Consider the following 111,868-nt stretch of genomic DNA (forward strand, 5'->3'; position numbering starts at 1 on the left):
CCAAGGGGCGCGTCAGCCTGGATGATTTCGAACGCGCGGTCTCTGCCATCCCCGAGGTGCAGACGGTGGAACATGTGCTCGGCCTATATGACTATCGCCTAAGGGTGGTGGCGCGTGACATCGCGGATTTTGAACGGGTGCTGCGCCGTCGGATCATGACGCTACCGGGCGTGGGCAACGTGGATGCCAATGTGCTCCTGTCCGAGGAACGGCGTCCCGGCCCGCTGGACTAGCATCTTTCGGCTTTTGCATCAGATCCTGTAGCAACGCGGTGCTTGAGCCTGCGCGGCGGCTCTGCCATGACAATGGGCAACCGGCTGCGGTCTTGCCGTATGCAGCCTCAGACTCAGTAAGGAGATTTTGCATGGCCCTCTTGGATACGGTCGACCCCGATGGTCTTGATGAGTTTTCCGTGGTCTTCACCGACCGGTCGCTGAACCACATGTCAAAGGAATTCCAACAGGTCATGCTGGATATCAACGGCATGCTGAAGGACGTCTACAAGGCCGAGGCCACCGCCTTGATCCCCGGTGGCGGCACCTATGCCATGGAGGCGGTGGCCCGCCAGTTCGCCCGCGATCAGGACGCATTGGTGGTCAGGAACGGCTGGTTTTCCTACCGCTGGAGCCAGATCTTCGAGACCGGCGGGCTGACCAGTTCCGCCACCGTGATGAAAGCGCGCCAGACCGGAAACGGCGCGCAATCGCCCTTCGCACCCGCCCCCATCGAGGACGTCACCGCCGCGATCCGCGAACAGAAACCGTCGGTTGTCTTTGCGCCGCATGTGGAAACCGCCGCAGGCGTGATCTTGCCCGACGCCTATGTGACGGCCATGGCCGAGGCCGCCCATGAGGTCGGCGCGCTGATGGTGCTTGATTGCATCGCCTCCGGCTGCGCCTGGGTCGACATGAAAGTCACCGGCGTCGATGTGCTGATCTCCGCACCGCAAAAGGGCTGGAGCGCGGCGCCCTCCGCCGGTCTGGTGATGCTCTCCAAACGGGCGCTGGCGCGATTGGAGGAGACCACCTCCGACAGCTTTGCCATCGACCTGAAGAAATGGCGCGCCATCATGCAGGCCTATGAGGACGGCGGTCACGCCTATCATGCCACCATGCCGACCGACGCCCTGCGCGCCTTCCGCGATACCATGGTGGAGACCCGCGACTATGGCTTCAACCGCCTGCGCGAGGCGCAATGGCGGCTTGGCAATGGCGTGCGCGAGATGCTGGAGAAGAAAGGCGTGACCTCGGTCGCCGCCGAGGGGTTCGGCGCACCCGGCGTGGTGGTCAGCTACACCGATGATCCGCAGATCCAGAATGGCAAGACGTTCGCGGCTCAGGGCATGCAGATCGCGGCCGGGGTGCCGCTGGCGGTGGACGAGCCCGAAGGCTTCATGACCTTCCGGCTTGGTCTCTTTGGTCTCGACAAGCTCTATGACGTGCACGGCACACTGTCGCGGCTCAAAACCGTGCTTGATCAGGTACTCTGAGACCTTTCATCTTTTCAGAAATACCTCCGCCGGAGGCACGGGCTTGTCCATCAGGGCAAGCCCGTTTCTACGTCAGCGCACGCCAAGCCCCATCTGCATCAGCATTTTGCGCACCTGCGGCAGGGAATAAAGCGCATTGAGCCCACCGGCCCGCAAATCCCGCAGGGGCCGTGCCTCGATCATCGAGGCACGGTTGAGCAGATCAATGCCGCTGACCCGCAGCTTGATGTCGCCATGGCGGGCCTTGTCATAGGCATCAAGCATCGCCTGATCGCCCAGCCCCTCGGGACGGGCTTCGGCGAGATCGACAAGCGTGCGCAGATCGGTGAGCGACATGTTCAACCCCTGCGCCCCGATCGGCGGCACCACATGCGCGGCTTCGGCCATCAGCGCGATGCGTTCGCCGACCAGCCGCTCCGCCCGCTGGCTGATGATCGGCCAGAGCGTGCGGCGCGAGGCCAGTTTCAACTGCCCCAATACACCACAGGATCGGGTGTTCATCTCGATTTCAAAAGCCGTCTTATCCAATGCGGCGAAACGGTCGGCATTGGCGCTGGTCTCCATCCAGACGATGGCCGAGGACGGGCGTCCGTCGCGATCCGGCAGCGGAACCAGCGTGAAGGGGCCGCCGGTGCGGTGGATTTCGGTGGAGACATTCTGATGTGGCAGATCATGACTGACGGCAAAGGCCAGCGCCTTTTGCCCGTAGCGGGTGGTGTGCACGTTGATCCCGGCCGCCTCCCGCATCGGCGAGGCGCGACCGTCGCAGGCCAGCACCAGCTTGCAGCTCACGCGGTTGCCATCGCTCAGCGTGACACGGGCCTCGTTGGTGCGCGTGAACAGGGCGCTTGTGCCGACGCCGGGGCGGAAATCCGCATTGGCCAGCTCACCGATGCGGCCGAGCATTTCGCGCCGCAGCAGCCAGTTGGGCAGGTTCCAGCCAAAGGGCAGGTCGGAGATCTCTGCAGCGTTGAATTCACGCACCACGCGCGGCTCCGGTGCCTCGCCGCCTGCGTCAATGATGCGCATGATCTGCAAGGGCGCGGCATGGGGCGCAAGCCGGGACCAGAGCCCGGCGTCGTCCAGCAGCGATTTTGCCGGTTGCAGAAAGGCGGTGGTGCGCAGGTCGGCGCCTGCGTCCTCGCGCGCGGTCACCGGCGCCGTCGGATCAACGCAGATCACCGAAAAGCCCCGCGCGGCAAAGGTGGCCGCCGCGGTCAATCCGGCGATACCGCCGCCGGAAATCAGGATGTCACATGTCTCGCTCATCGCCACGGCCCCGCGCTGTTCCATTGACAGGAGACATAGGGCGCGGGGTGGGCGGATGACAAGCGGCTCTGTGCCGCAGGGGGCTTAGCCGCGCGAGATCAGGATCAGGATCACAAACATGATCGGCACCAAGGCGACCGCAGGCAGGTAAAGACCGGGCAGGCCAAACAGCATCACCAGGATGCCCCATAGGCTGAAGAAGGTGGCAAGCGCATAGTAGATGTTGCCCTCGTCGCCATAGCTCACCTCTTTCCAGATCCGGCCAAGGACCGGCAGTCGAAAGACAATGCGCTCAAATGTGGTGAGTTTGGGCGGTAGGGTATAGGCGGTCATGTCAGGCTCCGTCATGCGTATTACCCCCATGATATAGGAGCGATAACATGCGTCTGACATGCGCATTTGGTCGCTGCGACAGGCTACCGCAGGTGGCCGAGGAACGCGGTCAGATCCATCGTGTGGTGATGGATGTGCTCACCCGCAAAGACCTCGGGGGCCACGTGGACGGTTCGCATGCCCATGGCGTGCGGTGCGCTGAGGTTGCGCGGATCGTCCTCGAACATGGCAGCCTTGCTGGTGTCCACTCCGGCCTGCGCAAACACCCGTTCAAAGGCGCTGCGTTCCGGTTTGGGACGATAGCCCGCGTGTTCGACGCCATAGATGCCATCAAACAACCCCGACAATCCGCGCGCCGCCAGAACCCGTTCTGCATAGGGGGCTGAGCCGTTGGTATAGACGATCTTGCGTCCGGGCAGAGCGGTGATGTGATCAGCCAGCACCTGATCCGGTTCCAGATGGTCGAGCGAGATGTCGTGCACCGCCACCAGGAACGGGTCCGGATCGATGTCATGATCCGCCATCAGCCCCGCCAGCGTGGTGCCGTGGTTGCGCCAGTAATCGCCGCGCATTTTGTCAGCAGCGCCGTGATCGACCCCGAGTGTCTCCATCACATAGGCGATCATCTTCGCCTCGATCTGATCGAACAGCCGGGCAGAGGGGTGATAGAGCGTGTTGTCGAGATCGAACACCCAGTGTTCAACGTGAGAGAAAGACTGTTTGACCATGGCCCGAGACCTAGGGCGCTGTACGCAAATTTGCAATGGTGGAAAGGGCTTTGGCCGCCGCAGGCTTGATCGGCGGCGGGTGGGGGCGTAGACAGTTGCGATGCGAGGGAGGTCATGATCGCAATGAACCAGACGAAGAGCAGCACGCAGAAAGATGCCTACGGGCTGATCCTGGACGCGATCGACGTGGGGGTGTTCAAGCCCGGTGATCGTCTGGTGGAAAGCGATCTGGCGGAGCGTTTCGGGGTCTCGCGCACCCCGATCCGTGAGGCGCTGCAGCGGCTGGAAACCCAGAGCCTGCTGGAGCGCGACGGGCGGTCGCTGATCGTGGCCTCGCTGGATCACAACCAGATGGCAGAGCTGTATGTGGTGCGGCGGGAACTGGAGGGGCTGGCGGCGGCGCTGGCTGCGCGCCATGCCACCGACGAGGAAGTCCAAGTGCTGAGCGACATGGTCGCGGCGGACGATGCCCTTGTTGATCAGCCGGTGGAGTTGTCCAAGGCCAACCGGCGCTTTCATCAGCAAATTCACCTGGCCTCCCACAACCGCTATCTGGTGCAGCAGCTGGATCTGGTGCATCGCTCCATGGCGTTGATGGCAACCACGTCGCTGGCTGCCGAGGGACGTGGACGTATCGCGCAGACCGAGCACAAGGCAATCGTCGCGGCGATCAAGAACCGCGATGAGGCTGCCGCGAGCCAAGCGCTGAAGGATCATATCTCCGTGGCTTTCACCACCCGGCTGAAACAGGATGCGGGCAAGCGGGGCGGCTAGCCCTGACTTGTTCCGCCATGGTCGCCATGAGCGGTCTTGTCCCAGAAAAACGGCGCGGCGAAGACCTCCCACAGCGCCTTGTAGGCGGCGAAACACCCCATTGCGAAGTAGAACGGCATGGCGACGGCCCAAAGCGCAAGCAGCGGCCGGCCCGACGCGCGTGCGCCACAGATCCAGACGCAGATATTGAGCGCTTCGAACAGAATCAGGCTGGAGGCCACCGCGATCAGAAAACCCGGCGCCAGCACCGTTTCGGCGGGATGCGGCAGGCCAAGGGCCACCAGCCAAAAGCTCCACAGCACAGGGGCCAGCAGAAATTGCCCCAGCGTGCCGAGGAAAAACGCCTGAAATCCCAGGAAACGCGCCCAGCCCAGTTGGGATAGCAGCAAGCGCGGGGATCGCATGTGAACCAGGTAGGTCATCATGAACCCTTTCAGCCAGCGGGAGCGTTGCTTGATCCAAGGCACCACGCGGCTGTTGGCCTCTTCAAAGGTCGTGGTAGGGAGCATTTCGGTCCGGTATCCGGCGCGGGCCAGTCGCACCCCGAGGTCCGCATCTTCGGTCACATTATGGGCGTCCCAGGCGCCGAGCTGTTCCAGCGCGGCGCGTCGGATGAACACTGTTGTCCCGCCCAGAGGCACCACCAGCTGCAGCCCCGCGATGCCCTGTAGGAGCACCCGGAACCAGCCCGCATATTCCAGCGTGAAGCAGCGTGAGATCCAGTTCCGGCTTGTGTTGTAAAAATCGAGCACGCCTTGCAGGCAAACAACATCTGGTGCGGCCTGTTCAAAGGCGCTGGCGACCACATCGAGCTGGTTCGGTTCTGGCGCATCCTCCGCATCCCAGACGCCGATGATATCCCCGCGACAGAAGTTGAGCGCGTAGTTCATCGCCCGCGGCTTGGTGGTGAGAGATCCATCTCCGGGGACTTCCACCACGCGGAACCAGTCGGGCAGGTCGGCACATTTCACCGCCTGTTGTGTCACCGCGTCCCCGTCTTCCAGCACCAGAACAACCTCCATCCGGTTGCGTGGATAGGTGAGGCGACAAAGACGGCGCAGCAGATGTCGGCCGATTTCGGCCTCACGATAAAGCGGCACCATGACGGAGATCATCGGTATTGAGTGGAGGCTGGTATTTGGTCCGGCGCCTGCAGACTGGCGCAGAGCTGCCCACATCCCTGTCAGGCGCAGCCCAGTGAACAGGAGAAGTGTCAGCATCGCCAGCGCGGCAACACCGGCGAACATCAGCCCCGGCGCAACAAGCGCGCAGAGCAGGAGCAGTGCTACGACGCCGACGGCGGGTGCCTTGGCCCGCTCTGCATCAAAGCTGCGACAGCTGTGGCGGGCGGGGACGCCAGTCGAGGCTGTCTGCGTCATTTGCCTGCGAAAATATGCAGTCAGGCTGGCCTCGATCCCCGCAGCAGGGGCGGGAACCGGGATGATGTCGTCGAAATGCTCCGACAGCTCATCGCGCAGGATGGCGACGTTACCGGGGTCGGCCATCAGTATCATCACGGTGCGGCCCAACGTGTCGAGTGGAACGACCCGGTGCCGCAGCCAGAAGCTGGCCGGTCGCAAGGCGAGCACACCCACATGCGGTTCATGCGATGCGGCAAGGCGAGTCGGCCTCGCGCGGATCTCTTCCAGCCGTGCCAGATTGTTCAGGTGATCGCGGTGAATATTGCCAAGGTCCGGATCACGACGCAGGGGCCATCCCGACGTGCGGCGGGACGGGCGGCGAAACAGAACACGGCTGTGCCTGTGCAAGTCCTGTTGATCCTTGCCCATCGTCTACGGCTAGCAGGGCAGGGCGGTTGGACAAAGTAAATCGCGCGTAATCAACCGTAAACACAAAGAAAAACACCCGACAGAGAGGCTCTGCCGGGTGGTGCATGTCGTCTCATGCTGTACTGGTCAGGCCTTGCGCGCGGCCATCGCCTCTGCGAATCGTTCGAACAGATAGAAGCTGTCCTGCGGGCCCGGGCTTGCCTCGGGGTGGTGCTGCACGGAATAGACCGGGCGGTCCTTCATGCGGATGCCGCAGTTGGAGCCATCAAACAGCGAGATATGAGTTTCTTCCACGCCGTCGGGCAGGGACTGCGCATCCACCGCAAACCCGTGGTTCATCGAGGTGATTTCAACCTTGCCAGTGCCGCTTTCCTTGACCGGATGGTTGGCGCCGTGATGCCCATGGTTCATCTTGATGGTCTTGGCGCCAAGTGCCAGCGCCAGCATCTGGTGGCCGAGGCAGATGCCAAACACAGGCAGGTCGGTCTGGTCGAGGATATCCTTGATCATCGGCACAGCGTAGCTGCCGGTGGCGGCCGGATCACCGGGGCCGTTGGACAGGAACACGCCATCGGGCTGATGCGCCAGCACCTCTTCCGAGGTGGCGGTGGCGGGCAATACGGTGACGTCACAGCCAGCAGAGGCCAGACAGCGCAGGATGTTGCGCTTGGCGCCATAGTCAATGGCGACGACCTTGTGCTTCGGGGCTTCCTGCCGGGTATAGCCGTCCGGCCAGGCCCACCGCATCTCGTCCCAGCGGTAGGATTGCGCGCAGGTCACGTCCTTGGCGAGGTCCATACCCTCAAGGCCCGGCCAGCCGCGCGCTTGCGCCACTAGCGCCTCGACATCAAAGATGCCGTCTGGATTGTGCTCCAGTGCCACATGCGGCGCGCCTTGCTGGCGGATCGCGCGGGTCAGGCGGCGGGTGTCGATGCCGCCGATTGCGATGCGCCCGGTGCGGGTGAGCCAGGATTTCAGCTCCTCGGTGGTGCGCCAGTTCGACGCCAGCGTCGGGTCCCATTTCACCACCATGCCGGCGGCCACCGGATCTGCGGTCTCGTCGTCTTCGGGCGTGACGCCGGTGTTGCCGATATGGGGGAAGGTGAAGGTGACGATCTGGCCAGCGTAGGAGGGATCAGTCATGATCTCCTGATAGCCGGTCATGGCGGTGTTGAAACACAGTTCGGCCACGCATCGTCCAGTGGCGCCGAACCCGTGTCCGTAGAACACGGTGCCATCTGCAAGGGCCAGGCAGGCGGTTGGCTTCGGCGAAACGGTATCGACCATGACTCGACTCTCCATGCGGGCAAAATTCGCGCATGAATATGACCCGCGTGGGCCGGGGTCAAGCACTGAACGGGGCAACGGACAATTGGTTTTGCCGACGGATCACGCCACGGAGGCGGCGCTTGAATGTGGTGTTGTCTTTGATTAATACTGTGCCTTCTTGTTCCACATGGACGAAGAGAGCACATGGATACGCGTACCCGGGTCAACGAGGCCCTCAAGCAGGCAATGAAGGACAAGGCGTCGGATCGTCTCTGTACCCTTCGTCTGATCAATGCCGCCATCAAGGACCGCGAGATCGCGGCCCGAGGTGACGGTGAAGAGGGTGGGATCAGCGATGACGAAGTCCTGGCCATCCTCGGCAAGATGACCAAGCAACGGAACGAGAGCGTGCGTGCCTACGAAGAGGGTGGGCGTCTGGACCTGGCAGAGCGCGAGATGGGCGAGATTGCCATCATCGAGGAGTTTCTGCCCAAGCAGTTGTCCGAAGGTGAGATCTCCACCGCAGTCAAGGCTGCCGTGAACGAGACCGGTGCCGATTCCATTCGCGACATGGGCAAGGTGATGGGCGTGTTGAAGTCCAAATATACCGGCCAGATGGATTTTGGTAAGGTAGGTCCGATGGTTAAGGATCAGCTCTGTACAGCTGGCGGTTGCTGAACCGACGCTGACGGGCCGGTCCTGCGGCGCGGATACTGCTGAGAGATTTAGACCCCCGGTGCTCTGTCAGAGGCCGGGGTTTTCTTTTGGCGCTGTTTGCGTGGATGTCGTCTGGCGCAGCACTCGGCTCAGATCATCATACAGCGCCTTGCGCTCGGCTTCTGACAGGAACGCACCGATCTCCACTTCGCGCCCGGCACCGCGCAGGGTGACGTAGTTTGGAACGGGACCCTTGTCGGCATGCAGCTCCACCTGTGTCCAGTGGCGGTTGCAGCGCCATGATTGCTCCTGCCCGCGTCCGTCGCGACGAGTCAGCTCCGCCTCCTGTGGGCCGAGGTGCAGGATCTCCAACACCTGCGCATTGCGTCGATTCTGATCGAGTGCGTATTTCATGCCAAACAGGGCGAGCAGCAGAAATGGAATCAACCCCCAGAAGACCGCCGAGCCCATCAGCGGCAGCAGCGGGACCGTGATCAATGCAGCGGTGACCCCGATAAAGCGAACGTAGCCTTCGGGGTTGAGCGACTGATGTGGCCAGAGGTGCAGCTCGCCATCCTCGTCGCTGGGCGGTTGGATCCAGTTGTATGGCATGGGGCCATATTATCCCGACGCCCCGCCAAGTCGAGAGCGGACTGTGCACAATCCCGAGACACCGCCTAATTCGCGGATCCGTCCACGTCACCCGCACCTTGGATACAGAAAACGCCCCGAAGCCTGGGCTCCGGGGCGTTTTCTTTTCTCAGATCAAGCGTCGCTTAGTGCGAGTGGCTTTTGTCCCAGTCTTCCTGCTTGGGCAGGATCTCGAAGGTGTGCTCCGGCGGTGGGCAGGGCAGGGTCCATTCGAGTGTGTCGGCGTATTCATTCCAGTAGTTGTTCTGGGTGATACGTGCGCCGCGCAGCAGCGAGTAGATCACCACACCGAAGAACAGGATGAAGGACGCAAAGGACAGGAACGCGCCGTAGGACGAGATCTTGTTCCAGTAGGCAAAGCCTTCGGGGTAGTCGATGTAGCGACGCGGCATGCCCTGACGACCCAGGAAGTGTTGGGGGAAGAAGGTCAGGTTCGCGCCGATGAAGAACATCCAGAAGTGAATCTGTGCGCCCAGCTCATTGTACTGACGGCCGGTCATCTTGCCGAAGTAGAAGTAGATGCCCGAGAAGATCGCAAACACGGCGCCCAGCGACATCACGTAGTGGAAGTGTGCCACCACGTAGTAAGTGTCGTGATAGGCGCGGTCCACGGCAGCCTGAGACAGAACCACACCGGTCACACCACCAACGGTGAACAGGAAGAGGAAGCCGAAGGCAAACATCATGGGCGCTTCAAAGGAGATCGAGCCGCCCCACATGGTTGCGATCCAGGAGAACACCTTCACGCCGGTTGGCACCGCAATGACCATCGTGGCCAGCATGAAGTAGGCCTGCTGGTTGAGGCTCATGCCGACGGTGTACATGTGGTGCGCCCAGACGACGAAGCCCAGAACACCGATCGCGATGATCGCCCAGACCATCGGCAGGTAGCCGAACACCGGCTTGCGCGCGAAGGTGGCGATCACGTGGGAGATGATGCCGAAGCCCGGCAGGATCACGATGTACACTTCCGGGTGGCCGAAGAACCACAGGATGTGCTGGTACAGGATCGGGTCACCACCGCCTGCGGGATCAAAGAAGGTGAACCCGAAGTTGCGGTCCATCAGGAGCATGGTGATGGCGCCGGCCAGAACCGGCAGCGACAGAAGGATCAGCCAGGAGGTGACGAAGATCGACCAGGAGAACAGCGGCACCTTGAACAGGGTCATGCCCGGGGCACGCATGTTCAGGAAGGTTGTGATCATGTTGATCGCGCCGAGGATCGAGGAAGCACCGGAGACGTGCACGGCGAAGATCGCCAGATCCATCGAGAAGCCGCCTTCCTTCACCGAAAGCGGCGGGTAGAGCACCCAGCCCACACCGGAGCCGAGCTGGTTGTTACCACCCGGTGCAAAGACGGAGGAGACCGCCAGTGCGGTACCAGCAACATACATCCAGAAGGACAGGTTGTTCATCCGCGGGAACGCCATGTCCGGCGCACCGATCTGCAACGGCATGAAGTAGTTGCCAAACCCGCCGAACAGCGCCGGGATGACCACAAAGAACATCATCAAGATACCGTGGCCGGTGATCAGCACGTTCCAGAGATGGCCGTTCGGGGTACAGGGGTCGGAGGCAAAGCCTTCCAGACACATGTACTGAACACCGGGATCCATAAGTTCCAGTCGCATGTAGACGGTGAATGCGACGGAAATGAAGCCGGTGAGCGCCGAAACGATCAGGTAAAGGATACCAATATCCTTGTGGTTCGTGCTCATGAACCAGCGGGTAAAGAAACTCCGCTCGTCCTCGTGGCCGTGACCTTGAATGGCTGCGTCTGCCATTTGGGTGCCTCCTGTTAATACCTCTCAGTGACCGCACGGGGATTCCCAGCGGTCCTGATCTCGATTTGTTTTTAGAGCGGCATGCCGTGCCCTTCAATGGCCGAGTTTGATCTGGATCAAGATTAATTGTCGCGCCCCCTTGCGTTTTTTGCGCGTCTCACGGGGTTTGGTGACAAGGCGACAGGCAAGCGATCCGGACGCAGACATGTGGCGCGGCCCAGGTGGCTTGACCACGGCATGGTTGCCTGCAACACCTCTGGAACCTGCCCGGCATACGGAGATTGCCCAATATGAGCGCTTATGATCCAGAAAATATCTTTGCGAAAATTCTGCGCGGTGAGATTCCGTCGACCCAAGTCTATGAGGACGACGAGACCCTCGCGTTCATGGATATCATGCCACGTGTTGATGGGCATTTGCTGGTGATCCCGAAAACCCCTTGCCGCAATGTGCTCGATGCCAGCCCCGCGCAGCTGGAGGCAGTGATCCGCACGGTTCAGAAGCTGGCGCAGGCCAGCAAGCTGGCCTTTGAGGCCGATGGGGTGACGATCCAGCAATTCAATGAGGCCGCTGGCGGGCAGGAGGTCTTTCACCTGCATTTCCACGTGCTGCCCCGCCATGAGAGTGTTGCGCCCCGCGCCCCCGGTCAGATGGGCGACATGGAGGCGATTGCCGCACATGCGGAGAAGATCCGGGCGGCGCTCTGAACGATCTGTCTCAACCCGGGGACCGCACCCTCACGGCTCTGCGCGGCAGGGGATCAGGACAAGAGCCCACGCTTGCGCAGGTCCGGCAGATAACGGCGTGAGACCGGAAGGTCGCGCCCGTCTGCTGTGGTCAGCCGGGCCGCCGATCCGCTGCGTTCGGCCTTGACCACCGCATTTTCGGCCACCCAATGTGATCGGTGAACCTGCAATCCGGCGCCGGCCTCCTGCATCGCATCGCTGAAGCGCATCAAGAGCATTTCGGTGCCGGATGTGGTGGTCACCTCTACGTAATGATCCTGAACTGTCATCGACAGCAGTGTTCCGCGCTTGTCAAAGGGCAGGCGGGCGAGCAGGGCTGGCCCTTCCACGGTGCTGTCCTTCGGTGTCGACCCTTCGCTGCCCGTGTCGCCTGTCCCAACTGACGGAGACAGCCATGACGCGGCGAGGTTCACGATGATCGAAATCGCCAGCGCGTTCACAGTGAGCGATACCGTGTAGGCGGGCCTGAAGGGGGAGAGGCCGAAGCTGAGCCAATTCAAGGCGAGAACCTCCACACTAACACAGATGCCGATCACGCCGCCCACACCGGCAATGCCGAGCCATCGGTGGTGCGGCAGGCGATCCGCGCCCGGGTTGAGCAGGCTTGCGATCAGCGTTCCCGTCATCAGCGTCACCTGCACCACAACCGTCCAGTAGATCAGGCGCGGCAATAGGCTGATATCGTCATGGGTGCCAAATGGGGCGGCGAACCCGAGCACAAGACCGGTGGCGGTGGCGCCGACCCATATGCTGCGATTGGTCAGGACCGCGTGCAGTTCACGCTTCGCGAGTTGCCAGGGGCTGTTTTCCACGAAGTTCGGGCTCCGTCTGCGAATGCAATATGGCCCATCGCTATCTTGCGCGGGCAGGGAGGGGGTGGGCCTGTCTGGCAGGTCCATCGTCTTGGACCCTATTGGCCGCTGCGCGGTCAGAAAACAGGAAAGCTGCGCGTTTTGGCAAGTATTTCTCTCTTTTCCGATGCCCCTCCCGTCCTGATGATCCACGTCACCGCGGCGCTGAGCGCGCTGGCGCTGACGCCGATGGTGCTCTGGCGCCAACGCCGGGGGCGTCTGCACAAGGTCTGCGGCTACTTTTGGGTCACGTTCATGGCTGTGACGGCGCTGTCGGCCTTTGGGATTTCCAATATTTCCGGCACCGGCTGGTTCAGCCCCCTGCACGCGTTGGCGGTGCTGACGCTCTGGTCGCTTTGGCATGCGATCCGCGCGATCCGGCGGGGCGATGTCGAGGCGCATCGCAGGGCGCTGCGCAATCTGGCGACCGGTGGTCTCGGCGTGCCGATGGTGTTGATTTTCCTGCCGGGGCGGCGATTTTCCAATACCTTCTTCGCCGACACGCCCTGGCTTGGGCTGATGTTGGCGGGGGCCGTGTTCGCCGCAATCGCCATGTGGCGGTTCAGCCGCTCAGGCCAGCAGTCAGGCCAGCGCGCGGACCAGCGATCAGACCGGGGGCAGGCGACGACCCGGTAGCACAGGCCGCTCCGGGCATCTGCTCAGGCGTTGGCGTTGACGGGGCAGGTTGGCATGGTGTCGGTTGCAAAGGCCACCTCGAACGTCCGGCGCAGGGCCACATCGACATCGTCCATTGTGACCGGCAGGCCAAGGTCGACCAGACTGGTGACGCCATGCTCGGTGATGCCGCACGGTACAATGCCGTCGAAATGGCTTAGCTCTGGCTCCACGTTGATCGAGATGCCGTGAAAGCTGACCCATTTGCGCAGGCGAATGCCGATGGCTGCGATCTTGTCCTCAGTCACGTTGCCGCTGGCACTCAGCGGCTTGTCCGGGCGTTCCACCCAGACACCAACCCGGCCATCGCGGATGTGGCCTGTGACGTTGAATTCCTCCAGCGCCAGGATCACCCAGCGTTCCAGCTGGCGCACGAAACAGCGCACGTCCTTGCCGCGTTCGGCGACGTTCAGCATCACATAGATCACCCGCTGGCCGGGGCCGTGATAGGTGTACTGGCCGCCGCGCTTGGTGGTGTGCACGGGAAAGCGGTCAGGGTCGGTCAGATCCTCGATCCGGGCCGAGGTGCCAGCGGTATAAAGCGGCGGATGTTCGAGCAACCAGATGCATTCCTCCGCCTCGCCACGGGCGATCGCCTCGGCGCGCGCTTCCATGAACGCGGTTGCCTCTTCGTATGACACCTGCGCGTCCGAGGTTATCCACTGGACCATCTTGTCCGCTCCTCATTCATCTTTTCTTTGTCTTGCTGAAAATACCCGACTCGAAAAGAGCAAAGTATGTGGTATTCTGGTTTCCACATAAGTGCCCTTGGGGTTGTTTGCGAGGTATTATTCCATGAGATCCAGTTTCCTGCGAGCCATTACTGCGGCTTCACTCCTGACAACCACTGCAGCGGCCCCCGCTGTGGCAGACAACCTTGGCGCGGCGCTGGTCGGCGGCCTGCTTGGGGGCGTCATCGTCAATGAGGTCAACAAGAACAAAAGGCGCACAGTCGTGCGTTCGTCCTCGGTCAGCAGCGCGACGCGCGCGCACAACCGAGAAACCCAAACTGCCCTGAATTACTTTGGTTTTTCGGCGGGCACACCGGATGGCGTCCTGGGCCGTCGTTCTCGCGAGGCGACGCGACAGTATCAGATGTTCATGGGGTTCCCGCAAAGCGGCAACCTGACCCAGTATGAGCGCGACTATCTTGTGACATCCTACAACCGGGCACTGACCGGGGGCACGCAGGTCGCCAAAGCGATGCAGAGCCCGCAGGGCATTCGTTCGATCCTCAAGGTCTGGCACGGGGCACCGGCTGGCAATAGTGGGGGATTCGGCTACGCGGGCCTGCCGATCGAGGTTTCCAATGCGGTTGATGAGATCGCCGCCGCCGGGGACCCAACCGGCGACCAGCTGTTGCAGCGCACCGGGTTCATGCAGCTGGCGGACCTGAACGACGATGGTCGCAACGACTACCTGATCGACACGTCGGCCGCCGGGATCCCCTATTGGTGCAACAGCGGCGGCGCGTCCTGTACCGTGATGGTCTTTGCCTCCACGCCGCAGGGCTATGAGCGGAATGACTTCACCGCGGGCAACATCACCACCGCAGATTTCACCTGTACCCGTGGCGAGTGTGATCGCACCGAGGCCCAAGGCACGACGCTTGCCGCGGCACCTGCACCGCAGCCGGTCCCAACCGCACCGGTCCCGCAGGGTGGTACGGTGCTGGCCTCCGGCGGCAGCCAGAGCGGCCTCAGTGGCATCCAACTGTTCGCGACGCCCGCCGCACCGGTGGCCTCGCTGACCAGCCACTGCAGCAAGGTCAGCCTGCTGACCAGCTCCAATGGCGGTTATATGACCGTGTCCAGCATCACCGACCCGGAATTGGCTTTGGGTGAACAGTTCTGCCTGGCCCGGTCCTATGCCATCAACAATGGCGAGACACTTGTGGCCTCCCTGCAGGGGGTGACCTCGGCGCAGGTGGATGCGCAATGTGATCAGTTTGGTCCCGCGCTGAAGCCCTATGTGGCGCAGCTGTCCAGCGGCGACAGCTCTGCCGTGGCGGCGAGCATGCAGAAGTTTGTTCTGCAGTCGAACATGTCGGTCGAGCAGTTGAAGAACACCGCTCAGATCTGTCTGTTCTCCGGCTACCGTCGCGACAATATGGATGTGGCCCTTGGCGCAAGCCTGTTGTTGGTCGGCCTTGGTCAGCAACCCTATGCGGAGCTGATTGGTCACCATCTGGCGCTTGGTTTCGGCTCTTCGGTCGATTTCAATCGCGCGCAGGGCTGGTATCAGGCTGCTGTGACCGCCTTGGAAAGCGGCGCCGAGCCGGTATTTGCGCCCGGCCAACCGGAGCGGGTGGCGCTGGTAAAGGCCGCATCGACGGGTCTGACGCAACCTGGCTTGCCCAAACCGGTTCAGGCGTCGAGCGGTGGTGCGGCGTTGCCGACCTTTGGCAGCAACAACTGAGAATAAGCCCCTGCTTCAACGTGTTAGGAATGCTCCGGTGCCGCGCGCCGGAGCATTTTTGTTGAGAGAGAAGAAAACTCGCGAAATTTGTGTTTTCCCTCTTCACATCCCTGGGGGGCTGTTTTATACGCCCCTTCACCAAGTCATAGACAGTGCGGTCGTGGCGGAATTGGTAGACGCGCAGCGTTGAGGTCGCTGTGGGGTAACACCCGTGGAAGTTCGAGTCTTCTCGACCGCACCATTTTCAACAGACGATGTTGAAAACATTCTACTTTCTCAAAATCAAAATCATGAGACGCTGGGCTGAATTTGGTCTTTGACCGTCGCCTATCGGTTGATCTACGTCAGTTGGATAACTGGGCCACCAGCGGCCTGCGCATCTTCCGCGTCATGGGTGACAAGCAGCACTGGCAGATCACGATCTCGGGCGAAGGCGAAGACCAGTTGGCGCATCTGGTCCCGTAGCGTCTTGTCGAGTCGCGAAAAAGGCTCGTCCAGCAGCAGCAGGTCCGGGTTTGAAAGCAGCATGCGCATCATCGCAACCCGCGCCTTCTGGCCGCCTGAAAGCGTCTCTGGATCGCGGTCGTGATAGCCGTCGAGACCAATATCGTGCAAGGCAGCCTCGACCCGAGCGCGGCGCTGTTTTCGTGGAACTTCAGGCGATAGGCCGAACGCCAGATTGCCCCCGACACTGAGATGCGGAAACAGCAGGTGATCCTGATAGAGGATGCCGACGCGACGCAGCTGCGCGGGCAGGGGGCGCAGGTGACGCCCGTTCAGCTGGATATCGCCACTGAGCGTAAAATCCGCCGACAATTGGCCCGTAATCGCCGCAAGCAGCGTGGACTTTCCCACGCCTGACGGCCCCATGAGGCTGACGATGGCCGCCGGTGGCACATGCAGGTCCAGCGCCAACATGGGCGCAGCACCCCGCAGGATCCGCAGGTCCGTTAACCGAAGTCCGTCATCCATGCTGCAGCCCCTTTCGGTTGCGCCAAATGAGTGGTGGCAGAATCACCGCCATCATAAAAGGCAGCAGGGCCGCCGCAGTCTGCAGCAAGCCATAGACCCCGATGGCGCGTCGATCCCCGCCGGCCGCCAGCGCCACGGCCTCGGTTGTCAGGGTCTGCACACGGCCTCCGCCGACAAGCAGTGTCGGCAGATATTGCCCGACTGACACGGCCATGCCCACAGCAAAAGCGGTCAGCAGTGGGGCCAGCAGGATCGGCAGCCGCAGTCTGAAGAATATGCGGTTGGCCGAGGCGCCCATGGCTGCGGCGATTGTACCCTGACGGGCATCCCATGCTTTGTACGGACCTTCGAGCGACAGCCGAAGATAGGGCAGTACAAACACCATATGCGCCAGAACCACCGCCCAGAGGGAGCGGTCCACTCCGATCTGCAGGAGCAGGGTCTGCATGCCCGGCAGAAAGGCCGTTTGCGGGATCAACAGCGGTAAATACAGGAGCCACAGGCCTTTTTCTGTCAGGCGCCAATGGTGTCGCTCTTCGGTTTCCAGGCAGCCGAGTGTCAGGACCAACCCCGATAGCGTCGCTGCAAGGGCAATGACGAAAGTGGTCCCGAGGGTCTGCCATGCGGTTGGGCCATTGCGTTGCCAGTTGCGCAGGCTCAGCCCGTCGGGAAGCACATCGGGAAAGCTCCACCGGGCGGCAAACGACCAAACCAGAAGCCCGGCAAGCCCGGCCAACACTGCACCGACCGAGAGTGTCCCGAAGCTGAGGCCGATCACGCGCAGGCCAGCTTCACGTTGCCCGCGTGCGCCGGAATAGGCGATGCGGCGGGCGGTGATCGCAATCATCTGCTCGGCTCCGCGCCACAGCAGCAGGGCTAGAACGACCAGTCCCAACTGCAGGATCGCAGCCGCGGAGGCGGTGGTGCGCTGAACAAGATCGGGCTCGGCCATCCAGCGGACGATCTGTACCGACAGCGAGGGCGGCGTATTGGGACCGAGGATGACGGCAACATCGACGACGGACATCGAATAGGCCAGCACCACGTAGACCGGCAGCCGGATGCGGGCATAGAGCGCCGGAAAGACACCCAGTATCCAGCCCCGAATGCGTCCGTAGCCCAGCGCGGTTGCCACCTGCATGCGTCCGGTGCTGTCGATTTGACCCAGAGCCGCCAGGCTGATCAGCAGCAGGAACGGCACTTCCTTCACCACCAGTCCGATCATCAGGGCCAGCCCCAGTGGGTCCTGCACCAGCAGCACGTCGGGCGGGCGATCCCATCCACTCAGCCAGGGGCTGACCGCCCGCACCAACCAGCCGGAGGGTTGGATCAGGAATAGAAGGCCAAAGGCGGCGGCAGCGTGTGGCACCGAAAGCAGCGGTGAGAGCATGCGCAGGAGCGCCCGAAAGGGGCGCGTTCCGGTCCAGCCTGCCAGCAAAAGCACGGTGATCGCCAAGGAGACCACAGTTGCCAAGATGCCGGTTGCCAGGCTGAGGCGGACCGAGGTCTGCAATCCGGGCCAGGCCCAGAGGGTTTGGAAAGGCGCGAGGGATGGGCCGTTCAGGCCAGCGACCGGAAAGTGACCAAATCCAGCGCTAAAGGTCCCCCAGAGACCTGCCGCGACCGGGCCCAGAAGGGCAAGGATCGTCAGCAGCGGCAGGGCAGGAGGCAGGCGCATTGTAAGGTCAGGTCCGGTGCGGCATCAGTTGCCGACACCGTAGCGGGCCACCCAGTCTTCTGCGATCCGGGTCATCCAGCTTGGGTGCGGTTCGGCCTGCACAACGCCAAGATCTTCGGGCGAGAGGGTGGCGACACCCAGGTCCAGCGTACGGAAGGCGGCGCGATCCTGGACCGAGAGGGCATTGATATCAAGCACGGTGCCGTAGCCCAGAACCGCCGGATCCTGCGCCTTGAGTTGAGCTTCGGGCGACATCAGAAAGTTTGCCACCACCATGGCCGCCGCTTTAGAGTCAGAGTTGTAGGGGATCGCCACGAAGGACGCATTGCCGATGGTGCCCTTGTCCAAAACAAAGGTGCGCACGCTTTCCGGCAGCTGGAAATTGGCGATGGCCGTGCTGGCCTCGCCGGGGCTGAAGGAAATCGCCAGGTCGATTTCATCATCGTTCATCAGTTGCAGCTGGCGAGGTCCGCTCTGCGGATAGGCCCGTCCCTCACGCCACAACAGCGGCGTCAGCTCCTCGAGGAACTCCCACAGCGGGGCAGTCACTTCGGTGTAGGTTTCCTCGCTCACGGGCTGCGATAGGGCCTTCGGGTCCGTGCTCAGATCCACCAGGGCCTGTTTCAGGAAGGTGGTGCCTAGGAAATCCGGCGGTTGCGGATAGGTGAAGCGGCCGGGATGCGCGCGCGCCCAATCCAAAAGCTCCGGCATCGAGCCAAGGCGCTCGGGCAGGTCGGCCGTATCGTGCATGAACACCACTTGCGCCATCGCCCAGGGGGACTCGTACCCTTCGGTCGCCACGGTGAAGTCATGTTGCAGGGTCTTGCCATCGGTATCGGCGAATTTCCAGTTCGGCAGCGCTTCGGCATAGGGGCCGAACAGCAGGTCTGCGTCCTTCATCGCCGCAAAATTCGCGCCATTGATCCAGATCAGATCCACCGCGCCGTCCGTGTCCTGTCCAGCGGATTTCTCCGTCAAAACACGGGTGACAGCATCAGCGGTGTTTTCCAGTTTCACATGGGTCAGGGTAACGTCATAGTCCTCGGCCAGGCGCGTTCCGACCCAGCTGATGAAGTCATTGGTCGCGGTGGAGCCTCCCCACGCATGCCAGTGCACGATCTGTCCCTCAGCCTGCGCAACAACGGCATCCCAGTCCGTCGGGTCCGGGGTGGCCAAGGCCGTCAGCGGAGCCAAGGCAAGGGCAAGTGACAACATGCGTTTCATGACAGTCCTCTTCTGAGACAAACGTGGGGCAAGAATGGCTGAACACGGGTGTCGGAGCCATCGCAGTCTTGCTCTGATTGCGCGATCCGCGCCGCCGCGTCCATGGGTATGACGGAAATGTGACGTCAGGTGTATCGGTACGGGGTGTGACGCTTGCACGCCACTGCCCCTGACGCTATGCACGGTCGCACATACTCGCGCTGCGACCTGCGAGGCCTGATTGGACGCGTATGCTCCTGGCGTGCGGCGTCCTCCTTTTCGGTGCCGCCACGGTCTGCAGGCGGCCCGCGACCAGACGAGGGGAAAACCCAGCCATGTCGCTCGATATTCCCGTGCTGCGGAACGAATTGTCCCAGCACTACGATCTCACTCCGAACCCCGAACTCGCCGAGTCCATGTCTGATATCTATCAGAGCATGTCCCGCGTTGTCTCGCCCGTCGACTGGGTGCTCTATGCGCCCTATGTCAAGGCGATCAACGAGCTGAAGGCGAAACGCAATGCTGTGATCCTCGGCCATAATTACATGACGCCGGAGATCTATCACGGGATCTCCGATTTTGTCGGTGATAGCCTGCAGCTGGCGATCAAGGCCACCGAGGTGGAGGCCGATGTGATCGTGCAATGCGGCGTGCATTTCATGGCCGAGACGTCGAAGATCCTCAGCCCCTCAAAGACGGTGCTGATCCCCGACATGGAAGCCGGCTGCAGCCTCGCGGAGTCGATCACCGCCGAAGGGGTCGAGGAGATGCGCCGGCGCTATCCCGGCGCGCCGGTGGTCACCTATGTGAACACCACCGCCGAGGTGAAAGCCGCCTCCGACATCTGCTGCACCTCCTCCAATGCGGCGCAGATCGTCGGCGCGATGGAGAGCGACACGGTCATCATGACGCCGGATCAGTATCTGGCGCAGAACGTGGCCCGAGATGTGCCGCACAAGAAGGTGGTCTGGTGGGAAGGTTCCTGCATCGTACACGAGCAGTACTCTGCTCAGGATCTGCGAGACTTCCGCGAATGGAACCCGGGCACCCGGCTGATCGCTCACCCGGAGTGCCCGCCGGATGTGGTGGCAGAGGCCGATTTCTCCGGCTCCACCAGCGGCATCCTGAAATATGTCACCGAGGAAAAGCCGGAAAAGGCACTGCTGATCACCGAATGTTCGATGGCGTCCAACATCGCCGACGAGCTGCCTGAGGTCGAGTTTGTCGGCCCCTGCAACATGTGCCCCTTCATGAAGAAGATCACGCTAGAGAAGGTGCTCTGGTCGCTGCACTCCATGGAGGGTCAGGTCGAGGTCGAGCCGGTCATGGCCGAAAAGGCCCGCCACGCGGTACAGGCGATGATCGACCTGTCGCGCAAGCTGGGCATCTGAGAGGCGCATGGAGGGCTTGGAAGCAGTCCACAGCGATCGCATCGTCATCATCGGCGCCGGGCTGGGGGCGCTTTACGCGGCATTGACGCTGGCACCGCGTCCAGTGGTGATGATCTCGCCTGATCCGTTGGGGCAGGGGGCAAGCTCGGCTTGGGCGCAGGGTGGTGTAGCTGCCGCGATGGATGCGGGCGACAGTCCCGAGGCGCATGCCATTGATACCACCCGCGCCGGTGCTGGCACTGTGGATGCGGAGGTCGCCGCATTGGTCACCCGTGAGGCACGCGAGCATATCCTCGATCTCACCACGCTTGGCGCGCCTTTTGATCGCACCGAGGACGGCGGCTACGTGATGTCGCGCGAGGCGGCGCATAGTTTTGCCCGCGTGGTGCGGGTCAAGGGCGATCAGGCCGGGGCCGAGATCATGCGCGCCCTCATCGAACGGGTCCGCGCGACGCCCTCGATCCAGGTGATCGAAGGGGTGTTGGCCGAAGGGCTGGAGGTTCGCGATGGCACCGTTAGCGGCGTGCGCTTGACCTCTTCAGCGCCAGAAGGATCAGCCGCGGTGCTACTGCGCGGCAGTGCTGTCTTGATGGCTGGCGGCGGCAGCGCCGGGCTATATGCGATCACCACCAACCCTCCACGCATCCGAGGGCAGGCGCTTGGTATGGCCGCCCGCGCCGGTGCCGAGATCGCTGATGCGGAATTCGTACAGTTCCACCCCACGGCGATGGATGTGGGCGAGGACCCGGCCCCGCTGGCCACCGAGGCGTTGCGCGGTGAGGGCGCGATCCTTGTGAATGCCGCCGGCGTGCGGTTCATGCTGGACGAACATCCCGACGCGGAGCTTGCGCCGCGCGATGTGGTCGCGCGGGCGATCTTTGCGCAGTCGCAGGCGGGCAAGCGCCCACTTCTGGATACGCGGGCTGCAATCGGCGCGGACATCACCACGCTGTTCCCGGCGGTCAGCAGTGCCTGCGCGCGCAATGGAATCGACCCCACGCAGGAGCCGATCCCGGTGGCCGCCGCCGCGCATTACCATATGGGCGGCATTGCCACCGATCTGGACGGGCGCAGCTCGCTGCCCGGCCTCTGGGCCTGTGGCGAATGTGCCTCGACGGGGCTGCATGGCGCCAATCGTCTGGCCTCCAATGGTCTCTTGGAGGCGCTGGTCTATGCCCGTCGCGCGGCGGAAGATATTGCACGAGCGCAGAGGGTAACCCACGAGGCCACGCCGGTTGATCTTGAGTTGAGCCCCGGCGGCGAGGGCGCTGATCCCGCGCTTGTGGCATCCCTGCGCCAATGCATGACCCGCAATGTTGGTGTTGTGCGCAACGCGGATGGGCTGCGCACAGCACTGCGCGAGATTGCGGCCCTTTGCGCCAAACAGCCCACCTGCGAGAGCTTTCAAAACATCTGCACTGCCGCCACCATGATCGCCGCCGCCGCATTGCTGCGCGAAGAAAGCCGTGGCGCGCATGAGCGGTCTGATTTCCCCGAAACCTTGCCCGCGCTCGCGCACCGCTCCCGTCTGACCTGGGATGCGGCCAAGACGCTGCGCGACAGCTTGCTTGAAGCGCCTTTACCCCACCCGGAGTCCTCATGAGCTTTGCCACTTTGCCTGACCTGATCCTCGAGCCCCTGGTCAAATCCGCCCTGATGGAGGACCTCGGCTCTTATGGCGATGTGACCACCCGCACGGTGATCCCGGACGATGTGACCTATTCCGCCCGCCTGCGCGCCCGCGAAGAGGCCGTGGTCTCCGGCATGCAGGTGGCGGCGCTGGCGTTCCGGTTGGTCGATGCAAACCTGCGGGTGAAAACCCTGGTTGCAGATGGGGCCGCTTGTCAGCCCGGCGATGTGCTGATGGAGATCGAGGGAAAGGCAGCCTCGATCCTGATGGGCGAACGTGTGGCGCTGAACTTTGCGGGCCGTCTGACTGGGATCGCAACCCTGACAGCGGCGATGGTGGCTGAGACGCGCGGCACCGAGGCGCGCGTCACCTGCACCCGCAAGACCACGCCTGGCCTGCGCATGGTGGAAAAACTCGCAGTGCTGCATGGCGGTGGCTTCAATCACCGCTATTCGCTCTCGGATGCGATCCTCATCAAGGACAACCACATCGCTGCTGCGGGCGGTATTCGTGCCGTGTTGGACGCCACCAAGGCGCATGCCAGCCATATGATGGCGGTGGAAATCGAAGTGGACACGCTGGATCAGTTGCGCGAGGTTCTAGAAGTCGGCGGTGCCTCCGTTGTGCTCTTGGACAATATGACGCCGGATCAGCTGCGCGAGGCAGTGGAGATCAACGCCGGACGTCTGGCGCTGGAGGCCAGCGGCAACGTAAAACGCGACACGGTGGCGGCGATTGCGGCCACGGGTGTGAACTATATTTCCTCGGGGGCGCTTACGCATTCGGCGCGCACGGTCGATCTGGGGCTGGATTTCTAAGAGATCAGCCGCCGCATCCGTTGCTGGACGACAAGGCCTGAAGCACCGGGTCCGCGCGCAGCCGGTCGCGAGCAAAATCAATAAAGCTGCGCACCTTGGCCGGTGCGCGCCGCCCTTCCGTGTGAACCAGATGGATCGGCATGCTCTCAGGCTCATAGTCCTCCAGTAGACACGCAAGGCGCCCCGCCGCCACATCGCGCCCGGCCTGATAGGACAGCATTCGGCAGATGCCCCAGCCCGCCCGCGCCGCGTCCAGCCCGGCCGCAACAGTGCTGACACAGAGCTGTGGCGTGATACGTACGACCTGTTGTTGGTCGGTGCCAAACCTCCATTCCGTCGCCGATGAGACCGCACTGATCGCGACAATCCGATGCGCGCTAAGGTCCGCCGGGGTCGTTGGGGTGCCGTATTTGTCCAGATATGCGGGCGCGGTGCAGACCACCCGCCGCACGGCACCGACTTTGACCGCTGACAGCGTCGAGGACGGCAGATGCCCGATCCGCAGGGCCACATCAAACCCCTCTTCGACGATATTCACCACGCGATCCAAGAGCACCAGATCGGCCCGCATCTCCGGGTACTCATTCAGATAATCCAGCAGGATCGGCAGGATATAGATGCGCCCGAACTCATTGGGGCAGGTCAGCCGCAGCAGCCCAACAGGCGCGCTAGCCGCCCCGCGCGCCGCATCATCGGCGGCCTGCAAGGAGGTCAGGATGTGGCGCACGTCGTCCAGATAGCGCCGTCCCACATCCGTCAGATGCAAACGCCGGGTGGTGCGGGTGAAAAGCCGCGTCCCCAGTTGTGCCTCCAGCCCGTTGATCGCCCGCGTCGCCGATGGCGCACTCAGGCCAGCCCGGCGGGCCCCTGCGGCAAAGCCCTCTTCTTCCGCCACGGCGACAAATACCTGCATGCTTTGAACGCGGTCCATGGATCTGCCCTGATTGCTATCGAAACCTGAAATTATCTCTTTCTCACACGCTGTATTATTTTACGCAACGGGGTGATTTATCTCTGTCACCAGAGGCGCTGACCACCGCGCCACAACTGGAGACGAAAATGACCCTCACGCCCCGCCCACCGCTGCCGCCCTTCACCCGTGAAAGCGCAATCGAGAAAGTGCGCCTTGCCGAGGATGGCTGGAACAGCCGGGACGCGGCCAAGGTGACTCTGGCCTATACGCCCGACAGCCGCTGGCGCAATCGGGCCGAGTTTCCCGTCGGCCGGACCGAGATCGAGGCCTTCCTGACCCGCAAATGGGCACGCGAACTGGAGTATCGGCTGATCAAAGAGCTTTGGGCCTTTGACGGCAACCGGATCGCGGTGCGCTACGCCTATGAATATCGCGACGACAGCGGCCATTGGTTCCGCGCCTATGGCAACGAGAACTGGCAGTTTGATGAAAACGGCCTGATGGAAGAGCGCCATGCCTCCATCAACGAACATCCGATCACTGAAGCAGATCGCAAATTCCATTGGCCACTGGGCCGTCGCCCCGACGACCACCCGGGCCTGAGCGACCTCGGCCTATGACTTCTTGCAAGGAGACCAAGATGAACCCCGATTTCCCCGCCAACGCCGCCCCGATCAAATTCTACCGCCACCCGCTGTCTGGTCACTGCCACCGGGTGGAGATGATGCTGTCGATCCTGGACCTGCCGTATGAGCTGATTGAGGTCGACCTGCTGAAGGGCGCACATAAAGCGCCGGAGTTTCTTGAACTCAATCTGTTCGGTCAGGTGCCGGTGATTGATGACAACGGCACATTGATTGCGGATTCCAATGCGATCCTCGTCTATCTGGTGCAGTCCTATGGCGCGGAGACCGACTGGCTGCCGACAACGCCCAAGGATGCCGCAGAGGTGCAGCGCTGGCTCTCGCTCACGGTGTCGCATGTGGCGACGGGCCCCTCGCGGGCACGGTGGCGCACCCTCATTGGCGCCGGCGATACGCCAGAGACCGAGGCGGCGCGCGAGGTCTCGCATGATTTTCTCAGCCAAATGGAAGGGTTGATTGCGGGACGGGACTACTTGGTTGGGGACAGGCCCACCATCGCCGATGTGGCAAGCTACGCATACATCGCCCACGCGCCTGAGGGGGGCGTCAGCCTTGACTGCTATCCGCTGGTGCGCGCGTGGATTGAACGCGTTGCGGCCCTGCCGGGGTTCGTGCCCATGGTGGCCTCGCCGGTTCCGGAACCGGCCTGAGACGGCGCGCGATCCCACGTAGAAACCAGCACAGAAGGGAGATCAGCCATGACCCGTGCGATACAAGTCTTTCATACCGGCGAGCTGGCGCTGCAGCACCGTGCCGGGGTGCCCGTAAGCTATCGCGACAGGGTTGCCCACGCCATCCGACATGAAATGCCGCAACAGCATCGCGATTTCTTCGAGAGCCTGCCGGTGCTGTTCCTTGGCTTGCTGGATGCACGCGGGCAGGTCTGGGCCACGCCCGCAGTTGGCGAAGTCGGGTTCCTGCGTTCGCGTGATCCCGGTCATTTGTCGGTGGGCGCGCGCCCTCAGTTGGGGGAAAGCCTTTGGCTTGATGTGCGTCCCGGGGCAAAGGTTGGCGTTGTTGGCATGGAGCTGTCGAGCCGCCGCCGCAACCGGATGAATGGCACCATTCATGCAGTGAATGGCGAAGGGTTTGAGATCGCAGTCGACCTGAGTTTCGGCAACTGTCCGCAGTATATCCAGACCCGCGATCTGCTCTGGCCCGCCAATCCGCCTGCGCCGGAGGCCACGGCACTGGCCGATTGGGACGCACGCAGCCGCGCCTTGGTGGCGCGGGCCGATACCTTCTTCATCGCCTCCCGCGCGGCGGAGATGTCGGACAATCCGACCGATGGCATCGACGCCTCGCATCGGGGCGGGCGGCCTGGGTTTCTGACCATCAATGCCGACAGTTCGCTGTCGTTTCCGGATTTTTCGGGCAATCGTTTCTTCAACACGCTTGGCAATATCGAGGCTGACGGCCGCGTGGGGCTGTTTATCCCCGAATTCAGCAGTGGTGCGGGGATCTTTGTCACCGGCTTGGCCACGGTCGATTGGCATCCCGACCGGGTTTCGGGGTTCAAGGGCGCGGAGCGGATCGTGGACGTGCAACCCGAAGAAATCTGGTACTGCGAACACGCCTTGCCGGGCCCTGCGCCGCTTGTGAGTTCATGGCCGATGCTTGCGGAAACCGGTGTCTGGTAACCGCAGTCGTTGCGGAGAAAACCGTCAACATTGAGCGACTCAGACGGGCGAACGCGTTGCTGCGTTTGCCCGTTTCTCATGCAAGCTCTCTGAATGCATCGCCAGGCGGTTCATTCAGAGAGGCCGCGTGCCAACTGTCCGCCGGTTGGGCAATCCCCTAAATTATGGTATCAAAACATTACCTTGCAATCCTTGTATTGAGCGCAAGAGGCCTTGGTATGTCTCATGCTGCCGCAGAGAAGCTTCAGAAATGGAAATTTTAAGCTTGAAATTGTTTTGGAATGCGGAGAGCCTTTGACCTGACAATAATCTAATGGGGATGAGGATCATATGCGCATTGCATGTCTGGGAGGCGGCCCGGCTGGCCTGTACTTCGCGATCTCGATGAAGCTGCGCGACCCCGGTCACGACATCACCGTGATCGAACGGAATCGCGCCGATGATACCTTCGGCTGGGGCGTGGTCTTGTCGGATGAAACGCTCGACAACCTTGCAGCCAACGATGCCAAAAGCGCCGAAACGATCCGCGCGCATTTTGCCTATTGGGACGACGTTGCGCTGCTCTTCAAGGGCACGCGGCAGGTGTCCTCTGGCCATGGGTTCTGCGGCATCGGGCGCAAGCAGCTGCTGATCCTGTTGCAGGAACGGGCGCGTGAACTGGGCGTCAATCTGCAGTTTGAGACCAATGTGCCGAGCGCGGAGGCCTTGCGTCAGGACTATGATCTGGTGGTTGCCAGCGACGGGCTGAACTCCAGCACCCGCAGCCTCTACTCCGATACGTTCAAGCCGGATGTCGACACGCGCCTGTGCAACTTTGTCTGGCTCGGGACACGTCAGACCTTCAAAGATGCCTTCACCTTCATCTTTGAGGAAACCGAGCACGGCTGGGTCTGGGCGCATGCCTACCAGTTTGACGACGACACCGCGACCTTCATCGTGGAATGTACGCAAGAGACCTTTGACGCCTTTGGTTTTGCCTCCATGAACCAGCAGGAAAGCATCAAGGTCTGCGAAGAGATCTTCAAGGATCATCTGGGCGGCCATGCACTGATGACCAACGCCAACCACATTCGCGGCTCGGCCTGGATCCGGTTCCCGCGGGTTCTGTGCGAAAAATGGAGCCACGAGAATGTGGTGCTGATGGGCGATGCGGCGGCGACGGCGCATTTCTCGATCGGATCAGGGACCAAGCTGGCGCTGGAGTCTGCCATTTCTCTGGCTGAACTGCTGCAGGAGAAACCGGATCTGCAAAGCGCCTTTGACGACTATGAGGATCAGCGCCGCCTTGAGGTGCTGCGCCTGCAATCGGCGGCGCGCAACTCGATGGAATGGTTCGAGCGGGTCGAACGCTACCTCGATCTGGACCCGGTGCAGCTCAATTATTCCATGCTGACCCGCAGCCAGCGCATCAGCCACGAAAACCTGCGTGCCCGCGACAAGGACTGGCTCGAAGGCGCGGAACGCTGGTTCATGACCCAGGCCGGTGCGCCCGAGGATGCACCGCTGCGCGCGCCGATGTTTGCGCCCTTCCGCCTGCGCGACATGGACCTCAAGAGCCGCATCGTCGTCTCTCCCATGGCACAGTACAAAGCCGTGGACGGCTGCCCGACTGACTGGCATCTGGTTCACTATGGCGAGCGGGCCAAAGGTGGCGCCGGGCTGGTCTACACGGAAATGACCTGCGTTTCGCCAGAGGGGCGTATCACACCCGGCTGTCCGGGCCTTTATGCACCGGAACATGAGGCCGCTTGGTCCCGTCTCACCGATTTTGTACATGCCGAGACCGATGCCAAGGTCTGCTGCCAGATCGGCCATTCGGGGCGCAAGGGCTCCACTCAGCTCGGCTGGGACGAGATGGATGCGCCCTTGCCGGACGGCAATTGGGATACCGTCAGCGCCTCCGCCATTCCATGGTCGGGCCAGAACGCCACCCCGCGCGAAATCACCCGCGCCGAGATGGACGAGGTTCGCGACCAGTTCGTGAGCGCTGCTGAGATGGCGGATCGTGCTGGGTTCGACATGATCGAGCTGCACGCGGCCCATGGCTATCTGATCTCCTCCTTCCTGTCGCCGGTCTCCAACCAGCGCGGCGATGCGTATGGCGGCAGTCTTGAAAACCGTCTGCGCTATCCGCTGGAGGTCTTTGCCGCCATGCGCGCGGTCTGGCCCGACGGCAAACCGATGTCGGTGCGCATCTCCGCCAATGACTGGGTGGGCGAGGATGGCGTCACCCCGGATGACGCGGTGCAGATTGCCCGCGCCTTCTGGGAGGCGGGCGCCGACCTGATCGACGTCTCCGCCGGTCAGACCACCACCGATGCAAAGCCGGTCTATGGCCGCATGTTCCAGACGCCGTTCTCGGACCAGATCCGCAACGAGGCGGGCATCTGTACCATGGCGGTGGGCAATATCTTTGAGGCCGACCACGCCAACTCGATCCTGATGGCGGGCCGGGCTGATCTGGTGGCCGTGGGCCGCCCGCATCTGGCCGATCCCTACTGGACCCTGCGTGAAGGCACCAAGATTGGCGACCGCGCAGCCCCTGACTGGCCGCTGCCCTATCAGCCGGGCCGTGACCAAAGCTGGCGGCTGGCGGACAAAGAAGCGGAGAGCTTGCGCGCATGAGCAATGATCTGAGCCAAGAGCATGTCCTGATCACCGGTGGCGGCACCGGTGTCGGCGCCGCCTGCGCGCAGGCCTTTGCCGCAGCGGGGGCCACCGTGACCCTGATCGGGCGAACGGAGAAGACCCTGATCGAACAGGGGCTTCCCTATGAGATCTGCGATGTCACCGACGCGGCAAGCGTTACCTCCGCCGTGGCGCGCGCCGCCGCTGCGCGCGGTCCCGTCACCGTGGCCTTGGCCAACGCGGGGGCCGCAGAGAGCGTGCCTTTCGCCAAGATGCAGCCGGAAATGCTCAACGCGATGATGGCGGTGAACCTCAACGGCGTGGTGAACCTCTGGCAGGCGGTGCTGCCGGGCATGAAAGAGGCAGGGCGCGGCCGGATGATCGCCGTGGCCTCGACCGCGGGGCTCAAAGGCTACCCTTATGTCAGCGCCTATTGTGCGGCAAAACATGCGGTGGTCGGTCTGACCCGTGGTTTGGCCAAGGAACTCGCCCGCACCGGCATCACCGTGAATGCGATCTGTCCGGGCTTTGTGGAAACGCCGATGCTTCAACGCAGCATCGACAATATCCGCGCCAAGACGGGCATGAGCACCGAGGACGCGGCCGGCGCGCTCAAGGCGGACAATCCGCAGGGGCGTTTTGTACAGCCGGAAGAAGTGGCCGATGCGGCGCTGTGGTTGGCGTCGAGCGGCGCGGCCTCGGTCAACGGCCATGCCTTGGCCCTGACGGGGGGCGAAATATGAGCAGCGCCAAACCGGAAACCTTGCCCGCAGAGGCCTCCTCGAAGGCCCGTCTGCGCCTGTGGCTGAAACTGCTGAAGACGTCCGGCAGTATTGAGGCCGCGCTGCGCCGCCGTCTGCGTGATCGCCACAATACAACGCTGCCACGGTTCGACGTGATGTCGGCCCTGTCGCGCAATCCGGACGGGTTGAAGATGAGCCAGCTGTCGCAGTTCCTGCGGGTCTCCAACGGCAATGTAACCGGCATTGTCGACCGGCTGACCGAAGACGGGCTTGCACTGCGCGTCGCGGTGCCCGGGGATCGGCGCGCGCAGGTGGCCCGGCTGACCCCGGCGGGCGAGGCGGAGTTTGCCCGGCTTGCGGGCGAACACGAGGCCTGGATCAACGAGATGATGGCCGGCCTTGGCGCCGATGACATCCATGAGATGAGCGCGCTGCTGGACCATATCCAGCCCGCGACCTCCAGTGAGACTTCCAAGGATACCCCGACATGAGCCTGCATGAGACAACGCATTTCAATTGCACCATTGAGGGCGGCATCGCCCGCATTTCGCTTAATCGTCCCGAGCGCAAGAACCCGCTGACCTTCGACAGCTACGCAGAGCTGCGCGACTGGTTCCGGGCGCTGCCCTACTCGGACGAGGTGCATGCGGTGGTGATCGTGCCCAATGGCGGGAATTTCTCCTCTGGCGGCGATGTGCATGACATCATTGGCCCGCTCACAAAGATGAACATGAAGGAGCTTTTGGCCTTCACCCGCATGACCGGGGATCTTGTGAAGGCGATGATCAACTGCACCAAGCCGGTTATTTCCGCGATTGACGGTATCTGCGCCGGGGCCGGGGCGATCATCGCCATGGCCAGCGATCTGCGCATTGCCGCTCCGGAGGCCAAGGTGGCCTTTCTGTTCAATCGCGTGGGCCTGGCGGGCTGTGACATGGGCGCCTGCGCCATGCTGCCCCGCATCATCGGGCAGGGGCGCGCGGCTGAGTTGTTGTATATGGGCCGGTCGCTGGGCGCCGAGGAAGGCGAACGCTGGGGGTTTTTCAACCGTCTGGTGGCGGCAGAGGCACTGGAGGCCGAGGCCATGAAGATGGCGGAGCGCATTGCACAGGGGCCGACCTTTGCCAATGGCATGACCAAGACGATGCTGGCGCAGGAATGGTCCATGAGCCTGGAACAGGCGATCGAGGCCGAGGCGCAGGCGCAGGCGATCTGCATGCAGGGCAATGATTTCCGCCGCGCCTATGAGGCTTTTGTCGCGAAAGAGCGACCAGTGTTTGAAGGCGACTGAGAGCGCCGGATTTCGCCTTCGGCGAAGGTATTTGGAAAAAGATGAAAACAACGGGGATGATAACGTGGCGGACCAGAGTTTTCTAAATTGGCCCTTTTTTGACCAAGAGCACCGCGACTGGGCGGCGCAGGTCGAGGCGGTGGCGGCTGGGCTCAAAGTGGATCACAGTGACACCGATGCGGCCTGTCGCAAGCTGGTGGCCGATCTGGGGCGGGCAGGTATCCTGCAACCGACTGGGGCGTGCGACAGCGGTGAGAGCCTTGATGTCCGCAAGCTCTGTCTGTCACGTGAGATCCTTGCGCGCCACGACGGGCTGGCGGATTTTGCCTTTGCCATGCAGGGGCTTGGCACCGGGGCGATCTCGCTATTCGGGACTGATGCGCAGAAGGCGGCCTGGTTGCCCAAGACCCGCAGCGGTGCGGCGATCGCCGCCTTTGCACTCACTGAGCCGCAATCGGGGTCGGATGTGGCAAACTCCACCATGACAGCGGTGCGCGATGGCGATGACTATGTGCTCAATGGTGAAAAGACCTGGATCTCCAATGGCGGGATTGCCGATGTCTACACGCTGATTGCCCGCACGGGTGAGGCGCCGGGGGCCAAGGGGCTGTCGGCCTTTATCGTGACGCCGGATCTGGCTGGATTTGAGGTGGTGGAGCGGCTGGAGACCATCGCGCCGCACCCGCTGGCAACCTTGCGGTTCACCGATGTGCGTATCCCCGCAAGCGCCATGATCGGCGCGCCGGGGCAGGGGTTCCGCATCGCCATGTCGGTGCTGGATGTGTTCCGCTCCACGGTGGCGGCGGCGGCGCTGGGTTTTGCGCGCCGCGCATTGGACGAGGCTCTGGTGCGTGTCACAGAGCGTCACGTGCAGGGCGCGCCGCTGTTTGATTTGCAGATGGTGCAGGGGCATATCGCCGATATGGCGCTGGATGTGGATGCCGCGGCCCTATTGGTCTACCGCGCCGCATGGACCAAGGACAGTGGTGCTGCGCGGGTCACGCGCGAGGCGGCGATGGCCAAGCTGTTCTCTACCGAGGCGGCGCAGGTTGTGATCGACAAGGCGGTGCAGCTCTTTGGCGGCGAGGGCGTGCGTTCCGGTGCGATGGTCGAAAAACTCTATCGCGAAATCAGAGCCTTGCGGATTTATGAAGGGGCCAGTGACGTACAGCGCGTGGTGATCGCGCGGCAAGCCATGATGGCGATGGAGGGCAAGTCATGAAACTGGGCGCAACCGCACATACCGACACATTCACCCGCGACGCGCTGCCGCCGCTGGAGCAATGGCCGGATTTCCTGCTGGATGGGTTTGACTACCCGGATCATCTGAACGCGGGCGTGGAACTGACGGACGCCATGGTAGAGCGGGGCTTTGGCGACCGCACCGCACTGATCGGCAACGGGCGCCAGCGCACCTATAAGGAACTTGCGGATTGGACCAACCGGCTGGCGCATGCGCTGGTGGAGGATCTGGGCGTCAAGCCGGGCAACCGCATCCTGATCCGGTCCGCCAATAATCCGGCGATGGTGGCCTGCTGGCTGGCCGCGACCAAGGCGGGCGCGGTTGTGGTCAACACCATGCCGATGCTGCGCGCCGCAGAGCTGAAGAAATATGTCGAGAAGGCACAGATCCAGTTTGCCCTCTGCGATACCCGGCTGATGGAGGAGATGGAGACCTGCGCAGCGCAGTGTGACGTGCTTGAGCGGGTCGTCGGCTTTGACGGGACCTCCAACCACGACGCCGAACTCGACAGGCTGGCGCTGGAAAAGCCCGTGCGCTTTGAGGCGGTGCAGACCGGGCGCGATGATGTGGCACTTCTGGGGTTCACCTCCGGGTCGACCGGAGAGCCTAAGGCGACCATGCATTTCCACCGCGATCTGTTGATCATTGCCGATGGCTATGCGCGCGATGTGCTGAATGTGGTGCCTGAGGATATTTTTGTTGGCTCTCCGCCACTTGCCTTTACCTTCGGGCTTGGCGGATTGGCGATTTTCCCGCTACGGTTCGGGGCAACCGCGACGCTTTTGGAACAGGCCACCCCGCCCAATATGATCGAGATCATCGAGAAATACCGCGCGACCGTGTGCTTTACCGCGCCGACCGCCTATCGGGTGATGCTCGCCGCAATGGAAGAGGGGGCGGATCTCAGCAGCTTGCGTGCTGCCGTCTCCGCCGGGGAGACCCTGCCGAAACCTGTCTACGACGATTGGATGGCCAAGACCGGCAAGCCGATGCTGGATGGGATCGGCGCGACCGAGATGCTGCATATCTTCATCTCCAACCGCTTTGATGACCACCGCCCGGCCTGCACCGGCAAACCCGTGGGGGGCTATGAGGCGAAGGTGGTCGATGACGAGGGCCGCGAGGTGCCCGATGGCGAGGTTGGTCGCCTTGCGGTGCGTGGGCCGACCGGGTGCCGCTATCTGAACGACGACCGTCAGGCGGGCTATGTCACGGATGGCTGGAACATCACCGGCGACAGTTTTATCCGCGACGCGGAGGGCTATTTCCACTTTGCCGCGCGTAACGATGATATGATCGTCTCGGCTGGCTACAATATCGCAGGCCCCGAGGTTGAGGCGGCATTGCTGGCGCATGACGCCGTGTCTGAATGCGCAGTGATCGGTGCCCCCGATGAGGAGCGCGGCCATATCGTGCAGGCCCATGTGGTGCTGAATGCGGAATTTACGCCCTCAGACGCGCTCATCAAAGACTTGCAGACCCATGTGAAGGCGACCATCGCCCCCTACAAATATCCCCGCAGCATCATCTTTGCCGACAGCCTGCCCAAGACGCAGACCGGCAAGATCCAGCGGTTCCGGCTTCGATAATCAACAACAAACCAACCATAAAACAGGGAGTTTGATCATGAAGAAGCTAATGTTGGCCACAGCGGCCGCGGCGCTGGCCGCGGGCGGAGCGATGGCGGATGTCAAAGTCGGGATGATCACCACGCTTTCGGGCGGCGGTGCGAGCCTCGGCATCGACACCCGCGATGGGTTCATGCTGGCGATGGAAGGTGCCAACCGCGATGATGTCGAGGTGGTCATCGAAGACGACCAGCGCAAGCCCGATATCGCGGTGCAGCTCGCGGATAAGATGATCCAGTCGGAAAAGGTCGACGTGCTGACCGGTATCGTCTGGTCAAACCTCGCCATGGCGGTGGTGCCTGCCGCCACCGCGCAAGGTCTGTTCTACCTTTCGACCAACGCTGCGCCTGCGCAACTGGCGGGCAAGGGCTGCAACTCCAACTATTTCTCCGTGTCTTATCAGAACGATAACCTCCATGAAGGTGCGGGTGCTTACGCAACCCAAGCCGGGTTCAAAAACACCTTCATTCTCGCCCCGAACTATCCGGCGGGTATCGACAGCCTCACCGGGTTCAAGCGGTTCTACGAGGGCGAACTGGCGGGTGAGGTCTACACCAAGCTGGGGCAGACGGATTACGCGGCTGAAATCGCGCAGATCCGCGCGTCTGGCGCAGACAGCGTGTTCTTCTTCCTGCCCGGCGGCATGGGGATTTCCTTCTTGAAGCAATATGCCGACAGCGGCGTGGATCTGCCCGTGGTTGGCCCGGCCTTCAGCTTTGATCAGGGTATCCTGCAAGCGGTGGGCGAGGCGGCTGTAGGGGTCAAGAACTCCTCCACATGGTCAAAGGATCTGGACAATGAGGCCAACGCGGCTTTTGTCGCGGCCTTCCAGCAGAAATACGACCGCCTGCCGTCGATCTACGCGGCGCAGGGCTATGACACTGCAAATCTGCTGTTGTCGGCCATCGACAAGGCGGATGTGAATGATGACGCGGCCTTTGCTGCGGCCCTGAAGGAGGCGGATTTTGCCTCTGTGCGGGGGGAGTTCTCCTTTGCCGCCAACAATCACCCGATCCAGAACGTCTATGTGCGTGAGGTCATCAAGGAAGGCGACGTCTTTACCAACAAGATCGTCGGCACCGCCCTTGAGGATCATGCAAACGCCTATGTGGACGCGTGCAAGATGTAAGTGAGGCGCGCCCGGCCCGCATCTTCTGCGGGTCGGGACACACCTGAAAGAAGACATATGTCAACGATACTTATCATCGAGCAGTTGCTGAACGGGCTGCAATCCGGCGTCATGCTCTTTCTCATGGCGGCAGGGCTGACGCTGATCTTTGGCGTCATGGGGCTTATCAACCTCGCCCATGGCTCGCTCTATATGGTTGGGGCCTTTGCCGCGGCGGCTGTGGCGGGCGTCACGGGGTCGTTTGTGCTGGCGCTGGTCGCGGCCCTTGCGGCAGCGGCCCTTGCGGGGGCTGTGATCGAGGTCGCGGTGATCCGCAGGCTTTATGACAGCGACCATCTCGATCAGGTCTTGGCGACCTTTGCGCTCATTCTGATCTTTTCCGAGGGCACACGCTGGGTCTTTGGGTCTTTTCCGCTGTTCCTGGACATTCCCGATGCCTTGTCTGGGCCGGTGACCTTGCCCGGCGGCATCCAGTACCCTTTGTATCGTTTGGCGCTGATTGGCGTGGGGCTGCTGGTGGCGTTTGGCCTGTGGCTCTTGATTGAGCGCACACGTATCGGCATCCAGATCCGCGCAGGTGAAAACGACCGTGAGATGATCGCGGCGCTGGGCGTCGATATCTCGAAACTTTACACGCTGGTCTTTGCGCTGGGGGCGGCTCTGGCCGGTCTCGCTGGCGCATTGGTGGGCGCAATCCAGTCGGTGCAGGTGGGCATGGGCGAGCCGGTGCTGATCCTTGCCTTCGTGGTGATCGTGATCGGCGGGATTGGGTCCATCAAGGGCGCGTTTATCGGCGCATTGCTGGTGGGGCTGACAGACACATTGGTCGGGATCTTCCTGCCCGAAGTGCTGAAACTCTTTATGGACGCCGCCCCTGCAACCTCTGCCGGATCCTCGATTGCCTCGATGTCGATCTACATCCTGATGAGCCTTGTGTTGATCTGGCGTCCCTCTGGCCTGTTCGGAGCACGCGCATGAGCCGAGAAACACTCTTTAACGCAGCCCTGCTGCTGGGTCTCATTGCCGTGCCTGCATGGGCGGTGATGATGAATGAGCCCTTTACGATCACGCTGGCGACCCGTGCGGTGATCCTTGCGCTTGCGGCGGCGGGCCTGAACATCGCGCTGGGCATCGGCGGGCTGGTGAGCCTTGGCCACGCCGTGTTTTTCGGGATTGGCGGCTACGCCATGGGCATCCTTGCCCATCACGCCCAAAGCTATACACCGCTGATGGAATGGCCGCTGGTGATCGAAGGCACCAAGTTCATGCCGGTGATCTGGCTTCTGGCCGTTGTGGTCTCGGCCGTTGCGGCCTTCCTGATCGGATTGATGTCGCTGCGTACCACCGGGGCCTATTTCATCATGATCACGCTCGCCTTTGGTCAGATGTTTTACTACTTCGCCATCTCCTGGAGCACCTATGGCGGCGAAGATGGCATGTCGATCTACATCAGGAACGACTTTCCCGGCCTCAACACGCTTGTTCCCATCCAGTTCTACGGGCTGTGCCTCGCAATCCTCGTTGTGGTGCTGATCTTCACCGCCCGCCTGCGCCGTTCGCCCTTTGGGTTGGCGCTGAACGCGGCGCGTCAGGTGCCCGCACGGGTGGAGGCCGTGGGCATGGACCCGATGCGTCTGAAGCTGGTGGCCTTTGTCATCTCCGGTGTTATCACCGGTCTGGCTGGCGCGCTATTTGCCGATCTCAACCGCTTTGTCAGTCCGACGATGTTCAGCTGGCAGTTCTCGGGCGAGATCATGATCCTTGTGATCCTCGGCGGGGTGGGGCGGCTGTTCGGGCCTGTTGCGGGGGCTGTGACCTTTGTGGCGCTGGAACATTTCCTCGGTGGCATCACCGAGTTCTGGCACATCTTCCTCGGGCTGATCCTTCTGGCGGTCGTGCTCTTTGCGCGCGGTGGCATCACCGGGCTGGTGGCAGGCAAGGAGGCGACCCATGACTGAGACCATTCTTGCAACTCACGGCATCACCAAATCCTTCGGCGCGCTGAAGGCCAGCAATGACATCTCGATTGATCTGCGCCCCGGCGAAATTCACGCCATCATTGGTCCCAATGGGGCAGGTAAATCCACGCTGATCGGCCAGATTTGCGGCTCACTTACGCCGGATGCAGGTCGCGTAGAGCTGATGGGTCAGGATGTGACTGGCCTCAGCACCGATCAGAGGGCGCGGGCCGGGCTTGGGCGGACCTTTCAGATCTCGGCGCTGGCGATGGAGGACACGGTGCTGGAAAACGCCATCCTCGGCGCAATGGGCGCCAGCGGCAGGTCGTGGCGGTTCTGGTCGGCAGCGCTTGGCGACTGGTCTTTGCGCACCCGCGCCGAGGCGGCGCTGGAACGGGTTGGCCTCGCGGAGAACATGACGAAACGCTGCGCCGACCTGAGCCATGGTCAGCGCCGCCAGCTGGAGGTCGCCGTGGCGCTGACGCTCGCGCCAAAGGCCTTCGTGATGGATGAACCGATGGCGGGCCTTGGCGCCGAAGGGTCCAAGAACCTCACCGGGTTCCTCGACAGCCTGCGCCAGGAGGCACCTATCCTATTGGTGGAACATGACATGGACGCGGTCTTTGCGCTCGCGGACCGGATCAGTGTGCTGGTCTACGGCGAGGTCATCGCCACTGGCAGCGTCGATCAGATCCGCAGCGATCCGCGCGTGCGCGAAGCTTATTTGGGAGAAAGCGCATGAGCCTGTTGTCCGTCAAATCCCTCACCGCGTCCTACGGCGTGAGCCAGGCCCTGTTTGGTGTCGACCTTGATATCAATCCGGGCGAGGTGGTGGCGCTTATGGGCCGCAACGGCATGGGCAAATCCACCACGGTCAAGGCGATCTGCCGCATGATCACCGCGGGCGGCACGCTGGAGTTTGCGGGTCAGAACCTGCACGCATTGCCCAGCCATAAGGCCGCACGTCTGGGTCTTGGTCTGGTGCCTGAAGGACGGCGCTGTTTTCGCGACCTCACGGTGGCGGAAAACCTCCTCGCAACCAGCCGGCCCGGTGACTGGGACATGAGCCGGGTGACGCAGCTTTTCCCGCGTTTGGGCGAACGTCACAGTCAGCTTTCGGCGTCGCTCTCGGGCGGTGAGCAACAGATGCTCGCCATCGGTCGCGCCCTGATGACCAACCCGCGCCTGCTGATCCTGGACGAAGCCACGGAAGGCCTCGCACCGATCATCCGCCAGGAAATCTGGTCTGCGATCAACCGGCTGAAACAGGACACCGATATGGCGATCCTGGTGATCGACAAGACACTGGCGGAGCTGGAACAGGTCTGTGATCGCGCCGTGATGCTGGAGCGTGGCAAGACCGTCTGGAGTGGTGCCATGACGGCGCTGACCCCGGACATCACTGAACGCTATGTAGGGGTTTGAGCCATGTATGAAATGCCGCAAAAAGTGCTGTTCAAGCACTGTGACCCTGCGGGGATTGTCTTCTACCCGCGTTATTTCGAGATGATGAACGATTGCGTCGAGAGCTGGTTTGCGGACGTCTTGGAATGGCCGTTTGAGGACATCCACAAGACCGCTGGCGTGCCGACGGCCAACATCCAAACCCGCTTTTCCGCGCCCAGCCGCCATGGCGAGCAACTGGTGCTGAAATTGCGGGTGATAAAGCTGGGTCGGAGCTCTCTGACCTACGAGATGACCGCCACATGCAACGATGAGCTTCGCTTTGAGACAGAAGCGACGCTGGTGCATGTGGCAGCAAGCGGGCGGCCTGACCTCTGGCCTGCGCCCATTAGAACAAAAATTGAATATGACATGAAAGGGCAGACATGACCCATCAAACCATTCACCCCGAAGGTTGGGCTCCGGCGAAGGGCTATGCCAACGGCATGTTGACACAGGACGGCGTTTTGCACATCGGCGGCCAGATCGGCTGGGACGAGAAGCAGGAATTTGCCTCCGACAGCTTTGTCGACCAGATGCGCCAGGCGTTGAAGAACATCAGATCGATCGTAGAGGCCGCAGGCGGCAAAGCTTCGGATGTCACCCGCTTGACGTGGTTCGTGATCGACAAGCAGGAATATCTGGCGCACCAGGCCGAGGTTGGTGCCGCCTATCGGGAGGTCTTTGGCAAGCACTTCCCGGCGATGTCGATGCTGATCGTGGCGGGTCTTGTTGAGGATCGCGCACTGGTTGAGATCGAGGCCACGGCGCATATCAGCTGAGTGCGGGGCGCGACCTCTAGCAATCGCAAAGCCTATCTGACTGGAAAAAAGGGCCCCGCACTGGGGCCCTTTGCTGTTGGAGAAACCCGCAATCCGGTGGGCTCAGAGCGTCACGACCGCATTGCCCAACAGGCTTCCCGCTTCGACGGTTTCATGCGCGACGGCGATGTCTTTCAGCGCAAAGCGACGATCAATCCGCGGCGACAACTGGCCGGAGGTGAGCAAAGCATTGATATCCTTGATCGCCTCTGCTTTGGCGGCATCGCTCATTGAGTAGACAAACACCGGCTGCAGCTGAATGTTGCGGAATGCCAGCGGATAGAAGGGCAGGGCCGGCGTCAGATTGGAGGCCGAAGCATAGGCGCCGACGGAGCCGTTGATCTTCAGGATCTGGGGGTAGATCTCCATATGAGCGGCAATATCCACATCGACCACATGGTCGATGCCACCGTTGCCAACCAGATCCAGCAGTTGATCGAGCAGCGGCGTTGCCTTGTAGTTCAGGACCTCATCCGCACCAGCTTCGCGCGCGATCTCTGCCTTGATGTCATTGGAGACGGTCGCGATAACCCGTGCGCCCTTCGCCTTGGCGATCTGGATGGCGCTGTGGCCGACCGCACCGGCACCGCCGGTCACCAGAACGGTGCGTCCTGCGACGGGACCGGCCCACATCAGCGCGCGGTGTGCGGTCATGGCCGGTACGCCGAGGCACGCCCCGGCCTCAAAGGACGCCTCCTCGGGCAGTTCAACAGCCAGATGGGCGGGTATGATCGCATATTGGGCTGCTGTGCCAAGCGGCCCCTGTCCCAGGCCATCGGTGGAGCGGTTGATGTTGTACATCCAGACGCGCTGACCGACACGGGCAGGGCCGACGCCTTCGCCAACCGCCTCGATCACGCCTGCGCCGTCATTATGGACCAGGACCTGATCGGCAATCATGGGGCCCTGTGCGCCCGAGCGCAATTTGACATCCGAAGGGTTCACGCCGGATGCGCGCATAGCCACCAGGACCTCGCCCGCGCCGGGGGATGGCAGGTCGACCTCCTTGAGTGCCAGGGTGTCCCGCGCCGTACCTCGGGCCGTGTTGAATACCGCTTTCATGTTCACTCCTGTCGTTTGATCGGGAATTGGATTGACGCGCATGAGCCCTGAAATATGACCCGAACGCAAGGGCGAGAAGGCCGATTTATAAGCACTGCAACAAGGTGTTAACCAAGAATGATGAACGCCGCCGCGGATTAGGCTTTGCGAAAACGAATCTGTTTAGTGTCGTCTCAGTGTGGTGTGTGATTTCGGTCCGGAGGGCCTGTTCATGAGATTGGGACAGACACTTGTTCTGTTTGCTCTTATTCTGGCGATGCTGACCGGACTGTCGTTCTTGGGCTATCACTATTTGACCCTTGCGAGCGAGTATCGTGCCCGGAATCTGATCCACCTCGATCTGATGCACGATGCGCGCGATATTCTACACAGCAACCCGATCTTGCGACCGGAATCCGCGCGGCACCTGAATGAGGTGTTGCAAGCGGCAGACGTTCAGCCCCGCTGGTGCATTAGCAACCTCTCTGCGATGGAGCACAAGGGATTTGTCCTACTCGGCGCAGAACCAGCACTTGCGATATGCGAGCGTGGGATCCGAGAGGGGCGGCGTGCCGAGGCGTTGTTGAAGCCGTTGATGGGGCCGCAGGCGGTCTTGGGAGATGATCCCAATAGCCTGTCTGATCATACCCTTAAGGTCAGGAAGCAGGTGCAAATCCTGCACGATCTCAGCTTTTCATTCCGCCCGACCCTGGATGTGATCGAGGCGCGGCTCGTGATGGTGGTCAAAACCGGCACCGGGATAGTAAGTTTCTGCCTTGCTCTGGTGTTCATTTTTCTAGCCCGCCAGATGGTCAGGTCGTGGCGGACGTTGTCCGAACAATCTCAGCAACTGAAACGGATGTCTCAACGCGTCTCCGCAGCGATGAGCGCCTCCACCGACGGGTTTGCGATCTTTGATGAGGAAAATCGCCTCGTCACCTGCAATGAGACCTATCGCGAGTTGAGCCATGTTGACCCGAAAGCAGTCAAGGTGGGTATGGCCCTGCCGGAAATCCTGGCGGATGCGGTACATGCAGGGCACTACGCGCTGCACGGTCAGTCGCCAGAAGACTACGTGATGAGTTACAACAGCCGCATTGAAAGTCACGCCTATCGCGCTGAAACGCAGCTGGAGCTTTCGGGGGATCGCCACATCGTCTCGCGTGTGAACGAAACCGATTCTGGCGACAAGGTCGTGACGCGGGTAGATATTACGGATCTCGTGCGCGGTGAGCGCGAGCAACGTCATGTGGCCGAGGTCTTGCAGGAGGCCAAGGACCGGGTTGAGAAACAGTCGTTGAGCGACCCGCTGACGGACCTTGCGAACCGGCGGCATCTGGACCGCGAACTGGCGCGGCGGCTCGAGGAGGCACCGGTGACATTGGTGCGTATCGACCTGGACCGCTTCAAGAAAATCAACGACATCCTTGGGCATGAAGCGGGCGATTTCGTGCTGTGCCATGTTGCGGATGTGTTGCGCCTACACTCGAAGGCCGGAGATCTCATCGCACGGGTGGGCGGGGATGAATTTGTCGTTCTGTGCCAGCAGGGCACATCGCTGGCGCAGGGAGAGGTGCTGGCGAACCGGGTTCTGGATGCGGTGCTGCAGCCGGTGGCGTGGGGGAACAAGCGCTGCAACTTCGGTGCCAGCTTCGGCGTTGCCCATGGCAAGCCGGGCGAAATGTCCGCAAGTGAGCTGCTCAGCAATGCCGATGCTGCTCTGTACCGTGCGAAAGCCTCAGGCCGCGCCATGGTCGAGGTGTTTACCGCCGAGATGCGAGCAGAAACCCTGGCGGAACGGGCTCTTGCAGACCGTATGCAGCATGCGCTCGAGGTTGGGGAAATCGTGCCCTATTATCACACCCAACACGATGCCCGCAGTTGGCAGCTCGCCGGTGTCGAAGTGCTGGCGCGCTGGGAACATCCCGAATTGGGCGTGTTGCCGCCGGTAAAGTTCCTTGGCATTGCAAAGCAATTGGGCCTTGAGGCGGAGCTTGACGGGCGCATTTTCGAGGCTGCGGTCAAGCAAATGGCCCAATTGGAGGCGCGATCGATAGAGGTGCCGCGCGTGGCCTTCAACGTCAGTGCGCCGCGGATCATGGAGCCGGGGTTTCTTGATACCGTGCGCAGCCACATCCCGGATCGCCGCGACCGCTTTGCCTTCGAAATACTGGAATCCATTTCTTGCGAGGAAGAAGGCGATGCGTTGATCTTCTGTATCGACGCCTTGAAGGACATGGGCTTCAAGATCGACGTGGATGATTTCGGCTCGGGGCATGCCTCGATCAACGGGGTGCTGAATATCGAGCCAGATGCCCTGAAGATCGACCGCAATATCATCTTTCCGCTTGGTCAGAGCGAGCGGGCGGAGCGCATGGTCGCCTCGATCGTCGACCTTGCACATACGCTCGATGTGAAAATCATCGCCGAGGGCGTCGATTCACTTGAGAAAGCGCGGCTGCTGCGTGAAATCGGCTGCGATATCCTGCAGGGGTTCTATTTCTCCGAGCCTCGCAGCTTCGCAGAGCTGAAGCTGAACCTTCTCGGACTCGATCAGGATCGCAGCGCGATCTAGCTCTTGCGTAATCTTGGGGGTGGTCGTGACTTAGAACACGGGCGCTTGCCGCGGGTGTCCCGATGGCGCCCGTGCTGGGGATTGTCCTAGACGGCGCGCGGCTCAGCGCGTCGGCGTGAACCGCAGCGACAGGCAGGACATGCCGCCGTCCAGTTTGGCAGCTTCGGAATTGCCGATTTCGCGCACAGTGTATCCGGCTTCGATCAACCGATCCCGGGTGGCGGGGAAGCCCGCTGGCATCAGGACGAGATCGTTGAACCGGATGGTGTTTGCGGCGGCCTCCTCACCAGGGGCGGTGTAGATGACCTTATATCCTTCAAAGCAGCCCGACGCGGCGAGACGCTCTGTCGCCAGCACGGTTTCGCCGTCCAGCAGCGAGCAATCGGTCTTGAAGTGCAAGACACCTTCGGGGGTGATGACCTCGCGCACGGTGTAGCCCCAATCGGCGACCAGCCCGCGCAGCTCTTCTATGCCGGCGGCATTTGTACGCGCCGAACGCCCAACGAGGATTTCGGTTTCCGTGGTCAGGATATCACCGCCCTCGATATAGCTGTCGGCGCCCGAGATCGAGCGCACATCGCCGTAGAGCGCCTTCAGATGTGGTGCCATCTCTGCCGCTTCGCCCAGACGGGACGGGGCGCCGGGCCGCATGACAATCGCCCCTTCACGCAGGCAGAGCGCGGTGTCTTCGACAAAAACCGCATCCGGATAGGCGTCCAAGGCGTCGAGCACGGTGACCTCCGCGCCGGTGTCCTTCAGCGCCTGTACATAGTCGGCATGGTGGCTGTGGAACAGATCCAGATCCGGGGTGCCGACGTCCACGGCGCGCAGACCGTCAATGATGCTGGCGCTGGGTTTGCGCGAAATCGCGTGGGTGAAGCGGAAGGAGCGGTCCGTCATGAGGTAGTCCTTGTGTGTCGTCAGAGAAACAGATGTGTCAGGCGCTGCGCTGTGGCATCCGGCGTTCCATCAGCCGGAAGGCAATCACCAGCACAAACGTGAGGCAAAGGTAGATGAGCGCCACGAACAGCAATGGTTCGTAGATGCGATAGGTTTCCTGACGCACGATGCTGCCGACGCCATAGACCTCAAAGACGGTGATGGTGGCGGCCAGCGGTGTGGCTTTCAGTGTCAGGATGAATTCCCCGGCCAGGGTGGGGAAGACGTTCTGCAGTGCGCGTGGCAACCAGATCCGGCGTAGCACTTTGAACGGGCTCATCCCCATAGCGCGTGCGGCTTCCAGCTCGCCGCGCGGAACGCTGCGGAAGGCACCGCGCATCACTTCGCCCTCATATCCCGCCACGCTCAGTGAAAAGGCCACGACGGCGTAGGGGAAGGCCTCGCGCAGAAGCGGCCAGATCATCGACTCGCGAATGCCCGGAATGAAGGGAAACAGCGATCCGAGGCCGTAGTAGATCAGCCAGAGCTGGATCAGCAGCGGCGTGCCCCGGATCACGGTGCAGAAGGCGCGCGCTGTCCAGGCCAGCGGCCAGGGGCCAGTGACTTGCGCAAGCCCTATCGGGATCGCCAGGGACATGCCGAAAAAGATCGAGAGACCCAGCAGTTGCAACGTCAGCCACAGACCTTCCAGGAAGCGGGGCGCGTATTCAGGTAGCCAATACCATTCCATCACGGGGCCTCCTTATGTCTGCGACGGCTGGCCGCGCCGCAGACGACGCTCCAGCAGGCCAAAACCGAGTGTGGAGACCAGCGTCACCGCCAGATACAGGCCGCCAGCCACCATGTAGAACATGAAATACTCTCGTGTCGCGCCAGCCGCCTGTCGGGTTTCCAGCGCCAATTCGCTAAAGCCCACAACGGCCAGAAGCGCAGTGTCCTTGGTGGTGATCAGCCAGAGGTTCGACAATCCAGGCAGCGCATAGGGCAGCATGATCGGTAGGGTGATCCGGCGCAGCACAGTAAGGGGCCGCAACCCCATGGCGCGCCCGGCCTCGACCTGTCCGTGCGGCACGGACTGAAAGGCGCCACGAAACACTTCGGTTGAATAGGCGCCCTGCACCAGTCCGATCACGTAGATCCCGGCCCAGAGGCCGCTGATGTCCATGCGCTCCAGCCCCATGCTTTCGCGGACGATATTCAGCAGATCGGTGCCCGCGTAGTACAGCAGCAGGATCAGCACCAGCTCCGGGATCGCGCGGATCACGGTGGTGTAAAACTCGAGCCCCCAGCGCAGCACCGGCCCGCCGTGCAGCTTTCCAAGCGCACCAAGCAATCCGATCACCAGCCCGAGCGCATAGGCCCCGACCGCGATCTGGAGTGTACGCAGGAGGCCCATCAGAAGATTGCCCCCCCAGCCGGGCGGGCTCAGGGCGAGAAGATCGAATGCGCTGTCCATTGGGGATTTGGTCTTTCGTCAGTAAAAATGCCGGGCCACCCGGATGAGGTGGCCCGGCCAGTGCAGCGGGGATCAGCCGCCGTAGATGTCGAAGTCGAAGTATTTGTCCGAAATCGCCTTGTAGGTGCCGTCGGCGCGGATCTTTTCGATTGCCGCGTTCATCTTGGCGTGCAGGTCGGTGTCGTCCTTGCGCATGCCTGCGCCCACACCGGGACCAAAGATGGCGACGTCGTTCAGCTCGGCCTTGACCTCGTAAGGCGCGCCTGCATCGCTTTTCAGAAAGTCCTGAAAGGCGAGACTGTCACCCACAACCGCGTCGATGCGACCAGCAACCAGATCCTGGTTGTGCTCGTCAAAGGTGTTGTAGGTCTTCACGTCCGCGGTTTCGGCGAAATGCGCATCCACGTAGTTGGCGTGGGTGGTGGACACCTGAACACCGACATACTTGCCGTCCAGGCTGGCCGGATCGCCGGTCACCTCCATGGACTTCGCACCCACCAGAACCGCCGGTGTGTTGTAGTACTTGTCGGAGAAGTCGATGGTTTTCAGCCGTTCTTCGGTGATCGACATGGACGCCATGATCACGTCGATCTTTTCCGACATCAGGGCAGGGATGATGCCGTCCCATGCGATGGGCGCGATCGTGCAGGTCTCTTCCATGGCCTCACACAGCGCGCCGATCATCTCGACTTCCCAGCCGGTCCAGCTGCCATCTGCGGTTTTTTCCGCAAACGGCGGATAGGGCTCTGCCGCGATGCCGATGGTGACATCGGCGCTGGCAAGCCCGGTGGACAGCATAAGGGTGGCGGTCGCGGTTGCAGCGAATGTGGTCAATGTTTTCATTGTGTTGAACTCCCGGTTTGGTGGTTTTGTTTTATGGTTTGGTCTTAGTGAACGGAGGCCACGAAGGCCCGGCAGCGATCACTGAGTGGGTCGCCGAAGACCTGCGCGGGCGGGCCTTCCTCTTCGATCTGCCCCTGATGCAGGTACAGAACGCGGCTTGAGACATCGCGGGCAAAGCGCATTTCATGGGTGACCAGCAGCATGGTGCGGCCTTCGTCGGCCAGCTCGCGAATGACCTTCAGAACCTCGCCCACCAGCTCCGGATCAAGCGCCGATGTGGGCTCATCAAACAGCATGACGCGCGGATCCATCGCCAACGCACGGGCAATCGCCACCCGCTGCTGTTGTCCGCCGGAGAGATAGGCAGGATATGCGTCGCGCTTTTCCCAAAGGCCCACCCGGGCCAGATGCGCCTCGGCCCGGTCGGTGGCCTCAGCCCGGCTGAGGCCGAGAATCTGCACCGGCCCCTCGATCACGTTTTGCAGCACCGTCATGTGCTGCCACAGGTTGAACGATTGAAACACCATGCCGAGGCGGGAGCGGAACCCTTCAAGCTGACGGCGATTCTTCGGAACCAGACCGGTTCGCCCGGGTTTCAGGTCCAGTTCTTCGCCCCCGAGAAAGATCTGCCCACTCGATGGGGTCTCCAACATGTTGATGCACCGCAGAAACGTGCTCTTGCCAGAGCCGCTGGAGCCGATCAGTGACACGACATCGCCGTCCTCTGCCCGCACGCCCACCCCGCGCAGCACATGCGCAGTGCCAAAATACTTGTGCAAATCACGCACTTCGATGGCGGGCGGTTGAGGGGGGGTGTCGTCTGGCATCGGCTGGGTCCGTTGTTATGATCTGTTGGCGACAGACTAGGTGCGTTACCGCCCGGAGGTCAACACTGTTGCACGATTGTGCAGCCCGTAGTTTTGCAGATCGCCCTTGGGTTGCGCCGGATGCCTATGATGTCAGCAGTCTGGGAAAGGTCAGCATGTGGAGCCATAGGGCGGGCAGTTTTCGTCGTGGAGCAGGCGCAGGGGCGTTTCTGTATGGCTGATATCGGCAGGGGTGGCAGCCAGAAAGGCGCCGCTGCATGCGTGGTGGTTAAACTGGAACGTGCACGGATGCTGGCTGCAATGCAAAACGTAGGCCTGGGCGCGCACTCAATCTCTGTCAGTATCGCGGTGGGGCGCATAGGCTTCAACGGCGCACAGCGACTGGCGGAGGTGACGCGCTCCTGCGTGCAATCGTCTACAAACCGGCCCGCCAGAGTTTTGAAATCTGCTACGATCGCTCGTGTCACGCCTTGATGACAACGGGGGCTGCCCGCACCGTCTATGCCTTCATCGCGGGCCGCTTCCCGAAGGTGCTCCAGCCGGCGAGGGGTGATGTTCAGGCAAGCGAATCCCTGTGGCGTGGGCGCGAAAAAGGAGTGGCGAAAATGTATTTTATGCTTGAAGCTTTTGTCTTGCGCTGAAGCAGTCAGGACAATACCGTTGCGCCAAACCGGCCCCAGGGGCGGCGATGGATCTCCGTATGAAAGGTGCGCCAAGATGACCAACACACCCTATAATCCGGGGCAGGAGGGGGCAAAGATGGGCTTTGCCGATGCCATGTCCTATGGCGACTACCTGCATCTGGACGCGCTCCTCGACCAGCAGCATTGCAAGAGCGACGCTCATGACGAGATGCTGTTCATCATTCAGCACCAGACGAGCGAACTGTGGATGAAGCTGGCGCTGCACGAATTGCAGGCGGCGCGCGATGCACTGCAGCAGGGTCAGACGGCCGAGATGTTCAAGATGCTCGCCCGCGTCAGCCGCATCTTCGAGCAGCTCAACAGTGCTTGGGACGTCCTGCGCACCATGACCCCCGCCGATTACACCCGCTTTCGCGAGGCGCTGGGCCCGTCGTCGGGGTTCCAGTCGCATCAGTACCGGCTGATCGAATACGTGCTGGGCAACCGCAACCCCAACATGCTGCTCCCGCACGAACATGTCCCCGAGGTGCATGCGCTGCTCGCGGATGAGCTGGCACGGCCCAGTTTCTATGACGAGGTGAACCGCTACCTCTACCAGACCCTCGACGGCCATACCGACAACATGCCCGAACTGCAGCTGGACGCGCCCCATGCGCTGAACGCCGAGATCCAGTCCCGCTGGCTGGAGGTCTATCAGGACATCGACAGCCATTGGACGCTCTATGAGATGGCCGAGAAACTGGTTGATCTCGAAGACTATTTCCGCCGCTGGCGCTTCAATCACGTCACCACGGTCGAACGCGTCATCGGCTTCAAACGCGGCACCGGCGGCACCTCCGGCGTGCAATATCTGCGCCGCATGCTGAGCGTCGAGCTGTTCCCCGAACTCTGGACCCTGAGAGGCGATCTCTGACATGACCCAACTGCCCAAGAAACATCTCTTCGACATTCCCGAGGGCATGATCTACCTCGATGGCAATTCCCTCGGCCCACTGCCAAAAGGCGCGGCGGAACGTGCGACCAAGACCCTCACGCAGGAATGGGGCACCCAGCTGATCAAGGCGTGGAACACCGCCGACTGGATGGCGCTGCCGCAGAAGGTGGGCGACCGGATCGCGGGCTTTATCGGCGCCGCACCGGGCAGCGTGGCCACCGGCGACACGCTGTCGATCAAGGTCTATCAGGCGCTGGCGGCGGCGCTGAAGATGCGCCCCGACCGTCGGGTGATCCTGTCCGACACCGGCAATTTTCCCTCCGACCTCTATATGGCGCAGGGGCTGATCTCCACCATCGGCAAGGACTACGAGCTGCGCACCGTTGCCCCCGAGGATGTCGCCGAGGCGATCACCGAGGATGTGGCCGTGGTGATGCTCACCGAGGTCGATTACCGCACCGGGCGCCGCCACGACATGACTGAGTTGACCGCACGCGCCCATCAGGCCGGGGCGGTGATGATCTGGGATCTGGCCCATAGTGCCGGTGCGCTGCCAGTGGACCTGACCGGCTGTAACGCGGAATTTGCGGTGGGCTGCACCTATAAATACTTCAACGGCGGTCCCGGTGCGCCGGCCTTTATCTATGCGCGTCCCGATATCCTGCTGGAGGTGGAACCGGCGTTGTCGGGCTGGCTCGGCCATGACGCGCCCTTCGCGATGGAGCCAGGCTACCGCCCCGCCATGACCACCGAACGGCTGCGCGTGGGCACACCGCCGATCGTGCAGCTGTCGATCCTCGACGCGGCGCTTGACGTCTGGGATGGTGTGTCGATGGGCGAAATCCGCGGGGCCTCCGTCGCGCTCTGCGAGAGTTTCATCACCGAGGTGGAGGCGCGTTGCCCGCAGCTGACGCTGGCCTCACCGCGCGATGCAGCGGTGCGTGGTTCGCAGGTGTCCTTCGCCTTTGAAGAGGGGTATCCCGTCATGCAGGCTCTGATCGAGCGCGGCGTGATCGGTGATTTCCGCGCGCCCAACATCCTGCGCTTTGGCTTCACGCCGCTCTATATTGATCAGGATGACGTAATCGCCGCCGCAAAGGTGCTTGAGGACGTCATGACCAGTGAAAGCTGGAAGGATCCGAAATATCAGGTACGCTCTCGCGTGACCTGATCCCGCGTCAGATTACGAGCGGACAGGACCGCCCTCTGCGCATGCAGGGGGCGGTTTTCATTTTGGCGCCGTCGCGGCCCATGAAAACGCGGGCACAAGCTCTGCCGGCTGCCCCCATGTGTCTGTCGCGCAAGGGTCGGGATCGTATCGTACCTGTTTGACAAGAGCTTTGAAAAACTGACATCATGACGTCACATTGAAGGTTCGCTAATATGCCCAAAGATAAAGCCGATATCAGCAAACCCGCGCGCAAGAACACCTCGCTGCGTCTGGATGGTAAAACGCTGAAAGCCCTGAAATTGCGGGTCATCGAAGAAGATACCAGCATTCAGCGTCTCATCGAGCGGCTCATTGATGACTACCTGAAGGCAACAAAGAAAAAAGGCAAATGACAGCAGAAGTGTCCCATAGTTTCCTGCTCGACGGCGCTGTCGAGTGGCCCGAAATTGCAACTGCGCTGGGCGATCTGCGGCTGGAATTCGACACGGAGGACACGTCACTGTCCTTCCGCATGCTGGATTGTCACGATCAACTGCTGCGAAAGTCCGGCCGCGTTTTGCTGGAGTTCGACGATAGCCTCACGATGTTGGCTGCTGGCACGCCACCGCAGCGTCAGGCCACCGCCGAGGCCGCAAGGTTCCCCGCCGATCTGCCCGAGGGGCCGGTAAAGCGCCTGACGGAGGCGACATTCCCACTGCGCTGCTTCCTGGCGATGGCCAGCGGCACGCTCCACCGAAACAGCCTGCGGGTGGTGGATGACGAGGGCAAGACCCATCTGCGTGGCGAGATCCTGACCTTCGGCAGTGACGCGGGCCACGTCACGCTGGTGACCTTGTCGCCCCTGCGCGGCTATACTCGTGCGCCGGATCGGCTGGGTGCCGCGCTTTTGGCCCATGGGGCCGGGCCGCTGGAGGCCGAACACATCTTCACCACATTGGCGCCGAATGTGCCGCGCTATGTGGCCAAGCCCAAGATGAGGTTCACCGGCCATGAGACCGCCTTTGACGTGGCGGTGGAGACGATCCGCAATTACATCGCCGTGGCCCGCGCCAATGAGGCCGGCGTGATCGGCGACCTCGACACCGAGTTTCTGCATGACTACCGGGTGGCCCTGCGCAAGGTGCGTTCGGTGCTGAGCCTGTTCAAAGGCGTCTTTGGCTCTGTGCAGACGGCAGAGCTGAAGGCGGCATTTTCCGACCTGATGGCGCCGACGGGGCGGGTGCGCGACCTCGATGTCTATCTGATGGACCGCGCCGCCTATGATGCGCTGGTGCCCGAGCAACTGCGCCCGGGCCTGTCGGTGATGTTCGACGCCTTTGCCGCGGAACGGGACGGGGCGCAGGCGAAGCTCGTCAAACACCTGAAAAGCAAGGGCTATCAGAAAAAGATCTCGGCACTGGAAGAACAGTTCGCCCATCCCGATGGTTTTGTGCGTGGTGAGGCGGGCGGCCTCAGCGCGGAGGTTTACGCCCGCAAGTTGGTGTGGAAGAGCTATCGCAAGATCTGCAAGATCGCCGCCCATATTGGTGACGACACCGTGGATGAGGACGTTCACGAATTGCGCATCGCCTGCAAGAAATTCCGCTACCTGCTGGAGTTCTTCGCGCCGCTGTTCCCGGGCAAGAGTGCCAAACGCCTGATCACGCGGATGAAGGCGCTGCAGGATACCCTCGGGGTCTTCAATGATTGTTCTGTGCAGAAGGACTCTCTGGCCACATTTATGTCCACGCACCCTGCCGTCACCGGTGCCAGGGGGCTGGAGGCGGCGCAAAGCATCGGCGCGCTGATCGCCATCCTCGACCAGCGCCAGCGCGCAGAGCGGGCGCGGGTGATGACGTATTTCGACCAGTTCAACAGCGCCGAGACCCGCGCCGAGATTAAGGCGCTGTGTCAGCGCAAGGGAGCCGCCGCATGAAGATTATCGCCTGCTACAGCAACAAGGGCGGTGTCGGCAAAACCGCCGCGGCCGTCAACCTTGCCTATGCCTATGCGCAGTCCGGCGCACGTACCCTGCTGTGCGATCTTGACCCGCAGGGCGCGTCGAGCTTCTATTTCCGGGTGAAGCCGTCGAAAAAGCTGAAGGACACGCAGTTCTTTGAGGATGTGGACCGTTTCACCCGTGCGATCCGAGGCAGCGATTACGAGAACCTCGACATTCTACCCGCCAACCTGACCTTCCGCGACTTTGACGTGTTCCTGTCGCGGATGAAGAACAGCCGCTCGCGCCTGAAAAAGGCGCTGAAAGCGGTGGATGGCGATTATGACGTGATCATTCTGGATTGCCCACCCAACATCTCCTCGCTGTCGGAGGCGGTGTTCAAGGCCGCCGACAGGGTGGTGGTGCCGGTGATCCCGACCACCCTCTCCGAACGCAGCTTCGAACAGCTGATTGCCTTCTTCAAGGAGAGCGGGCTGAAGACCGCAAAGCTGCTGGCCTTCTTTTCCATGGTGCAGGGGCGCAAGACCCTGCATGGCGAGACGATGGCGCGGCTGCGTGACAGCTATGGCAAGCTGTTCCTGACCACGGAGCTGCCGTTTTCCACCGATGTGGAGAAGATGGGCGTGTATCGTGAGCCGGCGCTGTGCTTTGCAAAGACGCGCCCGGCGGGCAGGGCCTATCTGGCGCTGTTCGACGAGGTGAACGCCCATGTGTCGGGTGGGAAGACAGCTGTGAGAGCAAAGGGATCGCCATGAAAGAGATCGAACGGAAGTACCTGGTGGCGGAGCACCCCGATCTGACCGCAGCCACGGCGACACCGGTCAAGCAAGGCTATCTGACAGCGTTGGAGGACAGCACCGAACTGCGCCTGCGCCAGAAGGGGGAACGGTTCTTCCTCACCCAGAAGGGCGGCGCGGGCCGGGTGCGCGAAGAGCGCGAGGCGGAGATCACCCGGACGGTCTATGAGACCTTCTGGCCCGGCACCGAGGGGCGGCGGCTGGAAAAGACCCGCTGGACCGGCGTGCTGGCGGATGGCTGGGGGTATGAGCTCGACATTTTCGACGGCACACTGGCACCATTGCAGATGGTTGAGGTGGAGTTCGCCGATGAGGCTGCGGCGGAGGCCTTCGTGCCGCCCGAATGGTTCGGGCGCGAGGTGACTGAGGACAAGCGGTTCGGCAACAAGTCCCTCGCGGTGCATGGCCTGCCGGAGGGCGCTGTCTGAGCCGCACCTGAGCCTGGGGTGTCGCACCGAAAAAAGCAGACCGGTGGAGGTCGGGCAGGGGAAGCTCCCGCCCCCGCGCAGTCCCTTGCTGACGCAAGACCCCGCTTGGGGTTGGGCCGGGCAGCCTGTCCTGCGGACAGGCTGCGGCGCCGGACCGTCAGGTCCGGCGCCATGCCCAACGGGAGCGGTTGTGCCTCTGGCACGGCCAGCGACGGGCGGGAGGCCCCCGCTGATGAGGACACGCGTCGCGGCCAGGCCGAGCGAGCGGTCAGGTCAGGTGATTAGGTCAGACGCTGTAACAGGTAGATATCCATGATCCAGCCGTGATCGGCGCGGGCGCTGGCGCGTGTGGCGAGGATCTCCGCCTGCACCTCGGACAGGCGCCCGGCAATGTTGATCTCATTCTCCATGCCCGCATAGGCAGACCAATGGATCATCACCTCTTCGGGCACTTCAAGGCTCTGGAATGAGCAATCCCCGTCCAGCATGATCACCAGCGTGTCGCAGCCCTCGGGCCAGCCGTGATCGCGCAGGCGTCGCCCGGTGGTGATCTGCACCGGCGCGCCAATGCCGTTCAGCGGCACGCCGTGGGCGGCCGTCAGCGCCTGGATCGAAGTGATGCCCGGTATCACCTGCATTTGCATCCGCACCCGCGCGCGCAGACGCTCGGCAATCCGCATGGTGCTGTCATAGAGCGACGGATCGCCCCAGACCAGAAACCCCACGCGGCCCCCCTTCGGCAGATGTGTTGCCATGGCTGCCTGCCATACCTCGGCAATCGCGTCATGCCAGTCATCCACTCGCTGGCGATAGTCGGCGGTGGCTGGATCTCGCACCGGCAGGTCGAATTCGACGATCTTCGGCGGCTGCGCGACCCCCGCCAGCACCTCGGCGCAGATCGCCTGACGCAGCCCGGCAAGGTCATCCTTACCTGCACCCTTGTTGGGGATCAGGATCAGATCCTGCGCGCCGAGCGCTTCCACCGCCTGCAACGTCAGATGCTTGGGGTTGCCGGTGCCGATACCGATCAGGCTGAGGTGGAGCATGGGGCGCAATCTCTCAAGAATAAATGGGCGGACAGATCTGCCCCGGTCTTGGTGCCGTGTCCGGGGCAGGTCAAGGGCATGGTCTCAGGAGCGCACCATCAGCGCGTGTCCACGGTCACCGCAGCCTCGACCGGGCTGCCGTCAACCGCGATAACCCCGTGGCTGTTGGAGTTCAACGAGACCTTCACTTCCACCTCACCCTCGGGCAGCGCGCCGATATGCATCCAGCGGCCATAGAGCCGCCCGATCTTTTCGCCGTTGACATAGACATGGGCGTGGCCTTCGCCCGCCACATCAGCACCGGAGGCGTTTTCGGGCGCAAAGCGGAAGTTCTGCGGCATCGCGTGCAGGTTCCAGCCCGACATCGGATCGGGGGTCAGTGCAATCTCCAGCGCCGGGGCCTCCGGGCCAGCGGCGATATCGACCATGGCGGAGTGATCATGTGCGGCCATTTCGGCCTGACCGCCGCCGCCGTGATGGGCGGGGTCGCCGTGGTCGTGGCCATCAAAGGTCACGCCATTTCCGGCGGCGGTGACAAAGCCGATGCCGCCGCCAAAGACAAGACCGATGGCAAACAGGGCGAGCGAACGGGACATGGGGTCTTCCTTCAATATGGAAATCCCCGCCGGGCGCGATGTGCGCGGCGGGGATCATCAGGCGTTCTGGGTCACGCTGCAGCTGCGTCGCGGGCGGACTCGGTCTGCCAGAAATAGGCGGCAAAGGCGCCCAGCAGCACCCAGGCGGCCATGCCGATGCCAAAGGCCCGCGCGGCAAACAGCGCCCCGATCTCGGTCGGCACCGGGCCGGTGAACGTATCGGGCTCCGGCGCGCCGATCACATGCGGGGCGATCAGCAACAGCGCCGCCACCACGTAGGACACCAGATTGCCGCCAAAGGCGATCAGCCACATGGCAATGCCGGCGGTCGCAACGGTGGCCACCCACCAGATCTGACGCGCGCCCACATCGGCGGCGGCGACGCCGGGTACTTCGGGGGCCAGGGTGAAGCCGGGCGCGAAGTGAAAGGCGACAAAGCCCGCAATCCCCCAGATGATGCCGTGGCGTGCGGTGACCACATGGCCCTGACGCTCCGCCTGCGACATCAGCGCCACCAGAACCAGCGCGTAGCCGGTGTAGGTCAGCATGGTAAAGAGGATGCTCAGCAGGTTGCGCATCGGCTCGTCGAACAGGCCCGGCAGCTCGGGATGGGCACTGACGGGATCACCGCCGAAATGCACCAGCGCGCCGGTTTCATAAAGTTCGGCATGCAACAGCACCGGCTGCACGAAGAAAAGCTGCAGCAGGGCGACGATCAGCCCCGCTGCAGCGCCAGCGAACAACGCGCTGGTCAGAATACGTGTGAGCATGGTCTTAGTGGCAGGGAAAGCCGGTGGCGTGGCGCACGTCATGCGCCGCATCATGCAGGGTCGAGGCCTGCACATGGCCGGTCACGGTGATGATGCCGAGACCCAGAACCATGGCAAAAAGCGCCGGGATGATGCTGGAGACGGATGTGGTCGAGGTAAGCGTCTTGGTCGTCATGTGTGTGTCCTCCGTGCCGTCACACCCGACGGCAGACATAAAGTTCTCGTTCCATACGGTCGGTCTCCTGACTCGCGGGTCACGGCGATCATCCTCCTTCCCGGCACGCAGGCCAGTGGGTTCAGAATGTCGCTCGCCGCTCACAGTCGCGGGGGCGGTTGGGGCTTCGGCGCCGCGATTGGGTCCGCCGTTCCTCATTCCCGTTTCAGTCCCGATGCTTTGCATCATCAGACACCGTATGCATCTGTTGTGCCTTGCGCGCTTTGCTCCGGTCAAGCGTGAATACGCCACCGGAGGCGCTGTTCGCGGCAGTTCCGTGATCTTCAGGGGGCTTGCGGAGGGCGGATAGCCTGTGGTGATGCGGTCAGGGCAGCTCTGCGGGGATGCGGGCAATGGCCTTGAACCGCAGCTCACCCAGCGGCCTTGCATCCGCCAGCGTGCCATCGGCGCTGCTGGCATAGAGGCGCAGGAACGTCAGGATATCGGGCAGATCCGCCGATGTGATCTCGCCAAACAGATAGGCGGTCTTGCCGCTCTGGCGGATCGCCAGGGTCTGTGGGCGGTCGCAGCCCGACATGCAGTCGACCTGCTGCAGCCTTGCGCTCAGCCCCGCCGCCGTCAGCGCCGCCGAGATCTGCCTTGGCAGGTCCGGGTCGGCAGTGCTGCAAATGCGGCAGAGCGTGAGCATCGGCTGTGTCATGCGGGCGCGTCTTCATCCGCCAGTGGACCGTAAAGGATCAGCACCGGCGCGGCGCTGTCGATGCAATCCAGCAGATCCGGCAGCGCCTGCACCGTGGTGCGGTGCAGCTCCTGCGCCGGGGTGGAGACGCCGAGGGCCACCAGCGTTGGCGTGTCCTGTGGCAGGCCTTCGTCCAACAGCAGCGCCAGCATCGACGCAAAGGTGCGTTTGCCCATATAGACCACGGTGGTGGCCTCCGGATCGGCAAGGGCGGCGAGGTTCATGTGATCCGGCAGCCCGCCGGTCACGTCATGGCCGGTGATGAACTGCAACCGCCGCGCGGTCAGCCGCCGCGTCAGCGGAATGCCCGCCGCCGCTGCTGCGGCCGAGGCGGCGGTGACGCCAGGGATGATCTCGTATTTGATGCCAGCGGCGCGCAGGGCGGTCAGCTCTTCCTCCAAGCGGCCAAAGACGCCGCTGTCGCCGGATTTCAGCCGCACGACCTGGGCGCCGGATTGCGCGTATTCCACCAGCAGTTTGCTGACGTGGTCCTGTTTCGGCGAGGGGCGCCCGGCGCGTTTTCCGACTCCCACCAGATCCGCATCCGCATGGGCATGGTCCAGGATTGGCCCCGAGGACAGATCGTCAAACAGCACCGCATCCGCCGCCTCCAGCCGTTTTACGGCCTTCACCGTCAACAGCTCCGGATCGCCGGGACCGGAGGAAACAAAGCTGACAAAGCCACTCATGCACGCTCTCCCTCATGCTCTGCGGTGATCAGATGGAAGAAGGTGCCGGTGACGTTGCCCTTGATCGAACCGGTCTCCGGCACCGGGTTGCCATCCGCGTCCATCACTCGGGCCAGCGGTGCGTCGGGCTCATCCAGAATGGTGGAGTAATGGAACTCATGCCCGCGCAGGAAGTCGCCGGTGTCAAAGCCCGGCATGCCCGCCTGCAGCTCTGCCCGGCGATAGCCGAGGTGGAACTTGCGCTTCTCATAGGACGTGACCAGCCCCAAGAGCCCGGCCATCTGGTGCCGCACGCCCGCCTTGTCGATCAGCGCCGCGCCAAGCGCCATGTAACCGCCGCATTCGCCATGCACCGGCTTCGTCTGCGCATGTTTCTGCAGGCCTGCGCGCCACGTCTCCGCCGCCGCCAGCGCCGCGCCGTGCAGTTCGGGATAGCCGCCGGGCAGCCAGACCAGATCGGCGTCCGGGGCGGGAGGTTCGTTGTTCAGGGGCGAAAATGGCAGGATCTCGGCTCCGGCGGCGCGCCAGCCTTCCAGCAGATGCGGATAGGTGAAGGAAAACGCCGCATCCCGCGCCAGCGCGATCCGCTGTGCTGGCGGTTTTGGCAAGGCCCGCGGGGCAGGGGCCGCAGCTGTGCTGGCCACCGCGCGGATCGCGTCAAGGTCGACGTTGTCGCGCAGGAAAGCCGCGTAGCCCGCAATCGCCGCCTCAAGATCGGGATGCTCCACCGCCTGAATGAGGCCGAGGTGGCGTTCGGGCAGCGTAAGATCGCCGCGCCGGGGCAGGGCGCCCAGCACCTTGACGCCCGCGCGCTCCATCCCCAGCCGGGTCAGCCGTTCGTGGCGCGGACTGGCCACCCGGTTCAGGATTACCCCGGCAAAGGGCAGGTCGGGGTTGTACATCTTGAACCCAAGCGCGGTGGCGGCAGCAGATTGCGCCTGCCCGCCCACGTCGATCACCAGCACCACCGGCCAGCCCATGCGCAGCGCGGTCTCGGCCGAGGAGCCAAAGCCCGATTGCCCGCGGGTGGCAACGCCGTCGTACAGCCCCATGGAGCCTTCGCCGATGCAGATATCCGCGCCAGTGGCCTGGGTGGTGACGGCATCGAGCAGCCCGCTGTCCATTGCCCAGGTATCAAGGTTGAAGGACGCGCGCCCGGCAGCGGCGAGGTGAAAGGCAGGGTCGATATAGTCCGGTCCGCTCTTGAAGGGCTGCACCGTGAGGCCGTCCTCGGCCAATGCGCGCAACAGGCCCAGCATCACCGTGGTCTTGCCGGTGCCGGAAGAGGGGGCAGAGATCATCAGGCCTTTGGGGAAATTGGTCATCGGGCTACCTCATTTGCAGAGAACTCTTGTCCGGTCCGCGGACCGGACAGCGTCCGAGCCTCCCCCCGGGAGGACGCTTGCGCACCCACCCAGGCTCGGGCGCTGTCCTCGGTGTGATAGATCAAGCGATCACTCATCCGCTTCGCTCCATTCGGACCACGGGCTGTCGGCACTCTGTGGGCGGTAGCGGCGGTCATAGTCCGCACCATAGAGGCAGCTTTCGGCAAAATCCTCGGCGCCCAGGGCAGGCCCCACCAGGATCAGCGCGGTGCGCCCGCGCGCACCTTCGGTGGCCTCAATGACAGAACCCAGCGTCGCCTTGAGGATCTTTTGATCCGGCCAGGTCGCCCGCCAGACGATCGCCACCGGACAGTCGGATCCATAGGCAGGCGATAGCCGCGCCACTACGTCATCCAGCACATGCACCGATAGGTGAATGGCCAATGTGGCACCGGTGGCGGCAAAATTCTCCAGTGTTTCACCCTCGGGCATGGCAGAGGCCCGCCCGGATGTGCGCGTCAGCACCAGCGATTGCGCCACGCCGGGCAGGGTCAGCTCGGTGCCCAGAGCGGCGGCTGCGGCGGCAAAGGCGGGCACGCCGGGGGTGATGTCATGGGGAATGCCCAGATCGCGCAGGCGGCGCAGCTGCTCGCCCATCGCCGACCAGACCGACAGATCCCCGGAATGCAGCCGCGCCACGTCTTGACCGGCCGCATGGGCGATCGCGATCTCTGCCATGATCTCGTCCAGCGACAGCGGCGCGGTGTTGATGATCTTTGCGCCGTCTGGGCAATGTTGCAGCAGCGCCTCGGGCACCAGGGAGCCCGCATAGAGGCACACCGGGCAGGCGGCGATCAGGTCGCGTCCGCGCAGGGTGATCAGGTCCGCCGCGCCGGGTCCGGCGCCAATGAAGTGTACGGTCATCTCTCAATCGTCTCCGCAAGGGCCACGGTGGCAAGCCCGTCCGTGGTCACATATCTCGTCTGGATCAGCCGTGCGCCTGGGCCTGCCGCGACAAGCGCTGCGGCCTCGGCCACCGATCCGGTGTGGAACCGCGCGGCGATGCGCGGTGAATGGGTCGGGGTCTCAATACTCGAAATCTGAGCCTCGTCGAGGGGGATCACCGGCAGCTCCTGTGCCGTTGCAAAGTCCCGGAACAGCGCTTTATCCGCCTTGGCGCGCAGGGTGGCGAGCCGGTCGGGGCGCCGGGACAGGGCGGCGAGCGCCTCGACAAGGCTCGCCGTGGTGGCCCGATCTGCAAAGCCAAAACCGGCGACGATCATCGGGTGACGCTCCATTGGATCACCGGACGCGCCCGCTCCCAGCCGCGCATGCTCCCAAGCGGCGCCGCTTCGGCAATTTCGGCCTTTAGCAGATGCCCGCCCCACTGCGCCTGCGCCTGCATCAGCAGACTCTCGGTTTCCAGCGTCACGCCATTGGCGACGAGGCGGGTGCCCTGCGGCAGGATTTGCCAAAGGTGGTCCAGCAGCGGCTGCGTGCCGCCGCCGCCGATGAACACGCAGTCGGGCAGCGACTGGCCCTGCAGCACCTCCGGCGCGCGGCCCTCGATGGCGGTCAGGCGATGCGCGAGGCCGAAACCGTCGGCGTTGCGGCGGATGTTGACCAATCGGTCGGCGCGCGCCTCGAATGTGGTTGCGGATGCGCCGCGCGCGGCAAGGCACCATTCGACCGAGACCGACCCGGATCCGCCGCCAATGTCCCACAGATGCTCATCCGCGCGCGGTGCGAGGGCAGAAAGAGTGAGTGCGCGGATCGGCCGCTTGGTGATCTGACCGTCGCTGGCGAAGAGATCGTCCGGCAGCCCTGATGCTTGCGGCAGGCCCTGGCCCACAGCCTCGATGGCGGCCACAACCGGCGCGTCCACATCCCCGAGATCAAAGGCCCCGGCGGTGGTCTCGCGGCGGCGCTCCTTGGGCCCGCCAAGGCGTTCCAGCACAGTCAGGCAACTGTCGGCAAAGCCGATGTCGCAGAGGTACCCCGCCAGCTCTGCCGCCGCCGCGCCATCACGTAGGGTGCAGAGGATGCGGGTGCCACGCGCAAGGATTGGTCGCAGGCGCGCAAGGGGCGCAGCATGCAGGCCGAGGCAGAGCGTGTCTTCCAGCCGCCAGCCCAGCGCGTTTGCGGCCAGCGCAAAACAGGAGGGCGCGGGATGGGAGATCCATTCCTCGCGGCTCAGATCCCGCAGGAGGCTGCCACCGGCGCCATGCCAGAACGGATCACCGGAGGCGAGCACTACCGTGGCACGCCCACGCGCTGCCAGCACCGGCGCGGTGGAGAAGGGCACCGGCCAGCTATGACCACGCGCGCCTGCGTCGACCAGGTCCAGATGGCGGGGACCACCGATGATGATTTCTGCCGCCGCAAGTGCGGAGCGGCTTGCATCCGTCAGCCCATCAAGGCCATTTTCACCCAGCCCGATCAGGGTCAGCCACGGGCGCGCCGCGCCTTTTGTCAAAGGATCAGACATGACCAAACTCCTGCTTCTGGGCGGCACCACCGAGGCCTCGCAACTGGCGGCACATTTGGCGCAAGCCTGGACGGGAGCCGGGCGTCAGGCGGTGTTCTCCTACGCGGGCCGCACCGCGCGCCCGGCACCGCAGCCGTTGCCCTGCCGGGTGGGCGGGTTTGGCGGTGTGGCGGGGCTGGCGGAGTATCTGCGCGCCGAAGCCATCACCCATGTGGTGGATGCAACACATCCCTTCGCCGCGCAGATGAGCACCAACGCGGTGCAGGCCTGCGCCGAGGTTGGGGTGGAACTCGTGGCGTTGGAGCGCCCGGTCTGGGTGGCACAGGCCGGCGACAGCTGGTGCCATGTGCCCGATATGGAAGGCGCGGTGGCAGCGCTGCCGCAGGCGGGCGCGCGGGTGTTCCTTGCCATCGGCAAGCAGCATGTGGCGGAGTTCGCGACCAAACCGCAGAACCACTACCTGTTGCGGCTGGTCGACCAGCCTGACGCACCGCTGGCCTTGCCTGAGGCCACCGTGGTTGTGGCCCGTGGGCCGTTCGAGGCCGCTGGCGACGAAACGCTGATGCAAACCCACGCCATCACCCATGTGGTCGCCAAGAACGCCGGTGGTGCCGGGGCGGAGGCGAAGCTGATCGCCGCCCGCGCGCTTGGCCTGCCGGTGGTCATGATCGACCGTCCCGAGATCCCGGCACGGCGGGTGCTGGGATCGGTTGCAGAGGTGAGGCGCTGGCTGGACCACGGGGCTTAGGTGTCCTTGCTGTCGGGCTGGTGACCGGGCGCAAACCGTGGCGTGTAGACATACGGCCCGACCCTCCGGGTCTCGCGATTGCCGACGATCACCACGGTGCGCATATCGGCCATTTCAGGCGTGGCCTCGCGCAGCGGCACCGTCAGCAGCTCCTGACCGGGTTTGGTCACGTCGCGGGCAAAGGTGATGAGGGTCTCCTCGCCGCAGGCCTCGCGCAGCACCTCCAGTGCGCGCGCGAACTGATGCGGGCGCGATTTTGAGCGCGGGTTGTAGAAGGCCATCGCCAGACCGGCCTCGCCCACCAGCTGCAGGCGGCGTTCGATCAGCGCCCAGGGTTTCAGGTTGTCGCTGAGGTTGATGGCGGCAAAGTCATGCCCCAGCGGCGCACCGATGGCGGCAGAAGCGGCGAGCATGGCGGTGATGCCGGGCAGCACGCGGATTTCCAGCGCGCGCCAGGCCTCGGGACCGGCCTCCAGCGCCTCGAACACCGCCGAGGCCATGGCGAAGACGCCCGGATCGCCGGAAGACACCACCACCACGCGGCGACCCGCAGCGGCCATCTCCAAGGCATGACTGGCGCGATCCACTTCGACGCGATTGTCGCTGGCATGCAGCGTCAGACCGTCGCGCGGCGCGATCCGCTGCACATAAGGGATATAACCCACCACATCGGTGGCCTCGGCCAGCGCGTCATGCACCTCGGGGATCACCATGCTCTCTGAACCGGGACCGAGGCCCGCGATCACCACCCAGCCTTTTTCTGCATCTGTCATGGCCGCCGCCCTTGCCCGTGCAGCAGCACGATGGAGAAATAGGGCACCTCGCCGGTCACATCCGTCAGCTTTTGCACGGTCTGGGTCGGCATGGTGCCGCGCTCGACCAGCCAGGCGTCCTCGAGCCGCCCGGCGGCCTCCAGCGCGCGGCGCAGCTTGGGTAGGTTGCGGCCGATCTTCATCACCACCAGCGCATCCGTTTCGGTGATGCGGCGGGTCAGCTCGTCCTCCGACAGGGTTGCCATCGCCACGGTCAGCACGTCATCACCCCAGGTGATCGGCTGGCCGGTGGCGGTCCAGCAGCCGGACATCCCGGTGATGCCGGGGATGATTTCGACCTGCGCGCGGCCCTCAAGGCGGGTGTGCAGGTGCATGAAGGAGCCATAAAGGAAAGGATCGCCCTCGCAGAGCACCACCACGGTGTCCGTCGCCGCGATCTCGGCCAGCATGTCGGCCCAATGGTCGTAGAAGGCGGCAAGCTGGCGGTTGTACTCGGGGTCGGAGAAATGGATTTCCGTGGTGACGGGATATTCCATCGGATATTCGGTGACGCCCTCGGGAAGGATGCCCTCGACGATGGCGCGGGCCTGTCCGGCGCGCCCGGCCTTGCGGAAATAGGCCACGTGGGAGGCGGCTTGCAGCGCGCGCCAGCTCTTGACGCTCATCAGTTCGGGGTCGCCGGGGCCGAGGCCTGCGCAGATGACTTTGCCTGTTGCGGGGGTGTTCATGGTCATTCCTTGCCCGTCATTCTTTCCAGGAGGCCAGCGCGTTCACCGCCGCGACGGTGATCGCAGAGCCACCCAGACGCCCCTGTACGATCATCGACGGCACCGGCAGATCCTGCATCAGGGCCTCTTTTGATTCCCGCGCGCCGACAAAGCCCACCGGGCAACCGATGATTGCGGCAGGGCGCGGGCAGGCGGGATCTTTCAGCATGTTGAGCAGGTGAAACAGCGCGGTCGGGGCGTTGCCGATGGCGACCACGGCGCCGTCGAGTTTCGGGCGCCAGAGTTCGAGGGCGGCGGCGGAGCGGGTGTTGGCTATCTCGCGGGCCATCTCCGGAACCTTCGGGTCGCGCAGGGTGCAGATCACCTCGTTGTTCGCAGGCAGTCGCGGGCGGGTGATACCTTCGGAGACCATATAGGCATCACAAAGGATCGGTGCGCCTTTGGCAAGTGCTGCGCGGGCGGCCTCGGCCATGCCTTTGGAAAAGCTGATGTGCTCTTCCAGCCCCACCATGCCGGCGGCGTGGATCATGCGCACGGCGACCACCTCCTCGTCCTTGGTGAACCGGTCGAGGTCGGCCTCGGCGCGGATGGTGGCAAAGCTCTCGGCATAGATCTTGGCGCCATCGGTTTCATAGGTGTGCAGCATGTCAGGGGTCTTTCGTCAGAACGTCTGGCGCGGCGCGCAGGGCGCGGGCGGTCAGGCAGGTCAGGGCGGGACGGGCCTCGGCGCGCCCGTTGCGAATGAGGTCAAACGTGTCGGGGCCGGTGGCCGTCAGGGTTACATCGGCGGGTTTGGGGTGGGCACAGCCCTTGGCGCAGCCGGAGACATGCAGGCGGGTGCGCGTCGGCAGATGTGGCGCCAGATTGCGGGCCAGATCGCGGGTGGCCGCACGCGCCTGCAGGCAGCCGGGCGCGCCGGTGCAGGCGGTCACTTGCAGGCGCGGATCGGTTGCGTCCAGGATCAGCCCGGGCAGGGAGGCGATGTCGTGTGCATCTTCGATCAGCAGCATGCGCCAAGGAGTCAGGCGCAGTGGCCCAGACTCGGCGAGGGCGGCAAATGTCGCAGCCGGGATCTGGCCGAATTCCAGCGCGACCAGCTGGCCGCAGGCGGTGAGCCCGGGCGTTGCGGTATAGGCGCCCCTTGCGACATTCGCGCCATGCGATGCCGGTGGGCCGCGGCGCGCAATCAGCCGGTGCATCCGGCCCCGCCCCTCGGGCGCGCCGCATTGCTCCAAGAACCAGCGGGCGAGCGCAAGGGCCGCGTCGGCCGCGCTGTCCTCGGTCACCGGCAGAGCCACATCCGCGCCGTCTGCGCGTATGCTCAGATCGGCGCCCGCGCCTTCGATGCGAATGTCGGCGGCGATATCCTGCAAGACCGGGGTATTCCCGGCGTCCACTGCAAAGCCGAACTTGCCGGGCAGGCGGAGGTCCGAGGCCGTCGCGAGCGCGTCACTCAACGCCTGCGCGATGCGATGACTGCGGTCGCCGTCGCGCCAGAACGGCGACAGCAGAATGTTGCGGCGCGCCTCAAACGCGGCATCGCGGTCTACCAGACCGAGTTGTTGCAGCGCGGCGATCAGCTCTGCGTGGGCTTCGGGGCGGACACCGCGCATCTGCAGGTTGGCGCGGGCAGAGACATCCAGCACCCCGTTGCCGAAACGCTTGGACAGTGCTGCCACAGCTCTGGCCTGCGCCGGTGACAGCCGACCGAGCGGCGCGCGGATGCGGACCACCAGACCGTCGCCGGACATCATCGGACGCAGGGCGCCGGGGCACCAGCCGTAGACCTTTGGCGTGGTGGGCGCGCTCATGCGGCCCCCTCCAGCGTGGCGAGGATGGAGTTGCGGCGAGTGACCCACAGACCCGCCTCGCGCAGCGCCTGAAACCGATCCCGCATCGCCTGTAGCGCCGCCGGGTTCTCGCGTTCCAGAAAATCCACCAGATCCTCGCGGCCCAGCGTGGCCTCGAAGTAGAGGTCGAACAGATGCGCCGGCACCACTTGGGCCAGATGTGCAAAGGCGGCCATGTGATCCAGCGTTGCCGCAATCTCGGCGCCGCCGCGAAAGCCGTGGTTCATCATCGAGGTGGCCCAATGCGGATCAGAGGCGCGGGCGCGGGTGACGCGGGCGATTTCCTCTTGCAGGCTGCGGGCCTGCGGGGTGTCGAGGCGCGTGGCGTCCATGTGGTAGAGCGACGGCGCCTCATGGCCCAGCCGGCTCATCGCGGCGGCAAATCCGGCCTCATGGGCGGCATAATCCGAGGCCACCAGTACGTCTGTCTCCGCTAGATCCTGCAGGTGCACGAAGCTGTCGGCGCTTTGCAGCCGGTCCTCCAGCGCGGCGCGGGCCTCATGGATTTCGCCTTTGGCGTCGATGGCATGCGAGGAGGCCTTGAGCCAGGCCTCACCCGCCGCCGCGCGGGCCTCGTCTGAGTAGTCATCCAGATGCGCGGTCATGTTGAGGCCGTACTGGCCTGGCTTGGGACCAAAGACGCGCGGGGTGGCGGTCAGATATGGGTTGTCGCCGGGGTCTTCCTCGCGCGCGGAGAGCGCGGCGGCGGCGGCCTCGAACATCTGGGCCAGACCGGGAAAGACGTCACGAAACAGGCCGGAGACCCGAAGGGTGACATCAATGCGGGGACGGCCCAGCAGCGCCAGCGGAATGACCTCGAAGCCGGAGACCCGCTCGGAGCCTTCGTCCCACAGGGGGGCGAGACCGGCAAGATGCAGCGCCATGGCAAACTCCTCACCGGCGGTGCGCATGGTGGCCGAGCCCCAGAGATCCACCACCAGCCCGCGAGGCCAGTCGCCATGGTCCTGCAGGTGGCGGCGCAGCAGCTCTTCCGCCAGCTTGACCCCTTGCGCCTGCGCCGCCCGCGAGGGCACCGCGCGGGGATCCGTGGTAAAGAGGTTGCGCCCCGTGGGCATCACGTCCGACCGGCCCCGATAGGGGGAGCCGGAGGGGCCGGGCGCGATCATTCGCCCTGCCAGCGCCTCCAGCAGGCCGCGCATCTCGGCGGCGCCATGATCGCCGCTACCAAAGATATGCAGACCCTCGCCGTATTGGCTTTCCTTGATGTCGCAGACAAAGCGGTCGATGCGGGTGATCGCCTCTGCTGCCGAGGCCTCGGCGGGGATGTTCAGGTCCGCTTCGACGCCGCTGCCCTGCGCCTCGGCCCGGATGTCGGCGATCAGCCTGTCGCGGCGGGACGGATCCAGACCATCGGCGGTGGAGTATTCATCCAGCAGGCTTTCGAGCCGCCCCATGCCCTCGGGCAGGGTGGTCTGGGCCAGCGGTGGTGGCATGTGACCAACTGTAATCGCAGCAATGCGGCGCTTGGCCTGGGCGGCCTCGCCGGGGTCGTTGACGATGAAGGGGTAGATCACCGGCATAGATGCGCAAAGCGCCTCGGGCCAGCAGGCCGCGGACAGCGCCACCGCCTTGCCCGGCAGCCATTCCAGCGTGCCATGGGCGCCCACATGCACCAGCGCGTCGGCCTGGGTCTGTAGCCAGAGATAAAACGCGACATAGCCATGCCGGGGCGTGCGGTCGAGGTCGTGGTAGTCGTCCTCGCGCAGGTGGACATCGCCGCGCTCGGGCTGCAGGGCGATGAGCGCCTTGCCCGCGCGCAGGGCGCGGAAGTGGACCATGCCGTCGTGGATGGCCGGATCATCCTCCGGTGCCCCCCATGCCGCATGAAGGTCATTGCGGAGGCTTTCGGGGAGGGTCTCAAGTGCTGCGCGATAGTCGGCAATAGGCCAGCTCAGCACCTCCTGCGAGAGGCGCGCACCAAGATCATTTTCCGGCGTGACATCATAGCCCTCTGCCGCGAGGGCAGCGAGGATCGCACTGGTCGAGGCCAGCGCATCCAGCCCCACCGCATGGGCAAGGTTGTAATCGCGGCCGGGATAGGTCGAGAGCACCAGCGCCAGATGTGTTTCCGCAGGTTTGGTCCGGCTGAGGCGCAGATGTGCTTCGACCCTGTCCAGCGCCGCAGCGATACGATCCGCATCGGCGCGGTGGATGAAGCGGGAATATTGCAGATCCGGGTCGCGCTTGGTGGGGGATTTGAAGCTGACGACACCGGCAAACAGTCGCCCGTCCACCTCGGGCAGCACCACATGCATGGCGAGGTCGGCAGGCGATAGGCCGCGGTCGGCCAGATCCCAGTCCTTGCGCCGGGCGGTCGATAGCGCCACCTGAAACACCGGACAGCCGGTGAGGCTGAGCGGCGAGGCGCTGCCATCACGGCCCTGCGCGGAAAAGGCGGTGGCGTTGATGATCGCTGCCGGATCAAGCCGAGGCAGCTCGGCGCGCAGCCAGTCTACCGCCTCGGGCGCCTTAAGGCTGGGCGCAAAGACGCCAAATGCCGCATAGCCCCGCTCGCGCAGCTGCGCGATCATCGCATCGATCGGCGCGGTGTCGGCAGAGGTCAGGTAGGAGCGATAGAAACTCAGCAGAACCAGAGGTTTGTCCTGTTGCGGCAGGTCGCTCAGCACACCGTGGTCGGGATCGTAGTAGCCAAAATCGGGCACGGTCTTCTTGCCGGTCACCGGCCCGGCATAAAGCCCCGCCGCCAGCGCCAACTGCGCCAGCGCGGCCTGGGCTGCCACCGCACCGCCCGCATCACACAGGCTTTGCAGCCGGCGCAGGGTGGAGACGGGCAGGGTGGAGAGTTCGTCCAGTCGCGGATCTTCCTGCCCGTCGGCGGGCAGGATCGCCAGCGCGATGCCCTTGCGCCGGGCCAGATCCTGCAGCGTGGCCAGACCGTAGGACCAGTAGCTCTCGCCGCCGATCAGACGCACCAGAACGCCCTTTGCGCCCTCCAGCGTCTGTTCCGCGTAGACATCGACCGAGAGCGGATGCTTCAGCGCCACCAGATTGGCAAGCCGAGTGGAGGGGAGTTTGCCGTCCGCGCGGTGCCAGCCCGCCGCAAAGGCGCCGAGATCGCTGTCGGAAAAGGACAGCACCACCAGATCGCCGGGGGTCTGCCCGACGTCATAGGGGGTGTCTGTTTCTCCGAGCCCGTGGCTTTCGCGGAAGACGACGTGCATGAGGTTGGTCCGCTTCGTTCAAATCGGAGAGGGCAGCGTCCGACCCTGGGTGGGTGCGAAGCGCCCTCCCGGGGGGAGGGTCGGGCGCTGCCCGGCGTGTCCGCCGGGCGGGACCTCATGGCGAGAGGTCAGCGCCCTTGGTGTTGAAACTCAGGCTCCGAGATCGGCGTGGATGCCTGCTGTGTCGATGTTATCATGCTCGGCGATTACCACCAGCTGGGTCTTACGCGGCTGCGCCCCCCAGGGTTGGTCATATTGCGCCCGCAGGCGTTCGCCCACGGCCTGTACCAGCATGCGCATCGGCTTTCCTTCCACGGCCACATAGCCCTTGACGCGCAGGATGTTGCGGGCGCGGGCCATCTCGATAATGCGAGTTTGCAGCGCTTCGGGATCGGATACTTCGCCCATTTCGACCACGATGGACTCAAAATCGTCATGTTCGTGGTCGTGGTGGCCGTCATGGTGGCTTGGGCGCGCGTCGAGATCGTCTTCGGCGGCAGCGCCAAGACCTAAGATCACGCGCGGATCGATCACCCCTTCGGTCATCGGCAGGATCGGCAGCTTGCGCGGGGCCTCGGCTTCGATCACGGCGCGGGCCTTCTCGACGCCCGCCTCGCCGGCCAGATCGGCCTTGGACAAGAGCACGATATCGGCGCAGGAGATCTGGTCCTCGAAGACTTCGGACAGCGGTGTTTCGTGATCCAGGCTCTCGTCCGCCTCGCGCTGGGCCTGCACGGCGTCCAGATCGGGGGCGAACTGGCCCTTGGCGACGGCTTCGGCATCGGCCAGGGCGATCACCCCGTCCACGGTGATGCGCGAGCGGATGGCGGGCCAGTCGAAGGCCTTCAGGAGCGGCTTCGGCAGCGCCAGACCGGAGGTTTCAATGACGATATGCTCGGGCGGTTCCGGCAGCGCCATGAGGCTCTCGATGGTGGGGATGAAATCATCGGCCACGGTGCAGCAGATGCAGCCATTGGCCAGTTCCATGATGTTCTCCGCCGGGCAGCTCTCGTCGGCGCAGGATTTCAGGATGTCGCCATCGACACCGGCGGTGCCAAATTCATTCACCACCACGGCGAGGCGCTTGCCTTGCGGGTTCTGCATCAGGTGACGGATCAGCGTGGTCTTGCCGGCGCCGAGAAAGCCGGTGATGACGGTAACGGGGATCTTGTTCAATGTGCTCATGGTCGGCCTTTCAAGGTCAGTCCTGCGCCAGTGCGGCAGGGGGCATTTCTGTGGGGGCGTCGGAGCCCTCGGACGAGGCGTTTGATGCCGCCGCCGGGGACAGCTCGACCCCGGGCATGGAGACCGGCGGGATGCGGGCGATCGACTGCTTGCGGAACACCACGGGGCGTTCGCGCCAGGGCACAAATCCGGTGTCGGTGGCGGCATAGGCGGCAGCGCCTGCGAGGATGTCGTCCAGATGGGTGTCGGGGTCGAGATCGCCGTAGATATAGCTCCAACGCTCCGGCCCGCCGGAGAGATGCAGCGTGCAGCTGCGGCTACAGGCGGAGAGGCATTCGACGCCGCGCACGGTGACGCCCTCGGGCAGGGGGGCGCCTGCAAGGCGATCCGCAAGGATGCGTCCCGGGCGGATGGCCTCCGGGTCGGCGCCTTCGGGACGGCAGGTGGTGCAAACGGTCAGGACAACCGGCTCCGGGCTCTGGCTGGGGGTGTCTCCCATGCGGCCTTGTCTCCTCCTTTTGGGCGGAAGCGGGGCCGGGCCAGCAAGGGGCACCGACGCCATGGAGTGACGGCAAGCCCTCGACCGGTCGCGGAACACCCCGTCCGCCGGTTCAAAACGCGTGTTGGCAGGTCTCCCGGCTTGCGGATGCCAGGGCGGATCTGCCCTGACGGTCATCCCGCCTTCCCGGTGCGACCCCATCGGGGTGTGCGCCAGTGGCGTCGGGAGACCTCTCCGGTCACGGTCGCGGGGGCGGCTGTGCTTGAGGGCGCGCGGGACGCCCATGTCACATTCCCTCTTCGCCCGAAGGGTGTCATCTTCGGGAACCAACGAAATTCCCTTGCGCCATGGCGGCACTCTTTGTCAAGACATGGGGTCAGACAGCAGGAGTGACCCCCGTGAGCGACGAGACCACCGCAAAGACCGAAAACGACATCTCTGAGGAGGAAGCGGCGCGCCACGCCTCCAAAATGGCGAAGAAGAAGGCCGCCCGCGACCGGATGATGAAAACCAAGGATGGCGAAAAAGGCCTGATTATCGTCCACACCGGCCCCGGCAAGGGAAAATCCTCCTCGGGATTCGGCATGGTGATGCGCTGCATCGCCCATGGCATGCCCTCGGCGGTGGTGCAGTTCATCAAAGGCGCCTGGCAGACCGGCGAGCGCACGCTGATCGAGGAGAATTTCGCCGATCTGTGCCAATTCTACGCCATGGGCGAGGGCTTTACTTGGGAAACGCAGGACAAGGCCCGGGATATCGCCGCCGCTCGCGCCGGCTGGGAGAAGGCCAAGGAGATGATCCTGGACGAGCGCAACACCATGGTGTTGCTCGACGAGATCAACATCGCGCTGCGCTACGAGTATCTGGATTTGCAGGAGGTTCTGGAGTTCCTGGTGGAGCACAAGCCGCCGATGACCCATGTGGTGCTGACCGGGCGCAACGCCAAGGAAGAGCTGATCGAGATCGCCGATCTGGTGACCGAGATGACGCAGGTGAAGCATCCGTTCCGCGCTGGGATCAAGGCGCAGAAGGGTGTGGAATTCTGAAGCGTCGGGCCTTGTGGCTGGTCTTGGGATGCGAGGCTCTGCCTCGCGCTCCGAGGTATTTGGAAAAAGATGAAGGGGCTGTTGCGCCTCTTGGTTCTGCTGTGCAGGTCAGGAGGGCTGACCTATTGTTTCGTGCGCGAAACAACGGGGCAGTCTTGCTGATACTTTTTAGGCGCGTTGCAAGAGCTGCGCGCGCATAAATCTGGGGCGCGCGCAACAGGGGCATCAGGGGTAGACCTGTCAGGCCGCCAGTCGTGCGGCTCTGTCGCGGATATAGGTATCGACGGCGGCGCGCTCTGCCTCGTTCAAGCGCAGGCCCAGTTTCGTGCGCCGCCAGAGATAATCCTCGCCCGAGCGCACCCATTCACGGGTGATCGCCCAATCGAGTTCCCGGGCGGTGATCGTCGCGCCAAAGCTTTGGCCCAGATCAGCCTCTCCCTTGGCGTCGGACAGTAGGTCCCAGGCCTCGGTGCCATAGGCGCGCAGCAGGCGGCGCACGGCATAGGGCGTCAGGAACGGGTAGTCGCGGGCGAGCCTGTCGCGCAGCTTTGCCACATCCTCCACCGGGAAGTCGCCGCCGGGCAGCGGCACGCCGGCCGTCCAATTGTCGGAGAGGTCGGGAAAGGCCTCGCCGATCTTGGCCAGTGCGGCCTCGGCCAGTTTGCGGTAGGTGGTGATCTTGCCGCCGAACACGTTCAAGAGCGGCGCCTGGGTCTGATCCAGGGTCAGCACATATTCGCGCGTTGCGGCGGAGGCGGAACTGGCGCCATCGTCATAGAGCGGTCGCACGCCGGAATAGGTCCAGACGATCTGATCGCGGGAAACGGGTTTTTCGAAGTAGTTCGACGCAAAATCAACCAGATAGTCCTGTTCTTCCTCGGTGCAGACCGGCTTGGTCTCCGGGTCGGGATGGTCCGCATCAGTGGTGCCGATGAGGGTGAAATCCTCCTCGTAGGGGATGGCGAAAATGATGCGACCGTCCTGACCCTGGAAGAAATAGCAGCGCCCGTGATCGTAGAGTTTCGGCACCACGATATGGCTGCCGCGCACCAATCGCACGCTCTCGCGGCTGTTCTGGCCCAGCTTTTGACGCAGCACATCCGCCACCCAGGGACCGCCCGCGTTCACGAGCATCTTGGCGCGGCGCGTGGTCTCTTCGCCGGTGGCGAGATCCTTCAGACGGATCTCCCAATGATCGGCGTGGCGGGTGGCGTTGACCACTTCGGTGCGGGTCAGGATTTCCGCCCCTCGGGTCTCGGCATCACGGGCGTTGAGCACCACGAGCCGGGCGTCCTCGACCCAGCAGTCGGAATACTCAAACGCCTTTTTGAACTTTGAGTTCAGGGGCTTGCCTGCCTCATCCGTGGTCAGATCCACGGTTGAGGTGCCGGGCAGGATGCCGCGTTTGCCAAGCGTGTCATACATGAACAGACCCAAGCGGATCAGCCAGGCCGGGCGGCGGCCCTTCATCCACGGCATGAAAGTGGTCAGCAGCTTGGATGTCGGCGTGGTGTTATCGAACCGCATGTCCTTGTGGAAGGGCAGCACAAAGCGCATCGGCCAAGAGATATGCGGCATGGCGCGCAGCAGCACCTCGCGTTCGATCAGCGCTTCCTGCACCAGCCGAAACTCGAAATACTCCAGATAGCGCAAGCCCCCGTGGAACAGTTTGGTGGAGGCCGAGGAGGTGGCGGAGGCGAGATCGTTCTTCTCGGCCAATGCGACCGACAGGCCACGACCGGCGGCGTCGCGGGCGATGCCGCAGCCGTTGATGCCGCCGCCAATGACAAAAAGATCGGTGATGTCGGAGGTGTGAGCTGTATCAGTCATTTTCGCTGCTTTCGGTTTCCTGGCTGCCGTCCGCAATGAGGATTTGGGTGCCGGAGGCGGCTGCGGCCTCGGCGAATTCCGGCGGGACGGGGCGGTCGGTGATGACAATATCCAGTTCCGCCAGCGCGCAGATGCGCACCGGAGCGGAGCGGTCGAATTTGCTGCCGTCGCAGATCAAGATGCGGGTGCGAGCGTTTTGCAGGATGGCGCGGGCGACGGAGACTTCGCGGGCGTCATGGTCGAGGATGGCACCGTCCGCATCGAGGGCAGAGGCACCGATCACGGCATAGTCGACCTTGTAGCGGTTGATGAAGGCTACCGCCTCTTCGCCGACAATGGCGCCATCGCTTTGGCGGATGGAGCCGCCGACAAGGATCAGGTCGCGTGTCTCCTTGTCCATCATCATGTTGATAATATTGATATTGTTGGACAGGAGGGTGAGCCCAGCATGGCCAGAGAGCGCGCGTGCCACCTGTTCGGTGGAGGTGCCTATATTCAGCGCGATGGAGCAATTCTCCGGGATCACATCGGCAGCCAGCACCGCCATGGCGCGTTTGCCGGCGGCATTCAGGCTGCGGCGTTCCCCGTAGCCGCGATTGGCGGCAGAGGCGATGCGCACCGCACCACCATGCACCCGGCTGAGTTGGCCACGCGCCGACAGGTCGCGCAGGTCGGTGCGCACGGTCTGCAAAGACACACCAAAGCGGCGCGCGAGGTCTTCGACCTCGACGCGATCCTGCGCTGTGAGCAGGGAGAGGATTTCGTTTTGGCGGTCGCTTGCGTCCATCGGCTTTCCTTTTCGTAGTCAGGCATAGCGAATGGCACGCGTTTTGTCACGTGCGGATTTCGTTATGATGTGTTGAGGGTGTAAAGCGAAAGCCCTTCGCGCAAATGCACAAAGGGCTTTCGCTTCGCATTTGGATTGAGGTTCGCCCGGACAAAGGCCGGGCAGCCCCCGACCTCCCCCACGGGAGGGGGCTTCACCTCCACCCGAGGTCGGGGGTCGCCCTTCGTGCTCTTAAGTTAGCGGGATCAGATGGTTGTCCCAAGCCAGGGGGGCGGTGGCGAGTGTTTCGACCTGCGTGCCGATACGGGCCACGGCGCCGGTGCCGGTGCTCGCGAGAAAGCCCGCGCGGGTGGTGGCGAGGCCGCAGACGTCTGCCAGCGCGTGTTCTGCCACCAGCGCGCCGCTGGCACAGTCCATCACTTGCACCACACCGCCACGCGGCGAGGTCACTGCGACCTGCGTCTCATCGCCGGAAAATGCAATAGAGCCGCCATAGCCACTGAGATTGCGCAGGCGCGGGTCGTCCTCCCCCATCAGTCGGGGCGTTTCGCCGGGGAAATGCAGGCCGACAATGGGCACATCGGCGCCCAGATCGCCCTGCCACTGCATCGCAAAGCCCACGGTGCCATCGCTGCGCACGGCGATATGGCGGATGGAGTTCTTGTGCAGATGAGCGGGCAGTTCCATCTGCTCCTGTATCTCGCCCGACAGGCTCAGATAGCTGAGGTTGGGGCGCATGAACGGGATGTTCAGTTTGGCGCGGCCCGAATCCGGGTGGGTCTCGATGCCGCCATTGGCAACCACAAGGCCGGGGGCGTCACGGCGCAAACGCATTTCATGCGGGCCGATGCCGCCGGAGGGAAACTGGCCGATGCGGCGGTAATCGCGGGCGTTCCAGACCCCGATCATGCCTTCGCCGCTTTCATAAGCGTTCTCAGTGGTGTACATTACCTCGCCTTCCGGAGAGAACACGCCGTGGCCATAGAAATGGTGGCCCTCCGGTGGCTCCAGTCGCGCCAGTTGGGCACCGGTGCGGCAGTCGATCACATCGGCAAAGCGGCCCGGACGGCGGGCAAAGGCCACCGCCTCTGGCCGGGTGGGATGCGCACTGGCGGCATGGCCCCGGTCGGGCAGGGAATGGCGAAACAGCACCTCGCCCGCCGCAGACAGACCCGCAACCACAAACAGCCCCAACTCGTCCTTGCCCGCAGACAGATAGGCGGGCGCGCCCGCGTCGGCCCAGGTGGCGGAAGGGGCCATGCTGCTGGCCATGAGGCCTGCAATGAAGCCGCGTCGAGAGGGCATTTGAAAACTCCTGTCCGTGATCGAAAAAGGGGCGTGAGGGCGTCTGGTCAGTCGCCATCCAGCGCGTTGAACCCGGCCTCCACCCCCAGTCGGGGGCCAAGGTCCAACGCCGCGATGTCTTTGATCGCGCGCACATCCTGTTGCAGTGTCTCCAGCAGGAAGCGGCGCTGCGGATCACTGACCTCGGCAAAGCTCGGGTCATCCGCAAGGTTTGCAGCGTGGCGGTCGGCCTTGTCGAAGACTTGGGTCAGATGTTGCGACAGCTCCGCGTCCCCATCCGACAGAAGCAGCGCCAGCTGGCGCAGGCTGTCGAGCTGGAGTTCCACATGGCGCAGGGAGCGGCCAGAACGGCGCACCTCGGCGCGGTTGGGGCGCGGGTTGTCAAACGTGCCAAGCGGGCGACCAATGCGCATATCGCCAAGGATTTCCAGCCCGGTATTCAGCGCTTTGAACAGCTCCTGATGTGCCTCTTCGTCGCTGCGGTAGCGCTCATCCGGGTGGCGCAGCTTGTCGGCGTAGTCCTCTTGCCAGTCGGTCAGGATGGCGGCGCTGTTTTGCGACAGATCCTGGGCGACGGCCTTCACCACGGCGCAGGCGTAATCCGGGGAGGCCAGATCTGCATAGGCAGGGTCGTAAAAGAGGTACTCCAGCGCATAAAACCCGCGTACCGCGACCGAGGCCGTGGCGAAATCCTCAGGCGTGTTGACCACCGGGTCGCTGTCCAACAGCAGGCCGCGCAGGGCCTTTGGGGTCTTGGAACGGCTGTCGGGCCAGAACGCGATGGCAAAGGCGCGGTTGTCGGCCTCGGAGGGGCCAAAGCGCAGATGGCTGGCCGCCACCCATGCATCAAAGGCCTCACCCCAGGCGGAGCGCACGGCCTCGGATGTGGGGGCGCAGTCGTTCTCTGTAAGGGTCGCAAATTCCGCAGTCTCGGTGGCCAGACGCTCGTAGGTCGGCAGAATATGCTGGTCGATCACCGCATCCGTCAGCGCATCGGCGCGGGCCAGTCCGGTGAGGGCGACAAGGGCGCAGGCGGTCGAGGTCAGACGAGACAAGACAGACATTAAAGAGACTCCAGAAAGGTGATGAGGGCGGCGCGATCAGCGGGGGGCAGGGCGACGACGGTGTCGCGGGCGGCTTGTGCCTCGCCGCCGTGCCAGAGGATCGCTTCCAGTAGGGTGCGGGCGCGGCCATCGTGCAGGAATGTGGCGCGGTCAGAGACCTGCTGCGTCAGGCCGATCCCCCACAGCGGTGCGGTGCGCCATTCGCGCCCGGTCGCGCGCGCTTCGGGCCGGTTGTCAGCAAGGCCATCGCCCATGTCGTGCAGTAGCAGGTCGGAATAGGGCCAGATCAGCTGAAAGCTCTGCTCGGGGCGGTCCAGCAGGCGGTGGGTGACGAATTTGGGTTGGTGGCAACTGGCACAGCCGCTGTCATAGAACACGGATTTGCCGCGCAACACCTCGGGTGCGTTCAGATCGCGGCGGGCAGGCACCGAGACGTTGCGGCTGTAGAAGGTGACCAGATCCATATTGGGCTGGTCGATCTCGGTGATGCGCACGTCGCCATCGCCGTGCGGCCCGCTGCGGCAGGCGTCCTGCAGGGCAGTGCAATCGCCATAGGGCTGCGGAAACAGCGGTGTCGAGATGCCGATATCGCCGGAAAACGCCGCAGCGGATTGCTCGTGGATGGTGGCGGTGCCGGCCTTGAGGCCAAAACGCCCCAGCATGACCTGACGAAATTCCTTGGACCAGACGAGGTTTGCACGCCCCGAAATCCCGTCACTGTCGAGATCGTCCGGATCGGCAAGGGCGAGGATCTCGGCGGCGGGAATGGCCTCCAGCAGGCCAAGGCCGATCATCGGCGGGGCCACGCGGGGCGAGAGCATCGCCTTGGCATGCAGGGGGCCGTATTTCAGCGCGGTGGCCTCAAAGGACGGCTTGCGCAGGCGGACGACCTCACCGCCATTCAGGGTAATGTCTTCCTCGGTGTAGGTCACAGACAGGCGGTATTCGGGATCAACGCCGGGGGCAGAGAAGTCCTGCAGTTGCCAGCCATAGGTCGGCTCTGGCGACATGCCGATATAGTCGGGAATGGCGCGCAACGCAGGGGGCACCGGGCCGGGAATGGAGACCCGCAGAAAGGCCGAGGCAGACCGATAGTTGGGCCCCTCGGGCAGATGGCCGCGCCCGTCTCGAATGTGGCAGCGCTGGCAGGCGCGGGCGTTATAGACCGGACCAAGCCCGTCCGAGGCAAGGGTGGAGGCGGGCGAAAAGACCCAGAGTTTGTCAAACAAGGCCTCGCCCAGACGGAACTCAAGCCCTTGTTCAAACGTCAGGTTTACAGGCGGTGTGCTGAAGGCCTCGCGGTCGTCGCGATGGGGCAGGGTGGCGGCCCCGGCGGGGTTTTCCTCAAACGGCTCCGGCGCGGTGAAGTCGCGCGCAGGTGCGGTGACGCGCGCAATGCGGCTGGCTTCGTCTTTGGTGCGAGGCAGGAAAGAGAGATGCGGCTCCGCAAGGCCATCGGGAACGGCAACGCGGTCGGTCGCATGGAGCGGTGCGGCCAGCACCAGAATGAGGGCCGCACCCAGAACAGGGGTCGAGTTACTCGGTTTCGTCCATCTTGGAGGCGTTGAGATGCGCGTAGTTTTCGGCGCCAACGCGGTCGTGCAGTTCAAGCTGTGTCTCCAAGAAATCGATATGGCCTTCTTCGTCCGCCAGAAGCTCCTTGAACAGGTCTTCAGAGACGAAATCACCATTGGTCCTACAGTACTCGGCCGCTTCCTTGTAGAGGGCGCGGGCCTCTTGTTCTGCGGCCAAATCGCACTCCAGGGTTTCCTTTGGCGACTGGCCGATGCGCAGCGGGTCAAGCGTTTGCAGGTTCGGGTGACCTTCGAGGAAGATGATCCGGTCGATCAACTTGTCCGCGTGGTTCATCTCTTCGATGCTTTCCTCGCGGCTCTTCTTGGCCATGTGACCAAGGCCCCAGTCCTCCTGCAGGCGATAATGCAGCCAGTACTGGCTGACGGCTGTCAGCTCGCTCCTAAGTGCCTTGTTGAGATATTCGATGACTTTGGGGTCGCCCTTCATAATTGCTCTCCGGAGAAATGGCTGTTCGTAGGGACTGCAGATGCGCAGGTACACTTACCTTAGCGTTGGCGCGCATGGTGTCCAGAAAGAGCGACATGCAGCCGCCACAATCCGCCTTCTTGCCGAGTGCGCGGTAGATTTTTCCAGGCGTTATAATGGTTTGCGGGTCAGACGCCCGCATCCAGTCAATGGCTGCATGGATGTCGTGATCCGAGATTGATGTGCAGTGGCAGATGATCATGACGGGGCGCCGATCCTAAGAGATTCTGTAGGCTACTTGCTTGTGATAATATCTGACTAAAAGAATTAGTTTTCAAGATCAAACAAGACTGAAACGCTCAGGAAATCGTGAAGAGGCGTGTCACCGCGCATGCGAGAGGGTCAATGCACAACAGGAGCCGGGCGCGGGGCGCGGCTCCTGTTTCGATCTAGATGATCGGTTTACGATTTACTGAAAAACCGCTGTCGGGTTGTCGAGCGAGTCGGATCCTTCGATCGCCACATCGCTCAGGTCCAGCACGGCCACGGCACGTTCGATCGAACGGGTCTGGTCCACCAGCGCATCGACGCCACCCATGACCAGTGCTTCGCCCGCTTCACTGCCTTGCGCCAGCATCTGGTCGTAGGAGAAACCAGCCTCGGCAGCCGTCTTGATGCGGCCCAGCTTCATCATGGTGGTGGAGAGCTTGCCGGTCAGTTCTGCATTCAGTTCAGAATCTGCGGCCTCGACCAGATCGGCCAGCGCCGGACCGGACACCACTTCGCCGTTCACCCGCACATATTCGCCAAGGTAGACGTTCTGGATGCCCAGACCATCATAGTAGTGGCTGTTGTGGGTGTTGTCGGAGAAGCAGTCGTGCTCTTCCTCGGGATCGTTCAGCATCAGGCCAAGGCGCATCCGCTCGCCCGCCTGTTCGCCGTAGGACAGCGAGCCCATGCCGGTCAGGATGGTGGTGATGCCTGCATTCTCGTCCGAAAGTACGGTTTCGCGCGCTTCGCCGTCTTCGGCCCATTGTGCGGTGATCCACTCAAGATCGGACACCAGCAGGTCGGTTGCGGCCTTCAGGTAGGCGCCACGGCGGTCACAATTGCCGTTGGTGCAGTCGTCACCGGCGGCATAGTCGGTCCAGGCGCGATCGCCAGCGCCATGTTCGGTGCCGTTCAGATCCTGACCCCAGAGCAGAAATTCGATGGCGTGGTAGCCAGTGGCCACATTCGCTTCGACGCCGTCGGCCTCATGCAGGGTTTCGCCAAGCAGTTCCGGCGTGATGTCAGAGGCATCAATGGCCTTGCCAGAAAGGCTGAACTCGGGGTTCGCAATCACGTTGAGTGCGGCTGCGGCGTTCTCGTCGGTGGCACCGCCGTAAGAGGCATCCACATAGTCGATCAGCCCTTCGTCCAGCGGCCACGCGTTCACTTTGCCTTCCCAGTCGTCCACGATGGCGTTGCCAAAACGATAGACTTCGGTCTGCTGGTAGGGCACGCGCGCCGCCAGCCAGGCGTGTTTCGCGGCCTCGAGGTTTTCTGCAGACGGCTCGGCAACCAGCGCATCAACCGCAGCTTGAAGGGCCTTGGCGGTGATCAGGCTGTCTTCATACTTGGCTTCGGCGATATTGGCATAGTTGGTCAGAACCTCAGCCTTGGAAGCGGCGAAAGCAGCCGTTGTGCCTGCGGTCAAAGCCAGAAGGGCGGCACCGGTGAGAAGCGGCGTTTTCATGAATGGGATCCTCGTTGGACGGAAGTGAGTTGTCGGCGCAAAATGGGCCGGGGTGAATATTATTTGGTCAGGATCAACTTGCCCGCGCGGGTGATGCGCAGTGAATAGATCTGACCGTTCAGAAGAATGCGCGCCTGCACACCGCCGCGGGTCAGGTCCTCGGCGTGGTAGGTCGGGTAGGTTTCAGGCTGTGCGGCGGCTGCCATGTCTGCTTGGGAAATCGGTTTCAAGTTACTCATCGGGCAAGCCTCTGTTTCTGTTCCGCCGTGTCGAACAGCCATTCAAGGCAGAAAACCTGCGCAGGGAGGGCGTCAGAAAGGACGTCAGACCACAGCTCTGGCAGCGGCAGTCGATCTGCTTCGCGGTCGGTATGCGACGGGATGTGGCCAGGTGGATTCAACATGTGCGGGACGCAGTGTTCGGGTTGTCGGCTGGCCTGTGTCAGGAACAGGTTGGCTGGATTGGCTTATTCCTGATTTATTTGGTCGGATATGTCAATCTGATAATTTTGCTAAGGAAAAGGAAAGCCGGCGTCCGCAAGCCGGGTGTCCAACCGAGGAGAACGGATGCATTTTGACGCGCATGACCGACGGCTAGGCGACAGCAGCGGAAAACGCCTCGATCAGCGCATCCATCACCAGACGCACCCGTTGCGGCACGTGGCGCCGGTCCTGATACACGAGGTAGAGGCCCAGCTGCGCTTCGACACCTGCGGGCGGTGGCCCGAGGTCCAGTGCGCCGGTTCTGCCGTCCTCTTCACAGAGCGACAGCGGCAAACACGCCCGCGCCACGCCAGCCAACGCCAGATGGCGGGCAAGGCTGAACGATTCGCAGTAGGCCCGTCCGGCACGGCGTGGCATTGGCAGGTGGCGGCTGAGTGGGCCGAGCACCGGCAGAGTATCGTCCTGCAACCGCCCCGGCGGCGCCACCAGACGCACGGGCATTTGCGACAGCAGTCGTGCAATCAAATTGGCGCTGCCCGGCCGGTTGCCCCGCAGCGCGATATCAATGCCATCCTGCACAAAATCGGTAGGGCGATCCTCTACCGTGATGTCGATGTGAATGTTTGGGTGACGGTCCAGAACCCGCACGGTCACCTGCGCCAGCCGGTCCATGGGCAGGGCGGTGGGCACGGACAGACGCACCGGACCGCTGGCGCTCTGCGTGGATGATACCAGCGCGCGGGCGGTTTCGATTTCCGACAGGGCAAGGCGACACCGGTCGAGGAACAGCGCGCCCTCTGCAGTGAGCGCGGTGCTGCGGGTGGTGCGGTCCAGAAGCCGCACGCCGAGGCTCTGCTCCAGCGCGCGGATGCGGCTGGTGACGGTGGAAGGGGGCAGTCCGAGCCGACGGGCCGCCGCCGCAAAGCTCAACTGGGTCGCCACTTCGGCAAAGGTCTCGATGTTCTGAAGATCATTCATTGCGCGATAATCTCGTTTAAGCTGTCCGATATTATTCCGATTATTCACTCAAGCGCGAGGAGGTATTTGCAGATCATCAGATTTTGGAGGACCAGATGAAGAGACGTACACTTCTAAAGACCACTGCTGCTGCGGCCATGGCGACCGGACTGCTGCCCGCCATGGTGCGCGGCGCGGCCCCGTTGATCTCGGTGCGGTGGTTGGGCGGCGCGATGATGGAGATCGACGCGGCGGGCCTGCGTATCCTGACCGATCCCTGCTTGGGCGAGGGGGAGGCGGCTTTTGTCATGGGCGATCCGAACGAGATGTTTGACCTGACCAAAGGGCCCAACGTCAAGTCCCATGCGCGGCTGACGCCCTTTCCGGAGCTGGCGCGGCAAACCTATGATCTGGTGTTGCTGAGCCATGCCCATGAGGACCACTTTGACCAGAAGGCGCAGGCCTGGCTGGATCGGAGCCTGCCGCTGCTGGCGCCCGAACATGACACGGCCGCGCTGCGTGACAAGGGCTTTGCCGCGCAGGCCCTGCGCCATGGCAGCACCCGGCACTTCAACGCGCCTGATGGTGAGGTCCGGGTGACCGCGCTGCCTGCCATCCATTCGCAGAACCCGCAGGTCGCGGATATGCTGGGTCTGGGCAATGGCTACATGATCGAGGTGCGCCGGTCTGGCCGCGTGCAGAGGATCTACTGGGCTGGTGATACCTTCCTGGTCGATCCGGTCGCACAGGCCCTGTCGCAGCAGGACACCCCGGATCTGTTCATCCCCCATATCGGCGCGGTCGGCGGCACCGGCGCGCTGGGGCAGCTGTCCCTGGACGGTGGGCAGGCGATGGAATTTGCCGCCCAGGTCGGCGCGAAGGCGATGCTGCCGGTGCATCACTCCACCTATGCGCTCTATCAAGAGGGGCCGGAGGTGCTGCAGGCGCGCCATGTAGCAGAGGGCCCGCACTGGAGCCTGCTCATGCCCGGTGAAGGTGCGACGGTCACGCTCTGAGCGTCGCTCCGGCCCGCCGTGGCGTGATCCCTGAAACGAAAAAGACCGCCCCGATGGGCGGTCTTTGTATTTCTTCGATCCGGTTGATCAGTCCTTGCGGACCCCGGCAAAGCGGTCCTGCCACTCTTCGCGCTGCTCGTCGGTGATCTTGGCAAAGAGCACCTCTGGCACGGTGAAGGCGTGGCCTTCGGGCAGGGCGGCCAGCGCGGCGGCGACGTCCTCGGGCCAGCTGCGATCCTCAGTGCCGAGGGCTGCAAACAGGCGGTCAGAGGCTTCGGGAATGAAGGGCGCCGACAGCACAGCATAAAGGCGGATGAGGTTAAGGCCAAGACGCACCTGCGCGGCGGCGCGCTCGGGGTCGGTCTTGAACATCGACCAGGGTGCGGCGGATTGCAGGTATTCGTTGCCCGCCACCCAGATCGCCCGCAATTCCTGCGCCGATTTGCGCACTTCCATCGCTTCCATGTGGCGCTCGTAGGCGCCGATGCGGGTGGTCAGCTCGTCGATCAGCGCCTGTTCCTGTTCGCCCCATGCGCCGCCTTCGGGGACTTCCTCGCCAAACTTGGACCGGCAGAACTTGGTGATGCGCGAGACGAAGTTGCCCAAGACATCCGCCAGATCCTTGTTCACCGATTGCTGGAAATTCTCCCAAGTGAATTCGGAATCAGAGCTTTCGGGCGCGTGGCTCAGCAGCCACCAGCGCCAATAGTCCGCCGGCAACAGCTCCAGCGCCTGATCCATGAACACGCCGCGCCCCTGCGAGGTGGAGAACTGGCCGCCGTCGTAGTTCAGGTAGTTGAAGGACTTCAGGTGGTCGACCATCTTCCACGGCTCGCCGGAGCCGAGAATGGTCGCCGGGAAGGACAGCGTATGGAAGGGGACGTTGTCCTTGCCCATGAACTGGACGTATTTCACATCCTCCGCGCCCTTGTCCGTGCGCCACCAGCGCTGCCATGCGTCATCGCCCAGCCCCTTGGTCTGGGCCCATTCGCCGGCGGCTGCGATATATTCGATCGGTGCGTCGAACCAGACGTAGAAGACCTTGCCCTCCATGCCCGGCCAGTCCTGATCGCCGTTCTTCACCGGCACGCCCCAGTCGAGGTCACGGGTGATGCCACGGTCCTGCAGGCCGTCGCCGTCATGCAGCCATTTCTTGGCGATCGAGGTGGTCAGGATCGGCCAGTCCTTCTTGCTGTCGATCCACTGGTCGAGCTGGTCGCGCATCGCCGACTGGCGCAGGAACAGGTGCTTGGTCTCGCGCACTTCCAGATCGGTGGAGCCGGAGATTGCCGAGCGCGGATTGATCAGGTCAGTCGGATCGAGCTGCTTGGTGCATTCCTCGCATTGGTCGCCGCGCGCTTTCTCAAAGCCACAGTTGGGGCAGGTGCCCTCGATGTAGCGATCCGGCAGGAAGCGGCCATCGGTGTTGGAATAAACCTGTTTTTCAGACACTTCGGTGATCAGCCCGGCCTCGGCCAGCTTGCCCGCGAAATGCTGGGTCAGCGCGTGGTTCTGCGGGCTGGAGGAGCGCCCGTAGTGGTCAAACGACAGGCCAAAGCGGTTGGCGATGTCGGTCTGCACCGCGTGCATTTCGGCGCAATACTCCGCCACCGGCTTTTCCGCCTTGGCGGCGGCCAGTTCGGCGGGGGTGCCATGTTCGTCGGTGGCACAGAGGAACATAACCTCATGGCCGCGACCCCGGTTGTAGCGGGCATAGAGATCCGCCGGCAGTTGGCTTCCCACAAGGTTGCCAAGGTGCTTGATCCCATTGATATAGGGCAGTGCAGAGGTGATCAGAATTCGGGCCATATCGTCCATCCACGTCGCTTGTCTGGCCGTCCGTCTATCCCATGCGGCATTGTACGAAAACCCCATGTTATGAGGCGATGTGAAGAAAGCGTTGAATCTGCCGCAAGTTGGGGCGGCCCTCTGGCATCGCGGCCCTCCGCGCGCGCGAGATCAACACCCGAGACATGTGCGCATATTCCTGGGAGCTGCGAGACATCGCAACAGGCACGCGCGGCCCCTGTTGGAGGCGCACATGCGTGACGGCGCGGCTATTGCCGTCCTTCGCGGGCGCGTTTCAGCATCTTGCCGATGGTGAAAGAGGTGCGCGGCGCATAGACATAACGGGTGCGTTCCTCGGGCGCGGCGCGTGCGCGCATCCGTGCCAGACCAAAGGCGATCAAGCCCGCATGCCCCACTGCAACAAAAGCAAACAGCGCTCCGGGGCCGAAGGCTTCGATCAGCGCCGAGGCAACCAGCGGCGCGGCAATGGCGCCAGTGGCGTAGAAAAACATCAAGGCCGCCGACAGCTCCACCCGCTCCTCCGAGGTGGCAAAGTCATTGGCGTGCGCGGCAGAGACCGAGAAGATCGGCACGGTCGTCAGGCCAAACAGCATGGCCGACAGCATGATGGCCCCGGTGCCGCCGCTGCTGGCCGGTAGGGTGATGGCGCAGGAGATGATCGATACCCCCGACAGCCAGATCAGGACCCAGCGCCGGTCGAATTTATCCGCGAGCCAGCCCATCGGATATTGTGCCAGCGCGCCACCCAGAACAAAGGCGGCCAGGAAAAATGCGATCTGATCGACCGCGAGCCCGACCTCCTGGCCATAGATTGGCCCAACCATGCGGAAGGAGGCACCGCTGAGCGCGGCCACAAGCACCCCGGCCACACCAAGCGGAGAACACCGCCAGGCCAGGCGCGGCCGCAAGCGCGCAGCCGCGGGCATCTTGGGCTGGCTGGCGCGGGTCATCATCAGCGGCAGCAATGTTGCACAGCACAGGATCGCCAGCAGATTGTAGGATACGTAATGCGCCGGAGGCAGCACGGCGATCAGCAGCTGCGCGGCAAGCGAAGCGCCGGTATCGGCAATCCGGTAAAGACCTGAGGTCCGGCCGCGGTTCTCATTGGTGACCTTGGCGTTGATCCAGGCCTCGATCACCGTGTAGCAGCCCGCCACACAGAGGCCGGAGGCAATGCGCATGGCTGCCCAGGCATAGGGGTTTTCGGTCAGCGTATGCGCCAGCAACCCCATCGCGCCCAATGCGGTGCAGACCGCAAAGGCACGCGAATGTCCGACCCGGCCCATCAGCCGCGGCGTCCACCAACAACCGATAAAAAATCCAAGGAAATGCGCCGAGCCCAAAAGGCCGATCTGGCGGTTGTCAAACCCCAGCGCCGCGCCGGACAATGCGTCCAGCGGGCCAACCCCGCCCGTAGAGAGCTGCAGCAAGATGACGGACAGGAAGAGGGCGGCGAAGGATAGGATCGTGCGCATGACAGGCCCGACCATAGGGGCCTGTCCCGCGGCTGCAGTTGCGTTTTCGACAGCGACTGTCGTTTTTCTTGCAATGTGGCCGATGCGGCGCGGTTTTGTCCGACGTCTGGATGCCCGACAGCCGAAGACCGGATGTGACTTGCGGGTGTTTAAGACAGGCTGTCATGCCGCCGACCACAGGGCACCGGCCTTCATGATGGCGGGAAAACCGCATTCCTTACAGGATCTAAGGGCGCGCCGGGTCTACCAGTGATAGGGCGTCATCGGGCCCTGTGCGTCCATCCAGGCGTCAAGACCGAGCCGCAGACAGAGCACGTTCTGCAACCCCATGTCGGCGGCGATGCGGGTGCTCAGCGCCGAGCGCCAGCCATTGTCGCAATAGAAGATGAACACCGCCTCTCGGGAGAAAACATCGCGGGCAAAGGGGCTGTCCTGATCAAGCCAGAATTCCAACAGGCCGCGCGGGCAGGAATGTGCGCCCGGGATTACGCCGGTCTTCTCCAGCTCGCGAAAAACCCGAAGATCGATGAACTCGGCATTCTTGCTGTCGTGCATCGCCAGGGCGTCCTCGACCGACACAAAGGAAATATCCGCCTCTGCTTCGGCCACGAGATCCTGGTAGCTCTTGGTGGAAATAAACGTCATCAGTGTCCTCCTATGGTTCGGGAGTTGCCTTGACAGTATACCACTGCGTACAACCTTGAGGTGTCAAAATCCTAAGCGATGGTTAACGGCAGGCGTCCTCTCGGGCGTGCAGTTGCTTGCATTGCCGTCTGGTCCGACTAGGGTCCGCACCGAACAGGACTGCAGGAGACCATGCAATGAAGATGAACCAGCTTGGCCGTACGGAGATGAAGGTATCGGAGCTGTGCCTCGGAACCATGACGTATGGGACCCAGACCGAGGAGGCGGATGCCCATGCCCAGATCGACATGGCGCTGGCGGCGGGGATCAATTTCCTCGACACCGCAGAGATGTATCCGGTGAACCCGATCCGGCTGGAGACGCTGGGCCGCAGTGAAGAGATCCTCGGCACTTGGAATGAAAAGACCGGGCGGCGGGGTGACTATATCCTGGCCACCAAACATTCGGGCGAAGGTTCGGTCGCGCGCGACGGTGCGCCGATCACGGCGCAGACCATCGGGGCAACGGTCGAGGCGTCCTTGAAGCGGTTGAAGACCGACTATATCGACCTCTACCAGTTCCACTGGCCCAACCGCGGCAGCTATATGTTCCGCAAGAACTGGACCTACGACCCGACCGCCTCAAGTTATGATCGCGCACAGGTCATTGCGGATATGGAAGACTGCCTTGGCGCGCTGCAGGCGCAGGTGGACAAGGGTAATATCCGCGCCTTCGGCCTCTCGAACGAGAGCGCCTGGGGCACGGCGCAATGGCTGCGGCTGGCGGAACAGGGTAAAGGGCCGCGCGTGGCGTCGATTCAGAACGAATACTCGCTGTTGTGCCGCCTCTATGACACTGATCTGGCAGAGCTGAGCCATTACGAGGATGTGGGGCTGTTGTCCTTCTCTCCCCTGGCGGCGGGCTATCTGACCGGGAAATATCAGGGCGGCGCGGTGCCTGCAGGCTCTCGCAAGTCGATCAACGAGACCATGGGGGGGCGTCAGTCCGACCGGGTCGAGGCGGCGGTGGCGGCCTATCTTCGGATAGCGGCAGATCACGGGCTGGACCCGGTGCATATGGCGCTGGCCTGGTGCAAAACGCGGCCGTTCATGGCCTCCGTGATCTTTGGCGCGACCGATCTGGATCAGCTGGCACATATCCTGAAGGGGGCGGATCTGGAGCTGAGCGCGGAGGTTCTGGAGGCGATCGATCTGGCGCATCGCGCGCATCCGATGCCGTATTGAGCGAGGGGAGGGGGCGCTGCCCCCTCTTGCCCCTTTGGGGGCAATTCACCCCCGAGGTATTTTTGAAAAGATGAAGAGCGGGGGAAGCTCTAGTTGGTGCTGTGGCTGGCGTGGCTGTTGGCCTGCATCACGGGATAACCTGCAAAGGCTGTCTCGGTTCCGCTTTGACGTAGCTCTCGCGCTGACAGACCATGGGCAGTGCGGAAGGCGCGCGCGAAGGTGGATTGCGAGGTGAAGCCGGTGGCCACCGCGATCTCCATCAGCGGCAGGTTGGTGTCGGTGACCAGTCGGCGGGCCTCGGCCAGACGCAATTGCAGGTAGTGGTCCTGCGGCGTCGTGTTCAGGCGCAGGCGGAATTGCTGCTGCAGGCTGCGCGGGCTGGTGCCCAGCACCTCGGCGATTTCCGCCAGGGGTTTGGGATCATCCAGCGCCGACTCCATGATCGCATTGGCCTTGGCGGTGAGCGCATTATGCTTGTGATGGCCCAGACGGCTCTGGCTGCGCTGGGGCGAGGCGATGCCGTCATAGAGGAACAGGCCTGCCACGCGAGAGGCAAAGCCGTGGCCGTGGCGGGCGCTGATGATATGCAGCATCATCTCGATCGCCGGCGTGGCCCCACCGGAGGTCAGCCGCGCATCCGAGACGGTGAAGCGATCCGTGCGGCAGTGGATGTCGGGAAAGCGGGCGGAGAAATTCTCCAGATCTTCCCAATGGGTGGTGGCTGCGTGGCCATCCAGCAATCCGGCCTCTGCCAGCAACCATGGCCCGCCGTCGATCCCTGCGATGGTGGCGCCGGTGCCGGCAATGCGGCGCAGACCGGCCAGCAGGCTCGGGGTGGCGTGGCGGGCCAGCTGGAACCCGGCCACGACGATCAGCAGATCGCAGCCATCGAGCCGCGCCAGCGGCGTTGTCGGCACCGTGAGGCCCGAGGTCAGCATCGGTGGTTCGGATGTGGCGCTGATGTAGTCCCAATCGAAGGCCGCTCGTCCGGCCAGCCGATTGGCCGCGCGCATCGGGTCAACCGCGGCGGCAAAGGAGAGTGTATTGCACTCGTCCATCACCAGAACGGCGGTCTTGAGCGGGCGGTTCTCCGGCTGGAGTATGTTTTTTGCGGATTTCATCAACTTCGATTCGCTTAAGGTAAACTCTTGCGGCCAAGGCTGAGCGAGAGTCACGATCAGCGCAAATTGGAATCCGGGGAGAAGCCTGGGGATAACCCGTGGCACAACCCTGTACATCAGAGGGAAAATCAAAAATGCCGCTTTCGATGAACCGCGAGGTCTTTATCACCTGCGCCGTGACCGGCTCCGGAGGCACCCAGGATCGCAGCCCGCATGTGCCCCGCTCGCCGAAAGAAATCGCCGACAGCGCCATCGCTGCGGCCAAGGCCGGGGCGGCGATCGTGCATTGCCATGTGCGCGATCCTGAAACTGGCGCGCCCTCGCGCGACCTTGGGCTCTATCGCGAAGTCACCGACCGTATCCGTGACAGCGACACCGATGTGGTACTGAACCTCACCGCCGGAATGGGCGGCGATATCACCTTTGGCGGCGTCGAGAAGCCGCTGCCGGTCAAGGCCGAGGGCACCGACATGATTGGTGCCACCGAAAGGGTGGCCCATGTGGCCGAGTGCCTGCCGGAGATCTGCACGCTGGATTGCGGCACCATGAACTTTGCCGAGGCCGACTATGTGATGACCAACACGCCCGGCATGTTGCAGGCGATGGGCAAGATGATGACGGATCTGGGCGTGAAGCCGGAGATCGAGGCCTTTGACACCGGCCACCTTTGGTATGCCAAGCAGCTGGTGAAGGACGGCGTCCTTGAGGCGAACGCGCTGGTGCAGCTCTGCATGGGGGTGCCGTGGGGCGCGCCGAATGACCTCAACACCTTCATGGCGATGGTCAACAATGTGCCCGACGACTGGAACTGGTCGGCGTTCTCCCTGGGGCGCGATCAGATGGCCTATGTGGCGGCCTCGGTGCTGGCGGGCGGCAACGTGCGGGTCGGGCTGGAAGACAATCTCTACCTCGACAAGGGCGTACTGGCGGAGAACTGGCAGCTGGTGGAGCGTGCTGGCACCATCATCTCCAACCTCGGTGCGCGGGTGATCACCCCGGCAGAGGTGCGTACGCGGCTTGGTCTGACCAAACAGGCACCTGTGGCGAAGTAAGCAGCGACAACATGGGAACTCTCTCCGGGGCATGGGCGTTTCGGTCCTGATACCAAACTCAAACCCAGATCCCCGGAGGTCCCGTTCATGAACATCCGTCATCAGATCCGCACCCTGCTTGCCACTGCCTGTTGCCTGACTGTCGTCAGCACCGCAGCGGCGGCGGATGGATATCGCGACACGTCCGTCGTGATGACTGTGGAAGAAGATCTCGACCTCTCGCAGTACTTGGGCACCTGGTATGAGATTGCCCGTTTCCCTAACAACTTCGAGATGGGGTGCGAGGGCGTCACCGCGCAGTACTCCGCGCGCGAGGATGACCGGATCGACGTGGTGAACCGCTGTTACCGAGAAGGGCTCAATGGTCCGCTTGATACGGCAGAAGGGGTCGCCCGCGTCGCGGGACCGGGACGGCTGGAGGTGAACTTCGTGTCCTGGCTCCGGCTGTTGCCCTTCACCTGGGGGGACTACTGGGTGCTGGATGTGGATGCGGAGTATGAGGTCGCCGTAGTTGGAACTCCGAACGGCAAGCAGGGCTGGATTCTGGCCCGCGCGCCCGAGATCAGCGCAGACAAACTGACCGAGGCGAAATCGGTCCTGCGCAAGAATGGCTATGACATTGGCGCCCTTGAAATGGTGCCGCAGAACTAAGGACCAACGGAATGACAAAAACGGCTGCAATCATTGGCGGTGGTGTGATCGGCGGCGGCTGGGCCGCGCGCTTCTTGCTGAACGGCTGGGACGTGCGGGTCTTTGATCCCGACCCGGAGGCCGCGCGCAAGATCGCGGAGGTGATGGATAACGCGCGCCGCGCCTTGCCGGGCTTGGGCAATGTCGCCCTGCCGGCCGAGGGTGCGATGACGTTCCACGACACCATCGAGGCAGCCGTTAAGGGCGTCGACTGGGTGCAGGAAAGCGTGCCGGAGCGGCTTGACCTGAAGCAGAAGGTTTACGGCGAATTGCAGGCGCATGTTCCGGCGGGCGCGGTGATCGGTTCGTCGACCTCCGGCTACAAGCCGTCTCAGCTGCAGGAGGGGTTCACCAATGCCGCGCAGATCGTTGTCGCGCATCCCTTCAACCCGGTCTACCTGATGCCGCTGGTTGAGGTGGTGACCACCGAGGCGAACAGCCCGGAGATTATCGCCAAGGCCAAGGAGATCGTCAGCGCCATCGGCATGTATCCCTTGCACCTGAAGAAGGAAATCGACGCCCATGTGGCGGACCGCTTCCTCGAGGCGGTCTGGCGAGAGGCGCTCTGGCTGGTCAAGGACGGTATCGCCACCACAGAGGAGATCGACAACGCCATCCGCTATGGCTTTGGCATCCGCTGGGCGCAGATGGGCCTGTTTGAGACCTACCGGGTTGCGGGCGGCGAAGCGGGGATGAAGCATTTCCTGGAACAGTTCGGCCCCTGTCTCAGCTGGCCATGGACCAAGCTGATGGATGTGCCGGAATACAACGACGAGCTGGTGGACCTCATCGCCGGTCAGTCCGATGCGCAGTCCGGCCATCACTCGATCCGTGAGCTGGAGCGCATCCGCGACGACAACCTCGTGGGGATGATGCGCGCATTGGGCGCAAATGACTGGGGCGCGGGTGCGCTGCAGAACGCCCATGACAGCGCGCGCATGCAGGCGGCGGGGCTGGCTCGCAGCATTGACGACGTGGCAGATATCACCCAGCCGATCCTGACCCAGAGCCGCACGGTGCCGCTCGACTGGACCGACTACAACGGCCACATGACCGAGAGCCGCTATCTCGATGCCTTTGCCCAGGCCACCGACCGGCTGATGGAGATCATCGGCTGCGATGCCGAGTATATTGCCTCGGGCGGCAGCTATTTCACCGCCGAGACCCACATCCGCCACATCGACGAGGTGCACGCGGGCCATCCCATTCAGGTCAGAACGCAGGTCATCATGGGCGCAGGCAAGAAGATGCACATCTGGCACGAGATGTTCGAGGGCGACCGCCTGCTGGCGACCGGGGAGCATATGCTGCTGCATGTGGACCTCAAGACCCGTCGCTCCGCACCGCCCGCCCCGCATATCGAGGCCAATCTGGTCAGGATTGCCGAGGCGCATGCGGCCTTGCCCGCGCCCGACGGGCTAGGCCGCGCCATCGGCGCGCCGCGCTAATACGTGTTCTTGTGACTGCAGGCGCGTCCGGGATCGGGCGCGCCATTGCGGCGGGCCCTGCTGCCACCGGGGCCGAGGTCTGGGTGACGGATGCCGATGCCGCGAGTGGCATGCCCGGCTGAGGGCTGCATAGCCCGGCCAACAGGTCGATCAGGCGCGCGCTTAGGTCGTTTCGTCTATTTGTGCCCGCAATGCGCCCACCCGGCGTGGCATCTGCCGCGCGGTGATCGACGCCTCGCGCACCAGCCGATCAAAATGGCCGGTATAGGTCTCCACCCGCTCCCGGTCGCGAAACGCCATGTAATGGCTGCCTGCATAGAAGACACAAAGCAGCGGGCCGAATATGGTCAGCGGCGAGGAATACAACCGCTTGGCATCGTAGAGATAAATCCGCAAACGCGGATAGAGCTGCGTCGTCAATTGCTCCAGATGCTCCAGCTGTTCGATCCGTATCTCGGCAGAGAGACCCTCGTAGTATCCTACCCCTTTGGCAAAACTGTCGATTTCATAGATCGGCATCGCGATCTCATAGTCGGAGCCCGCCTGCCGCATCCATGTCAGCCGATCCTGCGAGGCGCCGATCGCCTGATCTGCGGTGCGGCCCAGATGCGGCGCGTATTCCCATTCCAGCACCGCGCGGGTCTTTAGCATGTCGGGCAGGGTCGCGGGCACATGGCGGATCTTGTAGCCCGCCGCCTCGCGGTGCCACTCGTAGATGCGTTCATCCACCAGCGCCCGGGGCGCTTCGGTCATCGACATCGAGGAGGCCAGCAGCTCGGCCGCACTCTCGGGCCGATCCGACAGGCTCAACAGCCAGTCCGCCGACACGCCAAGGGCCGTCGCGCAGGCGCCGACCACATGGGCGTTGGGCAATCGCGCGCCCGCATCTGTCAGCAGCTGCGAAATAGTGGAGCGATCCACATCAGTGGCCCGGGCCAATGCACTCTGACTGAGATTGCTCTCCCGCAGAGCGCGGTTCAGGCGCTCTCGGAACTGTGCGGCACGCAAACGTTTGTCAATATTTTCTCTCATGTGGTGGCATATATCATCGTTGATGGATTTTGTTAATCACATACGGAATTCTACACAGCCTGCCGTTGATCTAACCTGACCCCAGATCAAAAAAATCGGAGGCAGTATGGAAACGCGTGGGCGCTCCCTCGTGAAGGCGATTGTGTGGAACGTCATCGGGCTCATCTCGATGACGCTGGTGGGATTTCTGGCGACCGGATCGGCCACCGCCGGTGGGGTGATGGCGGCGATCAACACCGCCATCGGCTTTACCTGCTATCTGATTTACGAGCGGGTCTGGGCACGGATTTCCTGGGGCCGGGTCGGCGGGTGGCGTCATGCGTGATCTGACCGAAGAGGAACAGATCGCTGCGGCTCAGGCCGTCGCGGATGTGTCGGACCGGATCGAAACACCGCTGGAGGTGGCATTGACACCGGACGCGGCCGAGGCCCGTGCCGCGCTGCCGCGTCACCCGGAATGGGGCACGTTGGCGCTGATCCTGGCCTGCTACCTTGTCTGGGGCGGGGCGCTCTTTGGCCTGGCGCAGGTCTCGCATCTGCTGGCGGTGCTGCTGGCGGGGGGGATGGTGGCGCTTCATTCCTCGCTTTGTCACGAGGTGCTGCACGGCCACCCGTTCCGCAGCCGCCGCCTGAACGAGGCGCTGGTGGTTCTGCCGCTCAATCTTGCGGTGCCTTATGGCCGCTTTCGCGACACCCACCTGCAGCACCATCAGGACGAAGACCTCACCGATCCCTATGACGACCCGGAAAGCAATTATCACGACCCCGCGGTCTGGGCCCGGCTGCCCGCCTGGCGCCAGCGTCTGCTGCGGGTCAACAACACGCTTCTGGGGCGCATGGTGATCGGGCCGGTGATCGGACAGATCTCCTTCATGCAGGAGGATTGGACGCTGGTGCGCCGGGGGCAGCGCGGGATCCTGCGCGACTGGGGGCTGCATGCGCTGGGCACGGCGCTGGTCCTGTGGATCGTGTCGCTGTCGGCGCTGCCGGTGCTGGCCTATCTCTGCGCGGCCTACCTCGGCCTCTCGGTGCTGAAGATCCGTACCTATCTGGAGCACCGCGCCCATGAGGACATGCATGGCCGCACGGCAATTGTTGAGTCCCGTGGCCTGATGGGCGCAGTGCTGGGGTTTCTGTTCCTCAACAACAACCTGCACATTGTGCATCACCTCTACCCCGGCGTAGCTTGGCACCAGCTGCCGGCGCTCTACAAACGCCATCAGGCGCGGTTTCAGGCGCGCAATGACGGCTATGTGCTGGCCAGCTATGCCAGCGTGTTCCGCCAGTTCGCCGTCCGCGCCAAGGATCCGGTGCCACATCCGCTCTGGAAATCTCCGGAGTAAGGGCGCATAGGGTCGGCATGCGATAGTATACCTTAAAGGTCATTCAATGCCGCTCTGGATTCCCGTCACCCTCGCCGCCGCCACATTCCAGACCCTGCGCTTCATGCTGCAGAAGGTCCTGAGCGCGGTCACATTGAGCGCAGCGGGGGCGACGTTCTCGCGTTTTGTCTACTCCGCGCCGGTGATCCTGCTGCTGCTCTGGGCCTATGTGGCGGCCACAGATGCGGCGCTGCCGGCCCTCTCGCGGCCGTTCTGGGGCTTTGCCATCGTCGGCGGGCTGTCCCAGATCCTTGCCACCGTCTGCGTGGTGGCGCTGTTCAAGGCGCGTAACTTTGCCGTCGGCATCACTTTCAAGAAGACCGAAGTGATCCAGACCGCCATCGTCGGCCTGGTGGTACTGGGCGATGAGGTTTCTACGCTGGGCTGGGTGGCGATCCTGATCGGCCTGGCGGCGGTGCTGGTGCTGTCCAAGACCAAGGATGGCCCCAAGGGCCTGTGGCGGCAGCTGACCGGACGAGCGCCGCTGCTGGGGCTCGGATCGGGCGTGCTGTTTGCCTTCTCCGCGGTCAGCTACCGGGGCGCGTCGCTGCAATTGCAGGAGCCCGACGCGGTGCTGCGCGCGGCCGTGACGCTGGCGGTGGTGGTCTGCTTGCAGACGGCGATGATGCTGGCCTGGCTAGGCGTCCGGGATCCCGGCGAGATCGCCCGGGTCTGGGCGGCACGCCGGGTGGCGGTCTGGGTGGGGCTGACCAGCATGGGCGGCTCGTTTTGCTGGTTTTTGGCCTTCACCCTGCAGAACGCGGCCTATGTGAAGGCCTTGGGACAGGTGGAGCTGCTGCTGTCCCTGCTGGCCTCGCTGGTGGTGTTCAAGGAGGTGGTGACCCGGCGTGAGATCTTCGGCATGGCACTGCTGGTGCTGTCGATTCTGGCCCTGATCCTGGCGCTTTGATCCGGACACGAAGGTCCGGATACGACACGCCTCTGATGCGAAAGCCCGATCCCAACCAAGCAGACCCGATGGAACATGGGGCAGGTGGGGCTCCCGCCCGTCGCCGCAGCCCCCTTTTTGCAAAAGGGGCACAGCGCTCCCGTTGGGCATGGCACCGCGCGGGACGCGCGGTGCCGAAGCCTGCCCCCTCAGGGGGCAGGCTGCCCGGCCCAAGGCCGTTGGGCTGTGGTCCCTGACAAGGGGCCGCAGCGCCGGGGGCGGGAGCGCACCCGGTTTAACGAAAAAGGACCGGTGGACAGGGGCGGCGGGGGCCGCGGAGCGTGGTCGAGGCCTATTGAGCCTGCGACATCGGACGGCCATGCAGGCGCAGGAACAGGCTTTCCTCATCGTCATTGCGAAAGAATGGCGTGCTTTCCGGGCGGGTGCCGCTGCGCAGGTTGGCGGTGACCTCGGCCAGAACCACTTCGGTGATGAAGGGCAGATCGAAGCTGCGCACCTGGCTGAGCGGGATCCACTGCAGATGTGACAGCTCGTCCGAGGCGCGGGAGAAATCATCCAGATCGCCCACCAAGGCGTCGGCGTCCGCCAGAAAGAACCGCGCATCAAACCGGCGTGGGCGACCCGGCGGTGTCAGAGCGCGAAAGACAAACGTCAGCCCGGAGGCATCTGGCACATGGCCGCTGGCAGCAAAGCTCTGCCAATCTGTCGGAACATTGTCCTGCCAGGCGCCGGGGCGCCCGAGGATCAGCCCGGTCTCCTCCCACAGCTCCCGAGTGGCGGCGACGCATAACGCCTGCCAGACGTCGTCCGCGGCATCCTCACCAAGGCGATTGCGGCAGGGCTGCGAAATCTCTGCACCCAGCGCGATGTCCCGGTCGCCAGCATCGACAGCGCCGCCCGGAAAGACGAATTTGTTTGGCATGAACGCGGCTTTGGCACCGCGCTGCCCCATCAGGACGCGTGGGTCGTCGCTGTCGCCGTCGCGCACAACGATCACCGTGGCCGCATCGCGGATTGCGGTCTTGTCGCGTGTGGCAGTCGTGCCTGTCATCTCCGTCTCCTTCTTCTCGCGTCCCACGATCAATGCCGCCCGCCTCGGCGCCGTATGCGCACCGATGGCAGTGTCACGTCTTTGCGCCAGAAAGGAAAGAGGAGACCCGGCGTCGCATCGGCCTGGGCGGGCTGGGGCGGTCTGAGGCAGACCGGGACCCGACTGGCCCGGGCGCTGGCTCAGCTGGCCTTGTCGAACCCGTGCATGCGCCGCGCCCATTGATAGGCGACGACAACGCCCTTCAGCCTCGGCAGCAGATAGAGCGATGCGGTCAGGCAGCCCACCGAGAAAACGGTGGCCATCACCCAAGGGGATGGGCGCCATTCGAAGGCGGTGTAGTGCATCAGGGGCGCCATCACGTGGCCGACCACCAGAATGGTCAGATAGGCCGGACCGTCATCCGCCCGGTGATGGCTGAAATCCTCGCCGCAGGACGCGCAATGATCGTTCACCTTGAGATAGCTGTGCAGCAGTTTGCCTTCGCCACATTTCGGGCAGCGGCGACGCCAGCCCTTCCACAACGCGGGCTTTGTCGGGCGGTCGTCAGCCAGCGCTTGTTGCTGGGCGAGGCTTTGCGTCTGTGTCATCTGATGCTCCGTCACTGCGAGGGGGCCGCTCTGAAATGCGTCTTTGGCAATGCCCATCTTCAATACTTAGCCCCAAATATGCAAATCAGAGGTTGATTTCGCTGTGACCCGGTGACGCGGCGCTGTTTTTTCGGGGAGATGGATTTTTTCTCCGCCCGTGGCGACGGAAACCCGGACCGCCGCCGTTTCATTTCTACATCGGGCAGCACAGTGCTGCTGAGGCTCACAAAAGGAACGATGTTATGACGAAACGGATTCTGATCGCCACACTCCTGTCGTTGACCACTGCAGCGGCAGGGACTCTTGCCGTCGCGAAGCCGGGTTTTGGTCCCGAGCGCCATAAGCCGACGTTCGAGCAGCTCGACGCGGATGGCAATGGCGCCTTGTCGAAGGCCGAAATCGCGGCGATGGGTCAGGCGCGTTTTGATGCGGCAGATACCAATGGCGATGGGCTGTTGAGCGCCGAAGAAATGACGGCCAAGGCGCAGCAAAGGATTGCCAAGCGGACCGCCGCCATGATCGAACGGTTTGACAAGGACGGCGATGGTGCCTTGAGCGCTGAGGAAATGCCGCAGCGCCGGGGCCCGCAGCAGCTTCTGGATAAGGCGGATACCGATGGCAACGGCTCGATTTCAAAGGCAGAGTTTGACACCGCGCAGGCCATTCTGGAGACCGTGATGAAGAAAAGACATCACCGTGGCGGCCCGGATCGGCAGGGCCACCAAATGGATGCGGAGTAAGTCGAATTCGCACTGAACACTGCATATGCCTGCGTTCAAACCTGCACCTCCCCATCCGGGGGAGGTGCCCGTGATCGGTTTGGGTCGCAGGGCCGCCGATGTGGCGGCTGTGCCGGAGGCGAGCGACGAGGCACTTCTGGTGTTGTTCGCCAATGGCGATCCGACCGCCGCCGCCGAGCTGACACGCCGCCTTGGCCCGCGTGTGCTGGGGGTGGCGATGCGGGTGCTCGGCAATCCTGCCGAGGCCGAGGATGTCACACAGGACGCGATGATCCGGCTGTGGAAGATCGCGCCAGACTGGCGCAGAGGCGAAGCGCAGGTCTCCACATGGCTCTACCGGGTGACGATGAACCTCTGTATCGATGTCAAGCGCAAGGCGCGGGGCGGTCATGTGGATCTGGACGCGATTCCCGAACCGCCGGATCCGGCGGCAGGGGCCGCGGAGGGGTTGCAGGACAACGCCCGGCGCGATGCCTTGCAGGAGGCGTTGATGACCCTGCCGGAACGCCAGAGGCAGGCTGTGGTGCTGCGCCACATCGAGGAATTGAACAACCCGGAGATTGCCGGGATCATGGAGATCAGCGTGGAGGCAGTAGAAAGCCTGACCGCGCGGGGCAAACGGATGCTGGCCAAGGCTCTGGCCGGGCGTCGTGAGGAATTGGGGTATCAGGATGGCTGATCATCAGAAATATCAGAACGGCGATACCGACCTCGACGCGCTCTTTGCCGAGGCCCGGCATGCGCGCCCGGATCTGCCCGACAGGCTGATGTCCACGATCACGGCAGCGGCTGCGGCAGAACAGGCGCGCTGGTCCGCGCCGGCACCCGCGCGCCGCCGCTCGCCCCTGGGCGTGCTGCTGGCCGCGCTTGGCGGCTGGCCCGCGGTGGGCGGGCTGGTGGCGGCGAGTTGTACCGGCCTCTGGATCGGTGTGGCGGGGCCGGAGGCGGTCTTTACCGCGCCGGGGGTCAGCGCGCTTGCCGCGACACCCACGGTCAGTTCGGAGTATGCCGCTTATGAAACTTTCGATCTGGCCACTGTCATGGCCGAGGATATGCAATGACCCAGACATCTGACACCGGACGCTCCTCTCGCATGCCGCGCTGGCTGAAGGCGGTGTTTGCGCTGTCGCTTGCGGCGAATTTGGCGGTGGTCGGCCTGGTGGCCGGGGCTGCGCTGCGCGAGGATCGCTCAGGTCGGTCCCGCCACAAGGCCCCGCCGCCGCCCGCTGCGGCAGAGGCGATCGGCGCGGTGATGTACCGAAGCCTGGACCGCGACTCTCGTCGGGTCCTGCGGGATCTGGCGGACGGCCAATACGGCAACATCGTGGAGCGGCGCATCGCGGAGCTGAATGCGCTGCTGGAGGTCATACGCAGCGAGCCGCTGGATGTGACGGTATTGCGCGCGCGCATCGATGCGCAAACGGCCGCGATCAATGAGTTTCGGGGAGCGATGCTGGAGGTCTGGATTGCGGAGTTGCAGCAGATGTCGCCGGCTGAGCGTGCGGCCTTTGCCGACAAGGTGGAACGCCATGTGGCCCGGTTTCGCAAACCACCCCCGCGTGAGGGGCACAAGGGCGGTGCGCGCGACTAAAGCGGCACAGGTGACGGATCGCGCGTCCTCTTCAGCGTGAGCGCTATGCCGAACTGGGGTGAAACCGGGGGCAGGGGCGTCGATTGTGATGCACGGCTGCGCGCCGCAAAGCTCTGTCAGATCAGGCCGCCGCGCTGCGCTGAGGGCCCTTGACCAGCGCCTGGTTGCGTCCGGCATGTTTTGCATCATAGAGCGCGCGATCCGCGGCGGCGAACATGTCGTCACCGGATGCGACGTGTCCGTCAGGGGTGCTGACCACGGCTCCGACACTGACCGTGACCGCCAGCGGTGCGTCACATCCGGGGGCGTCAAACGGCGTCGTGCTGATGGCGTTGCACAGCCGGGTGGCCGTGGTTGCGGCCTCTGAGGGGTGAATGCCGGGCATCACCACCATGAACTCCTCGCCGCCGATGCGGGCCAGCAGATCACAGCCGCGCAGCTGCGCTTTCAGGCGGCGGGCCGCCTCGACCAGTACTGCGTCCCCGACAGGATGGCCGTGTTGGTCGTTGATACGTTTGAAATGGTCCAGATCGGCGACCATGACCGCAAAGGTCTCGCCTGTGGTGCAGGCCTCGCGTGCCACCTGCTCAAGGAACGGGCGGGCATAGCGGCGATTGTAGAGCCCGGTCATCGGGTCTTCCATCGCGGCGCGATAGCCATTGCGCAGGTTTGCGCGGATCATTTCGGCCCGCTGTCTGTGGTGCAACTGGGTGCTGATCCGCAGCGCCAGCTCGTCCACCTGAAATCCGCAGTGCAGGACATCATGCGCGCCACGGTCCAGTGCCTCAGCGGCGATCGTGGCGTCTGCGGGGTTCGGTACCGCAATCACAACGCTGTCGCGGGTGCTGATGCGGGCACGCAGATCGGCCAGCAGACGCAGGGCCATGCCAGCGGATTGTTCGTTCAGCTCAATTACGATGACATCGGGGACCGGCGTGCGCATCAGGTCCTGAATCGCGTCCACGTTATAGGCGCGCAGGTTGTAGCCAACGCTGCCAGCCAACCGGGATTTCCACTTCTGTGCGGTGGGCAGGTCGTGGCATACCAGCGCTACGCTCGTGTCGGGGCGCGGCGCCGCGGTCACGGTGGCGCCAGTCATGGGCATGACGAAAGAGGGCACGCCATCTTCCCGCATGTGCAGATCCTCATCCTGCATGCGCATGCGCAGCAGACTGCGAATCCGAGCCTGAAGGATCATGTCATCCACCGGCTGCGGCAGGACCTCGTCGATGCCCGCCGACAGTGCCTTGATCCGGGTGCCGCGATCATTGGAGGTGCTGAGGGCGATCATTGGCACATCAGCCAGCTGCGGCATCCGCGACAGGGCTGCCTTGACCGCCCCGGCGTCCCCGTCCGGCAGGGTCATCGCAGTGAGGATCAGATCGGGGCGATTGCCCGCCATCAGCTCCATCGCCGCCGACATGCTGTCCGCCTGCAGCACCTGAAAACAGGCGGCGGTCAATTGCACCTTCAAAACGATGCGATTGGTGGATACCCCATCTATGACTAGGATCGTGCCTTGCACGGTGAAACACCTTCATTTCCGGCTATTGCTTGGGTTTGAGTGTTGATGAGACTGGTTAACAAACCCTTTCGGGGTTAGTGCAAATTGACTTAAAAGTGTCGACAAGGGGGCTGATATGCCATTTTCCGCCGATCGCGCCGAGGTTCTGGGCTTAAAGGCGCTGAGCTGGCTGGCGAGCAACGATGACCTGTTGCCAGTGTTTCTCGGATCCAGTGGCGCGTCGATCTCGGACCTGCGGGATCGGGTGGGGGATCCCGACTTTCTCGGGGCCGTGCTGGACTTTCTGCTGATGGATGATGCCTGGGTCGTGGCATTCTGCGACAGCGAAGATGTGGCCTATGCGTCGCTGGTCGAAGCGCGGGCGATGCTGCCCGGGGGTGAACAGGTCCATTGGACGTGATAAGCGCCGCGCTGACGTCTCTTCCAACCGAGGACCTTCCATGACCATCTCTGCGCTTCTTTTCGACAAGGACGGTACGCTGTTCGATTTTGCCCGCACCTGGAATGGCTGGTCGATGTCGATGCTGACCAATCTCGCGCAGGGCGATACCGCGCGTCTGGCTGCCATGGCAGCGGCGGTCAGCTATGATCTCGAAGCGCGCGCCTTTCGCCCGGACAGCCTGGTGATTGCGGGGACCAACGACGAGGTGGCAGAGGTTCTGTCGCCCCATGTGCCCGATATGGATGTGGCAGAGCTGGCGCAGTACCTGATCCGGACCGCGGCAGAAGCAGATCTGGCACAAGCCGTGCCGCTGGCCCCCTATCTGGAGGCGCTGCGCGATGCGGGGATGAAGCTTGGTGTGATGACCAATGACGGCGAACATTCCGCCCGCCGTCACCTGACCCGCTCCGGTGTGCTGGATCACTTCGACATGGTGATTGGCGCAGACAGCGGCTTTGGCGCCAAACCGGATCCCGATCCGCTGCTGGCCTTCTGCACGGCGGTGGGCGTGGCCCCCGCGCAAACCGCGATGGTCGGTGACAGTCGCCATGACCTCATCGCCGGGCGCGCGGCGGGCATGCACACGGTGGGGGTGCTGACCGGCATGGCCACCAAAGAGGACCTCGCGCCGCTGGCGGATGTGGTGCTGCCGGATATCGGCCATATCCCGGCCTGGCTCGCTCGTTAACGCGGTCTTCATGCACTGATGACCGGCATGTGCCGACCTGAATGCGACATGCTGTGTCGGTAATGGACAGGTGTGTCTGGTGCCTGCTGCGGCAGAGTGAATGGAGGGCGATATCCATTTCACCACAGGAGGCACCATGTCGGAGACAGTTGCGCGCAAACGTCGCGGTGGCGGCAGAGCAGGGGCCGCGGCCCGTCGCGGATCCGCCACGCTGGAGCAGATGCCGTGGAATCCTCCGACCAATATCGACCGCCCCACGGAGCCACTGACCGAGGAGGGCATTGCCGCGATCCACGATGGCGCCATGCGCATTCTCGAGGAGATCGGCGTGCAGTTCCTCAACAACGAGGCGCTGGAGATCTTCAAGCAGGCCGGCGTCAAGGTCGAGGGCGAGCTGGTCCGCATGGACCGCGACTTTGTGATGGAGATGGTGGGCAAGGCTCCGCGCGAGTTCACCCTGACGCCGCGCAACCCGGATCGTGCCATCCGCGTCGGCGGCAATACCATGCTGTTCGGCAATGTCTCCTCGCCGCCGAACTACTGGGATGTGGAGCTGAACAAGAAGATCCCCGGCACCCGCGAACACTGCCGCAACCTTTTGAAACTGACACAGTATTTCAACTGCATTCACTTTGCGGGCGGCTATCCGGTGGAACCTGTCGACCTGCATCCTTCGGTGCGCCACCTCGATGTGCTTTATGACAAGCTGACGCTCACCGACAAGGTGATGCATGCCTATTCGCTGGGCAAGGAGCGGGTCGAGGACGTGATGGAGATGGTGCGCATCGCTGGCGGCCTCAGCCATGCGGAGTTCGACGCCAAGCCGCATATGTACACCAACATCAACTCCACCTCGCCGCTGAAGCATGACGAGCCGATGATCGACGGCTCGCTGCGGCTGATCCGGCGCGGCCAGCCGGTGATCGTGTCGCCTTTCACGCTGGCGGGCGCGATGGCGCCGGTGACCATGGCGGGCGCGGTGGCGCAGTCACTGGCCGAATCGCTTTGTGCGATCGCCCTGTTCCAATACGTCGCCCCCGGCGTGCCCTGCGCCATCGGCACCTTTACCTCCAATGTGGACATGAAATCCGGCGCACCGGCCTTTGGCACCCCGGAATACATGCGCGCCACCCAGATGACCGGGCAGATGGCGCGATTCTACGGCCTTCCGATGCGCTCCTCCGGGGTCTGTGCTGCCAATGTGCCGGACGGTCAGGCAATGTGGGAGACCTCAAATTCGCTCTGGGCGGCGGTGCAGTCCGGCACGAATATGGTCTACCACGCCGCAGGCTGGCTGGAGGGCGGGCTGATCGCCAGCCCGGAGAAATTCATCATGGACTGCGAAGTGCTGCAGATGATCCAGCGCTACATGGACCCGGCAATCAACGCCACCGGCCCGGACGAGATTGCGCTGGAGGCGATCCGCGAGGTGGGTAACAACGGCCATTTCTTCGGCACACAGCACACCCAGGACCGCTACGCCACGGCCTTTTATCAGCCCTTCCTGAGCGATTGGCGCAACTATGAGGCCTGGGAGGCCGCTGGCGGTGTCTGGACTGCCGAGCGGGCACATACGATGTTCAAGGAGATCATCGCAGAGTTCGAGGAACCGCCGCTGGACCCAGCAATCCGCGAGGAGTTGGCGGCCTTTGTGGACCGTCGCAAGGCCGAGGGCGGCGCTCCGACCGATTTTTGACGGCCTGTCGCCTCCGGTTCGCGTTCAGCAACTTTAGCCGGTTTTCGGCCTCTCCTGGACAGTATTCCTTTGGAACGCCTGCGTGTTTTGGTATAATCAGCCATAACAAGCATGTTTTGGGATGGTCGAGGACGAGTTTAGAACGCGGTGTCGCGCATTGTTGCCAGGGCGAACCCAGAGTCGAACACAGCACTACCGATGACAGCTAGAAGACCGTAGGCGAGACCCTGCGGGTTTTTTATTTTGCGTTAGCTTTGCTGTGTGTCGGGAGGTTTCAAAGCTGGGAAAACCCTTTATCAGAAAACAGCGATAGAAGAATATTCGGTCTTTCTTAAGCATGTAGGCGGTAGAAAAGGCTGAGGTGAATTAGGGAACGGCCGTATGCACGGTTTGATCAACAGGGCAGTTCAGGCTTTTGTCATCAGCACCTACGGTGACAAACGCTGGGGCGAAATCATGGACGACAGCGAGCTCGGATTTTCCGAGTTCGAGGCTATGCTTGTGTATCCCGAAGACCAATCCTCGCGCATGCTGCGCGCGCTCGAACGCAACCTGCAACGCCCGCTTGCTGAAATTCTGGAGGACGTCGGCACGTTTCTGGTGTCCAATCCGCAGGTGGAAGCGTTGAGACGTCTACTGCGCTTTGGCGGCGTGAATTATGTCGAGTTCCTGCATTCGCTCGATGATCTGCCGGACCGCGCTCGGCTGGCGGTGTCCGACCTGCATTTGCCGGGGCTGGAGTTGATTGAACAGGCGCCCGGCCAGTTCGATCTGCTGTGTCAGCCGGGGGTGCAGGGGTATGCGCAGGTGATGACCGGCGTATTGCGCGCCATGGCGGATGACTATGGGGCCTTGGTGATTCTCGACCAGTCCGGCACGCGGGATGGTGCGGATGTGATCTCCATCACGCTGATCGAAAGCGAGTTCGCCGAGGGGCGGGCCTTTGACCTGGGGGCGCATTCACTATGATGACCTTTGACGATCTGGCAGGGCTCGCCAGTCAGGTGTGCCCGATGCATGTGATGATCGATGCCGAGGGCACGGTGACCAGCCATGGCCCGACCTTGCTTAAACTGTGTGATGGCGACGACTGGAAAGGAAAGTCCTTCTTCGACGTTCTCGACCTGCAGCGCCCGCGCTGGGTCAAATCCATCTCCGACCTGCTCGAAACGGCTGGCTGCAAACTGCATTTTCAGCTGCGGGAGGCGCCGCACACTCGCATGAAGGGCGTGTTGGTGCCGCTGCCAGACGGGCAGGGCGCATTTATCAACCTGTCATTCGGGATCTCGGTTCTGGATGCGGTGCGCGATTTCAACCTGACCAGCCAGGATTTCTCGCCCACCGATCTGACCATCGAGATGCTCTATCTGGTGGAGGCGAAATCCGCCGCGATGGAGGCCTCGCGCCAGCTGAACCTGCGCCTGCAGGGCGCCAAGATCGCGGCCGAGGAACAGGCCTTTACCGATACGCTGACGGGGCTGAAAAACCGCCGCGCCATGGATCACGTCTTGAACCGCCTGATCAGTGGCGGGCGCGATTTTGCGCTGATGCATGTGGATCTGGATTTCTTCAAGTCGGTGAACGACACCTTTGGTCACGCTGCAGGCGACACGGTGTTGCAGCGGGTCGCGGCCATCATGGTCGATTGCACCCGCAAGTTTGATACGGTCGCGCGGATTGGCGGCGATGAATTCGTCCTGGTGTTTGAAGGGCTTATGGATCGCAACCGCCTGCAAGATCTGGGACGCCGCCTGATCACGCGTCTCGAAGAACCGATCATGTATGGCGTGGACGAATGCCGGATCTCCGCATCGGCCGGAACGACCCTCTCCACAGAGCTTGCGAGTCCCGATCCCGCGGCATTGCTGCATCAGGCGGATGTGGCACTCTATGCCGCCAAACGGGCCGGGCGCGCGCAGCACATGTTCTATGCTCCGGGACTTGAGGCTGAGATGGTCGAGCACGACACCAAATCGGCCTGAACAATCTACAGGCGTGACGCAGGAGACACCCCGGTTGCCGTCCCGGCACCAGTGGATCGGTTCTGTGTGTGCTGAGCCGTGAGAATTGGACTGGTCAAAGTGCCCTATATTGGAGCTTTTCTATGGGCTGCCCTTCGGTAGGCTGTTGAAAACCCTCAGCCAATGCGGAGCACAGCCATGTCCAGCCAACATCCTGAAGCCGAAGTCTCGCGCATCCTGCCCAGCGTCTGCCCGCTGGATTGTCCCGACACCTGCAGTCTCAGCGTCGAGGTCACGGGCGATCAGATCACCGCCGTGCGGGGCTCCGAGGCCAATCCCTTTACCGCCGGGGTGGTCTGCAACAAGGTCACCCGCGCCTATCCGGATTTCGTGCACGGCCCCGCCCGTCTGACCCATCCGTTGCGCCGTGTTGGCCCGCGCGGATCGGACGAGTTCGAGCGGATCAGCTGGGACGCGGCGCTGGATCTGGTGGCAGAGGGCTTTACCGCCGCGATTGACGCGCATGGGCCCCAATCTATCCTGCCGCTGAACTACGCCGGCCCGCATGGCGAGCTGGCCGGTGGCTCGCTGGACCGGCGGTTCTTTTATCGCCTTGGGGCCACACGCATGAACCGCGGCCCGCTCTGTGGCGGGGTGCGCGGCCTTGCCTATGAGAGCCTCTATGGCAACGCTCCCGGCATGCCGCCGGAACAGGCCGCACATTCCGACCTGATCGTGGTCTGGGGCAACAATGTCACCGTCTCCAACCTGCATTTGACCCGCGTGGTCAAAGCCGCCCGTGCCAGGGGCGCCCGGCTGGTGGTGATCGACCCCAAGCGGATCAAGCTCGCACAGCAGGCGGATCTCTACCTGCAGGTCAAACCCGGCACTGATGTGGTTTTGGCCCATGGCATCGCCGCCGAACTGGAGCGGCGCGGCGCCTTCGACAACGGCTTTATCGCGCAGTGGGTGCAGGGCGCGGAGGCCTATATGGCGGAGGCGCGCAGATATACCATTGCCGAAACCGCCCGGATCTGTGGCCTTGACGAGGGCGACATCCTGCAACTAGCGGACTGGATGCAGGTGGCGGACCGCATGGCCACCTCCACCGGCAACGGCATGGAGCGTGGGCGCTCCGGCGGCTCTGGCCTGCGCGCGGCGATGGCGCTCAATGCGCTGCTGGGCCAGCACGGGCGGCTTGGGGCCGGGGTGGTGGCCAAGTCCGGTCTCGCCTCGCCCAAGACCCGGGCGCGGCTGCAAGGTGACCACCTGATCGACCCGGCGACACGGGTGGTCAACATCCTCGACGTGGCGCGGCTGATGCTGGACCGGGACCAGCCCACGCCAATCAACGCTGTGATGATCTACAACCACAACCCCATCGCCACCCATCCCGATCAGGCCCGCATGATCGCGGCGCTCAGCCAGCCGGAGATCTTCACCGTCGGCTGCGATGTGGTGATGACCGACAGCATGGCCTATTGCGATGTGATCCTGCCTGCCGCCACGCATTTCGAGCATGACGAGATCTTTGCCGCCTATGGCCAGAACTACGTGCAACGCGCCGCGCCGGTGATCGCGCCGGTGGGCGAGAGCCTGCCCAACACCGAGATCTTCCGCCGTCTGGCGGCGCGCTTCGGCTACACGGAAGCCGCCCATCAGGCCAGTGACGCGCAGCTGATGGATGACGCGATGGACGCCAGCCATCCGCAGTTCGAGGGCCGCCCGCCAAGTCAGATGCCCACCGACCGCGCGCTGGAAATGCAGGCTCAGGACGGCACTGCGCTGATCCTCTGCGACACAGTGCAGCCCGACACGAAAAGCGGCCGGATCGAGCTGTTCAGCGATGCCCTGCAGGCGGAGACCGGCTTTGGCGTGCCGCGCTTTGATCCGGTGCCGCAGGACCTGCCGCTGGTGCTCATCACCCCCAGCTCCGATAAGCGTATCAACGCCACCTTCGGGAGCGCGCCGCTCTCTGCCGGCCCCGAAAGCATCGAGGTGCACCCAGAGGATGCGGCCGCGCGCGGGCTGCAGGATGGCGACACGGTGGAGGTTTCCAACACCCGCGGCAGCGTCACCTTTCGACTCAAGGTCTCGGACGCGATGCAACGCGGCGTGGTTTATGCGCCCAAGGGCACATGGCGCATCAGCTCCGCCACGGGTCTCACGGCCAATGCGCTGATCCCGGTGGAGGTGCGCACGGATATCGGCGACGGCGCCTGCTACAATGAGACTTTCGTGGAACTGCGCGCCTTTGCCGGTTTGCAGGCCGCCGAGTAGGCGAGGGCACCTCACGACAGATAGGACAGGACCGGGCCTCGGGCCCGGTCTTTGCTTGTTGCGCCATTGGCAGGGCGTTACGCTCTCCTTCAGCACATACTCACCGGACCAATTGATGCCTAAACCCACGCCTGCCTTCATGCCGGACCGCGCCTCTGCAGTGCCGATGTTCGAGCAGATCTGCGTCTCCTTCCGCGCCCGCATCCGCTCCGGCGCGCTGGAGACCGGCGCGCGGCTGCCCGCAACCCGGGCCTTGGCGCAGGATCTGGGCGTGGCGCGTGCCACTGTGGTCACCGCCTATGAACAGCTGGTGGCGGAGGGCTATCTCGCCTCTCGTCGCGGCTCCGGCTACACGGTTTGCGCCATGGGTGAGGTCGAACTGTCCCCGGGCGCGCCCGCGACCGCGCCCCCGGAATTGACCGAGCGCGGAGATCTGCTGTTGGAGGCGGGCCAGCCCGACATGCGGCTGTTTCCGCACCGCGCTTGGGCCAAATGCGTCGCCCGCCTGTGCCGCACCCGGCCAGAGGACATGCTCAGCGGCTGTGGCCGTTTTGGGCACCCGGAGCTGCGGCAGGCCATCGCGACCCATGTGCGCGACTGGCGCGGCATCGCGGCGCGTCCGGACCAGGTGCTGGTGACCTCCGGCGCGACCGAGGCGCTGGACATCTGTCTGCATGCGCTGGCCACGGCCGAGGGCGCGGTGGGGGTGGAGGATCCGGGCTTTCCCCCGATCCGCCGCTTTGCCGAGGCGCAGGGCCGCTGCACCCGAGATCTGGCGCTGGACCCACAGGGGGCGGAGCTGCCGACTCCCGGCGATGGCACCGATGTGGTGGTGCTGACGCCCTCGCATCAATACCCGCTGGGCGGCGCGATGACAGCGGGGCGACGGCAGGACTTTGTGCGCTGGGCGGCGCAGTCGCAGGGCTGGATCATCGAGGATGATTACGATTCGGAATTCCGCTACGCCGGCCGCCCGATCCCGGCATTGGCGGGCGTCGACGGGCAGGGGCGCACGGTCTATATCGGCAGCTTTTCCAAGATCTTCTCCAACAGCCTGCGCATGGGCTATATCGTGGCCCCCGATGGGCTGATTGACCGGCTGGCACAGGCCATGCGCGCCAAGGGGGCACGCGCCAGCGCCATGCCGCAGGCGGCCCTGGCGGAGTTCATGCAGCAGGGTGAGTTCTACCGGCATCTGCGCCGGGTGCGCCGGATCTACGCGGAGCGCCACCGCAACCTGATCGAGGCCCTGCGGGCCGGGTTTGGCGATGTGGGGCATGTGGTGGACCATCAGGCCGGCATGCAGGTGGTTTTGCATCTGCATGCCGCATTTGCAGACAGGCCAATCGTAGCCGCCGCCCGCGCCGAAGGGGTCGGGGCCGAGGCGCTTTCGGCCTACAGCCGCCGCGCGGGCGCCTGCAACGGCGTGGTTCTGGGCGCTTGCCTCAATGATCTGGACGAACAGGCTGAGGCCCTGATCCGCCTGCGACGGGCCATTTCCTCAACAGGATAATCCCCGTCGCGCCTGCAAATAGATCGTGTGTGAGTGGTGGGATGCGCCAGCTTTTCGAAAAGGAAAAGTGGTACTCCGTAGGGGAATCGAACCCCTCTTTCCAGGTTGAAAACCTGGCGTCCTAACCGATAGACGAACGGAGCACTCTTGGTGTGAGCGGGTGTTTACTGAAGGTGGCCCAACCGCGCAAGAGGAAATCTGCCCAAAGTGCAAAGTTTTTACGACAGGGGGCAGAGCGTGAGATTCATAGTGAAACCAAGCGTTTAACGTGACGCGCGACATGTTTCACGCGGCATTGCATCGCGCAGTGTGCGGGATGTTTGCTCGATAACTACGGGGAGAAAGTGGTACTCCGTAGGGGAATCGAACCCCTCTTTCCAGGTTGAAAACCTGGCGTCCTAACCGATAGACGAACGGAGCACTCTTGGTGTGAGCGGGTGTTTAGGGTTTTGCGCCGCAGGCCGCAAGCGAAAAAAACGCGGGCGGCGCAAAATTCTTATCCACAGGCGGCTGGAGGGCGCTGACCTCGCCCTTTGACGCCATGTCAAGCCTCGGCGGCGTCCTCCAACCGCAGTTGCGCGCTCTGGCGGCCACCCCAGGTGTTCACCTCCAGCCGTCCGGCCACATGAAACCGCGCGCCACCATGCTCCAGCAGGCGCGGCCCCAGCGCGGTATCAAAGGCCCCAAAGGCGATGGCGTCGATATTGCCGCCCATGCCATCGGTAAAGCTGACCTTGAGATGCGATTCGCCCACCCGTTTGGCGAATCTCACCGCCATGTCGGGAAAGCCGTAGCGCGGGGCAGGGGCGCCAGCGCCAAAGGGTCCGGCCTGTTCGATCTGTTCGATCAGATCCACGGTGGCCGCGCCCGGCATCAGCATGCCGTCGAGCTTCAGATCGGAGGGCCCGAGGTCTCCGGCGCCCTGTTTCTCCAACAGCTCCGCCAGCCGCGCCATGGCTGGTTCCAACTGGTCGCGCGCCACGGTTAGCCCCGCCGCCATCTTGTGGCCGCCGCCCTTCAGCAACAGCCCTTCCATCGCCACCCTCTGGATCGAGGCGCCAAGGTCGATGCCGGACACCGAGCGGCCCGACCCCTTGCCCTCATCGCCATCCAGTCCGATGACAATAGCCGGGCGACCTGTGGCCTCCTTCAGGCGCGAGGCGACGATGCCGACCACGCCCGGATGCCAGCCTTCGCCCGCCGCCCAGACCAGAGGCGCGTCAAAGCCACGCTCCTCAGCCTGTTCCAGGGCGGCGGCGCGCACGGCGTTTTCAATGTCGCGGCGCTCGGTGTTGAGCTGATCCAGCCGTTCGGCCAGCGCGGCGGCCTCATGCGGGTTCTCCGTCGACAACAGCCGCGCACCGAGATCCGCCTTGCCGATCCGCCCGCCCGCGTTGACGCGCGGGCCCAGCAGGAACCCGAGGTGATAGGTCGAGGGCGCCGAATCCATCCGGCTCACATCCGCCAGCGCCACCAATCCTGCGCGCTGGCGCTGACCCATGACCTTCAGCCCCTGGCGTACCAACGCCCGGTTGGCGCCGATCAGCGGCGCCACATCAGCCACGGTCGCCAAGGCCACCAGATCCAACATCGCCATCAGGTCCGGCCCCGCGCCAAGCCCCTTTTCGCGGGCCTGACGGCGCACCTCGACCAGCATCAGGAACACCACGCCGGCAGCGCAGAAATAGCCCAGATCGCCATCCTCGTCCTGGCGGTTCGGGTTCACCACCGCCACGCAGTCGGGCAGGGTCTCGCCGCCCAGGTGGTGGTCCAGCACCACCACATCCGCGCCCTTGGCCGCGGCGATCGGCCCATGCGAGAGCGTGCCGCAGTCAACGCAGACAATCAGGTCGTGATCGCGCGCCAGACCGGCCATGGCGGCGTCATTGGGGCCATAGCCCTCGTCGATCCGGTCTGGAATATACAGCGTCGCCTGCTGCCCCATCTGCCGCAGATAGACCATCAGCAGCGCCGCCGACGACCCGCCATCCACGTCATAATCGGCAAAAATCGCAATCCGCTCGCGCCGTTCCACCGCCTGCAAGAAACGTGCGGCGGCGGTCTCCATGTCCTTCATCCGACGTGGATCTGGCAGCAGCTCCTTCAGTTGCGGGGTCAGGAACCCGGTGGCCTCATGCGCGGGCACCCCGCGCCGTGCCAGCACCTGGCAGACGGCGGCGGGCAGGCCGGTTTCTTGCGCCAGATGCTCACCCGCGCGGGATTGATCGACGCCGGGTCCCCGCCAGCAGCGCCCGGTCAGAGAGGTCTCGACACCCAGAAAACTCAAATCCGCACTCCCGTTATGTGCAAAGGCCGGACCCGTGCGGGACCCGGCCTTTCATCTTTTCCCAAATACCTAAATCCCGACCCCAGCTGCAAGCGCTGAGGCCGAAGCGGGATTACTGATGCGCGCTCAGCGGCGTGCGGTAGGTCATGCGCCGCACCGAACCGGTCTTGGAGCGCATCAACAACGTGGTCGTCTCAACCCAGCCCGGCTGGCGCTTGATGCGCGGCAGCAGCGAGCCGCCGGTCACCCCGGTGGCGGCAAAGATCACGTCCTGCGTCACCATCTCGTCAAGGGCATAGATGCGGTCCAGATCGGTGATACCGGCCTTGGCGGCACGGCCACGCTCGTCATCGTTGCGGAACAGCAGCCGGCCAAAGATCTGCCCGCCCATGCATTTCAGTGCAGCCGCCGCAAGCACGCCCTCCGGTGCGCCGCCGGAGCCCATGTACATGTCGATGCCGGTGGTCTCGGCCTCGGCGCAGTGCATCACACCGGCCACGTCGCCATCGGTGATCAGGCGGATGGAGGCACCGGTTTCGCGCACCTCGGCGATCATCGGCTCGTGACGGGGGCGTTCCAGAATGCAGACGGTGATGTCGGAGGGGGCGCAGCCCTTGGCCTTGGCCAGCGCTTCGACCCGCTCGCGCGGCGACATGTCCAGTGACACCACGCCCTCGGGGTAGCCCGGGCCGATGGCCAGCTTGTCCATATAGGTGTCGGGCGCGTGCAGCATGGAGCCGCGCGGCCCCATTGCGATCACGGTGAGCGCGTTGGGCATGTCCTTGGCGGTCAGGGTGGTGCCTTCCAGCGGATCCAGCGCGATGTCGACGCCGGGGCCATTGCCGGTGCCCACTTCCTCGCCGATGAACAGCATGGGTGCTTCGTCCCGCTCGCCTTCGCCGATCACCACCACGCCGGCGATGTCCAGCAGGTTGAGCTGTTCGCGCATGGCGTTCA

At 63.4% G+C, this 111,868-nt stretch carries 110 protein-coding genes, 3 tRNA genes and 2 riboswitches (2 of these 115 cut by a window edge); of the genes, 55 read left to right on the plus strand and 58 right to left on the minus strand.

Going from position 1 to position 111,868, the window contains the following annotated elements; translation table 11 throughout:
* A protein-coding gene (locus tag R0J92_RS00985) for an Lrp/AsnC family transcriptional regulator (RefSeq protein WP_411050415.1) crosses the window boundary here: on the plus strand, nt 1-233 show its 3' portion. Its footprint begins 226 nt before the window's first position; only the last 233 of its 459 coding nucleotides appear in the window; its start codon lies beyond the left edge, outside the window; its stop codon occupies nt 231-233.
* Nucleotides 234-364: 131 nt separating this feature from the next.
* Entirely contained in the window at nt 365-1,489 is a 1,125-nt protein-coding gene (locus R0J92_RS00990; RefSeq protein WP_411050416.1) for an aminotransferase class V-fold PLP-dependent enzyme, read from the plus strand.
* Nucleotides 1,490-1,561: 72 nt separating this feature from the next.
* Here the strand turns inward: R0J92_RS00990 and R0J92_RS00995 are convergent, their stop codons facing one another.
* From R0J92_RS00995 to R0J92_RS01005, 3 genes are all read right to left on the minus strand, one after another.
* On the minus strand, nt 1,562-2,758 hold the full coding sequence (locus R0J92_RS00995; protein ID WP_411050417.1) for a UbiH/UbiF family hydroxylase: 1,197 nt from the start codon (nt 2,756-2,758) through the stop codon (nt 1,562-1,564).
* Between the two features lie 84 nt (nt 2,759-2,842).
* On the minus strand, nt 2,843-3,091 hold the full coding sequence (locus R0J92_RS01000; protein ID WP_106162116.1) for a hypothetical protein: 249 nt from the start codon (nt 3,089-3,091) through the stop codon (nt 2,843-2,845).
* Nucleotides 3,092-3,174: 83 nt separating this feature from the next.
* Nucleotides 3,175-3,819, minus strand: a complete 645-nt coding sequence (locus R0J92_RS01005; RefSeq protein WP_106162117.1) for a pyrimidine 5'-nucleotidase — start codon at nt 3,817-3,819, stop codon at nt 3,175-3,177.
* A gap of 123 nt (nt 3,820-3,942) precedes the next feature.
* Between R0J92_RS01005 and R0J92_RS01010 the strand changes: the two genes are divergently transcribed.
* Nucleotides 3,943-4,593 carry a GntR family transcriptional regulator gene (locus R0J92_RS01010; RefSeq protein WP_106162327.1) on the plus strand — a complete coding sequence of 217 codons (651 nt, stop codon included), beginning with the start codon at nt 3,943-3,945 and terminating at the stop codon, nt 4,591-4,593.
* Here R0J92_RS01010 and R0J92_RS01015 read toward each other — a convergent pair.
* A complete protein-coding gene (locus R0J92_RS01015; RefSeq protein WP_411050418.1) occupies nt 4,590-6,383 on the minus strand; it encodes a glycosyltransferase family 2 protein in 1,794 nt (597 codons plus the stop codon). The genes R0J92_RS01010 and R0J92_RS01015 overlap by 4 nt on opposite strands.
* 126 nt (nt 6,384-6,509) lie before the next feature.
* Nucleotides 6,510-7,670, minus strand: coding sequence for a glutamine-hydrolyzing carbamoyl-phosphate synthase small subunit (gene carA, locus R0J92_RS01020; protein WP_411050419.1), 1,161 nt, complete (start codon nt 7,668-7,670; stop codon nt 6,510-6,512).
* Between the two features lie 186 nt (nt 7,671-7,856).
* Between carA and R0J92_RS01025 the strand changes: the two genes are divergently transcribed.
* Nucleotides 7,857-8,330 carry a GatB/YqeY domain-containing protein gene (locus R0J92_RS01025; RefSeq protein ID WP_106162120.1) on the plus strand — a complete coding sequence of 158 codons (474 nt, stop codon included), beginning with the start codon at nt 7,857-7,859 and terminating at the stop codon, nt 8,328-8,330.
* A gap of 66 nt (nt 8,331-8,396) precedes the next feature.
* Here R0J92_RS01025 and R0J92_RS01030 read toward each other — a convergent pair whose 3' ends face one another.
* Both R0J92_RS01030 and R0J92_RS01035 read right to left on the minus strand, forming a co-directional pair.
* On the minus strand, nt 8,397-8,921 hold the full coding sequence (locus R0J92_RS01030) for a DUF2244 domain-containing protein (protein ID WP_106162121.1): 525 nt from the start codon (nt 8,919-8,921) through the stop codon (nt 8,397-8,399).
* A 164-nt stretch (nt 8,922-9,085) separates the two neighbouring features.
* Complete coding sequence (locus R0J92_RS01035; protein ID WP_106162122.1) at nt 9,086-10,744, minus strand: cytochrome c oxidase subunit 1; 1,659 nt, start codon at nt 10,742-10,744, stop codon at nt 9,086-9,088.
* A gap of 290 nt (nt 10,745-11,034) precedes the next feature.
* Here R0J92_RS01035 and R0J92_RS01040 point away from each other — a divergent pair, with 290 nt between their 5' ends.
* Nucleotides 11,035-11,451 carry an HIT family protein gene (locus R0J92_RS01040; protein ID WP_411050420.1) on the plus strand — a complete coding sequence of 139 codons (417 nt, stop codon included), beginning with the start codon at nt 11,035-11,037 and terminating at the stop codon, nt 11,449-11,451.
* Nucleotides 11,452-11,504: 53 nt separating this feature from the next.
* Here the strand turns inward: R0J92_RS01040 and R0J92_RS01045 are convergent, their stop codons facing one another.
* Nucleotides 11,505-12,302 carry a LytTR family DNA-binding domain-containing protein gene (locus tag R0J92_RS01045; RefSeq protein ID WP_411050421.1) on the minus strand — a complete coding sequence of 266 codons (798 nt, stop codon included), beginning with the start codon at nt 12,300-12,302 and terminating at the stop codon, nt 11,505-11,507.
* A gap of 183 nt (nt 12,303-12,485) precedes the next feature.
* Here R0J92_RS01045 and R0J92_RS01050 point away from each other — a divergent pair, with 183 nt between their 5' ends.
* Nucleotides 12,486-12,977, plus strand: a complete 492-nt coding sequence (locus R0J92_RS01050; RefSeq protein ID WP_411050422.1) for a DUF2306 domain-containing protein — start codon at nt 12,486-12,488, stop codon at nt 12,975-12,977.
* A gap of 23 nt (nt 12,978-13,000) precedes the next feature.
* On the opposite strand, the gene lipB is transcribed toward R0J92_RS01050, so the two are convergent.
* Nucleotides 13,001-13,687 carry a lipoyl(octanoyl) transferase LipB gene (lipB, locus tag R0J92_RS01055; protein ID WP_411050423.1) on the minus strand — a complete coding sequence of 229 codons (687 nt, stop codon included), beginning with the start codon at nt 13,685-13,687 and terminating at the stop codon, nt 13,001-13,003.
* A 124-nt stretch (nt 13,688-13,811) separates the two neighbouring features.
* Here lipB and R0J92_RS01060 point away from each other — a divergent pair, with 124 nt between their 5' ends.
* Nucleotides 13,812-15,434: a peptidoglycan-binding domain-containing protein gene (locus tag R0J92_RS01060; protein WP_411050424.1), complete on the plus strand. Its 1,623-nt coding sequence runs from the start codon at nt 13,812-13,814 to the stop codon at nt 15,432-15,434.
* 154 nt (nt 15,435-15,588) lie between these two features.
* Nucleotides 15,589-15,675 (plus strand) — tRNA-Leu (locus R0J92_RS01065).
* Nucleotides 15,676-15,773: 98 nt separating this feature from the next.
* On the opposite strand, the gene R0J92_RS01070 is transcribed toward R0J92_RS01065, so the two are convergent.
* Genes R0J92_RS01070 through R0J92_RS01080 form a run of 3 tightly spaced genes read right to left on the minus strand, consistent with a single transcriptional unit; the run spans nt 15,774 to nt 19,308 of the window.
* Nucleotides 15,774-16,406, minus strand: coding sequence for an ATP-binding cassette domain-containing protein (locus tag R0J92_RS01070; RefSeq protein WP_411050425.1), 633 nt, complete (start codon nt 16,404-16,406; stop codon nt 15,774-15,776).
* On the minus strand, nt 16,399-18,084 hold the full coding sequence (locus R0J92_RS01075) for an ABC transporter permease (RefSeq protein ID WP_411050426.1): 1,686 nt from the start codon (nt 18,082-18,084) through the stop codon (nt 16,399-16,401). Before R0J92_RS01075 ends, R0J92_RS01070 begins: the two co-directional genes overlap by 8 nt.
* Before the next feature lie 24 nt (nt 18,085-18,108).
* Nucleotides 18,109-19,308: an ABC transporter substrate-binding protein gene (locus R0J92_RS01080; protein ID WP_411050427.1), complete on the minus strand. Its 1,200-nt coding sequence runs from the start codon at nt 19,306-19,308 to the stop codon at nt 18,109-18,111.
* Between the two features lie 314 nt (nt 19,309-19,622).
* Here R0J92_RS01080 and nadA point away from each other — a divergent pair, with 314 nt between their 5' ends.
* Genes nadA through nadC form a run of 3 tightly spaced genes read left to right on the plus strand, consistent with a single transcriptional unit; the run spans nt 19,623 to nt 23,126 of the window.
* Nucleotides 19,623-20,678: a quinolinate synthase NadA gene (gene nadA, locus R0J92_RS01085; protein WP_411050428.1), complete on the plus strand. Its 1,056-nt coding sequence runs from the start codon at nt 19,623-19,625 to the stop codon at nt 20,676-20,678.
* Nucleotides 20,679-20,694: 16 nt separating this feature from the next.
* Nucleotides 20,695-22,281 (plus strand): L-aspartate oxidase, encoded by a 1,587-nt coding sequence (locus R0J92_RS01090; RefSeq protein WP_411050429.1) that lies wholly within the window; start codon nt 20,695-20,697, stop codon nt 22,279-22,281.
* Nucleotides 22,278-23,126, plus strand: a complete 849-nt coding sequence (gene nadC / locus R0J92_RS01095; RefSeq protein ID WP_411050430.1) for a carboxylating nicotinate-nucleotide diphosphorylase — start codon at nt 22,278-22,280, stop codon at nt 23,124-23,126. Before R0J92_RS01090 ends, nadC begins: the two co-directional genes overlap by 4 nt.
* 4 nt (nt 23,127-23,130) lie before the next feature.
* Here nadC and R0J92_RS01100 read toward each other — a convergent pair whose 3' ends face one another.
* Entirely contained in the window at nt 23,131-24,057 is a 927-nt protein-coding gene (locus R0J92_RS01100) for a LysR family transcriptional regulator (RefSeq protein ID WP_317384096.1), read from the minus strand.
* A gap of 128 nt (nt 24,058-24,185) precedes the next feature.
* On the opposite strand from R0J92_RS01100, the gene R0J92_RS01105 reads away from it, so the two are divergent.
* From R0J92_RS01105 to R0J92_RS01180, 16 genes are all read left to right on the plus strand, one after another.
* Nucleotides 24,186-24,659: a nuclear transport factor 2 family protein gene (locus tag R0J92_RS01105; protein WP_317384095.1), complete on the plus strand. Its 474-nt coding sequence runs from the start codon at nt 24,186-24,188 to the stop codon at nt 24,657-24,659.
* A gap of 20 nt (nt 24,660-24,679) precedes the next feature.
* Nucleotides 24,680-25,333 carry a glutathione S-transferase family protein gene (locus tag R0J92_RS01110; protein WP_411050431.1) on the plus strand — a complete coding sequence of 218 codons (654 nt, stop codon included), beginning with the start codon at nt 24,680-24,682 and terminating at the stop codon, nt 25,331-25,333.
* A 48-nt stretch (nt 25,334-25,381) separates the two neighbouring features.
* A complete protein-coding gene (locus R0J92_RS01115; protein WP_411050432.1) occupies nt 25,382-26,323 on the plus strand; it encodes a pyridoxamine 5'-phosphate oxidase family protein in 942 nt (313 codons plus the stop codon).
* A gap of 330 nt (nt 26,324-26,653) precedes the next feature.
* Entirely contained in the window at nt 26,654-28,948 is a 2,295-nt protein-coding gene (locus R0J92_RS01120; protein ID WP_411050433.1) for a bifunctional salicylyl-CoA 5-hydroxylase/oxidoreductase, read from the plus strand.
* Nucleotides 28,945-29,694 (plus strand): SDR family NAD(P)-dependent oxidoreductase, encoded by a 750-nt coding sequence (locus R0J92_RS01125; protein ID WP_411050434.1) that lies wholly within the window; start codon nt 28,945-28,947, stop codon nt 29,692-29,694. The genes R0J92_RS01120 and R0J92_RS01125 overlap by 4 nt, the downstream gene beginning before the upstream one ends.
* Nucleotides 29,691-30,185: a MarR family winged helix-turn-helix transcriptional regulator gene (locus R0J92_RS01130; RefSeq protein WP_411050435.1), complete on the plus strand. Its 495-nt coding sequence runs from the start codon at nt 29,691-29,693 to the stop codon at nt 30,183-30,185. Before R0J92_RS01125 ends, R0J92_RS01130 begins: the two co-directional genes overlap by 4 nt.
* Entirely contained in the window at nt 30,182-30,985 is an 804-nt protein-coding gene (locus R0J92_RS01135; protein ID WP_411050436.1) for an enoyl-CoA hydratase family protein, read from the plus strand. The genes R0J92_RS01130 and R0J92_RS01135 overlap by 4 nt, the downstream gene beginning before the upstream one ends.
* A 64-nt stretch (nt 30,986-31,049) precedes the next feature.
* Nucleotides 31,050-32,207, plus strand: coding sequence for an acyl-CoA dehydrogenase family protein (locus tag R0J92_RS01140; protein WP_411050437.1), 1,158 nt, complete (start codon nt 31,050-31,052; stop codon nt 32,205-32,207).
* Nucleotides 32,204-33,817 (plus strand): benzoate-CoA ligase family protein, encoded by a 1,614-nt coding sequence (locus R0J92_RS01145; protein ID WP_411050438.1) that lies wholly within the window; start codon nt 32,204-32,206, stop codon nt 33,815-33,817. Before R0J92_RS01140 ends, R0J92_RS01145 begins: the two co-directional genes overlap by 4 nt.
* 37 nt (nt 33,818-33,854) lie before the next feature.
* Entirely contained in the window at nt 33,855-34,985 is a 1,131-nt protein-coding gene (locus tag R0J92_RS01150; RefSeq protein ID WP_317384087.1) for an ABC transporter substrate-binding protein, read from the plus strand.
* A gap of 57 nt (nt 34,986-35,042) precedes the next feature.
* Nucleotides 35,043-35,963 carry a branched-chain amino acid ABC transporter permease gene (locus tag R0J92_RS01155; RefSeq protein ID WP_411050439.1) on the plus strand — a complete coding sequence of 307 codons (921 nt, stop codon included), beginning with the start codon at nt 35,043-35,045 and terminating at the stop codon, nt 35,961-35,963.
* Nucleotides 35,960-36,943, plus strand: coding sequence for a branched-chain amino acid ABC transporter permease (locus R0J92_RS01160; protein WP_411050440.1), 984 nt, complete (start codon nt 35,960-35,962; stop codon nt 36,941-36,943). Before R0J92_RS01155 ends, R0J92_RS01160 begins: the two co-directional genes overlap by 4 nt.
* On the plus strand, nt 36,936-37,685 hold the full coding sequence (locus R0J92_RS01165; RefSeq protein ID WP_411050441.1) for an ABC transporter ATP-binding protein: 750 nt from the start codon (nt 36,936-36,938) through the stop codon (nt 37,683-37,685). Before R0J92_RS01160 ends, R0J92_RS01165 begins: the two co-directional genes overlap by 8 nt.
* Nucleotides 37,682-38,368, plus strand: a complete 687-nt coding sequence (locus R0J92_RS01170; protein ID WP_411050442.1) for an ABC transporter ATP-binding protein — start codon at nt 37,682-37,684, stop codon at nt 38,366-38,368. The genes R0J92_RS01165 and R0J92_RS01170 overlap by 4 nt, the downstream gene beginning before the upstream one ends.
* A 3-nt stretch (nt 38,369-38,371) precedes the next feature.
* Nucleotides 38,372-38,776, plus strand: a complete 405-nt coding sequence (locus tag R0J92_RS01175) for an acyl-CoA thioesterase (RefSeq protein WP_106162146.1) — start codon at nt 38,372-38,374, stop codon at nt 38,774-38,776.
* The gene (locus tag R0J92_RS01180; protein ID WP_106162147.1) at nt 38,773-39,168 is read left to right on the plus strand and encodes a RidA family protein; all 396 of its coding nucleotides are present in this window, start codon (nt 38,773-38,775) and stop codon (nt 39,166-39,168) included. Before R0J92_RS01175 ends, R0J92_RS01180 begins: the two co-directional genes overlap by 4 nt.
* Before the next feature lie 102 nt (nt 39,169-39,270).
* Here R0J92_RS01180 and R0J92_RS01185 read toward each other — a convergent pair whose 3' ends face one another.
* A complete protein-coding gene (locus R0J92_RS01185; protein WP_411050444.1) occupies nt 39,271-40,269 on the minus strand; it encodes an NADPH:quinone reductase in 999 nt (332 codons plus the stop codon).
* Nucleotides 40,270-40,480: 211 nt separating this feature from the next.
* On the opposite strand from R0J92_RS01185, the gene R0J92_RS01190 reads away from it, so the two are divergent.
* Complete coding sequence (locus tag R0J92_RS01190; RefSeq protein ID WP_411050445.1) at nt 40,481-42,823, plus strand: putative bifunctional diguanylate cyclase/phosphodiesterase; 2,343 nt, start codon at nt 40,481-40,483, stop codon at nt 42,821-42,823.
* Nucleotides 42,824-42,925: 102 nt separating this feature from the next.
* Here the strand turns inward: R0J92_RS01190 and R0J92_RS01195 are convergent, their stop codons facing one another.
* From R0J92_RS01195 to R0J92_RS01215, 5 genes are all read right to left on the minus strand, one after another.
* Nucleotides 42,926-43,723, minus strand: a complete 798-nt coding sequence (locus tag R0J92_RS01195) for a dimethylarginine dimethylaminohydrolase family protein (protein WP_411050446.1) — start codon at nt 43,721-43,723, stop codon at nt 42,926-42,928.
* A gap of 37 nt (nt 43,724-43,760) precedes the next feature.
* Nucleotides 43,761-44,453 carry an ABC transporter permease gene (locus R0J92_RS01200; RefSeq protein WP_106162150.1) on the minus strand — a complete coding sequence of 231 codons (693 nt, stop codon included), beginning with the start codon at nt 44,451-44,453 and terminating at the stop codon, nt 43,761-43,763.
* Nucleotides 44,454-44,465: 12 nt separating this feature from the next.
* Entirely contained in the window at nt 44,466-45,179 is a 714-nt protein-coding gene (locus R0J92_RS01205; protein WP_106162151.1) for an ABC transporter permease, read from the minus strand.
* A 72-nt stretch (nt 45,180-45,251) separates the two neighbouring features.
* Complete coding sequence (locus R0J92_RS01210; RefSeq protein WP_411050447.1) at nt 45,252-46,022, minus strand: transporter substrate-binding domain-containing protein; 771 nt, start codon at nt 46,020-46,022, stop codon at nt 45,252-45,254.
* A 44-nt stretch (nt 46,023-46,066) separates the two neighbouring features.
* Nucleotides 46,067-46,849, minus strand: coding sequence for an ABC transporter ATP-binding protein (locus tag R0J92_RS01215; RefSeq protein ID WP_106162153.1), 783 nt, complete (start codon nt 46,847-46,849; stop codon nt 46,067-46,069).
* Between the two features lie 717 nt (nt 46,850-47,566).
* On the opposite strand from R0J92_RS01215, the gene R0J92_RS01220 reads away from it, so the two are divergent.
* The 6 genes from R0J92_RS01220 (at nt 47,567) to R0J92_RS01245 (ending at nt 52,762) form a co-directional block, all read left to right on the plus strand.
* Entirely contained in the window at nt 47,567-48,406 is an 840-nt protein-coding gene (locus tag R0J92_RS01220; RefSeq protein WP_411050448.1) for a tryptophan 2,3-dioxygenase, read from the plus strand.
* Between the two features lies 1 nt (nt 48,407).
* Nucleotides 48,408-49,598 carry a kynureninase gene (gene kynU / locus R0J92_RS01225; protein ID WP_411050449.1) on the plus strand — a complete coding sequence of 397 codons (1,191 nt, stop codon included), beginning with the start codon at nt 48,408-48,410 and terminating at the stop codon, nt 49,596-49,598.
* Nucleotides 49,599-49,810: 212 nt separating this feature from the next.
* The gene (locus R0J92_RS01230; RefSeq protein WP_411050450.1) at nt 49,811-49,990 is read left to right on the plus strand and encodes a hypothetical protein; all 180 of its coding nucleotides are present in this window, start codon (nt 49,811-49,813) and stop codon (nt 49,988-49,990) included.
* Nucleotides 49,987-51,513: a CHAD domain-containing protein gene (locus tag R0J92_RS01235; RefSeq protein WP_411050451.1), complete on the plus strand. Its 1,527-nt coding sequence runs from the start codon at nt 49,987-49,989 to the stop codon at nt 51,511-51,513. Before R0J92_RS01230 ends, R0J92_RS01235 begins: the two co-directional genes overlap by 4 nt.
* Complete coding sequence (locus R0J92_RS01240; protein ID WP_411050452.1) at nt 51,510-52,292, plus strand: ParA family protein; 783 nt, start codon at nt 51,510-51,512, stop codon at nt 52,290-52,292. The genes R0J92_RS01235 and R0J92_RS01240 overlap by 4 nt, the downstream gene beginning before the upstream one ends.
* Nucleotides 52,289-52,762, plus strand: a complete 474-nt coding sequence (locus R0J92_RS01245; protein ID WP_411050453.1) for a CYTH domain-containing protein — start codon at nt 52,289-52,291, stop codon at nt 52,760-52,762. The genes R0J92_RS01240 and R0J92_RS01245 overlap by 4 nt, the downstream gene beginning before the upstream one ends.
* A 281-nt stretch (nt 52,763-53,043) precedes the next feature.
* Here the strand turns inward: R0J92_RS01245 and cobF are convergent, their stop codons facing one another.
* From cobF to cbiE, 10 genes are all read right to left on the minus strand, one after another.
* Nucleotides 53,044-53,808 carry a precorrin-6A synthase (deacetylating) gene (gene cobF, locus R0J92_RS01250; protein WP_411050454.1) on the minus strand — a complete coding sequence of 255 codons (765 nt, stop codon included), beginning with the start codon at nt 53,806-53,808 and terminating at the stop codon, nt 53,044-53,046.
* Nucleotides 53,809-53,906: 98 nt separating this feature from the next.
* Nucleotides 53,907-54,404 carry a hypothetical protein gene (locus R0J92_RS01255; RefSeq protein ID WP_411050455.1) on the minus strand — a complete coding sequence of 166 codons (498 nt, stop codon included), beginning with the start codon at nt 54,402-54,404 and terminating at the stop codon, nt 53,907-53,909.
* Nucleotides 54,405-54,475: 71 nt separating this feature from the next.
* Nucleotides 54,476-55,174 (minus strand): CbtA family protein, encoded by a 699-nt coding sequence (locus tag R0J92_RS01260; protein WP_411050456.1) that lies wholly within the window; start codon nt 55,172-55,174, stop codon nt 54,476-54,478.
* Between the two features lie 4 nt (nt 55,175-55,178).
* Nucleotides 55,179-55,349 carry a CbtB domain-containing protein gene (locus R0J92_RS01265; RefSeq protein ID WP_411050457.1) on the minus strand — a complete coding sequence of 57 codons (171 nt, stop codon included), beginning with the start codon at nt 55,347-55,349 and terminating at the stop codon, nt 55,179-55,181.
* 39 nt (nt 55,350-55,388) lie between these two features.
* Nucleotides 55,389-55,603, minus strand: a riboswitch (cobalamin riboswitch).
* A 110-nt stretch (nt 55,604-55,713) separates the two neighbouring features.
* Nucleotides 55,714-56,049, minus strand: coding sequence for a DUF1636 family protein (locus tag R0J92_RS01270; RefSeq protein ID WP_411050458.1), 336 nt, complete (start codon nt 56,047-56,049; stop codon nt 55,714-55,716).
* Nucleotides 56,046-56,777: a uroporphyrinogen-III C-methyltransferase gene (cobA, locus tag R0J92_RS01275; protein WP_411050459.1), complete on the minus strand. Its 732-nt coding sequence runs from the start codon at nt 56,775-56,777 to the stop codon at nt 56,046-56,048. Before cobA ends, R0J92_RS01270 begins: the two co-directional genes overlap by 4 nt.
* Complete coding sequence (locus R0J92_RS01280; protein WP_411050460.1) at nt 56,774-58,102, minus strand: cobyrinate a,c-diamide synthase; 1,329 nt, start codon at nt 58,100-58,102, stop codon at nt 56,774-56,776. The genes cobA and R0J92_RS01280 overlap by 4 nt, the downstream gene beginning before the upstream one ends.
* A gap of 129 nt (nt 58,103-58,231) precedes the next feature.
* Entirely contained in the window at nt 58,232-59,026 is a 795-nt protein-coding gene (cobM, locus tag R0J92_RS01285) for a precorrin-4 C(11)-methyltransferase (RefSeq protein WP_411050461.1), read from the minus strand.
* A complete protein-coding gene (locus R0J92_RS01290; protein ID WP_411050462.1) occupies nt 59,023-59,385 on the minus strand; it encodes a cobalamin biosynthesis protein in 363 nt (120 codons plus the stop codon). The genes cobM and R0J92_RS01290 overlap by 4 nt, the downstream gene beginning before the upstream one ends.
* Nucleotides 59,382-60,590: a precorrin-6y C5,15-methyltransferase (decarboxylating) subunit CbiE gene (gene cbiE / locus R0J92_RS01295; RefSeq protein WP_411050464.1), complete on the minus strand. Its 1,209-nt coding sequence runs from the start codon at nt 60,588-60,590 to the stop codon at nt 59,382-59,384. Before cbiE ends, R0J92_RS01290 begins: the two co-directional genes overlap by 4 nt.
* Between cbiE and R0J92_RS01300 the strand changes: the two genes are divergently transcribed.
* Nucleotides 60,589-61,338, plus strand: a complete 750-nt coding sequence (locus R0J92_RS01300) for a cobalt-precorrin-6A reductase (RefSeq protein ID WP_411050465.1) — start codon at nt 60,589-60,591, stop codon at nt 61,336-61,338. The two genes, cbiE and R0J92_RS01300, sit on opposite strands and share 2 nt — an antisense overlap.
* On the opposite strand, the gene cobJ is transcribed toward R0J92_RS01300, so the two are convergent.
* From cobJ to R0J92_RS01335, 7 genes are all read right to left on the minus strand, one after another.
* Nucleotides 61,335-62,111 carry a precorrin-3B C(17)-methyltransferase gene (gene cobJ, locus R0J92_RS01305; protein ID WP_411050466.1) on the minus strand — a complete coding sequence of 259 codons (777 nt, stop codon included), beginning with the start codon at nt 62,109-62,111 and terminating at the stop codon, nt 61,335-61,337. The genes R0J92_RS01300 and cobJ overlap by 4 nt on opposite strands.
* The gene (locus R0J92_RS01310) at nt 62,108-62,839 is read right to left on the minus strand and encodes a precorrin-2 C(20)-methyltransferase (protein WP_411050467.1); all 732 of its coding nucleotides are present in this window, start codon (nt 62,837-62,839) and stop codon (nt 62,108-62,110) included. The genes cobJ and R0J92_RS01310 overlap by 4 nt, the downstream gene beginning before the upstream one ends.
* A gap of 16 nt (nt 62,840-62,855) precedes the next feature.
* Nucleotides 62,856-63,485: a precorrin-8X methylmutase gene (locus R0J92_RS01315; RefSeq protein ID WP_411050468.1), complete on the minus strand. Its 630-nt coding sequence runs from the start codon at nt 63,483-63,485 to the stop codon at nt 62,856-62,858.
* A gap of 1 nt (nt 63,486) precedes the next feature.
* Nucleotides 63,487-64,650, minus strand: a complete 1,164-nt coding sequence (gene cobG, locus R0J92_RS01320) for a precorrin-3B synthase (RefSeq protein ID WP_411050469.1) — start codon at nt 64,648-64,650, stop codon at nt 63,487-63,489.
* Nucleotides 64,647-67,892: a cobaltochelatase subunit CobN gene (gene cobN, locus R0J92_RS01325; RefSeq protein WP_411050470.1), complete on the minus strand. Its 3,246-nt coding sequence runs from the start codon at nt 67,890-67,892 to the stop codon at nt 64,647-64,649. The genes cobG and cobN overlap by 4 nt, the downstream gene beginning before the upstream one ends.
* A gap of 150 nt (nt 67,893-68,042) precedes the next feature.
* Nucleotides 68,043-69,077 (minus strand): cobalamin biosynthesis protein CobW, encoded by a 1,035-nt coding sequence (gene cobW, locus R0J92_RS01330; RefSeq protein WP_411050471.1) that lies wholly within the window; start codon nt 69,075-69,077, stop codon nt 68,043-68,045.
* Between the two features lie 16 nt (nt 69,078-69,093).
* Nucleotides 69,094-69,576 carry a DUF1636 domain-containing protein gene (locus R0J92_RS01335; RefSeq protein ID WP_317386895.1) on the minus strand — a complete coding sequence of 161 codons (483 nt, stop codon included), beginning with the start codon at nt 69,574-69,576 and terminating at the stop codon, nt 69,094-69,096.
* 108 nt (nt 69,577-69,684) lie between these two features.
* Nucleotides 69,685-69,922, minus strand: a riboswitch (cobalamin riboswitch).
* Between the two features lie 52 nt (nt 69,923-69,974).
* On the opposite strand from R0J92_RS01335, the gene cobO reads away from it, so the two are divergent.
* Complete coding sequence (gene cobO, locus R0J92_RS01340) at nt 69,975-70,622, plus strand: cob(I)yrinic acid a,c-diamide adenosyltransferase (RefSeq protein WP_317386894.1); 648 nt, start codon at nt 69,975-69,977, stop codon at nt 70,620-70,622.
* A 240-nt stretch (nt 70,623-70,862) separates the two neighbouring features.
* Here cobO and glpD read toward each other — a convergent pair whose 3' ends face one another.
* The 10 genes from glpD to R0J92_RS01390 form a co-directional block, all read right to left on the minus strand.
* Nucleotides 70,863-72,452 carry a glycerol-3-phosphate dehydrogenase gene (gene glpD / locus R0J92_RS01345; protein ID WP_411050472.1) on the minus strand — a complete coding sequence of 530 codons (1,590 nt, stop codon included), beginning with the start codon at nt 72,450-72,452 and terminating at the stop codon, nt 70,863-70,865.
* A complete protein-coding gene (locus R0J92_RS01350) occupies nt 72,445-73,239 on the minus strand; it encodes a DeoR/GlpR family DNA-binding transcription regulator (RefSeq protein ID WP_411050473.1) in 795 nt (264 codons plus the stop codon). Before R0J92_RS01350 ends, glpD begins: the two co-directional genes overlap by 8 nt.
* A 231-nt stretch (nt 73,240-73,470) precedes the next feature.
* Nucleotides 73,471-74,544 carry a DUF1513 domain-containing protein gene (locus R0J92_RS01355; RefSeq protein WP_411050474.1) on the minus strand — a complete coding sequence of 358 codons (1,074 nt, stop codon included), beginning with the start codon at nt 74,542-74,544 and terminating at the stop codon, nt 73,471-73,473.
* 47 nt (nt 74,545-74,591) lie between these two features.
* A complete protein-coding gene (locus tag R0J92_RS01360) occupies nt 74,592-75,608 on the minus strand; it encodes an imelysin family protein (RefSeq protein WP_411050475.1) in 1,017 nt (338 codons plus the stop codon).
* Complete coding sequence (locus R0J92_RS01365) at nt 75,608-77,110, minus strand: di-heme oxidoredictase family protein (protein WP_411050476.1); 1,503 nt, start codon at nt 77,108-77,110, stop codon at nt 75,608-75,610. The genes R0J92_RS01360 and R0J92_RS01365 overlap by 1 nt, the downstream gene beginning before the upstream one ends.
* A 34-nt stretch (nt 77,111-77,144) precedes the next feature.
* A complete protein-coding gene (gene bfr / locus R0J92_RS01370; RefSeq protein WP_106162183.1) occupies nt 77,145-77,630 on the minus strand; it encodes a bacterioferritin in 486 nt (161 codons plus the stop codon).
* Entirely contained in the window at nt 77,584-77,871 is a 288-nt protein-coding gene (locus tag R0J92_RS01375; protein ID WP_106162184.1) for a bacterioferritin-associated ferredoxin, read from the minus strand. The genes bfr and R0J92_RS01375 overlap by 47 nt, the downstream gene beginning before the upstream one ends.
* A gap of 207 nt (nt 77,872-78,078) precedes the next feature.
* Nucleotides 78,079-79,347, minus strand: coding sequence for an imelysin family protein (locus R0J92_RS01380; protein ID WP_411050477.1), 1,269 nt, complete (start codon nt 79,345-79,347; stop codon nt 78,079-78,081).
* A 59-nt stretch (nt 79,348-79,406) separates the two neighbouring features.
* On the minus strand, nt 79,407-79,553 hold the full coding sequence (hemP, locus tag R0J92_RS01385; protein WP_243394926.1) for a hemin uptake protein HemP: 147 nt from the start codon (nt 79,551-79,553) through the stop codon (nt 79,407-79,409).
* A gap of 387 nt (nt 79,554-79,940) precedes the next feature.
* On the minus strand, nt 79,941-80,768 hold the full coding sequence (locus R0J92_RS01390; RefSeq protein ID WP_411050478.1) for a LysR family transcriptional regulator: 828 nt from the start codon (nt 80,766-80,768) through the stop codon (nt 79,941-79,943).
* 95 nt (nt 80,769-80,863) lie between these two features.
* On the opposite strand from R0J92_RS01390, the gene R0J92_RS01395 reads away from it, so the two are divergent.
* Nucleotides 80,864-81,763, plus strand: coding sequence for an MBL fold metallo-hydrolase (locus R0J92_RS01395; protein WP_411050479.1), 900 nt, complete (start codon nt 80,864-80,866; stop codon nt 81,761-81,763).
* 87 nt (nt 81,764-81,850) lie between these two features.
* Here the strand turns inward: R0J92_RS01395 and metG are convergent, their stop codons facing one another.
* The 3 genes from metG to R0J92_RS01410 all read right to left on the minus strand — a co-directional run bounded on the left by metG (nt 81,851) and on the right by R0J92_RS01410 (nt 85,692).
* Nucleotides 81,851-83,572 (minus strand): methionine--tRNA ligase, encoded by a 1,722-nt coding sequence (gene metG, locus R0J92_RS01400; protein WP_411050480.1) that lies wholly within the window; start codon nt 83,570-83,572, stop codon nt 81,851-81,853.
* A 248-nt stretch (nt 83,573-83,820) separates the two neighbouring features.
* Nucleotides 83,821-85,047 carry an MFS transporter gene (locus R0J92_RS01405; protein WP_106162334.1) on the minus strand — a complete coding sequence of 409 codons (1,227 nt, stop codon included), beginning with the start codon at nt 85,045-85,047 and terminating at the stop codon, nt 83,821-83,823.
* A gap of 243 nt (nt 85,048-85,290) precedes the next feature.
* Entirely contained in the window at nt 85,291-85,692 is a 402-nt protein-coding gene (locus tag R0J92_RS01410) for a rhodanese-like domain-containing protein (protein WP_106162189.1), read from the minus strand.
* Nucleotides 85,693-85,868: 176 nt separating this feature from the next.
* On the opposite strand from R0J92_RS01410, the gene R0J92_RS01415 reads away from it, so the two are divergent.
* On the plus strand, nt 85,869-86,915 hold the full coding sequence (locus tag R0J92_RS01415; RefSeq protein WP_411050481.1) for an aldo/keto reductase: 1,047 nt from the start codon (nt 85,869-85,871) through the stop codon (nt 86,913-86,915).
* Nucleotides 86,916-87,004: 89 nt separating this feature from the next.
* On the opposite strand, the gene R0J92_RS01420 is transcribed toward R0J92_RS01415, so the two are convergent.
* On the minus strand, nt 87,005-88,036 hold the full coding sequence (locus R0J92_RS01420) for a GlxA family transcriptional regulator (RefSeq protein WP_106162191.1): 1,032 nt from the start codon (nt 88,034-88,036) through the stop codon (nt 87,005-87,007).
* A gap of 134 nt (nt 88,037-88,170) precedes the next feature.
* Between R0J92_RS01420 and R0J92_RS01425 the strand changes: the two genes are divergently transcribed.
* The 3 genes from R0J92_RS01425 (at nt 88,171) to R0J92_RS01435 (ending at nt 91,226) form a co-directional block, all read left to right on the plus strand.
* Entirely contained in the window at nt 88,171-89,088 is a 918-nt protein-coding gene (locus R0J92_RS01425) for a 3-keto-5-aminohexanoate cleavage protein (RefSeq protein ID WP_106162192.1), read from the plus strand.
* A gap of 87 nt (nt 89,089-89,175) precedes the next feature.
* Nucleotides 89,176-89,739 carry a lipocalin family protein gene (locus R0J92_RS01430; RefSeq protein ID WP_411050482.1) on the plus strand — a complete coding sequence of 188 codons (564 nt, stop codon included), beginning with the start codon at nt 89,176-89,178 and terminating at the stop codon, nt 89,737-89,739.
* Nucleotides 89,740-89,750: 11 nt separating this feature from the next.
* Nucleotides 89,751-91,226, plus strand: coding sequence for a carnitine 3-dehydrogenase (locus R0J92_RS01435; RefSeq protein ID WP_411050483.1), 1,476 nt, complete (start codon nt 89,751-89,753; stop codon nt 91,224-91,226).
* 162 nt (nt 91,227-91,388) lie between these two features.
* On the opposite strand, the gene R0J92_RS01440 is transcribed toward R0J92_RS01435, so the two are convergent.
* Nucleotides 91,389-92,258, minus strand: coding sequence for a helix-turn-helix domain-containing protein (locus tag R0J92_RS01440; protein WP_411050484.1), 870 nt, complete (start codon nt 92,256-92,258; stop codon nt 91,389-91,391).
* 106 nt (nt 92,259-92,364) lie between these two features.
* On the opposite strand from R0J92_RS01440, the gene R0J92_RS01445 reads away from it, so the two are divergent.
* Genes R0J92_RS01445 through R0J92_RS01455 form a run of 3 tightly spaced genes read left to right on the plus strand, consistent with a single transcriptional unit; the run spans nt 92,365 to nt 94,550 of the window.
* Nucleotides 92,365-92,583, plus strand: a complete 219-nt coding sequence (locus tag R0J92_RS01445) for a DUF2061 domain-containing protein (RefSeq protein WP_411050485.1) — start codon at nt 92,365-92,367, stop codon at nt 92,581-92,583.
* Nucleotides 92,576-93,601: a fatty acid desaturase gene (locus tag R0J92_RS01450; protein ID WP_411050487.1), complete on the plus strand. Its 1,026-nt coding sequence runs from the start codon at nt 92,576-92,578 to the stop codon at nt 93,599-93,601. The genes R0J92_RS01445 and R0J92_RS01450 overlap by 8 nt, the downstream gene beginning before the upstream one ends.
* Nucleotides 93,602-93,647: 46 nt before the next feature.
* Nucleotides 93,648-94,550 carry a DMT family transporter gene (locus tag R0J92_RS01455; RefSeq protein WP_106162198.1) on the plus strand — a complete coding sequence of 301 codons (903 nt, stop codon included), beginning with the start codon at nt 93,648-93,650 and terminating at the stop codon, nt 94,548-94,550.
* 331 nt (nt 94,551-94,881) lie between these two features.
* On the opposite strand, the gene R0J92_RS01460 is transcribed toward R0J92_RS01455, so the two are convergent.
* Together R0J92_RS01460 and R0J92_RS01465 are read right to left on the minus strand one after the other, a co-directional pair.
* Nucleotides 94,882-95,601, minus strand: coding sequence for an NUDIX hydrolase (locus R0J92_RS01460; protein ID WP_411050488.1), 720 nt, complete (start codon nt 95,599-95,601; stop codon nt 94,882-94,884).
* 179 nt (nt 95,602-95,780) lie between these two features.
* On the minus strand, nt 95,781-96,188 hold the full coding sequence (locus tag R0J92_RS01465; RefSeq protein WP_106162336.1) for a DUF983 domain-containing protein: 408 nt from the start codon (nt 96,186-96,188) through the stop codon (nt 95,781-95,783).
* Between the two features lie 242 nt (nt 96,189-96,430).
* Between R0J92_RS01465 and R0J92_RS01470 the strand changes: the two genes are divergently transcribed.
* From R0J92_RS01470 to R0J92_RS01485, 4 genes are all read left to right on the plus strand, one after another.
* On the plus strand, nt 96,431-96,928 hold the full coding sequence (locus R0J92_RS01470; protein WP_411050489.1) for an EF-hand domain-containing protein: 498 nt from the start codon (nt 96,431-96,433) through the stop codon (nt 96,926-96,928).
* A 70-nt stretch (nt 96,929-96,998) separates the two neighbouring features.
* A complete protein-coding gene (locus R0J92_RS01475) occupies nt 96,999-97,607 on the plus strand; it encodes an RNA polymerase sigma factor (protein ID WP_411050490.1) in 609 nt (202 codons plus the stop codon).
* Nucleotides 97,600-97,989 (plus strand): hypothetical protein, encoded by a 390-nt coding sequence (locus tag R0J92_RS01480; RefSeq protein WP_411050491.1) that lies wholly within the window; start codon nt 97,600-97,602, stop codon nt 97,987-97,989. The genes R0J92_RS01475 and R0J92_RS01480 overlap by 8 nt, the downstream gene beginning before the upstream one ends.
* Nucleotides 97,986-98,519 (plus strand): periplasmic heavy metal sensor, encoded by a 534-nt coding sequence (locus tag R0J92_RS01485; RefSeq protein WP_317386873.1) that lies wholly within the window; start codon nt 97,986-97,988, stop codon nt 98,517-98,519. The genes R0J92_RS01480 and R0J92_RS01485 overlap by 4 nt, the downstream gene beginning before the upstream one ends.
* Nucleotides 98,520-98,640: 121 nt before the next feature.
* On the opposite strand, the gene R0J92_RS01490 is transcribed toward R0J92_RS01485, so the two are convergent.
* On the minus strand, nt 98,641-100,044 hold the full coding sequence (locus R0J92_RS01490) for a diguanylate cyclase (protein WP_411050493.1): 1,404 nt from the start codon (nt 100,042-100,044) through the stop codon (nt 98,641-98,643).
* 115 nt (nt 100,045-100,159) lie between these two features.
* Here R0J92_RS01490 and R0J92_RS01495 point away from each other — a divergent pair, with 115 nt between their 5' ends.
* The 7 genes from R0J92_RS01495 to R0J92_RS01525 all read left to right on the plus strand — a co-directional run bounded on the left by R0J92_RS01495 (nt 100,160) and on the right by R0J92_RS01525 (nt 108,624).
* Nucleotides 100,160-100,444: a DUF3572 domain-containing protein gene (locus tag R0J92_RS01495; RefSeq protein WP_106162204.1), complete on the plus strand. Its 285-nt coding sequence runs from the start codon at nt 100,160-100,162 to the stop codon at nt 100,442-100,444.
* A gap of 40 nt (nt 100,445-100,484) precedes the next feature.
* Nucleotides 100,485-101,174, plus strand: a complete 690-nt coding sequence (locus tag R0J92_RS01500) for an HAD family hydrolase (protein ID WP_411050494.1) — start codon at nt 100,485-100,487, stop codon at nt 101,172-101,174.
* A gap of 136 nt (nt 101,175-101,310) precedes the next feature.
* Nucleotides 101,311-102,870 carry a trimethylamine methyltransferase family protein gene (locus R0J92_RS01505; RefSeq protein ID WP_411050495.1) on the plus strand — a complete coding sequence of 520 codons (1,560 nt, stop codon included), beginning with the start codon at nt 101,311-101,313 and terminating at the stop codon, nt 102,868-102,870.
* Between the two features lie 381 nt (nt 102,871-103,251).
* Nucleotides 103,252-103,839 carry a heme NO-binding domain-containing protein gene (locus R0J92_RS01510; protein ID WP_106162206.1) on the plus strand — a complete coding sequence of 196 codons (588 nt, stop codon included), beginning with the start codon at nt 103,252-103,254 and terminating at the stop codon, nt 103,837-103,839.
* Nucleotides 103,836-104,852, plus strand: a complete 1,017-nt coding sequence (locus R0J92_RS01515) for a diguanylate cyclase domain-containing protein (protein WP_411050496.1) — start codon at nt 103,836-103,838, stop codon at nt 104,850-104,852. The genes R0J92_RS01510 and R0J92_RS01515 overlap by 4 nt, the downstream gene beginning before the upstream one ends.
* Before the next feature lie 177 nt (nt 104,853-105,029).
* Nucleotides 105,030-107,111 (plus strand): molybdopterin-dependent oxidoreductase, encoded by a 2,082-nt coding sequence (locus R0J92_RS01520; protein WP_411050497.1) that lies wholly within the window; start codon nt 105,030-105,032, stop codon nt 107,109-107,111.
* Between the two features lie 115 nt (nt 107,112-107,226).
* Nucleotides 107,227-108,624 carry a PLP-dependent aminotransferase family protein gene (locus R0J92_RS01525; protein WP_411050498.1) on the plus strand — a complete coding sequence of 466 codons (1,398 nt, stop codon included), beginning with the start codon at nt 107,227-107,229 and terminating at the stop codon, nt 108,622-108,624.
* Nucleotides 108,625-108,692: 68 nt separating this feature from the next.
* Here R0J92_RS01525 and R0J92_RS01530 read toward each other — a convergent pair.
* The 4 genes from R0J92_RS01530 to glpX all read right to left on the minus strand — a co-directional run.
* A tRNA-Glu gene (locus R0J92_RS01530) sits at nt 108,693-108,767 on the minus strand.
* 202 nt (nt 108,768-108,969) lie between these two features.
* Nucleotides 108,970-109,044 (minus strand) — tRNA-Glu (locus R0J92_RS01535).
* A 124-nt stretch (nt 109,045-109,168) separates the two neighbouring features.
* Complete coding sequence (gene recJ, locus R0J92_RS01540) at nt 109,169-110,911, minus strand: single-stranded-DNA-specific exonuclease RecJ (RefSeq protein WP_411050499.1); 1,743 nt, start codon at nt 110,909-110,911, stop codon at nt 109,169-109,171.
* Between the two features lie 112 nt (nt 110,912-111,023).
* Nucleotides 111,024-111,868, minus strand: partial view of a class II fructose-bisphosphatase gene (glpX, locus tag R0J92_RS01545; RefSeq protein WP_106162211.1) — the 3' portion only. 139 nt of this gene lie beyond the right edge of the window; only the last 845 of its 984 coding nucleotides appear in the window; the start codon falls outside the window, past its right edge; its stop codon occupies nt 111,024-111,026.

It is taken from the genome of Tritonibacter sp. SIMBA_163 (assembly GCF_046535935.1).
GTDB classification, from domain to species: domain Bacteria; phylum Pseudomonadota; class Alphaproteobacteria; order Rhodobacterales; family Rhodobacteraceae; genus Epibacterium; species Epibacterium scottomollicae.

Bases quoted from the DNA above. Each gene is read 5' to 3' on its own strand.
- R0J92_RS01455 (WP_106162198.1), top strand. From the start codon at position 93,648: ATGCCGCTCTGGATTCCCGTCACCCTCGCCGCCGCCACATTCCAGACC.
- R0J92_RS01170 (WP_411050442.1), top strand. From the start codon at position 37,682: ATGAGCCTGTTGTCCGTCAAATCCCTCACCGCGTCCTACGGCGTGAGC.
- R0J92_RS01200 (WP_106162150.1), bottom strand. From the start codon at position 44,453: ATGGAATGGTATTGGCTACCTGAATACGCGCCCCGCTTCCTGGAAGGT.
- R0J92_RS01430 (WP_411050482.1), top strand. From the start codon at position 89,176: ATGAACATCCGTCATCAGATCCGCACCCTGCTTGCCACTGCCTGTTGC.
- R0J92_RS01470 (WP_411050489.1), top strand. From the start codon at position 96,431: ATGACGAAACGGATTCTGATCGCCACACTCCTGTCGTTGACCACTGCA.
- bfr (WP_106162183.1), bottom strand. From the start codon at position 77,630: ATGAAGGGCGACCCCAAAGTCATCGAATATCTCAACAAGGCACTTAGG.
- R0J92_RS01205 (WP_106162151.1), bottom strand. From the start codon at position 45,179: ATGGACAGCGCATTCGATCTTCTCGCCCTGAGCCCGCCCGGCTGGGGG.
- R0J92_RS01100 (WP_317384096.1), bottom strand. From the start codon at position 24,057: ATGGACCGCGTTCAAAGCATGCAGGTATTTGTCGCCGTGGCGGAAGAA.
- R0J92_RS01395 (WP_411050479.1), top strand. From the start codon at position 80,864: ATGAAGAGACGTACACTTCTAAAGACCACTGCTGCTGCGGCCATGGCG.
- lipB (WP_411050423.1), bottom strand. From the start codon at position 13,687: ATGGTCCAGTGGATAACCTCGGACGCGCAGGTGTCATACGAAGAGGCA.
- R0J92_RS01375 (WP_106162184.1), bottom strand. From the start codon at position 77,871: ATGATCATCTGCCACTGCACATCAATCTCGGATCACGACATCCATGCA.
- R0J92_RS01010 (WP_106162327.1), top strand. From the start codon at position 3,943: ATGAACCAGACGAAGAGCAGCACGCAGAAAGATGCCTACGGGCTGATC.
- hemP (WP_243394926.1), bottom strand. From the start codon at position 79,553: ATGGCAGCCGCCGCACAGCCTGAAACCTACCCGACCTACCACGCCGAG.
- R0J92_RS01460 (WP_411050488.1), bottom strand. From the start codon at position 95,601: ATGACAGGCACGACTGCCACACGCGACAAGACCGCAATCCGCGATGCG.
- R0J92_RS01260 (WP_411050456.1), bottom strand. From the start codon at position 55,174: ATGCTCACACGTATTCTGACCAGCGCGTTGTTCGCTGGCGCTGCAGCG.
- R0J92_RS01070 (WP_411050425.1), bottom strand. From the start codon at position 16,406: ATGGATGACGGACTTCGGTTAACGGACCTGCGGATCCTGCGGGGTGCT.
- kynU (WP_411050449.1), top strand. From the start codon at position 48,408: ATGACCCAACTGCCCAAGAAACATCTCTTCGACATTCCCGAGGGCATG.
- glpD (WP_411050472.1), bottom strand. From the start codon at position 72,452: ATGACTGATACAGCTCACACCTCCGACATCACCGATCTTTTTGTCATT.
- R0J92_RS01280 (WP_411050460.1), bottom strand. From the start codon at position 58,102: ATGACCAATTTCCCCAAAGGCCTGATGATCTCTGCCCCCTCTTCCGGC.
- cobG (WP_411050469.1), bottom strand. From the start codon at position 64,650: ATGAGCGCGCCCACCACGCCAAAGGTCTACGGCTGGTGCCCCGGCGCC.
- R0J92_RS01050 (WP_411050422.1), top strand. From the start codon at position 12,486: ATGATCCACGTCACCGCGGCGCTGAGCGCGCTGGCGCTGACGCCGATG.
- R0J92_RS01035 (WP_106162122.1), bottom strand. From the start codon at position 10,744: ATGGCAGACGCAGCCATTCAAGGTCACGGCCACGAGGACGAGCGGAGT.
- R0J92_RS01300 (WP_411050465.1), top strand. From the start codon at position 60,589: ATGACCAAACTCCTGCTTCTGGGCGGCACCACCGAGGCCTCGCAACTG.
- R0J92_RS01195 (WP_411050446.1), bottom strand. From the start codon at position 43,723: ATGACGGACCGCTCCTTCCGCTTCACCCACGCGATTTCGCGCAAACCC.
- R0J92_RS01175 (WP_106162146.1), top strand. From the start codon at position 38,372: ATGTATGAAATGCCGCAAAAAGTGCTGTTCAAGCACTGTGACCCTGCG.
- R0J92_RS01485 (WP_317386873.1), top strand. From the start codon at position 97,986: ATGACCCAGACATCTGACACCGGACGCTCCTCTCGCATGCCGCGCTGG.
- R0J92_RS01155 (WP_411050439.1), top strand. From the start codon at position 35,043: ATGTCAACGATACTTATCATCGAGCAGTTGCTGAACGGGCTGCAATCC.
- R0J92_RS01130 (WP_411050435.1), top strand. From the start codon at position 29,691: ATGAGCAGCGCCAAACCGGAAACCTTGCCCGCAGAGGCCTCCTCGAAG.
- R0J92_RS01480 (WP_411050491.1), top strand. From the start codon at position 97,600: ATGGCTGATCATCAGAAATATCAGAACGGCGATACCGACCTCGACGCG.
- R0J92_RS01440 (WP_411050484.1), bottom strand. From the start codon at position 92,258: ATGAGAGAAAATATTGACAAACGTTTGCGTGCCGCACAGTTCCGAGAG.
- R0J92_RS01265 (WP_411050457.1), bottom strand. From the start codon at position 55,349: ATGACGACCAAGACGCTTACCTCGACCACATCCGTCTCCAGCATCATC.
- R0J92_RS01435 (WP_411050483.1), top strand. From the start codon at position 89,751: ATGACAAAAACGGCTGCAATCATTGGCGGTGGTGTGATCGGCGGCGGC.
- R0J92_RS01405 (WP_106162334.1), bottom strand. From the start codon at position 85,047: ATGCGCACGATCCTATCCTTCGCCGCCCTCTTCCTGTCCGTCATCTTG.
- R0J92_RS01350 (WP_411050473.1), bottom strand. From the start codon at position 73,239: ATGGACGCAAGCGACCGCCAAAACGAAATCCTCTCCCTGCTCACAGCG.
- R0J92_RS01030 (WP_106162121.1), bottom strand. From the start codon at position 8,921: ATGCCATACAACTGGATCCAACCGCCCAGCGACGAGGATGGCGAGCTG.
- cobF (WP_411050454.1), bottom strand. From the start codon at position 53,808: ATGCTCCACCTCAGCCTGATCGGTATCGGCACCGGCAACCCCAAGCAT.
- R0J92_RS01495 (WP_106162204.1), top strand. From the start codon at position 100,160: ATGCCATTTTCCGCCGATCGCGCCGAGGTTCTGGGCTTAAAGGCGCTG.
- R0J92_RS01105 (WP_317384095.1), top strand. From the start codon at position 24,186: ATGACCCTCACGCCCCGCCCACCGCTGCCGCCCTTCACCCGTGAAAGC.
- R0J92_RS01450 (WP_411050487.1), top strand. From the start codon at position 92,576: ATGCGTGATCTGACCGAAGAGGAACAGATCGCTGCGGCTCAGGCCGTC.
- R0J92_RS01135 (WP_411050436.1), top strand. From the start codon at position 30,182: ATGAGCCTGCATGAGACAACGCATTTCAATTGCACCATTGAGGGCGGC.
- R0J92_RS01120 (WP_411050433.1), top strand. From the start codon at position 26,654: ATGCGCATTGCATGTCTGGGAGGCGGCCCGGCTGGCCTGTACTTCGCG.
- R0J92_RS01190 (WP_411050445.1), top strand. From the start codon at position 40,481: ATGAGATTGGGACAGACACTTGTTCTGTTTGCTCTTATTCTGGCGATG.
- R0J92_RS01240 (WP_411050452.1), top strand. From the start codon at position 51,510: ATGAAGATTATCGCCTGCTACAGCAACAAGGGCGGTGTCGGCAAAACC.
- R0J92_RS01005 (WP_106162117.1), bottom strand. From the start codon at position 3,819: ATGGTCAAACAGTCTTTCTCTCACGTTGAACACTGGGTGTTCGATCTC.
- R0J92_RS01505 (WP_411050495.1), top strand. From the start codon at position 101,311: ATGTCGGAGACAGTTGCGCGCAAACGTCGCGGTGGCGGCAGAGCAGGG.
- R0J92_RS01235 (WP_411050451.1), top strand. From the start codon at position 49,987: ATGACAGCAGAAGTGTCCCATAGTTTCCTGCTCGACGGCGCTGTCGAG.
- nadC (WP_411050430.1), top strand. From the start codon at position 22,278: ATGAGCTTTGCCACTTTGCCTGACCTGATCCTCGAGCCCCTGGTCAAA.
- R0J92_RS01290 (WP_411050462.1), bottom strand. From the start codon at position 59,385: ATGATCGTCGCCGGTTTTGGCTTTGCAGATCGGGCCACCACGGCGAGC.
- R0J92_RS01415 (WP_411050481.1), top strand. From the start codon at position 85,869: ATGAAGATGAACCAGCTTGGCCGTACGGAGATGAAGGTATCGGAGCTG.
- R0J92_RS01060 (WP_411050424.1), top strand. From the start codon at position 13,812: ATGAGATCCAGTTTCCTGCGAGCCATTACTGCGGCTTCACTCCTGACA.
- R0J92_RS01510 (WP_106162206.1), top strand. From the start codon at position 103,252: ATGCACGGTTTGATCAACAGGGCAGTTCAGGCTTTTGTCATCAGCACC.
- R0J92_RS01110 (WP_411050431.1), top strand. From the start codon at position 24,680: ATGAACCCCGATTTCCCCGCCAACGCCGCCCCGATCAAATTCTACCGC.
- cobW (WP_411050471.1), bottom strand. From the start codon at position 69,077: ATGAGCACATTGAACAAGATCCCCGTTACCGTCATCACCGGCTTTCTC.
- R0J92_RS01180 (WP_106162147.1), top strand. From the start codon at position 38,773: ATGACCCATCAAACCATTCACCCCGAAGGTTGGGCTCCGGCGAAGGGC.
- R0J92_RS01075 (WP_411050426.1), bottom strand. From the start codon at position 18,084: ATGCGCCTGCCTCCTGCCCTGCCGCTGCTGACGATCCTTGCCCTTCTG.
- R0J92_RS00995 (WP_411050417.1), bottom strand. From the start codon at position 2,758: ATGAGCGAGACATGTGACATCCTGATTTCCGGCGGCGGTATCGCCGGA.
- R0J92_RS01500 (WP_411050494.1), top strand. From the start codon at position 100,485: ATGACCATCTCTGCGCTTCTTTTCGACAAGGACGGTACGCTGTTCGAT.
- R0J92_RS01335 (WP_317386895.1), bottom strand. From the start codon at position 69,576: ATGGGAGACACCCCCAGCCAGAGCCCGGAGCCGGTTGTCCTGACCGTT.
- R0J92_RS01315 (WP_411050468.1), bottom strand. From the start codon at position 63,485: ATGCTGCACACCTATGAAACCGATGGCGCCAAGATCTATGCCGAGAGC.
- R0J92_RS01390 (WP_411050478.1), bottom strand. From the start codon at position 80,768: ATGAATGATCTTCAGAACATCGAGACCTTTGCCGAAGTGGCGACCCAG.
- carA (WP_411050419.1), bottom strand. From the start codon at position 7,670: ATGGTCGATACCGTTTCGCCGAAGCCAACCGCCTGCCTGGCCCTTGCA.
- R0J92_RS01185 (WP_411050444.1), bottom strand. From the start codon at position 40,269: ATGAAAGCGGTATTCAACACGGCCCGAGGTACGGCGCGGGACACCCTG.
- cobJ (WP_411050466.1), bottom strand. From the start codon at position 62,111: ATGACAGATGCAGAAAAAGGCTGGGTGGTGATCGCGGGCCTCGGTCCC.
- R0J92_RS01220 (WP_411050448.1), top strand. From the start codon at position 47,567: ATGACCAACACACCCTATAATCCGGGGCAGGAGGGGGCAAAGATGGGC.
- R0J92_RS01145 (WP_411050438.1), top strand. From the start codon at position 32,204: ATGAAACTGGGCGCAACCGCACATACCGACACATTCACCCGCGACGCG.
- R0J92_RS01425 (WP_106162192.1), top strand. From the start codon at position 88,171: ATGCCGCTTTCGATGAACCGCGAGGTCTTTATCACCTGCGCCGTGACC.
- R0J92_RS01255 (WP_411050455.1), bottom strand. From the start codon at position 54,404: ATGTCCCGTTCGCTCGCCCTGTTTGCCATCGGTCTTGTCTTTGGCGGC.
- R0J92_RS01270 (WP_411050458.1), bottom strand. From the start codon at position 56,049: ATGACACAGCCGATGCTCACGCTCTGCCGCATTTGCAGCACTGCCGAC.
- R0J92_RS01310 (WP_411050467.1), bottom strand. From the start codon at position 62,839: ATGAACACCCCCGCAACAGGCAAAGTCATCTGCGCAGGCCTCGGCCCC.
- R0J92_RS01520 (WP_411050497.1), top strand. From the start codon at position 105,030: ATGTCCAGCCAACATCCTGAAGCCGAAGTCTCGCGCATCCTGCCCAGC.
- R0J92_RS01420 (WP_106162191.1), bottom strand. From the start codon at position 88,036: ATGAAATCCGCAAAAAACATACTCCAGCCGGAGAACCGCCCGCTCAAG.
- cobA (WP_411050459.1), bottom strand. From the start codon at position 56,777: ATGAGTGGCTTTGTCAGCTTTGTTTCCTCCGGTCCCGGCGATCCGGAG.
- R0J92_RS01160 (WP_411050440.1), top strand. From the start codon at position 35,960: ATGAGCCGAGAAACACTCTTTAACGCAGCCCTGCTGCTGGGTCTCATT.
- R0J92_RS01215 (WP_106162153.1), bottom strand. From the start codon at position 46,849: ATGCCAGACGACACCCCCCCTCAACCGCCCGCCATCGAAGTGCGTGAT.
- R0J92_RS01380 (WP_411050477.1), bottom strand. From the start codon at position 79,347: ATGAAAACGCCGCTTCTCACCGGTGCCGCCCTTCTGGCTTTGACCGCA.
- R0J92_RS01465 (WP_106162336.1), bottom strand. From the start codon at position 96,188: ATGACACAGACGCAAAGCCTCGCCCAGCAACAAGCGCTGGCTGACGAC.
- R0J92_RS01015 (WP_411050418.1), bottom strand. From the start codon at position 6,383: ATGGGCAAGGATCAACAGGACTTGCACAGGCACAGCCGTGTTCTGTTT.
- R0J92_RS01080 (WP_411050427.1), bottom strand. From the start codon at position 19,308: ATGAAACGCATGTTGTCACTTGCCCTTGCCTTGGCTCCGCTGACGGCC.
- R0J92_RS01230 (WP_411050450.1), top strand. From the start codon at position 49,811: ATGCCCAAAGATAAAGCCGATATCAGCAAACCCGCGCGCAAGAACACC.
- R0J92_RS01115 (WP_411050432.1), top strand. From the start codon at position 25,382: ATGACCCGTGCGATACAAGTCTTTCATACCGGCGAGCTGGCGCTGCAG.
- R0J92_RS01355 (WP_411050474.1), bottom strand. From the start codon at position 74,544: ATGCCCTCTCGACGCGGCTTCATTGCAGGCCTCATGGCCAGCAGCATG.
- R0J92_RS01000 (WP_106162116.1), bottom strand. From the start codon at position 3,091: ATGACCGCCTATACCCTACCGCCCAAACTCACCACATTTGAGCGCATT.
- R0J92_RS01040 (WP_411050420.1), top strand. From the start codon at position 11,035: ATGAGCGCTTATGATCCAGAAAATATCTTTGCGAAAATTCTGCGCGGT.
- R0J92_RS01515 (WP_411050496.1), top strand. From the start codon at position 103,836: ATGATGACCTTTGACGATCTGGCAGGGCTCGCCAGTCAGGTGTGCCCG.
- R0J92_RS01445 (WP_411050485.1), top strand. From the start codon at position 92,365: ATGGAAACGCGTGGGCGCTCCCTCGTGAAGGCGATTGTGTGGAACGTC.
- R0J92_RS01125 (WP_411050434.1), top strand. From the start codon at position 28,945: ATGAGCAATGATCTGAGCCAAGAGCATGTCCTGATCACCGGTGGCGGC.
- nadA (WP_411050428.1), top strand. From the start codon at position 19,623: ATGTCGCTCGATATTCCCGTGCTGCGGAACGAATTGTCCCAGCACTAC.
- R0J92_RS01150 (WP_317384087.1), top strand. From the start codon at position 33,855: ATGAAGAAGCTAATGTTGGCCACAGCGGCCGCGGCGCTGGCCGCGGGC.
- R0J92_RS01525 (WP_411050498.1), top strand. From the start codon at position 107,227: ATGCCTAAACCCACGCCTGCCTTCATGCCGGACCGCGCCTCTGCAGTG.
- R0J92_RS01245 (WP_411050453.1), top strand. From the start codon at position 52,289: ATGAAAGAGATCGAACGGAAGTACCTGGTGGCGGAGCACCCCGATCTG.
- R0J92_RS01410 (WP_106162189.1), bottom strand. From the start codon at position 85,692: ATGACGTTTATTTCCACCAAGAGCTACCAGGATCTCGTGGCCGAAGCA.
- R0J92_RS01165 (WP_411050441.1), top strand. From the start codon at position 36,936: ATGACTGAGACCATTCTTGCAACTCACGGCATCACCAAATCCTTCGGC.
- R0J92_RS01025 (WP_106162120.1), top strand. From the start codon at position 7,857: ATGGATACGCGTACCCGGGTCAACGAGGCCCTCAAGCAGGCAATGAAG.
- metG (WP_411050480.1), bottom strand. From the start codon at position 83,572: ATGGCCCGAATTCTGATCACCTCTGCACTGCCCTATATCAATGGGATC.
- cobM (WP_411050461.1), bottom strand. From the start codon at position 59,026: ATGACCGTACACTTCATTGGCGCCGGACCCGGCGCGGCGGACCTGATC.
- R0J92_RS01210 (WP_411050447.1), bottom strand. From the start codon at position 46,022: ATGAAAACATTGACCACATTCGCTGCAACCGCGACCGCCACCCTTATG.
- R0J92_RS00990 (WP_411050416.1), top strand. From the start codon at position 365: ATGGCCCTCTTGGATACGGTCGACCCCGATGGTCTTGATGAGTTTTCC.
- cbiE (WP_411050464.1), bottom strand. From the start codon at position 60,590: ATGTCTGATCCTTTGACAAAAGGCGCGGCGCGCCCGTGGCTGACCCTG.
- R0J92_RS01360 (WP_411050475.1), bottom strand. From the start codon at position 75,608: ATGTCTGTCTTGTCTCGTCTGACCTCGACCGCCTGCGCCCTTGTCGCC.
- cobN (WP_411050470.1), bottom strand. From the start codon at position 67,892: ATGCACGTCGTCTTCCGCGAAAGCCACGGGCTCGGAGAAACAGACACC.